The following is a 115,343-nucleotide window of genomic DNA, read 5'->3' as shown; positions in this document are numbered from 1 at the left end:
TCCGACCCGTACCTGCCGGCGCTGCGCGGCGAGGACCAGCAGCCGTCGTCGGTGGAGACGGCGCTGCGGGCCGTCCACGACGCGCGGTTCGCGGCTCTCCTGGCGGATCCGGGTGCGCCGGCGGCCGGATCCGTCGACAAGGACGGCACGTGGTGGCCGCAGGACCCGAGCCGCTCGGTGCCCGAGCTGGTGGCCGAGGTCAGCGAGGCGCACGGCCTGGGCGCGGACGCGGCCGCCGTGTACCTGGCACTGCTCGCCATGCCCGACCCCACCGACCGCAACCTGGCGCGCTGGACCGGCTGGAAGCCGGCCCGGCTGAAGGCCGCCCGCGCCGAACTGGCCGCCACCGACCTGGTGGTGACGGCCTCCCGGACCCGGGCCGGACGCTCGCTGTTCCTGCCGGGCGGCTGGGCGGAGATGCCCTCGCCGGTGCTGCCGGTCGAGCAGTGGAAGCTGCCGATGTACGGGCTGGCCCCGGGCGGGCGGCCGGCACTGGGGGTGCTGGTGCCGGACGAGCCGGCCGCGGACCTCTACCGGCGGGCCTGGCAGCGGGTCCGCGAGGGCGACGTACCCCGATTCGAGGCCCTGAAGGTCAAGCGCACCCGCGCACGCCGCCGCTGACCCCTTAACCGGCCGTGGCGCGCCCTCCCCGAGGAGGGCGCGCCGCGCCGCCCGGCATCCGTACGCCCCCGTCATCCGAAGGACACAGCACGTCATGACCCTGACCGACACACCCGTTCAGACCGCCGCCCGGCAATCGCTGCCCGCCGAGGAGCGCTACGCCGCCGAACTCTCCTTCCTCGCCGCCCAGGACACCGGCCCCCGCCCGCCCGGCTGGGCGCTCACCCCGCGCGCCGTCGTCACCTTCGTGTGCGGCAGCGAGGGAACGGAACTGGCCCTGCCGGGCCGCCGGCCCGCCGGGCTCCCGGCCAAGCTGGCGATCGCCCCGAAGTTCGTCGGCGAACGCGCCCTGGTCGAGCGCTGCGTCGTCACGCTCGCCGGGGAGCGCGGCCTGCTGCTCACCGGCGAGCCCGGCACGGCGAAGTCGATGCTGTCCGAGCTGCTGGCCGCCGCCGTCTGCGGCACCAGCGCGCTCACCGTGCAGGGCACGGCCGGTACGACGGAGGACGCCTTCCGCTACGGCTGGAACTACGCCCTGCTGCTCGCCCAGGGCCCCACCTCCCAGGCGCTCGTCGACTCCCCGGTGCTCTCCGCCATGCGGACCGGGCGGGTGGTGCGGGTCGAGGAGATCACCCGCTGCCTGCCCGAGGTGCAGGACGCACTGGTGTCGATCCTGTCCGACCGGCGGGTGAGCGTGCCCGAACTGACCGCGACCGAGGACGCGGTGGTCTCCGCGGCCCCCGGGTTCACGGTCATCGCCACCGCCAACCTGCGCGACCGCGGGGTCTCCGAGATGTCCGCCGCCCTCAAGCGGCGCTTCAACTTCGAGACCGTGGCGCCGATCGCGGACGCGGACGCCGAGGCCACGCTGATCCGCCGCCAGGCGGTGGCCGCCGTACAGCGGGCGGGCGCGGCGTTCGGAGTGGACGACGCGGTGCTGGACGCGCTGGTCACCGTCTTCCGGGACCTGCGCTCGGGGCGCTCGGCCGAGGGCTGGGACGTGGAACGGCCCGGTACGGTCATGTCCACGGCCGAGGCGGTCCAGGTGGCGGCCTCCCTGGGCGTGGCCGCCGCCTACCTGCCGGGCGGCGACGTACTGGACCTGCTGCCCGGGCACCTGCTCGGCGTGGTCCGCAAGGACGACCCGGCCGACCACGGCCGCCTGCTGGGCTACTGGGACGGCCCGGTGCGCCGCCGCGCCGAGGACGGCTCGGCGATGTGGCGCCGGCTGTGGGACCTCCGCGGGAACCTCCGATGACGGCCGCCGGCGACCGCACCGAGCTCACCCCCCTCGCCGACCCGCCGCCCGCCGGTGCTCCGGCCGCGATCACCGCCCCGAAGCCGGGAGCCGATCCGCGGTCGGTCGTGGACGGGCTCGCCGCGTCGACGGCGCCGTACCTGCTGGGCGTACGGCACCACAGCCCCGCACTGGCGGCGGTGGTGCCCGCACTGCTCGACGCCGCGGAGGCGGAGGTCGTGTGCGTCGAGCTGCCGACCGACTTCCAGCCGTGGCTGGAGCACTTGGCGGACCCCGAGACCGTCGCCCCCGTCGCCCTGGCGGGCACGGGCCGGGAGGGCGGCCTCGCCTTCTACCCGTTCGCGGACTTCTCCCCGGAGCTGGCCGCGATCCGCTGGGCGCGGGCGCGCGGGGTGGAGGTCCTCTGCTGCGACCTCCCGCTGACCGACCCCGGCTGGACCGCCGCCCGCTCCCAGGCCCCGGCTCCGCCGGGCCTTGCCCCGTACGCGCGGGCGCTGGCAGCCTCCGGCACCGGGCGGGACGGCGACGACCTGTGGGACCGTGCCGTGGAGGTACTGGCCCCCGGCTGCGCCCCGGAAGCCGTGCGGAGGGCCGCCCTCGGCGTGGGCTGGGCCTTGCGCCAGGACGGCCCGGTCCCCGCGACCGACCTGGCCCGCGAGGCCCACATGCGCGGTGTCATCGGCGCCGCCGCGGCCGGCGGCCGAAGGGTCGCCGCGCTCATCGGCGCCTTCCACGCCCCCGCCCTCCTCGGCGCGGACGCGTCCGCCCCGGCCCCGGGCGCCGTGGCCGAGGGCCCGGCCGCCGGCCCTGATCCGGCGGGCGCAGGGGCGCCGGCGCTCGCTCCCCGCGTGGTCGGGGGCGGTGCATCCGGGCAGGCGCCGGCGGGTGCCGCCGGCGGTCCGGTGTCCGGAGGGACCGGCGGGACGGGCTCGGTACCCGGCCCCGGGGCGGTGACCTCCCTCGTGCCCTACTCGTTCGATCTGCTGGACTCCCGCTCCGGCTACCCCGCCGGGATCCGGGACCCGCTGTGGCAGCAGGAGGTGCTCCTGGCCGGCGGGGACGCCGTGCGGGTGCGCGATGCCGCATCCGTCGCCGTCACCGGCATCTGCCGGGAGCTGCGCCGCGCCGGGCACACCGCCGGGACCGGCGAGGCCGCCGAGACCCTGCGGCTCGCCTGCGACCTGGCCGTCCTGCGCGGACTGCCCGCACCCGGCCGGGGCGAGCTCCTCGAAGCCGTCACCACCGTACTCGGCCAGGGTGAACTCCTCGGCCGGGGCAGGGCGTTGGCCCGGGCCCTGGAGGCCGTGCTCGTCGGCACCGGCCGCGGCCGGATCACCCCGCACGCCCCGCGCTCCGGACTCGGCCCCTCCGTCGAGGCCGAGCTGGCGGAGCTGCGGCTGCCCGGCCCCGACGACCCCGCCCCCCGCGAGGTGCGGCTCGACCCGCTCCGCTCCCCGCTCGACCGCCGCCGCGAGGTCCTGCTCCAGCGGCTGGCCGTCTGCGGGGCCGCCTACGGGGAGCCCCTCGACGTGGCCGCCACCGGCGACGGCACCGCCCTCGGCACCAAGTGGCGGCTGACCTGGACCCCTTCCGTCCCGGCCCGCCTCGACCTGGCCGGCGTCCGCGGCGTCACCGCCGCCCAGGCCGCCGCCGGGACGCTGCGCGAGGACGCCCGGCGGGCCGCCGCCGAGGGCGGTCCGACCCCGGCCCGGATCCTCGCCGGCCTGGCCGCCGCCGCACGGTGTGACCTGCCCGAACTGGTCGGCGTACGGCTGGAGGAAGCCGCCGGGACCCTTCCGCAGACCGCGACCCTGCCCGAACTCCTGGAGTCGCTGGACCTCTTGGAGGGGCTCGCCCGCGGACACTTCCCCGGTACCTCCGACGGCTCCCGCGCCGCCGCGACCGCGCTCACCGGCCGGCTGCTCGAAGCCGCCGTACGGTCCCTTCCCGGCCTCGCCGGCAGCGAGGACCCCGCCGACGCGCGCGCCCTCGTGGCCCTCGCCGACCGGGCCGCCGCCCTGCACCTGGGCTTGCGGATGGACGCCGCCCTCGCGGAACTGGCCGCGACCGCCTCCCCGTTGATGCAGGGAGCGGCACTGGCCGTACGCGTCCTCCTCGATCTGGACCCGGCCGCCGGTCTCGGTGACCGGGCCGCCGGGTGGATCGACGGCGCCGGCACCCCCGGCGGCCGGCGCTCCCTCGCCCGCCGCCTCGGCGGTGTCCTGGCCGCCGCCGGACCGCTGCTCCAGTCCTCCGCGGACGCCCTCGCCCCGGTCCTGGACCGCATCGACGCGCTCGCCGACCAGGAGTTCCTGGACCGGCTCCCGGCGCTGCGCGGCGGGTTCGACGTACTCGCCCCGGCCGCCCGCGACCGGCTGCTGGACACCGTCACCGAGCGGCTCGGCGACCGCCTCGACCTGTCGCTCGACGCGCCACCCGCGCTGCTCGCCCTGTGGGCCGCCGCGGACGCCGCCGGCGCCGCCGCGCTCAAGGCCCTCGACGGGCCGGCGACCGGGGGCGCCGCGGCCCCCGGCGCCGAGCCGGGGCCACCCGTACCGGCCGAACCGTCCGGCACTCCCGTACCCGCGCCGCTGCGCGGCGACCACCGGCTGGCCCCCGCCGACCGCTGGCGCCTGCTGCTCGGCCGCAGGCGCGACCGGCTCCCCGCCGGTGCCCGGCGCTACGCCCACGCCCTCGACGAGCTGTACGGAAACGGCCGCGGCGAAGGCTCCGCCGACCTCGAAGGCGGCCGGGGCAACGGCAACGGCGGCGGCCAGGAGGCCTCCTTCCCCACGGCCCGCGAATGGTCGCAGGAGCTCGAAGCGCTCTTCGGCGCCGACGTGCGCGAGGAGGTCCTCGCCGACGCGGCCGACGCCGGCCGCGCCGACGTGCTGAGCCAGCTCGACCCGGCGGCCGTCCGGCCCTCGGTGGAGCTGCTCAGCTCCGTGCTGTCGCTGGCCGGCGGCATGCCGGAGGCCCAACTCGCCCGGCTGCGGCCCCTGGTCAGGCGGCTGGTCGACGAGCTCGCCAAGGAACTCGCCACCCGGATGCGCCCGGCGCTCTCCGGGCTCGCCACCCCGCGCCCCACCCGCCGCCCCGGCGGCAGGCTCGACCTGGCGCGGACCCTGCGCGCCAACCTCGCGCACACCCGCCGCCTGGGAGACGGCCGGGTGGTCGTCGTCCCGGAACGGCCCGTGTTCAGCACCCGGGTCAGCCGCGAGGCGGACTGGCGGCTGATCCTCGTCGTCGACGTCTCCGGATCCATGGAGGCCTCGGTCATCTGGTCGGCCCTCACGGCCGCGGTCCTCGGCGGCGTGCCGACCCTGTCCACCCACTTCCTGGCCTTCTCCACGCAGGTCGTGGACCTCACCGACCGGGTCGAGGACCCGCTCTCGCTGCTGCTGGAGGTCCGGGTCGGGGGCGGGACGCACATCGCGGCGGGTCTGGCCCACGCCCGCTCCCTGATCACCGTGCCGAGCCGCACGCTCGTCGTCGTGGTAAGCGACTTCGAGGAGGGCGCGCCGATCGGCGGGCTCCTCGGGGAGGTCCGCGCACTGGCCGCGTCCGGCGCCCATCTGCTGGGCTGCGCGGCCCTCGACGACGCGGGTGCGCCCCGGTACTCGGTCCCGGTCGCCCGGCAGCTCGTCGCGGCTGGCATGCCGGTGGCCGCCCTCAGTCCGCTCGCCCTCGCCCGCTGGGTGGGCGACCGCCTCCGTGGAGAATCCCGTTGAGCAGTGAGTCGAGTAACCAGTTGAACGCAGGTCCCCCGCAACTGCCGCCCGTGGCCCCCGAGGTCCTCGCCGAGGCCGTCGAGAACCTCACGGCCCGGCTGCGCAAGAAGCTCGACGCCGCCATCGAGGGCTGCGCCGCGGGCGCGGCCCGGGGGGACGACGGGGCCGTGACCTTCCGCTTCGGCGAGGACGCGCTCGTCACGCTGCGGCCGGGCCCGGACGGCGCGGTCACGGCGGCCGACCAGGCCACCTGCACCTGCCTGCTGGCGCCCCGCTGTCTGCACCGCGCGGCAGCCCTGGGCGCAGCCCCGTTGGCCGACCCGGACCTCCTGGCGCAGCCCGATCCGCATCCGGCACCGGGAGCCGGGGCGGGGACGGGAGCGGGGTCCGGGCCCGTGTCCGGACCCGATGCCGGGGTCGAGTCCAGCCCCGAGTCCGATGCCGATGCCGATCCGGCGGGCGGGCCGGCGGGCGGATCCGGAGCCGTGCCCGCGCCTACGGCCGCGCCCGGGTCCGGGCCCGAGCTCGGGCCCGACCCCGCTCCCGAGCTCACCGCCGCCCAGCTCGGCGCCGCCGCCGCGCTCCGGCGGGCCGCCGCCGAGGCACTCGCCGCCGGTGTCACGGCCGGTGGCGCGGTGGTCCAGGCCGAGCTGCTGCGGGCCGCCCACACCGCGCGCCTCGCCGGGCTGCCCCGGGCCGAGGCCGCCGCGCTGCGGGTCGTACGGGGCCTGCGCGCGGCCCGGGACCGCAGCGGCGGCCACCGGCTCGCCGACCTCACCGGAGCCTTCCGCGAACTCCTCCACACCGCCGGACTGCTGGCGTCCGGCACGGCCGGCCCGGCGCTCACCGGTACCGCCCGCCGCGCCTACCGGCCGGGCGGCAGCCTGCGGGTGTACGGCTTGTGCCGGGAGCCGGTCCTGTCGGCCACCGGGTACGGGGGAGTGGTCACGCACCTGCTCGCCGCGGACGGCTCGCACTACTCCGTCTCCGACGTCCGCCCCGGCGGCCTGGCCCGCGCCCGCGGCGCCGGATCCGCCTCCGTGGCGCTCGGCGGAGCCGCCCTCGACCATGCGGGACTCGCGCGCGGGGGGCTCCGTATCGCCGGGGCCACGGTCTCCGCCGACGGCCGCCTCGGCGCCGGACGCGGGGTGCAGGCGACCCCGCTGCGCGGAGTCCCGTGGACCGAGGAGCCGGCCGCCGCGCTCTTCGCCCGCCCGGCGGCCGAGGCCGTGGCCGCCCAGCTCGCCGACCGGGACGCCGACCCGGACGGAGCCGGGACCGCCCTGCTCGGCTGCGAGGTCGCGGTCGTCGGGGCCGCCGGCGAGGACCTCCTGGTCCGCGAGGTACGAGCGGACGCGCCCCTGCTGCGGCTGCGCGCCGCCCACCCCCATCCGGAGCTGCCGCACACGGCCAACCTCCGCCGGATCGCCGCCCATCCGGGGCTGCTGATCCGTGTCCTGGGACGGCCCGACCTGGACCGCGCCGCGACGCTGCGCCCGCTGGCCGTCGGGCCGGTGCCCGGCGCGGAGTACACGCTGCGCCTGCCCGAGGAATGGCTGGGCCGCGCGGACCTCGGCTACGACGTGCTCCAGGGCAGCCACTTCCCGTCCGGCGCGGCAACTGTGCCGTCCGCGGCCGAAGGTCCGGACGTCCTGGCCGACTCACCGCTGTGGCGGGTACGCCGACTGCTCGAAAGCGGGGTCGCGGGCGGGCGCCGCGCCGTCGCCGAGGCGGCCCGCACCGCCGAGCCCCTCACCGCGTACGGCCCCCTGCGCCGGGCGGGCTTCACCGCGGCGGCCGAACTGGCCGCAGCCCTCGCCGCGGAGGCGGACCGCCGCCCCCGCGACCCCTTCGGCCGCCTGACGAACCCCTCACCGGACGCCTACGCCCACGCCTGGCTGGCCGCCTCCATCCACCTGGCCGCGGCGGAACGCTCCCTGGTGGCCGCGTCCTGGGCTTGGAGCCAGGAGGTGTCTCTTTGACCCGCGCTGACGTGTCGTGGGGTGGATGCACTGCTGTGGTGATCCGGCGCCCGGATCGCTCGCACGGGCCTTCGATGGGCTGGCCGCCATGACCGAACTCGGACCCGTCGCCTGGCCTCCTGCCCCGATGCGGACCGAACGGCTCGTGCTCCGCGAGTCCGAGGCCCGGGACCGTGCGGCGTTCATCGAGCTGTTGGCGTCGCCAGAGGCGGGTGCCCACCTCGGTGGCCCTCGACCGCGTGAGGGGCTCGAACGCGCGGTGCCCGAGGTGCCCGGGCGGCGCCCCGGCCTCTTCGTGATCGATCTCGACGGAGCGATGATCGGCACGATCATGCTCGATCGGCGCGACGCGGAGCGTCCGGGGCACCTCCGCCCGGACGCCGGGGAGGCCGAACTCGGCTACATGCTCCTGCCGGAGGCGTGGGGACGCGGGTACGCCGCCGAGGCGTGCGCGGCGGCGCTCGACTGGTTCGCCGACGCGCTGCCCGGCGAGCCGGTGGTGCTCTGCACCCAGACCGCCAACGACCGCTCGATGCGCCTCGCGGCCAAGCTGGGGTTCACCGAAGTGGAGCGGTTCGAGGAGTTCGGCGCCGAGCAGTGGTTCGGCGTGTGGTCCGCGGTCACGCCGTCCGGTCGAGCCGGGCGGCGTACTCGTCGGTGAGGAGCGTGCAGGTGCACCAGTCGCCCGTGCACGGGGTGCCGGCCTCGGCTCCGTAGGATCCGAGGCCGGTCATGAGGGCGAGCACCTCGGCACGTTCCGACGCGGTGAGGGCGGGCAGCGCGGCGCCCGGCCGCAGGCGCCAGGTGTCCGGGACGTCATCGATGTCGCCCACGACCTGCGCGTCGATGAACAAGGTGTGGAGGGGATGCTCGGGAAAGTCGTTGAGCCGCAGGGCCCACCAGCGTCCGTCCGCCCGGGCCGCCCAGCGGAAGACGTTCGTGCCCGTGTCGTGCCAGGCGGCCTGCGGGGGCAGGGCGGGGAGCGGCGTCATGCGGTGACCTCCTGGGGGAACGTGTGGCCGCGCAGCCATGCGGCGAGCGTGGTGAAGTCTGCCGGAGTGAGGCCGAAGCGGGCGTCCACGCGGTGGAGCAGGGCCGGGGCCGGGTGGTGTGCGCGGACCCAGGAGCGGTCGGCGGGGGTGATCTCGTCGTCCACCCAGGCGAACGGGCGGCCGGCGGCGTGGTCGACCAGGGCGCGGGTCTTCCAGTGGGTCCGGTCGCGGTCGTCCTGCTCGGACGGGTCCGGCCAGGACACCACCGGCAGGTCCGGCAGGCCGATCCGGGGCCCGACCCACGCGTTCGCGTCGGCCATCCAGGTCGTGGCCCAGACCAGGTCGCACGGCAGCGCCAGGAGGCGGGACCCGAGGGCGGGATCGAGCCTGGCGAGGAGGGGGTTCGGGTCGGGCCGCGTCCCGTACGCCGGGTAGCCGTTCGGCAGCTCGCGGGCGGTGGCCCCGAACGGGATGAGCGGTCCGTCGACGTCGAGGAAGAGGAGGGGGCGCCGGCCTGGGCTGGTCATGGCGGCACCGTAGCGCCCGGTGTGGAACCGCGGGAGGCGTCGTCCCCTCTTCATGGGCAAGGGGGGACGATCGTGACGATGACGAGGACGACTGCGGCCGGGTCCCGGCCGGCCGTGAGAGCGGCGGTGGTGGTGGGGCTCATGTGCGCCGTACTGGCGGCATGCGGCACGCGGCACGCCGGCGGGGAAGCCGCCGCGCCGCCCGCCCCGGCCGCGCCGGTGAAGGAGACCTGCGGCCTCGACCGGACGACGGGCGGCGGCGGTACGGGTCTGCCCGACCCGCCGACGGAGGAGGAGACGGGCGGCGGGTATGCCGGACCGCCCACCGATGAGGAGACGGGCAGCAGCTACGCCGGACCGCCCACCGATCAGGAGACGGGGAGTTACGCCGGACCGCCCACCGATGAGGAGACGGGCAGCAGCTACGCCGGACCGCCGACCGATCAGGAGACGGGTGGGTACGCGGGGCCGCCCACCGATCAGGAGAGCGGCGCGTCTGCCGGGCCGCCCACCGACGGGGACATCACCAACGGCGCCGGGCCCTGCGGCGGGGCCGGGTGGTTCGACATGACGCGGGACTTCAACGCCTACTACGCCCAGCGCCGCACCAGCGCCGACAAGTTCCTGCCCGAACGGGCCGTCAGCGAGGCCCGGGTCCGCAAGGGACGGGATGCCGGGGAGGCGGTCGTGACCTTCGCGACCCGATCCGTGGGCAAGGGCCTCGCGGAGGACGGCCGTCGGGTGGCGGACGTGTTCGTGTCCTGGCGGCAGCAGGTGTACCAGGACCACGGCACCCTGTCCGTCCGGACGGGCGACGGGTACATCGTGGCCACCTCGGCATGGTGATGCGGGCTCACACCCCCTGGGCGTTCCAGAACGCGCAGTGGTGTTCCGCCGGGCCGTTCACCGGGTGGATCCCGCCCGGGCCCGGCGCCAGCGACAGCACGGAATCGGCCGGGCCGAACCGCGGCCACGCCGGGAGAGTGCCCGTACGGGCGAACGCCGTCCAGTCGGCGGTCATCCGCTCCGACAGCGCGCGCTGCGGAGCCGTCAGGGCGGCGGCATCCATCGTGAACAGGTAGGGCAGTTCCCAACCGTGCGAGGCGCCGTACGGGAACCCCGGCACCTCCGGCAGGCCGGTGAAGTTCGGCGCGTCCCGGTCGCTGAACCGGTACGCGTACACCGGCACGTGCCGGGCCATCGCCCGGCCGTCCCGCAGCGCAGGGCAGATGAACGAGGTGTCGGAGAGTACGGCGGCGAAGGCCAGCGCCGGGGTCGGGTACGCCGCCGGCGGGTACCGCGCCTCGACGGCCGGGACGGCCGCGGCGCCGAACGACTGCTCCACCCGGGCCCGGAAAGCGCCCGCGTCGGGGATCGGGTAGGCCGTCAGGCCCTGCGCGAGGAAGATCCGCATCTCGTCCCGGTTGATGCCCTCGATCACCGGCACCCGGTGGAAGCGGCCGCCCTCCAGGGCCCGCCGGGGTTCCTCGGGCAGCACGCGGTTGCGGGCGCCGTAGGAGACGAGCGAGAACCGCATCATCAGTTCCGGCGTCGCGAGCGCCGCCGCGTCCTTCCCGCGCAGGCAGTCCAGTACCGCGCCCGGCTCCGGCCGGTCGCAGCCGAGCCCGGCCGCCGCCGTGACCCCGTCCGCGACGGTGCGCTCTTCGGGCACGAAGGGCTCGTACCGGCCGAGCGTGGGCAGCAGCGAGCGGGGCGGCATGGTGGTCGAGCAGGAGCCGCTCTGCAGGATCGCCCGCTGGAACAGGCCGCCCGAGGCCGGTGAGGTCAGGTGCGCGCAGACGCTGAGCCCGCCCGCCGACTCTCCGAAGAGGGTCACGTCGGTCGGGTCGCCGCCGAAGCGGGCGGCGTTGGACCGCACCCAGCGCAGCGCCGCCTGCTGGTCGGCGATGGCGAAGTCCGGGGCGCCGCCGAGCGCCGGATGCCCGAAGAGGCCGAAGACGCCGAGCCGGTAGTTGACGGTGACGACCACGGCACCGCCCTGGACGGCCGGCCGGTCCGCCCGGTAGGAGTCACCGGCTCCGTTGACGAAGCCGCCGCCGTGGAACCAGACCATGACCGGCCGCCCCCGCCCGCCCGAGGCCGCCGAAGGCGACGGCGTGGTGACGTTCAGGTACAGGCAGTCCTCGGAGCCGCTCGGCCCGCCCGGACCCACCGCCGGCAGCTGCACGCAGCGCGCCCCCGGCGCCCCGGCGTCGCGTACGCCCGCCCAGCGCGCCGCGGGCTGCGGGAGCCGCCAGCGCAGCGGTCCGGTCGGCGGCGCCGCGTACGGGATTCCCTCGAAGGTCCGGAACGTGCCGTGCGCGGTGCCCCGTACCGGCCCCCGGTCGGTCTCCACGACCGGCCGGTCCTCGGTGGCCGCGCCCGGCGCGCCCGGCGCGGACGCCGCGGACGCGGGTCCGGCCCCGGTGGCGAGCACGAGCAGGGCGCACCACACGGCGCTCCAGCGTCGTACGAAGCGGGCACGGGACACCATCGACCGCCCTTCGTCGTCCGTCTCTGTCCTCATGCGTACCCGGAACGGCGCTATCCGCGCTGCACGACGCCCCGTACGTACGCGGCCTGGCCGGCGTGCTGGAGGTCGTCGGAGAGGATGCTCACCAGCCGCATCCCCAAGGTGACCGGCGGGTCCCAGCCCGTGTCGACCACGCGGTCCAGATCGGTCGCGGAGAGCCCCCGGACGAAGTCGGTGGTCCGCTCGTGGACGGCGTCGAAGTACCCGAGCAGCAGCTCGTCCGACTCGACCAGGACCGTCCCGACCTGTTTGGCCGTGTGCCCGTAACCGGTGGCCTCGGCCGGCAGCGGCAGGGCGAACCGGGTGAACCATTCCTGCTCCGTCCAGACCTGCTCCAGGCCCGAAGCGTCCGCCATGTGGTCGTCCTGCACCCGGGTCAGGTGCCACACCAGCCAGGCGATCGAGTTCGCCTTCGGGTCGATCCGCGCGTTCAACTCCTCGGCCGAGAGCCCCTCGACCACGTCGTGCACCACCTCGTGGATGCGCCCGTACGCATCGGCCAGTGCCTCCGTAGCCTTCATGTACCGCCTCCTGAAGTGGCGTCATGTCCCTGACGTACGGCATCGGCCGGTGCCCCGTGGCGACCGGCCGATGGGTGAACCGGGGCGGGGTTACATGGGATCCATGCCCCGGTCGTCGATCCTGTCTTCCTTCTCGCTCTGCTCCTGGAGCCGGCGGGCCTTCTCCTGGAGCCTTCGGCGCTCTTCCGGATCGGTGGAGCGTTCGGCAGCCGTGTTCAGCTCCTGCGCCTTCTCGCGCAACTGCCGGACCCGGCCGCGGGCTTCGCCTGCGCTCATGATCACTCCTCGGGTGTGGGGGGTAAGGAGGCCGGATTCAGCGAACCAGCAGCGCCGCGCGGGCGCATCTCGAACCCTCGCCCCCGGTGACCGGCCGGGAAGGCGGCTCCCCCGTTTGCCCGCCCCGAATGGCGCAGCGGAGCGGGGTGCCGGTGAATGGTGACCGAGCGTGCGCTGCCCATGACGCACGTTGACCGGCGTGCGATGTGTAGACCCGCGCGTCGGCGAACGGAGCTTTCCATGAACGACCCCATCACGCTCGCGGCGACGCAGGACGACGGCCCCCGCGAGCTCCCCGACCCCGATTCCGCCCCCGAACCCACCGGCGCGAAGCCCCCGGCGACCCAGGCGGCCCCAGCGACTGAGGCGGCCCCGGCGACCGAGGCGACCCAGGCGACTCAGGCGGCCCCGGCGAGCACCGAGCCCGTACGCACCTTGCTGGAGACCGCCGGCACCTGCCGGCCCCTTGAGGAAGTGGCCGAACTGGTGAGCCTCCTCGAGGAGACCGGCCAGAGTCCCGGGCACGGCCGTCAGACGCTGCGGGCGGCCGCCGTCGGACGCCCCGTCCAGGACGTGGCCCTGCTGGCAGGCATCCTCGGGACGGACGGGGACCGAGAGCCGCCCCCGGATCCCGCCCCGGCCCCTCAGAGCCCCGGGCCCGTGCACCCCGGCCCGGCCGCCCGGTCCCCGCACTCCGTCCCGGCCGGGCCTGCTGTCCCGGCCGTCCCGGCTGTCCCGGCCGTCCCCGCGGTCCCGGCCGTCCTCGCCGTCCCCGCCGTCCCCTCCGTGCACCCGGCCCAGCCGTCGCACGCGGGCCGGCCCGCCCGGCCGCCCGCTGTCCCCGCTGTCCCGGCTGTCCCGGCTGTCCCCGCCGTCCCCTCCGTGCACCCGGCCCAGCCGTCGCACGCGGGCCGGCCCGCCCGGCCGCCCGCCGTCCCCGCGGTCCCGGCCGAACCACCGGCACGCGCCGGGCAGCGGTACGCGCGACGGCCCGAGCCGCCGGAGGAAGAGCCCTTCGACGACCCCTACGAGGACGAGCAGTACGAGTCGCTCGCGGAGTACCGCCGGAAGTACGGGCGGCGCGGCCCGAACGGCAACCGGGCCGCAGTCCCCGCCCCCTCCGGCCCGCTGCGCCACCTGCTGCGCTGGCCCGTGGCGGCGGCCCTGCTGGTCTGCGGGGTCCTGCACCTGCCGAGTGACGTGACGGCGCTGTCGGCCGAGACCCCGGTCGCGTTCCTTCCGCTCCTCGCCACCGCGCTGTGCCTCGGGCTCGGCGCGCTGATAGCGGTGCGCGACACCGCCGGAGCGTGGCGGGCCGCTGCCGTGGCCGCCGTCGCCGTCGTCGCCCTGCACGTGGTCGGCGGCCTCGCGGCCTTCGACCCGCTGGAGGGTGCGGTGAGCGCCTCCCAGGCCTGGGCGGGCGTCACGGCGGTGCTCTGCGCCGCGGCCGCCGCGCTCTTGGCGGGCCTGGCGCTCGGCAACCGGTCGCCCCGGGCCCGGGCGGGCGCCGGCGGCTGACCGCGCGACGGGGGCGGGGCCGGCGACACGTGCCGGTCCCGCCCCCGTCGCATGCGCTGCCGCCGCCCTACGCGAGCAGGTTGACCCCGTGCGTGAACACCCGGGGCAGCCGGGCCGCCAACGGGACGATCCGCCCCGCGAGCCGGGGCTGTTGGCGTGCCCAGAGCAATGACGCGGTCAGCGTGCGGTAGCTGCGCGACAGCTCCCGCCAGGCCCGCTCGTACGCCTGCGGCCGGCCCTCCCGTACGCAGCGCACGAGTTCTCCCGCCGCCGTCACGGCCAGTGTCAGCCCCTCGCCGGTCAGCGCGTCCACGTACCCCGCGGCGTCCCCGACGAACAGCACCCGCCCCGCGACCCGTACCCGGGCCCGCTGGCGCAGCGGCCCGGCGCCGCGCACCGCCGAACCGGCGGAGCCGGCCAGCCGCTCGCACAGCAGCGGGAACCGCGCCAGCTGTACGTCGAAGGGGGCGCGCTCGCCGGTCAGGACCGCCACGCCGACCCGGTCGGGCCCCAGCGGGGTCACGTACGCCTCGCAGCGCGCCGACCAGTGGACCTCGACCAGGTCGCTCCACGGCTCCACCGCATAGTGGCGGCGCAGGCCGTAGCGCGGGAGCCGGCCGGGGGCGGGCGGCGCCGCCAGGCCCAGCCCGCGCCGGACGGGGGAGTGCAGGCCGTCGGCCGCCACGAGGTGGCGGGCCGTCAGACCGGCCGCACCGACCCGGTCCTCGTCCTGGCGGACCTCGCCGACGCGCCGCGCGAGCACCCGTACGCCCAGCCGCTCGGCCCGCTCGGCCAGCGCGGCCTGGAGGACGGTCCGCCGGGTGCCGAGACCCGGCCCGGCGCGGAACCGCCCTTCCGCGTGCAGGCCGCTCACCCCGTCCAGATAGCGGATGCCGTGGAAGGGGTGGCCCGGCGCGCGGACGCCCAGCTCCCGGAGGCCGCGTACGGCGCCCGGCATCAGGCCTTCGCCGCAGGCCTTGTCGATCGGGGTGGGGCGCGGCTCCAGGACCACGACCTCCATGCCGGCCAGCGCCCCGTGGATGGCCGTGGCCAGCCCGGCGGGGCCGCCGCCCGCGACGAGCAGGTCGATCACCGGGCCCGGCCCTCCGCCGGTACGGCGCTGCGGTAGACGGGTGCGGCGTGCGCCAGGGCGTCCTCCTCGCAGCGGATGCGTACGCCGAGCAGCAGCAGGTTCAGCAGGGTGAAGGCGGCCGCCGTCACCCAGGCGGTGTGCACGAGCGGCAGCGCCGCGCCCTCGACGACGACGGCGACGTAGTTCGGGTGGCGCAGCAGCCGGTACGGACCGGCCGCCACCAGCGGCAGCCCCGGGACGACCAGGACCCGGGTGTTCCAGTGCGGGCCGAGGGTGGCGATGCACCACCAGCGCAGGACCTGGGCGGCCAGCGCGAGGGCGAGGGCCGGCCAGCCCAGTGCGGGCAGGAACGGGCGGTCGGCGACGAGCGGCTCCACCACGCAGCCCAGGAGCAGCGCGGTGTGCAGGGCGACCATGGCGGGGTAATGGCCCCGGCCGTGTTCGGTGGCGCCGCGGGACAGGCTCCAGCGCGTGTTGCGCCGGGCCGTGGCGAGTTCGGCGAGCCGCTCGGCCGCGACGAGGCCGATGAGGAGCAGGTACGGCTCCATGGAGGGGGTCAGCGTCACAGACATGGGGTCACCAGCGCAGGAGGACGAGTTCGGAGGCGAAGCCCGGTCCGAAGGCGATCATCAGCCCGACGGAACCCGGTGCGGGAGGCCCGGAGGCCTGGATCGTGTTCAGGATGTGCAGGACCGACGCCGAGGAGAGGTTGCCCGCGTCCGCGAGCGAGCGCCGGCTCGCCGCGAAGGCGGAGTCGGGCAGCGCCAGCGCGTCCGCCAGCGCGTCGAGGACCTTGGGCCCGCCGGGGTGGACGATCCACGCGTCGACGTCCGGCGGCTTGAGGTCGTGGCGGGCGAGGAAGGTCTCGACCTCCTCGGCCACGTGCAGTCTGACCAGGGCGGGCAGCTCCCGGCCCAGCACCATCCGGAAGCCCCAGTGGCCGATGTCCCAGCCGAGGAGACCCTCGGTGCCGGGGTAGAGGCGGCTGCGCGCGGCCACCACCGACGGCCCCGGTCTCGTACCGTGCAGCGGATGGCCGCGGCCCACCGCGAGCAGCGCCCCGGCACCGTCGCCGAAGAGTGCCCCGGCCACCAGGTTCGCCACCGAGGTGTCCGAGGGCTGGAGCGTGAGCGAGCAGAGCTCGGTGGACAGCAGCAGGGCCGCGTGGTCGGGGTGGCCCGTCAGATGGTCGTGGAGGTGGCCGAGCCCGGCGGCGCCCGCCGCGCAGCCCAGGCCGAAGAGCGGCAGCCGCTTCACGTCGGGGCGCAGACCGGTCCGGCCGGCGATGCGGGCCTCCAGCGAGGGCGTCGCGAGCCCGGTGACCGTGGTCGACATGATCAGGTCCACCTCGTGCGCCTTCAGGTGGGCCGCGGCGAGGGCGGTTTCGAGGGCGCGGGCGCCGAGTTCCTCGGCGCCCTCCAGGAAGAGGGCGTTCGTCCGGCCGAAGTCGTTCGACGGACCGTAGCGCTCCAGCGGGAGGCAGAGGTGGCGGGACTCGACGCCCACCGCGGCGTGCAGCCGGTGCAGGAGGGCGGTGTCGGCCCCCGGAGGGAGGAAGCGGGCGAGCGCCGTCGCGATTTCGGACTGCCGATAGCGGTGGGGCGGGAAGACACTGCTCACGGCCAGGACACGCGTCATTGCCTCAACATAGGGAACAACTGACACTTCGTGATGAATACGGCATATCGGGCGCGGCGCGGCATAGCGTGATGGAGTGCCCCGCGCCAGAGCCGAAACCCCGGACGCAGCCCTGACCGTGCCCACCGGGGCGGCCGGGGCCGCCCCGCGGAAGCCCGCCGTGTCCGGTCTGCTCGGGGCCTGCCATCCGGTGCCCGCGGCCGCCGTGACGCTCCTCGCCGCCGCCCTGGCCGCCGCCGTGGGGCGCGCCCTCCCCGGGGCGGCGTTCACCGTGGCCGCGGTGGCCGCCGGCCAGTTGTCGGTGGGCTGGTGCAACGACCGGGCGGACCTGCGCCGGGACCTGGCGACCGGTCGCCGTGACAAACCCCTGGTCCGCGGCGCCGTACGGCCCGCCGCGGTGACGGCCGCGGCGCTCACGGCCCTGCTCCTGTGCGTCCCGCTGTCGCTGGCCGCCGGATGGCTCGCCGGCTCCGCGCACCTCTGCGGGGTGGCCGCCGCCTGGGCCTACAACCTGCGGCTGAAGAACACCCCCGTCTCGTGGCTCCCGTACGCCCTCGCCTTCGGGCTGCTCCCCGCCTTCGTCACCCTCGGCCTGCCCGGCGCGCCGTGGCCGCCGTGGTGGCTGACGGCCGCCGCGGCCCTGCTGGGCGCGGGCGCGCACTTCGCCAACGTGCTGCCCGACATCGACGACGACCTCGCCACGGGCGTGTCGGGGCTGCCGCACCGGATCGGCGCGCGGCGTGCGGCGGCCGTCGGGGGGCTCCTGGTCCTCGGCTCGGCCGTGGCCCTGGTCGCCGGACCGCCCGGGCGGGTGCCGCCGTACGGCTGGGGGCTGCTCGCGGCGACGGCCTCGGCGGTCCTCCTGGGGGTCGGGCGGCCCACCGGCCGGAGCCGGATTCCGTTCCTCGCGACGATGGCGGTCGCCGCAGCCGATGTCGTCCTCCTGGTGGTCCGCGGGAGCGACCTGGCAGGCCTGGGCTGAGACGGACCGCTCCGCTGAGACGGACCACTGCGCTGCGGTCCCCGGGCTGCGGTCCCCGGGCTGCGGACGCCGGGCGCCGGGCGCCGGTGTCGGCTCAGGCAGCGGCTGCCGGCGAGGACGCCGGCGGGCGGCGGGTCCGGGTCCACTCCAGCAGCTGCTCCCGCGGCCAGGTGTTCACGACCCGCTCGGTCGGCACCCCGCACTCCACGGCCCGTTCGCAGCCGGTCGGCTGCCAGTCCAGCTGGCCGGGGGCGTGCGCGTCCGTGTCGATCGCGAACAGCGTCCCGGACTCCACGGCCAGCCGCAGCAGCCGGCGCGGCGGGTCCAGCCGCTCGGGCCGGCTGTTGATCTCCACGGCGGTCCCCGACTCCGCGCAGGCGGCGAACACCGCCTCGGCGTCGAACTGCGACTCCGGGCGGGTGCGCCCCGTCACCAGCCGTCCCGTGCAGTGGCCCAGGACGTCCATCAGGGGATTGCGCACGGCGGCCAGCAGCCGGCGCGTCATCGCGGGCGACTCCATCCGCAGCTTCGAATGGACGGACCCGACGACGAGGTCGAGGCGGTCCAGCAGTTCCGGCTCCTGGTCCAGGGAGCCGTCGAGCAGGATGTCGCACTCGATGCCGGTGAGCAGCCGGAAGGGCGCCCACCCCTCGTTGAGCTCCGCCACCACGTCCAGCTGCTCGCGCAGCCGCTCAGGGGAGAGCCCCCGGGCGACGGTCAGGCTCGGCGAGTGGTCGGTGAGTACGGCCCACTCGTGGCCCAGCGCGGCCGCCGCCCGGCCCATCGCCTCGATCGGGCTGCCGCCGTCGGACCACTCGGAGTGCAGATGGCAGTCCCCGCGCAGGGCCGCGCGCAGCGCCACGGCGGCGGGACCGGCCGGCGGGCCCTCGGGGTGCGCCGCGACCTCGTCCTCCAGGGTCTGCAGGTACGCGGGGATCGCTCCGCCGACCGCCTCCCGCACCACCTGGGCGGTTTTCGGCCCGATGCCCTTGACCGCTTCGAGGGTGCCCGCCTCGACCCGTTCCCGTACCTCGCCCTCGCCCATCCGCACGAGGGCGGCCGCCGCCTTGCGGAAGGCCTGTACCCGGTAGGTGGGTGCCTGCCCGCGCTCCAGCAGGTAGGCGATCCGCTCCAGTGCCGCGACCGGATCCATGCGGTACCTCCTGAGTGCCTCCTGGTTCCAGTGTGACCGGCGCCCCCAAGGATGTCTTGGGCAAGTCATAAGTTCTGTTTATAGGGCCATAAGCGGGGGGTGGGTGCTGGCTTAGGGTTCCCTTAGTTTAGGGTTCCGTTGATCCAGTGTTTTTCGGTCGAAGGGAACCAGTCATGACTCGCCCCCTCCGGGTAGCAATCGTCGGTGCCGGCCCCGCCGGAATCTACGCCGCCGACGCGCTGCTGAAGTCCGAGGCGGCCGCCGAGCCGGGTGTCTCCATCGACCTCTTCGAGCGGATGCCCGCACCCTTCGGCCTGATCCGGTACGGCGTCGCCCCCGACCACCCGCGGATCAAGGGCATCATCACCGCCCTCCACCAGGTGCTCGACAAGCCGCAGGTCCGCCTGTTCGGCAACGTGGACTACCCGAACGACATCGGCCTCGACGAACTCCACTCGTTCTACGACGCCGTGGTCTTCTCCACCGGCGCGACGGCCGACCGCGCGCTCGCGATACCGGGCGTCGAGCTCGACGGGTCCTACGGCGCCGCCGACTTCGTCTCCTGGTACGACGGCCACCCCGACGTCCCGCGGACCTGGCCGCTGGAGGCCGAGAAGGTCGCCGTGCTCGGCGTCGGCAACGTCGCCCTCGACGTCGCGCGGATCCTCGCGAAGACCGCCGACGAGCTGCTGCCGACCGAGATCCCGGCGAACGTGTACGACGGGCTCAAGGCCAACAAGGCGCTGGAGGTGCACGTCTTCGGCCGCCGCGGCCCGGCGCAGGCCAAGTTCAGCCCGATGGAGCTGCGCGAGCTCGACCACTCGCCCAACATCGAGGTCATCGTCAACCCCGAGGACATCGACTACGACGAGGGCTCGATCGCCACCCGCCGCTCCAACAAGCAGGCGGACATGGTCGCCAAGACCCTGGAGAACTGGGCGATCCGCGACATCGGCCGGCGCCCGCACAAGCTCTTCCTGCACTTCTTCGAGTCGCCCGCCGAGATCCTCGGCGAGGACGGCAAGGTCGTCGGCCTGCGCACCGAGCGCACCGAGCTGGACGGCACGGGCAACGTCAAGGGCACCGGCCGGTTCACCGACTGGGACGTCCAGTCCGTCTACCGCGCCGTGGGCTACCTCTCCGACGAACTGCCCAAGCTGCCGTGGGACGTCGACAGCGGCACCGTCCCGGACGAGGGCGGCCGCGTGATCGAAGCCGGCGCGCACCTGCCGTCCACGTACGTCACGGGCTGGATCCGGCGCGGTCCGATCGGCCTCATCGGCCACACCAAGGGCGACGCGAACGAGACGGTCGCGAACCTCCTGGCGGACCACGCGGGCGGCCGCCTGCGGACGCCCGCCGCGCCCGCGCCGGAGGCCGTCGAAGTCTTCCTGACCGAGCGGAACGTCCGCTTCACGACGTGGGAGGGCTGGTACGAGCTCGACGCGGCCGAGAAGGCGCTGGGTGAGCCCGAGGGCCGCGAGCGCGTGAAGATCGTGGAGCGCGAGGACATGCTGAAGGCGAGCGGCGCGTAACCGCCGCGCGTTCTCGACCGGGTGGGGGCCGCCGGCGGCGGCCCCCACCCGCATGTCCGTGCGTCGTCAGTCCTTGATCGAGAGGATCTTCCGGGTCTTCAGGTCGGCCTGGACGTGGAGCTGGGTGGTGTCACTGCCGCTCCAGGTCAGGGTGACGGTGGCATTCGTCTTGCCCGTGCCGCTGTCGACGTAGGTGACCTTCCACTCCAGCGGCACGTTCTGGGCGCGCAGCACGCCGTCCGCGTGGTTGGTCTCCTCCCACTTCGCCAGCTCGCGCTGGAGCGGCGCCGAGAGGTAGGAGGCCCGGAGCTGCTTCGCGCGTGTGCCGTCCCCGTCGTATACCGCGTCGATGTACGCACCGTAGAAGGTGGCGATCCGGGAGAACGCGCCCTCCGGGCTGCCGGACACGGACGGCGCCGCGGCGGCGGCCCGGCCGTCCTGCGGCGCGCCGGCGCCGGCGGTCGCGGAGGCGCTGGTGACGAGGGCGAGGGTGAGTGCGGCCGTCGCGGCGGTGGCCGCGAGGGCGAGGGAAGCGGTGCGCTTGGCCGGAGACTTGAACATCGTTTCGGACCTTTCGCCGTGCTGAGTACGTGCCGGTGCGGTGCGGTGCTGAACGGTGCGCGGTGCGGTGCGGCGTGGTGCGGTCGGCCGCACTGAACCCACCGACGCCACCACCCCGGCGGACGGTTCTCGGAACGTGCGAAATGGCCTGAATGCGACGCGGATGGCCTACAGCCGCCTATCGGGGCGAACCCAGGCAGTTCAGCGCCGCCGCCCGCAGGGCCCGCACCCCCGCCGGGAGCGCCGTGCGCACGTCCGGCGCGAAGTCCGGCGCGTGGTTGGACGGCAGGACGGCCAGCTTCTCCGCGGCCGTGGCGCCGGGCGCCGCCGACCAGGCCGCCGGGCCGATCACGCCCAGCATCCAGTACGCGAGGCGCACCCCTTGCGCCCTGTGCAGCTCGCGGCCCGCGTCGCCGAACAGCCCGAAGTCCTCGGTGGCCAGGGACGGCGGCCACATGGCCACCCGCTCCGCGCCGAACTCGGCCGCGTGCGCCTCCCGTACGGCCGCCGTGGTCGCGGGATCGGGATGGGTGACGGGCGAGGACCCCACCCGGACGATCTCCGGCTCCCGGGGGCAGTCCGAGGCGGCGCACTCGGCGCGGACGATCCGCTCCACGGCGGCCGCCGCACGGGTCAGCGCCGCCTCGCCGGCCGCCCGTACGGTGACGCCCAGTTCGGCCCGGCCGGGCACGACGTTCGCGCGCTCGCCCGCCCGGAAGGAGCCGACGGTGACGGCCACCTGCTCCGAGGGGGCCGCCTCGCGCGCCACCACCGTCTGGAGCCGGGTCACCACGTGGGCGGCCGTCACCACCGGGTCCACGGTGAGGTGCGGGGCTCCGGCGTGGCCTCCGCGCCCGTGCACCACGATCCGGAACGTGACGCTCCCGGCGGTCATCGGCCCGTACCCGTGCGCGACCATCCCGGCCGGCAGCGGAGCGGCGTGCTGGGCCAGGACGGCGTCGGGCCGCCCGAACCGCTCGTACAGCCCGTCCTCCAGCATCGCCCGCGCCCCCTCCAGGGTCTCCTCGGCGGGCTGGCCGACCACGACGAGCGTGCCCCGCCAGCTGCCGGGCGCCCGGGCCAGCAGGGCGGCGGTCCCGGCCGCCGCGGCCAGGTGCAGATCGTGCCCGCAGGCGTGCGCCGCGCCGCCCCCGCTCGCGTACGGCAGCCCGGTCGTCTCCCGTACGGGCAGGGCGTCGAGCTCGGCGCGCAGCAGCACCGTCGGCCCGTCGCCGTTCCGCAGCACCCCGGCGACGCCGTGCCCGCCGATCCCGTGCGTCACCGCGTACCCCTCGGCTTCGAGCGCGCCGGCGAACCGCGCCGCCGTGCGCCGTTCCCGGCCCGACAGCTCCGGATCCCGGTGCAGTTCGAGGTAGAGGGTGGTCAGCGGCCTGATGAGAGCGGAGAGCATGGCCCCATGGTCGGACAGGGACCGCGGGGCGGACGCGTCAGGGCGCTGACACTTCCTGTCAGCGAGATGCCAGCGGTCCGGGGGGTGAGCTGACGGCGCGAGGGGCTCTGATGGAGGGGCAACAGGCCCCCGCCCACCGATCGAAGGAGCCATCATGGAGAAGTCGCCCCTCGCCTCGCTCGCCGACGAGATCCTCGAACTCGAATCCGAGACGTTCGAGATCTCCGACTACTCGGACGCCAGCGAGGTCGTGCTCGCGGGTTCCACGAGCTGCAGCTCGACCTCGACCTGCTCCTCGACCACCAGCACGACCTCCTGCAGCGCCTGACCCGAGCCCAGGACGTACGTGCACCGGTGCCCCGGCTCCCGCGCAGCGCGGGGGCCGGGGCACCGTCGCAGGATCCGAGGCGGGATCAGGGGAAGGGGTGCGGGACCATCCGGATCTCCTCCTCCGCCAGATCCGTCTCCCGCAGCCCCGCCCGGCGCGGCGCCGACCGCAGCCGCGGCAGGTACGGAGCCCGCTGCCGCGACCAGCCGAAATCGATCGGCAGCAGCCCGGGCACCACCGCGCACACGGTGCGCAGCCCGATCCGCAGCTGCTCGGGGGTCGTCTGGTCGACGACGATCACGTCGTGGCCCGCTTCCGTCAACTCCCTGACGCAGTACAGCAGATCGTCACGCAGATCGCCGGTGTCGGGCCGCTCGCCCGAGCCCCGCGCAGGGTGCGGCTCCGGCCGGTACAGCGCGTCCATCGGCCGGATACCCGCCGGCTCCGTGTAGGGCCGTACGTACGGGGCCATCGCGGGCAGCCCGTACAACTGGGCGTGGTCCTTGAGGTGCCGTACCAGGCCGAAGTCGCCGGCCATCGCCTCCAGTTCACCCCGGCGCTCCGCTACCTGCCGGGGCAGGTGCGGGATGTACGTGAGGACCTCGGAGAGCGCGGCCTCCACGGCCGCCGCCGGATCGAGCGCCGCGCCCGCCCCGAACGCGAACAGCCCGGGGCCGCCGTCGCGGCGTACCGCGAGCCCGGTGACCACGGGCACCGCCAGGTCGATCCGGTTGTCGAAGGCGTGGACCTCGTACCCCTGGAGCGCGGCCCGGTCGGCCATCGTCCGGACCGCCGGACCCGGAACCGAGCCCAGGTCGATCTCGGTCAGCGGCAGTCCGCCGTACCAGGCGAGCAGGAAGGCGTCCCGCTCGATCAGTTCGAGCAGCGCGCCCAGCAGCGCCTCCTCCGTGCAGCTGCCGATGGCGCAGCCGTTGGAGCACTCGAAGACGAAGTTGTCGGCCGCCAGCCCCGCGCTGTAGTGCACCAGCCGCGCCGGGACCAGCACGGGCCGGTCGTCGCGCAGCGAATGCCCGTACACCCACGGGATGGGCCGCTCGGGGTCGAAGGGCGACACCAGCGGATCGTCGCGGTAGGTCCGCGGAGCGTAGAAGCCGCACTCGGCCGGGTCCAGCGCCCGGTCGCCCAGTTCGGCGTACGAGGCGGTGAGCAGGGAGCTTCCGGTGCGCCGGTGCGTGCCGGCGTACCGCTCCAGCCCTTCGAGGTACGCGAGGTCCCGGCTGGCGGTGTAGCTGTTGGCCTGCCCGCTCCAGGTGACGTCGGTCAGGCCCGCGTAGCCCCGCATGAAGACGCTGCCCGCGACGGGCGCGGTCGTGGGCGAGGTGATGTCGGTCCAGGTGCCCCCGCCGAGGACCCCGGTCACCGGATTGGCCAGTGCCGTGTACGGCATCGGGTACGAGTCCGCCGCGCGCAGCCGCTGTGCGCCCGGGGCGGGTTTGGGCCGGGAGACGGGTGTGAAGGGCGCCGGGGCGCCGGCGCCGCGCGGTCCGCAGTCCGGGCAGAGCGGGTCGGCGGCCAGGGCGTACGTGCGGACCTGGAGGGTCTCCAGGTCCAGCCGCGTGACCTGGGGCAGGGACCGGTCGGCCGCCGCCGGGCCGGGGGCGCTCGCGTACCCGCCGAACACCGCCCCGTGGAGCGCGTGCGCGGCGTCGCGCAGGGCGGGGGTGAGCAGCGGCCACCGCGCGGCCACCGGGGTGGGCGGCCCGCTGCCGGTCTCCAGCGCGTCGCGCTCGCTGCGGCTGCGCAGCCGCTGCCAGCGCATCGCCAGGCACTGCCCGCAGGCCGGGGCGGAGCCGTCCCCGCCCCAGGGGCCGATCAGTACCGCCCGGGCGCTCAGATGGACGGTGGCGGCCGGGCGCACCGCCGCGAACGGGTCGGCGGTGCGCGGCCCGAGCGCGTCGTGCACGCCCAGGGTGACCACGTCGGCGCCGAGTCCGGCCAGTGCCCCGGCCAGTTCGCGCCGGGCCGCCTCCAGCGGAGACCCGTCGGGGGCGCCGGGGGCGGCGGGACGGCGGGAGTTCGGGAGGGGCGCCCTCATGTCCGGTTGCTCCAGCGGAAGGTCTTGAGCCCGATCGCGCCGAACAGCAGGGCGAAGCCGGCCAGGGCCGCACAGCCGGTGCCGATCGCCGCGAGCGAGCCCGAACCGGTGAGCGCGCCCGTCGCCGCGTCGTTGAGGTAGCGCAGCGGCAGCACCCGGGAGACCGACCGGAGCCAGGACGGCATCATGTCCAGCGGCAGGAACGAGCCGGACAGGAACGCCATCGGCACCATCATGCAGTTGGCGATCGCGGCGACGGCCTCGGGCGTGTTCGCGTACGTCCCGACGATCACGCCGATCGCCATGAACGCGGTGATCCCGAGGACCAGCGCGGGCAGCACCAGCGGCCAGCGCCCGTCCAGCACCAGTCCGAACCCGGGCAGCATCGCGACCGCGATGAACACCGCGGCCTGTACGGCGCCGACGACGAGCGCCAGCACGTACCGCGAGGCCAGCACGGTGGTCAGCGGGGTCGGGGTCAGCCGGATCAGCCGGAGCAGATCGTCGCGCCGCCACTGCATCAGCGTGAACGCGATGCCGAACACGGCGGCGTTGGCGACGCCCCACGACATCACGCCGGGCGCGATGTACGAGATGTACGGGCGGCCGCTCTGCTCCACGTCCTGCCCGCTGAAGATGAGGCCGAACACGACGAGGAAGAGCAGGGGGAAGGCGAACGTGAAGAACAGGGTGGCCTTGTCCCGGACCTGCGCCCGGTAGCCGGCGGCCGTCAGGGCCGTGTACGCGCTCATGCCTGGGACTCCGTGGTGTGGGAGGGTGCGGGGTGCGTGGCGTCTACGGGGTGGGCGTGGCCGGTGAGTTCGAGGTAGACGTCCTCCAGCGTGGCCGTGCGGGTCAGTACCCCGTCGAGCCCCGTGAGCGCGTCGACGGCCTGGAGCACCTTGCCGGGCGCGGCCGTCTCCAGGACCAGCGAGCCGCCTTGCAGGCTCGCCCGGGCCACCCCGGGCAGGGCCATGGCCCGCGCGAGCTCGATCCGGCCGGCCGGCAGCAACAGCCGCGAGGGCGCGCCGGCGGCGGTGACCAGCCGGTGCGGGGAGTCCAGGGCGGCGACCTTGCCGTCGACCAGGATGGCCACCCGGTCGCACAGGGCCTCGGCCTCGTCGAGGTGGTGGGTGGTGTAGACGATCGTGCGGCCCTCGCTCTTGAGGACGCGCAGCACCTCCCACAGATCGCGGCGGGCCTGCGGGTCGAGGGCGGCGGTCGGCTCGTCCAGGAAGATCAGCTCCGGGCCGTGGACCAGCGCCGAGGCGATGGCCAGGCGCTGGCGCTGCCCGCCCGAGAGGTTCTCGACGAGTACGTCGCGCTGCCCGGTCAGTCCCACCGTCTCCAGGGTGCGGTCCGCGGCCGCCGGCTCGGCGCGGTACAGCCCGGCGACGGTGGCGAGGTGCTCGCGCGCGCTCTGCCGTACGAAGAAGGCCGAGGCCTGGGTCTGCACGCCCATCCGGGGCAGCAGCGCGGTGTTGCGCGGCCAGGGGCTGTGGTCGAGGACCCGGACCGTGCCGGAATCGGCCTGCCGCAGTCCCTCCATGATCTCGATGAGGGTGGTCTTGCCCGCGCCGTTGGGCCCGAGCAGGCCGAAGAACTCGCCGCGCCGGACGTCGAGGGAGATCCCGTCCACGGCCTGGCGGTCGCCATAGCGTTTGCGTACGTCCCTGACGGTTATGGCCGAGGAGTCGGGGGGCTGGGTGCTGTCGGTCGTCATGGGCGGTGCATTCCCTCGGTGTCGTTCGCGGATGTCGGGATCAGGAAGGAGTGGTGGAAGCGGTGGCGATCGCGTACCAGACGGCGGCCGTCAGCACGCAGGCCGCCAGCAGGACGAGGAGGGCGGAGCCGGCGGCGTACCCGGTGTAGATCCGGCGGGCCCGCGCCGGGTAGCCGGCCACCGCTGCCCGGTCGCGCAGCCGCACCCGTACGTACGCGGAAGACGCGGGCGCCAGCCGGGTCACGCGCAGCGCGTGGCCGAGCATCGTGTAGCCGTCCAGCGGTGGCAGCGGGAGGAGGTTGACCAGTGCCTGGGCGCTGCCGAGCAGCAGCAGGGCGCCGAGCACCCTGCCGGTGGCGTCCCCGGGCGCGAGGGCCGTCCACCAGCCGAAGAACGGCAGGAGGAAGAGCAGGTTGGCGAAGGCCCCGGCCCCCGCGACGGCCAGCTGGTCCCGGCGGCGGCGCAGATAGCGGTAGTTGTCGACGGTGCAGTACATGATCGCGACGGGCAGCCGCCAGCGCAGCCCGATCTCGCCGACGGTTCCGCCGACGTGGCGGGCGGCGATCCCGTGCGCGAACTCGTGCAGCACCGTGCTGAGCCACAGCAGGGTGGCCACCGCCAGCAGCGGCACCGGGTGCGAGGCCAGCCACCACAGATCGCGGACGAGCCCACCGGCCGAGGCGGCGAGCGCCCCCTCCATCGCCAGGCAGCCGAGGAGCAGCAGGCCCAGCACCGCCGGGTGCAGGGCGGGCCGCAGGAACCGGTGCAGCCGGGCCGTCGTCGCGTCGGCGTCCGCGACCAGCCGCAGGGTGCCGCGCAGCAGGTTCCCGGTCCTCGGCGGGCCGGCGGCCTCCGCCGCGGCGGGCGGCGGACCTCCCGCGAGCAGCCGCCGGGTCCCGAGCAGGGTCAGCAGCTGCTGCCAGTTCCGCTCGCCGAGCCGACGGCCGAAGGCCTCCCCGTACGCCACGCCGATCTCCGCGAGCGTACGGGTTCCGTCCAGGCGCGAGACGAGGAAGAACTCCTTCGGGCCGATCTCGAACGAGGCCCCGGACACCGGGTCCTTGACCAGGTGGACCACGGCCGGCCCGTTCAGCAGGGGCGGAGACAGCAGGATACCCGGGCGCAGCGCCGGCCGGTGCTCCAGCAGCCCCGCGGGGGTGCTCACGCCCGGACCGCCCCGGTCGGCCCGGAGCCGGACGGTCCGCCGGCGCCCTCGCGCAGCACCCGGCCCAGCAGGTGCGCGAGATAGGCCTCGTCCCGGATCGTCACGTGCAGCCGGTTGTTGGTCATGTGCATGTACGGGGAGAGCAGCAGCGGAAGGGCGGCCGCCGGATCCGTGACCCGCTCGTCGCGCGTGCCGTCCCAGGAGCGGAAGACCAGGTCCCCGGCCCTCGCGAGCTCCTCGGCCCGCCCGCGCAGCTCCCGGCAGTGCTCCGCCCACCCGGCCAGGAAGCCCGGCAGCCGGCCCGTCTCCCCGGCGGCGAGCGCCTCGCGGACGGCGGCGAAGCGGCGCGCGATCCCGGGGCCGGTCTGCTCGTACGTACGGTCGTACTCCGCCGACCCGATGAACCCGGTGCCGGGGAACGCCCGGTGCCAGAAATCGTAGTAGCGGTCGAGGTAGCCGCCGAGCTCCTCCCGGTCGGGCAGGAACACCCCCGCCATCACCATCATCAGCTGGGCCGAGGTGCCGAGCAGCACGGTGCGCAGGTGCAGGTTCATTCCGCTCAGCGCGTCCATGACGAGATCGCTGGAGTGCGCGAAATGCCATTCGGCGAGCTCGACTCCGGCCGGGCCGCCGTACTTCCCGTACTCGGGCTCGTACGGCTCGTACGCGTAGCTGTTGTTGGGCCGCAGGTTCATCCGACCGTCGGGGCCCATGAACGCGGCCCGGTCGCCCTCGGGGAACTCGATGTCGAAGAGGGTGTTGTAGAACTCGTTGAGGAAGCCGGAGTCGACCTCGTAGAGCGCCGGCCGGGCCTTGAGGAAGGCCGTGACGGCCTCCTCCGTGCGGCGGCGCACCTCGGGCCCGGCACCGGAGGTGGCGGGGCGCAGCCGCAGCCGTACGTGCGGTCCCTCCAGCCAGTAGTTGATGAAGAAGTGCCCGGCGAGCAGGCCGTCCCGCGACAGGCCGGCGACCAGCGGGCGCACGCACCGCACCAGCAGGGGCGTCGGGTTGGCGGCGTAGAAGATGTGCACGGCCTGCCAGGCACCGCGCTCCTCGGCACCGCGCCTCTCGGCGCGGCTCTCCTCCGCGCCGCGCTTCTCGGTCAGCTCTGACATCGGGGGCCGCCTTCCGGGCGTCGGATGAGGGTGGTGAAGGTCTCGACGGCGAGTTCGGCGACGTGGGCGCCGTGCTCGGAGTACGTGTGCAGGGCGCCGCCGTCCGGGAGCATCTCGCGGAAGACCACCCGGTGGCCGGGATCGCGCAGCAGCGGCTCGAACGCCGCGAGCGAGAGCAGGCTGGAGAAGTCCACGCACTGCGGTTTGGCCCCCAGCGCGGAGGGCCCGGCGGAGACGGTCGCGAACACCCGCTCCGGCAGCCCGTGCACCTGCCGCCAGCGCTGCCAGTCCAGGAAGTGCCCGGCCTCCTGCGCACCGTGCACCGGCAGTTCACCGGCCGTGGTGGTCCAGCTGCGCCGGCTCAGTACGAGGTCCCCGTGCACCACGCGCGGCCGGGTGCGCACCCCGCCGTGCGCGGCGCCCTCCGGCACCCCCGCCCACACGTCCAGCGGGGACATCGAGGACGGGGAGAGCAGCAGCAGCGTCCGCGGTATCGCGGGCAGCGCGAGCGGAACGAGATAGCCGAGGTAGACCGGGATCACCTCGCGGCCGAGCCGGTGCGAGCGCAGCACCACCCGGCCGGTGTCCGGCACGTGCTCGGCGTACAGGTCGTCGAGGTGCAGCCGGCGGTCCTCCGGCAGGCTGCCGCTCTCTCCCGGGCAGACGATCTCGTAGTCGGTCAGCCGACCGTGCAGGTTGAGGTTGGTGGTCACGGGGCCGCCGGTGACCTCGGCGAACACCGCGCCCGGCGGGGTGACTTCGGCGGCGGTCGCCCGCAGCCCCTCGGCCAGGCCCGGACCGTCCTCGCCCCCCTCGTACACGTGGGTGAAGCGGCTGAAGGGGAACGACAGACCGCCGTACGAGCGGTTCAGCACGGTCAGCCGCTCCCCGGTGCCGGGATCGCGGGCCGACTGGAGGTGGTGGCAGCGCGGGGCGAACCCGGGGAGCACCGGGTCGAGTTCACCCGCCACCGCCTCGATGTCCTCCTGGGTGAGGCGCAGTTCGCCCGCGCCCCGCTCCGCGTACGCCGACCAGGCCGCCCGCATCCGGCCGACGAAGGCGCGCCGCGCCGCGTCCAGGGCCCGAATGCCGGGCAGGGACAGCCAGTTCTCCTCGGGGACGTACTCCCCGCGCGCGTCGAAGGGCGTACGCCGGGCCGTGAAGGACAGGTACTGGTCGAAGAAGTCCTCGTGGAAGTCGTGGACCAGGCCGAGCAGGTCCTCGCAGCGGCCCCCCGGGCCGTAGCGGGCGGTGAAGAACCCCTCGAAGGTGATCCGCTGGGCCAGCGTGAGGTCGAAGGCGGGCAGGATCCGCTCGACGGAGCGCAGCGCCCCGCCGCCCGCGTCCGCCGCCGCCCAGGCCGGCTCCGGGCAGGCCAGCTCCCGGCCCGCGCTCACGTCCTCGTAGAGCAGGGTCTGCGGCAACGCGGCGTCGGGGGAGCCGAGTTCGCGCCGCACCCGGTGCAGGCCCGCACGCAGCTCGCCCAGCAGCTCCGCCCGCTCGCCGGCCCCGGCCGCCGGATAGCGCTCCAGTACGGCGCCGGGAGCGTCGAGCAGACCGGCGAGGGCCTCGGCCCACGGCCGCTCCAGGGCGGACAGCGAGCGCTGGAACGCGCGCAGCGGGTCCCCGTCGTGGACCTCGGTGTCCAGGCAGGGCACCCGCACCATGCCGAGCTGGAGCAGCGCGCCGACGTACGCCTCGCAGTCGGCCGGCGCCGCACCCTGCTCGGAGGCCAGCCAGTCGACCAGCTCCTGGTGGCGCAGTTCGGGGCGCTCCGCGAACAGGGCGAGCAGCCGGTCGAGGGTGCCGCTGCGGCGCAGGAAGAACAGCCGGTCCCTGACGGCGTCGAAGGTGACCGCCGCCGCGTCGTCGCCCGCCGTGACCGAGCGCCGCACGTAGCGGATCCGGTCGTCCTCGCGCCCCCAGCCGGAGGCCGGGCGCAGCGGCAGGTCCCGCCGCCGGACCGGATCGGCGAGGATCAGCTCGGCGAGCCGGGCCAGCACCACGACGTTCAGCCGGACGTGGCTGGTCCAGGTGCCCGCGGTACGGATGCCTTCCCCCGGCGCCGCCGAGGGGGTGAACCGGCCGGTGGCCACCGCCGTGAAGGTGCTGAACGGGCTCGTCTTGCAGGCCGTGCGGTAGACGTACGAGAGCACCGAGCGCTCCACCTTGCGGGCCCTGCCACCGGGCACGCCGGTGGCCCCCGCGTACGCGTCGAGCTGCGCTTCGAGCACCGGCGAGGCCAGCAGCAGGCCGCTGCGCAGCCGGTCGTCCCCGAGCAGCTCGCGCAGCGCGGCGCGGCCCCGCCCGAGGTCGCCGCCGAGCAGCCCGGCCCCCTCGGCCAGCAGCGCGTCCAGCCGGCGCCGCCGCAACACCCAGGCGGAGAGGTGCCCGGCCGCGACGCCGTCCACGTCGGAGACCTCCCGTACGGCCGCGTCGGGGTCGGCGGGCAGCCTGCCGTTGTGGATCTGGCGGCGCAGCCGCAGCAGTGCGCGGCGCCGGGCCGCGCCCTCGCCGCCCGGGCCGGGGTCGGTCGCGCCGACCGCCTTGTGCAGGGCCTCGCTCAGCTGCTCCGCGTCGGCGCGCAGCGAGTCCTCGGCCGACAGCACCTCGGCCGCCCAGCGGCTGGTGTCCGGGCAGCGCAGCGCGTCGACCGCGGTCAGGGGCAGGCCGGCCACGCGCAGCATGAAGCGGTTTCCCGCCTGCCATTCGGTGGTGGTGTTCATCCTGATCGTCCTGGTTCTGTCGTCGGTGGGATCGCGGTCGGGGTCGGGGTCGGGGTCGGTGGCGGTGGCGGGGAGAGGGCCGGGGCCGGGGTCAGGCGATCTCGTGGCGGAAGTCGGCGGGCCGCGGCCGCTCGTGGCCGAGCAGCATGATCAGCAGCGGTGCCTCGTCGGTGCCGGTCAGCCCCAGCTCCTCGATGTGGCTGATGGTGTCGAAGCCGAGCGCCACGCCCGCACCCAGCCCGTGGGCGGCGGCGCTGGTGTAGAAGGTCTGCGCGACCGCCCCGACGGTGGCGCCCACGAGGCGGTAGCCGCGGTCGCCCACCGCGTCGAGCACGGCGGTGGTCCGTACGGTCGGCACGACCACCGCACCCGCCTGTTCCAGGTTGTAGTTGGAGAGGAAGTAGCTGCGCTGGAGGAACGGGCCGGGCGGGCCCGGGACCACCAGGCGCAGGGTGCGGGCCGCCGGATCGTAGGCGTACGCACCGGGGGCGACCCCCTCGACGTGGTTGACGAAGACGTACAGCGAGGTCAGCCCCGGCCCTCCGGGCCGCTCGGCCTCGCTGCCGACGGCCGCCCGGGCGCAGTCCGCCAGTACGGCGGCCAGCTGCTGCGGCCCCAGCGGGCGGCTCGCGTCGAACCGGCCGAAGCTGCTGCGCCGGGCCCGCAGCGCCGCTCGGACGCCGGCGGTGCCGGTGGCGGGCGCGAGCAGCGGCACCGGATCCGTACCGCGCGGCGGACGGGCGGCGGCGGCGTCGAGCGCACCGGGCTCCGGGCGGTCCGCGGCGCGGCCGAGGGTGGCCTCGTGGATCCGGTGCAGGGTCTCGAAGGCCAGGACGCGGCGGGAGCGTTCGCGGTCACGGTGGCGGACGGCGGCGGGGCCCCGGGACGAGAGCGCCGGGCCCGTGTCCGTGGTCGTGTCCGTGGTCGTGGTCGTGGTCGTACGGTCGCCCTCCCACTCCAGCGGCACGACCGCGAAGACACCCTCCTCCCGGTGGTCCACGCCCAGCAGGCGGGCGAGCCGCTCCTCGTCGAACCAGAGCACGGGCGCGATCCGCAGCCCGTGCTCCCGCGCCCACAGCCGCCAGGTCTGGAGAACCGTGCCCACGTCCATGCTCACCGCGTGGAAGGAGAAGCTGTTGTACTTGAAGGAGTTCTGCCAGTACTTGACGCTCAGGATCAGGTACTGGGAGGCGCCCGAGGCGTGCGCCGGGGCGTCGGCCCCCAGCGCGTCCCGGACGTCACCCCCGACATCACCGGTCAGCAGCCGCCGCATCCCGTGCTGGTGCGGCGCGTAGTGGTACACGCCCGGGGTGAGCGGGCCGCCCGGTCCGGCCGCCCAGTGGACGGCGACCGGGTAGAGCCCGCCCCCGGAGGCCGTCCCCCGGGACCAGTTGGCCTGCGGGTAGTGGGGCAGCGCCGCCAGATCCGTATTGGCCTGGACGCCAAGGCGCCGGCCGGTCAGCCCGTACGAGTCCAGCAGCATCCCGGAGAGCAGCGGCAGGGTGAACCCCGGAACGGGCCCGTCCACGGGATCCGGCGCCGGCTCGGGCAGCGGCAGGGTCTCCGCGCCCGGATGGAACTTCGCCTTGCGCGGGCGGTCGGCCCAGTCGGGTACGAAGTCGACGGGCTCCATCGGCACCCGGCCGCGGTGCATGATGGCGGTGGCGTAGTCATGGGCGTAGCCCACGGGTCCTCCTACGGTCGGGTCGGACGGACGGACGGACGGCCGGTTGGCCGGTTGGTCGGACGGTCGGATGCACGCACGGTCGGGCGCGATGCGATGCGATGCGATGGGATGCGGCCGGTCAGGGGAAGGGATGCGGCGCCGGGTTGAGATCGGCGGGTTCCAGATCGCGCTCGCGCAGCCCCGCCGCGCGCAGGGCGGTCCGCAGCCGGGGCATGCCGAGCGCCCGCTGGCGCGACCAGCCGAAGTCGATCGGCAGCAGTCCGGGCACCAGCACGCTCACCGTGTGCAGCCCCAGGACCCGCTGCTCGGGCAGGGTCTGGTCGACCACCACCACGTCGAAGCCCTCGGCGGCCACCGCGTCGACGCAGCGCGCCAGGTCCTCGCGCACGTCGTCCGCCCCAGCGGCGCCGCCCCACCGCTCCTCGGGCGGGCGGAGCGCCGCGACCGGCCGCAGCGGCTCCCGGGCCGGGGCGCGCAGCAGGAAGTCCGCGTGCCGGCCCATCTCCGGGACCCCGTACACCAGCGGATGGTCGTGGAGCGCGGTGACGAGGTCGAAGTCCGCGGCCATCGCGCGCAGCCGGGCTCCGTCCCGCTCGGTGCGCCCGGGCAGGTTCACGGCGTCCGTCGCGATCTCGCACAGCGCCGAGTCCAGCGCCGACTCCGGGTCCAGACCGGCGCCCGCCCCGAAGCACATCCGGCCGGGTCCGCCGTCGAACCGCTCCGCGACGGCGGTCACCACCGGGACGGGGAAGGTGATCCGGGTGTCGAAGAACCGTGCCCGGTACCCGTACAGGGCGAGCCGGTCCACCATCACCCGGGTCGACGTGCGTCCGCTGGTCGCCGGGTCGATCTCGGGCAGCGGCTGGCGCCCGTACCAGGCGAGCAGGAACGCGTCCCGCTCGATGACCTCCATCAGCCCGAAGTAGACCGCTTCGGCCAGACTGCCGCCGGTGGCACAGCCGTTGGAGCTCTCCTGTACGAAACGGTTCTCCAGACCGGGCGAGTGGTAGTACGTCAGCACCTCGGGCACCAGGCGCGGGACCCGGTCGCGCAGCGACCAGCCCCAGACCCACGGGATCTCCCGGCCGGGGTCGAAGGGCCGCACCCGCGGGTTGTCCGCATGGAACCGCTCGCTGTACAGGCCGACCTCGCGCGGGTCCACGGCGTCGGCGCCGAGCCGCGTGAGCGAGCCGCGCACGCCCGTCGTCCGGGCCCGGGCGCGCATCCCGGCGTACCGCTCCAGCCCCTCCAGGACCCCGACCCGGGCGCTGCGGTCGAAGGAGTCGGTGTGGCCGCCCCAGAAGGTCTCGCGCAGATAGGGGCCGGAGCGCAGCGAGAAGCAGCCGATGGTCGCCGAGGTGGAGGTGGAGGAGATGTCCTGGACGAGGGAGGGCCCCAGCGCCCCGCACAGCGGATTGGCGAAGGCCGCCACGTCGAGGGCGTACGACTCCACGGGCCGGGTACGGAAGGTTCCCGGCCGGTACTTCGGCGCGGGCTCCAGCGGTTCCAGGGCGCGCGGCTCGTCGGCGACGGGCGCCGCGCACGCCGGGCATTCCGGGTCGGGCACGAGCGGGTACCGCCGGACGGCTCCGGTGCCGAGGTCCAGGGACCGCACCTCGGGGAACGGCCCGCGGGGGGCCGCGGCACCCGCGGCACCTGCGACCAGTGCGGCCAGGGCGTCGGCGGCGAAGGCGTGGGCGTGCGGCCAGTCGCCCGCCGCCCGGGTGCCGCCGCCCAGCTCCAGGGCGTCCCGCAGCGCCACGGACCGTACGGCCTGCCAGCGCCGTTCCAGACACCGGGCACACCCCGGACCGCCGCCGGGGACCGGTACCGGGCCGACCACGGCCTGACGGCCGTACAGCCGTACGGGCAAGGCGGGGGCGATCTCCGCCGGCAGGGGCCCGGGTTCCGTCTCCGGCTCAGGCTCATCGGACTCAGGCTCATCGGGCTCGGGCTCGGCGAAGGCATTGTGCGCCCCGAGCACCGACAGCTCCACCGGCGGTCCGCCGAGCTCGTCCAACGCCCGGTCCAGCAACGCCGTGAACCGCTCGGCCGCCCCGGCCCCGAGCACGTCCCGCACGCCGGCATCGGCCCGGACCAGAACGGGGAGGCTACGCGTCATCGCCGGGCTCCCGCACCGCCGTGAGCAGCACCCGGACGGTGTGGACCCCGGCGGAGGCCAGCTCGGGCGCGCCCGTCGGGACCAGGTACGCATCGCGCCCGGCGGCGCCGAGCCGCTCCAGCACCTGGGGCCAACCGACCTCCCCGGCCGCTCCGTTCGCCTCCACGGCCTCGCCGCCCGAGCCCGAGCCGGAGCCCGCGCCGCCGACCGCCAGGGCCCGCGGGTCCAGATCGCGCAGCAGCGGATCGCCGGTGTCCGCGGGCCGGCCGCCGGCCGCCCGGTCGGCCTCGTACTGGGCCGCGCCGAGGAGTTCGCGCAGCGCGGCCACGGCCGCCGTACGCCGGTCCAGGCCGCTGCCGACCGCCCAGCGCCCCGCGGACCGGGCGAGCAGCACGGTCACGCCGCTCCGGCCGCCCTCGCCGAGGTCGAGCAGCTCCACCGGCAGCTCCAGCCGGTCCGCCGACCGTACGAGGAAGGCGAGTTCGGCGTCCGGCCCGTCCGGGTCCGGCAGCGGCACCGGGGCCGCCGGGGTGCCCCGTACGGTGCGCAGCAGCGCGTCGTACGCGAGGGCCGAGAGGAGCCCGGCCGCTGCCGCGTCGGCGGGGGCGGGGCCCGCGCCCGCCCCCGCGCGGGTCCGTTCGAAGAGCCGGTCGGCGTTGTGCGGTCCGAAGGGGCGGACGGCGCCCGCCGGGACGAGGAGGGGCTCCTTCGTCAGGAGGGACACGGCACGCTGGTGGACGGTGGACCGGCCCGGCAGCCCGGAGGCGAGGGCGAGCGCGGCCGGGGCCTCGATGCGGGAGCCGGCCACGAGCCCGCGCGCCGGGACGACGTGCTCGGCGTACACGAGCGCCGCGGAGTCCAGGGCGCGCATCCGGGCGCCCGCCACGTGGTGGACGTCGAAGGCGGCGACCGCGCGCGGACCGGCATGACCGATGCCCAGCTCGACCACCCCGAGCTTGAGCGGGATCTGGGTGAGCGGTTCGTCCGCGAAGCGGGTGAACACCCCGGCGAACGGGCGGACGATGGCAGAGCGCCGGTTCAATTCCTCGACCAGTGCGTCCGCTTCGCGGGCGGTGTCGAGCGTCGGCAGCCCGGGGGCGCCCGAAGTGCCCGCCGCGGCCAGGTCCACCGGCTGCCCGGCCGCCCGGTCTCCCGTCGCGTCGACCGTCTCGTCCCCGGCGCAGAACGGGCAGCGCGGGTGCGGGAAGAGCGGCTCGGCCGTGACGTCGAGCGACTCCATGTCCTGGACGACCAGCCGCCCGGAGGTCTCCGCGGGCAGCGCGCCCGTGGCCGCGCGGAAGACCTCGTACCCGAGGAGATTGCCGATCATCGCGGCCAGCGGCCGGCCCGGCACGGGACCGGAGGGCACGGCCCCGGTGCCCGGCAGGGCCAGTGCGCTCCACAGGTCGGCGGCGGCCCCGGAGCCGGGGCGGGCCGAGCCCAGCCGCAGCGCCGCGCAGGCCCAGCAGCCCTCGGTCCCGGCGGCCATCAGCGGGCCGACGACGGCGTCGGAGCCGTACGACCAGGCCGGAAGCAGGGTGCGGCCCTCGGGTATCCCGGCGCGCAGCAGCGGGAGCAGCCGTGCGGGGGCCGCATGACCCCCGGTGACCACGACGAAGTCGAACCCCGCCAACTCCGCCCACCCGAAGGGATCCCCGTCCGGGACCAGCGTGCGTATCTCCACCGGGCAGCCGTCCGCCCGCGCCTCCTCCGCGTCCTCCTCGACGGGGCCGAGCTCCGCGCCGGGCAGGACACCGACGACCGCACAGCCGTTGCGGACCAGGCTCAGGGCGCACCAGCGGGCCACGGAGTCCTCGCCGAGGACCGCGACCCGGGTACCGCGGAAGCGCAGGAACCGGTCCTCGGCTTCGTCGGCGTAGTGGTCCACGTACGCGATCTGCGGCGCGAACCGCCGTGCCACGTCCGGGTCGGGCACCGGGCCGGCGGGGGTCCGCGGGGCCGGCACCGCGCGGGCGAAGTCCCTTTCGTACAGCGTCTTGACGAGTTCGCCGACCATCGCGCGCTGGGCGGCGCCCAGGCCCTCGCAGAGCTGCGCGACGGAGTGCTCCCCGGTGAGGTGCGGGACGATCAGCGTGGCGAACCGGTACGCCGAGCGGGCGGTGAGGCGGAACCCGCCGTCGGAGTTGTGGAACAGCACACCGTCGGGCGTCTCGGTGAAGAGCACGTCCCGGCGTATCCGGGGCCGGGAGGCGGCGACGGTCTCGTAGCTGGCTTGGGACATGGGACACCCCTGGGTGCGGTGTGGGTGGAGGGAGAAGACAGAGGAGGACGAGGGGAGGACGAGGGAGGGGAGGGGGAGGGAGGGGAGCGGGAGGTCAGCGCGCGACGGGGGCGGCGGCCGCGGGGAGGGGCCCGCGGGCCAGCCAGCGCGCGTAGCCGAGGAGAAAGGGGTGGAGGCGGTACGGCGGTTCGCCGGGTGGTCCGTCCTCCAGCATCCCGGCCTCCACGAGCTGTTCGAGCTCGGTCTCGGACCCGGCGTCCGTGAGGGGGGCCCGCGGCCCGAGGGAGCCCAAGCGGAGGAAGACCTCGCGCAGTTCGGGCGAGAGGGCGCCGACGGCCTGCCCGAACACCTCCGCCACGGAGAGCCGTGGATCCTCGGCGAGGGCGAGCCGGGCGGGTGGCTCCTCCGCGAGCCAGGCCGTGCAGTCCGCCACGGACAGGCCGGGCCGGGTCAGCAGCCGGCCGGCCGCGATGCGCAGGGCGAGCGGGAAGTGCCCGCAGACGCCCGCGAGTTCCGTGGCCGCCCGCGCCTCGGCCGCGATCCGGTCGGCGCCGACGAGCCCGGCGAGCAGTGCGTACGCCTCGTCCGGCCCGAGGACGTCCAGCCGGTGGACGGCGCCGCCGTGCGTGGCGACGACCGCGGCGAGTCCCCGTCTGCTCGTGACCAGTACGGCGGCGTCCTCGGCCGCGGGGAGCAGCGGCAGCACCTGCCCGGCGCCGGCCGCGTCGTCGAGGACGAGGAGCCGGCGGCCGCGATCGCCGTCGCCGGGCCCGGGGAGCAGTTCCCGGGCCTCGTCCAGGGTGAGGGGGCCGCCGTCCGGCCGGGTCAGCGCGAGGGTGAACACCCCGCCGGGGAACTCGCCGCGGACCTCGTACGCGCACTGGTGGGCCAGCGCCGACTTGCCGATGCCTGGCGCCCCGGAGACGACGACCAGCCGGGGCCCGTCGGCAGAGGTCAGCCGGGCGGCGATGGCCCCCCGGTCTCCCTCGCGCCCGGCGAACCCGGGCACGGGCGCCAGGCCCGGGCGCCCGGAGCCCTTCCTGGGCACCCCGCGCCAGCCGCTGTCCGCAGCGGGCCCGGCCGGCCGCGCCGGCGGCAGGTGCAGCGCACCCGGGGCGGCGGCGGTCCGCGGCGGATCGGGCTCGGCGGGAGGCCGCGCGGCGGGCCCCACGGTCGGTGCCACAGCTGGCCCTGGCCCTGGCCCCGGCGCGGGCCCGACGGCCGGCCGCGCCGCCGGACCACCCACGGCAGCCGCCTCCGGCCCGCCGAGCTCCTCGGCCCGCAGGATGGCCAGTTCCAGGCGGCGCAGTCCGGCCCCCGGGTCGACGCCGAGCTCGTCGCGCAGCCGGTCCCGTACCGTGCGGTACTCGGCGAGGGCCTCCGCCTGCCGCCCCGTGCGGTAGAGGGCCTCGATGAGCTGCTCGGTGAAGCGCTCGCGCACCGGATGGCGGCGGGCGCTCTCGTACAGGTCGACCAGCACCTGGTGGCAGTTCCCGGCGGCGAGTTCGAGATCGCAGACCCGCTCCAGCACGCGCAGCCGCTCCTGTTCGAGCGAGGGCACCGCGTCGCGCCGGAGCATCCGCGAGGCCACGTTGGCGAGCGGCGGCCCGTGCCACAGGGACAGCGCCTCGCGCAGCCGGTACAGCTCCTCGCCCGGTCCGGCGGCGGCCGGCGCCCGCGAGGTCAGGGCGCGGAAGAGGACGAGATCGAGGGTCTCGGCGTCGTTGTGCATCCGGTAACCGCCCGGCACGGCCTCGATGGTGGTCGTGGATATGCCGTACTTCGTGAATAACCTCCGCAGCCTCAGGACGCACGTCTGCAACGCGGCGCGCGCGGTGGCCGGCGGATCCTCGTCCCACACCGCGCTCACCAGATAGGTGGTCGAAACGACGACCCCGGGATGCAGAAGAAGAGCGGCGAGAAGACTGGTCGGCTTGGATGGCTTGAGAACTACGGTTTCCGGGCCGTGGGCAATACTCAGCGGCCCCAAAAGCTGGAACCGCATACTGGTCCCTCGTGTCGGGTCACGTATTTCGCGAACGAGCAGGACAGGGGCGGTGGTCGGCCGCGCCTGCTCTCCGCCCCCTGGTGGGGCGGCGAATGAATGAAACACTACATAAGGGATCTTGTGAAAGTCGAGTGGTGTACGGCTTGTTTCCGACCGCACGGCGATTCTCTTTCTCACGGTCACCCTGGAGTCCCGTGAAGTTACCACCGGTTGACGAGGATGTTCACGTGTAAACGAATTACCCGTACGGATCTCATCGCGCGGCAATCGAAGTCGATTTCCGGTCATGCGCCGCCGGAGTTCCCTGGCTGATTTCGTACGGACGGGAACCGGTCACTCGTACGGGGGATCCGTGGGGCGGGAGGGCCGGACGCGGAATGCGCGGCGGCGCCCGGTGGTTCGGACTCCACGCAGCACCCGACCACCCTGCACGCACTGGAGAGCTCATGAAGATCGGCATCATCGGCGCAGGCAACATCGGCGGCAACCTCACCCGCCGCCTCACCGCCCTCGGACACGAGGTGTCCGTGGCGAACTCCCGCGGCCCCGAGACCCTGGCCGACCTCGCGAAGGAGACCGGAGCCACGCCCGTCACCGTCGCGGAGGCGGCGCGGGGCGCCGAGGTCGTCGTGGTCACCGTCCCATTGAAGAACGTGGCGAACCTGCCCGCCGGCCTCTTCGACGAAGCGGCGAAGGACTTCGTCCTCGTCGAGACCGGCAACTACTACCCGCAGCAGCGCGACGGCCGCATCGCCGAGATCGAGGACGAGGGCCTGACCGAGAGCGGCTGGAGCCAGCGCCACCTCGGACACCCCGTGGTCAAGGCCTTCAACGGGACGTACGCCGAGGACCTCCTGAGCCTGCACCGCCCGGCGGGGGCCCCGGACCGGGTGGCCCTCCCGGTGGCCGGCGACGACGCGGCGGCGAAGCGGACCGTCCGGGCCCTCATCGACGAGCTCGGCTTCGACACCGTCGACGCGGGCGGCATCGAGGACTCGTGGCGCCAGCAGCCGGGCACTCCCGTGTACGGGCTCCGGGCGGGGACCGACGCGGTCGTGAAGGCCCTCGCGGAGGCCTCGCCGGTCCGCCAGGAGGCCTTCAAGGGCTGACCGTCCCCGGCGGGCGCGGGAGTACGGGCCCTCCCGCGCCCGCCCCGGACGCGGCCCCGCCGGCCCCGGACCCTGTCCGCCCGGCCCCGGACCCTGTCCGCCCGGCCCCGGACCCTGTCCGCCCGGCGCCGGACCGCGTCTCCCCGGCGCCGGACCGCCTCTCCTCGGCGCCGGACCGCGTCTCCTCGACGCCCGGCCGTGGCCCCCGGACGCCGGGCCGCACCCCCCGGCCGGGAACCGATACCGAAGTGTCATCCCCCGCCCCTCCGTACCGCTGGCCCGGGCTTGCTACGGTCCTGGCCTCACGGGAGCCGTAGGAGGGCACACCATGCACGTCAGACCCCGTCTGCTGATCGCCTCGGCGGTACTGGCGGCGCTCCCGGCCGCCCTGACGGCCTGCTCCGGCCACCCGGACCGCCCGGCCGCTCCCGCCCGGTCGGCGAGCCCCTCGCCCGCCGGCTCCGAGTCCCCGACGGCGACCGCACCGGCCACCCCGACCTCCTCCGCACCGGCGCCCACGCCGACGCCGACCGCCACCCCCGCCGCCGCGTCCCCGGCCGCGCCCGCGAAGACGCCGACGGCGCCCCAGGCCCCCGCGACGCGGCTGTCCCTGACCGCCACCGCCCCCGGCGGCGCGCTGCACCTGGTCCGCGGCGGCCCCGCCCAGGAGTTCACGGTCACCGTCCGCAACGGCAACTCCCAGGCCTACCGGCACCTGCTCGTCGCCTTCCAGATGGAGCCCCTGACCGGCGAACCCGGGGACCTCCCCGGCCCGGCCGCCCCCTTCGTCCTGGAACGCCGCGACCCGGCCACCGGTGCCTGGCGCGCCGTGGACCTGCGCATCGCCGCCGACGCCAAACCGGCCCACCTCTACACGGGCGGCACCGCCCTCGCCCCCGACGCCGTCCGCACCGACCGCTACCGGCTGCGCGCCACCGCCACGGGTCCCACCGGCAGCAGCCCGCTGATGGTGTACGCGATCGACCCGGACACCGCCGAGGGCGGCTCCGCCGACTTCGGACACCCCGGACACGTCTCGCTGTCCCTCACCACCCGGCGCCTGGTGTAACTCCCGTTCCCGCCCCGGCGGCCGGAGCGGTCAGGGCCCTTGACCCACGCTTGGTCCAGACCAATCATGAGGCGTCCGCCCGTTCGCTCGCGCCCCACCGGGAGCATCGATGAGACGTCCCAGGCCCCTCCATGCCTTATCCGCGGCGCTGACCACGGTCCTCGCGTCCGCCGGCCTCGTCCTCGGCGCCGGCGGCGCCGCCCACGCCGCGACCCCGCTGCCGCCGCACGTCTTCGCCCCGTACTTCGAGGCGTACGCCTCCGACAGCCCCGCCGATCTCGCCCAGAAGTCCGGCGCGAAATACCTGACCATGGCGTTCGTACAGACCGAGGCCAGGGGCTCCTGCACCCCGTACTGGAACGGCGACACGGGAACGCCCGTCTCCGCCTCCGTCTTCGGCGCCGACTTCGCCACGATCCGCTCGCGCGGCGGCGACGTGATCCCCTCCTTCGGCGGCTACGCGGCCGACAACGGCGGCACCGAGATCGCCGACAGCTGCACCAGCGTGGACGCGATCGCCGCCGCGTACGAGAAGGTGATCACCACCTACGAGGTCTCCCGGCTCGACATGGACATCGAGGACAACTCGCTGACCGACAAGGCGGGCATCGACCGGCGCAACCAGGCGATCAAGAAGGTCCAGGACTGGGCCGCGGCGAACGGCCGCCCGCTCCAGGTCTCGTACACCCTGCCCACCACGACGAGCGGCCTCGCGAGCAGCGGCCTCGCCGTCCTCAAGAGCGCCAAGGCGGCGGGCGCCCAGGTGGACGTCGTGAACCTGATGACCTTCGACTACTACGACGGCGCCACCCACCACATGGCGACCGACACCCAGACCGCCGCCACCGGGCTCCACGACCAGCTCGCCGGCCTGTACCCGGCCAAGACCCCCGCCCAGCTCTGGGGCATGGTCGGCGTCACCGAGATGCCGGGCATCGACGACTACGGCCCCGCCGAGACCTTCACCACCGCCGACGCGACCGCCGTCCACGACTGGGCGGTGGGCAAGGGCATCAACACGCTGTCCTTCTGGGCGCTCCAGCGCGACAACGGCGGCTGCCCGGGCACCGGCGGCTCCGACTCGTGCTCGGGCATCGTCCAGGACCCCTGGTACTTCAGCCACACCTTCGCGCCCTTCACCGGCGGCGGCGGTCCCGTCGCCGACGACTTCTCGCTCTCCCTCGCGCCCGGTTCGGCCTCCGTGGCGCCCGGCGGATCCGCCTCCGCCACCGTGAACACGGCCGTCGTCTCCGGCACCGCGCGCACCGTCGCCCTGGCGGCGTCCGGCGCACCCGCCGGAGTCACGGCCTCCGTCGACCCGGCCTCGGTGACGGCCGGCGGCTCGGCCCGGCTCACGGTCGCCGCCTCCGCCTCGGCCGCCCCGGGCACCTACCCGATCACCGTCACCGGCACCGCCGGCGCACTCACGCACACCGCCACCCTCACCCTCACGGTCACCGGCCCGGGCGGCGGGAGCGGTGCACTCGTCAACGGCGGCTTCGAAAGCGGCGCCCTCGCCCCGTGGACCTGCGAGAGCGGCGGCGCGGTGGTGGGCGCCCCGGCGCACGGGGGCTCGTACGCGCTGAAGACCGCACCCACCTCCTCGCTGACGGGGGAGTGCGCCCAGACCCTGACCCTCGTCCCGAACACGAAGTACACGCTGGCCGGCTGGGTGCAGGGCAGCTACGCCTACCTGGGCGTCCGGGGCGGCGCGAGCGCCAGTACGTGGACCAGCTCCACCGGCTGGTCGAAGCTGACGGTCCCCTTCACGACCGGCGCCTCCGGCACGGTCACCGTCTACCTGCACGGCTGGTACGGGCAGGGCGCCGTGTACGGGGACGACCTCTCGGTGGGGTAGACCGCGGGGTGGATAGGCTCGGCCACGGCCGCCCGGGTACGCACCGCCCCGCGCAGGGCGGTGCGTACCCGACGGAAGGAACAGCGCCATGGCCGGCGGCAACGAGATCCGGATCCTGCGCGCGGGCGACCGCGCGGCGGTCGCCTGGAAGAACGCCGGCGGGGTGACCCGCGAGATCGCGGCCTGGCCCGAGGGCGCCGGACTGGCCGATTTCGGCTGGCGGATCAGCCTCGCGGAGGTGGCCGCCGACGGGCCGTTCTCGGGCTTCCCCGGGGTCGACCGCACCCTGACCCTGGCCGAGGGCGCGGGCATGGACCTCACGGTGGCCGGCGCCCGCCGCCTCGTCGACGAGCGCTACGCGCCGCAGGACTTCCCCGGCGACGCCCCCACGGACTGCCGGCTCCTCGACGGGCCCGTCGTGAACTTCAACGTGATGTACCGCCGGGACCGGGTGCGGGCGCGGACCGCGGTCGTACGGGGCACCCTCGCGCTCACCACCGAGCCGGGCGAGACCCTGCTGGTGGTCGCGCTCCTGGGCCCGGCGGAACTCCAAGCCGGAACGGGGCTCGTAGCCGGAACAGAACGCGAAGGCGGAACGGAACGCGAGGCCGGACCGGGACTCGAAGCCGGCACCGGACCCGGGACCGCGTCCGGGCCGGTCGTCCTCGGTCCGTACGACGCGGTGCGGATCTCCGGCGCCGGCACCTGGAGCCTGGGCACCCGGGGCCACGCGGCGGTGGTCAGGCTGGCAGCCCGCCCCGGGCGATGACGTCGGCGTACCAGCGGGCACTGTCCTTCGGCGTGCGCCGCTGGGTCGCGAAGTCGACGTGGACGAGGCCGAACCGCTTGCTGTAGCCATACGCCCACTCGAAGTTGTCCAGCAGCGACCACACGAAGTACCCGCGCACGTCCGCCCCGTCCGCGATCGCCCGGTGCACCGAGGCCAGATGGCCGTGCAGATAGCCGATCCGGTCCGGATCGTGCACATCTCCCTCTGGGTCGGCGTAGTCCGCATACGCCGCGCCGTTCTCCGTGATCAGCAGCGGCACGCCCGGCAGTTCGTCGCGCAGCCGGACCAGCAGCTCGTGCAGGCCGCCCGCGTCCACCGGCCAGTCCATGGCCGTCCGCGGCCCCGGCGCCGGCAGGAAGCGCACGTGCTCCTCGGTGCCCACCCACGGGGAGGGCCCCGCGTCCTCGGCGCCCGCGGCGGGGTCGGCGGCCGCGACCACCGTCGGCGCGTAGTAGTTGATGCCCAGCCAGTCGATCGGGTCGGCGGCCGCCGCCAGATCGCCGTCCCGGACGAAGGACCAGTCCGTCAGCCCGGCGGTGTCGCGGACCAGGTCCTCCGGCAGTCGCCCGTGGAAGACCGGGTCGAGGAAGATCCTGTTCCCCACCGCGTCGATCCGGCGCACCGCGTCCAGATCGGCGGCGGAGCGCGTCAGCGGCCGCACCACGTGCAGGTTCAGCGTCAGCGAGACCTCGGCCGTGCGGGGGAGGACCGCGCGCAGCGCCGCCGTGCCGAGGCCGTGGGCGAGGTTGAGGTGGTGCGCGGCCCGCAGCGCGGCCTCCGGCTCGGTGCGGCCCGGGGCGTGCACCCCCGAGGCGTAGCCGAGGAACGCCGAGCACCAGGGCTCGTTGAAGGTCGTCCAGTCGGCGACCCGGTCGCCGAGCGCCCCGGCCACGAGCCCCGCGTACTCGGCGAACCGCTCGGCGGTCTCCCGTACGGGCCAGCCGCCCAGGTCTTCGAGCTCCTGCGGCAGGTCCCAGTGGTAGAGGGTGGCCACGGGCCGGATCCCGGCGTCCAGCAGCGCGTCGACGAGGCGCCGGTAGAAGTCCAGGCCGCGCCGGTCGGCGGGCCCCCGGCCCGTGGGCCGGACCCTGGGCCAGGCCACCGAGAAGCGGTAGTCGCTCACGCCGAGCCGCTTCAGCAGGGCCACGTCCTCGGCCACGCGGTGGTAGTGGTCGGCGGCAGTGTCCCCGGTGTCGCCGTGGAGGACCTTGCCGGGGGTGTGGCTGAAGGTGTCCCAGATGGACGGCGTCCGGCCGTGCAGGGTGGCCGCGCCCTCGATCTGGTACGCGGCGGTGGCCGTGCCCCAGCGGAAACCGGCCGGGAAGGCGAGCCCCGTCTGCGCGAGGGGAGACGCGTCGAGCGTGGTCATGAAAAGGCTCCAAAGAAGGTGAGGGGAGGGCCGGAGGGCTGCCGCGTCGGTCAGCCCTTGACCGCGCCCTGCATGATCCCGCCGACGATCTGGCGGCCGAGCAGTCCGAAGACCAGCAGCACGGGCAGGGTGCCGAGCAGGGTGCCCGCCATGATCACGGACTGGTCGTGGACGTAGCCGCCGCCCAGCTGGCGCAGCGCGACCTGGACGGTCGGCTCCTGCGAGGAGAGCGCGACGATCGGCCAGAAGAAGTCGTTCCAGGCGGTCATGAAGGTCAGCAGGCCCAGGACGGCCATGGCCGGACGGGCGACCGGCACGACGATCGACCAGAAGATCCGGGCGTGCGAGGCCCCGTCCACCCGGGCCGCCTCGATCAGCTCGTCCGGCAGCGACTGCACCAGGAACTGCCGCATGAAGAACACCCCGAAGGCCGAGACGAGCCCGGGCAGGATGACGGCCTGGAGCTGGTTCACCCAGTGCAGCTTGACGATCAGCATGAAGAGCGGGATCACTCCGAGCTGCGGGGGGATCATCATCGAGGCGACGACGGCGCCGAGCAGCGCCCCGCGGCCGCGGAAGCGCAGCTTGGCGAAGGCGAACCCGGCCAGCGTGGAGCACAGCACCGTGCCGACGGTGATCGCCCCCGAGACGATGAGCGAGTTGAGCAGTGCCTTGCCGATCGCCGCCTCGTCCAGGACGGCCCGGAGGTTGTCCATCAGCCGCGGACCGGGCAGCAAGGCCGGTACGGGGCGCGCCAGTTCGGCATTGGAGCGGCTCGCTGCGACGAGCGTCCAGTACAGCGGGAAGGCCGAGACCAGCACCGCGCAGATCAGGACGGCGTACGTGAGCCTGCCGCCGCGCCGGGCGGAGACGCTCGCGCTCATCGGCCGGCCTCCTTCCGGGAACGGCGGCGCGCGGCCCAGGCGTTGGCCCCGACCAGCACCACGATCAGCAGGAACATCACCCAGGCGATGGCCGCCGCCCGGCCCAGGTGGAAGAAGCCCCAGCCCTGCTCGTACATGTAGAGCCCGAGGGTCTGGTACTGGTGCGAGATGCCGCCGGACACCGATCCCTCGAACAGGAGCGGCTCGCCGAACAGCTGGGTGGCGCCGATCGTCGAGACGATCGAGGTGAAGACGATCGTGGGGCGCAGTCCGGGCAGGGTCACGTGGAGGAACTGCCGCAGGCGGGAGGCCCCGTCGACCTCGGCCGCCTCGTACAGCTCGGCCGGGATCGTCTGCATGCCGGCCAGGTAGATCAGCGCGTTGTAGCCGGTCCAGCGCCAGACGACGATGGACGAGACGGCGATCTGGGAGGCCGCCGTACCGTTCTGCCAGTCGACCGGGTGGATGCCCATCAGGTCCAACAGCCGGTTGACGAGACCGAAATCGTGCCCGAAGAGCTGCGCGAAGATCAGTGAGGCGGCGGCGACCGAGGTCGCGTACGGCAGCAGCAGCGCGGTGCGGAAGAACGTACGGGCCCGGAGCCGGTAGTTGAGCAGGTGGGCCAGGACCAGCGCCATCAGCAGCTGGGGCACGGTGGACAGCACGCCGATGGTGAACGTGTTGCGCAGCGCCGTCCAGAAGAACGGGTCGGTGAACAGCGCCGTGTAGTTGCCGAGCCCGCGCCACTCCAGCTCGCCGGGGGTCTGGAGTTCGGCGCGGTAGAGGGAGACGTAGGCCGTGTAGAGCAGCGGGAAGATCCCGAACGCGGCGAACAGGGTGAAGAACGGGGCGAGGAAGGCGTACGGCGACAGCGGGGCCGGCCGGCCGCGCCGCCGCGGCGGCGGTGCGGCCGGCATCGGGGCGGTGAGGGCCGCCGGCGCCGTCGGCGGTGCCAGTGGCTCAGCCGAGGGCATTCTTGACGGCCTTCTTCGCGTTCGACCAGGCCGTCTCGGGAGCCGTGCCCTTGCGCTCCACCTCGCTGAGCGCGTTGTTGATCTGGTCGGCGATGTCCTTGTCGTGCAGGCCGAGCACCTGGACGGGCGCCTGCTCGGCGGCGTCGCCGAAGATCTTGCCGATCGGCGCGTCCGAGAAGTACGGGTCCGTGGCGTCGGCTATCTGGCCGATCGACTTGGTGGCGGACGGGAAGTTGCCCTGCCCGCGGAAGACCTTGGTCTGCTGCTCGGGCGCGGTGAGCCACTTGATCAGCTCGTACGCCTCCTTCTTGTGGGCGGCCGCGGTCGGGACCGCCAGGTACGAACCGCCCCAGTTGCCCGCGCCCCCGGGCAGTTTCGCGACGTCCCACTTGCCCTTGCCCGCGTCCCCGGCCTGTCCCTTGATGTAACCGAGCATCCAGGCGGGACAGGGCAGGGTGGCGAAGGAGCCCGAGGCGAAGGCCTGGTTCCACGGCGGCGACCACTGGTCCAGCTTGGCGCTGAGCCCCTCGCCCGCGGCCTTGACCGAGGCGTCCCAGGCGGTCTTCACGGCGGGGCTCTTCTCGTAGATCACCGCGCCCGAGGCGTCGTAGTAGCGCTCCTTCTCCTGCCCGACCATGATCGCGTTCAGGCTGCCCACGCTGTCGATCCAGGCGCTGCCCGCGGGCGCCTTCTCCTTGTACTGGCGGCCGAGTTCGAGGTATCCGTCCCACGTCGCCCACCGCGCCGCGAGTTCGGTACGGTCGGTGGGCAGGCCGGCGGCCCGGAACAGGTCGCTGCGGTAGCACATGGCCTCGGGGCCGACGTCCGTGCCCAGGCCCAGTACCTTGCCGTCCTTGGTCGTCGCGGCGGACCACTTGGCGGGGGCGAACTCCTCCTTCAGCGCCCCGGCCCCGTACTGGTTCAGGTCCACGAACTTGCCCGCCTGCTGCTGGGTGACCGAGGCGATGCGGCCGACCTCGATGCCCTGGACGTCGGCCAGGCCGCCGCCGCCCGCGAGGCGAGTCTGGAGGGACTTCCAGTAGTCCTGCTCGTCCTCGGTGTCGGTCTGCTTGATCTTGACGCCGGGGTGGAGCCGCTCGTACTCGGTGTAGAGCCCGGCCTCCTGGTAGCCGAACGAGCCGAACAGGTCGACGGTGAGCGTGATGTCGCCCCCCGCGGCGTCGGAGGAGCCGCCTTCCGAACCGGATCCGCAGGCTGCCAGGACCACTCCGGTGAGCGCGACGGCGCCGAGGCGGACCGCGGTTCTCTGGACGGTTCGGGGGATCGACATGGGGCGGCCTCCTTGGCCTGGACGGGCAGGGTGCGGGGGTGCGGGTGCGCCGGTTCTGAGAGCGCTCTCAGAACGCGACTGGAGCGTGCACCCGCAGCCCGGGCCCCGTCAAGAGTCGTACGCGCAACGGAGTGCTTTCGTCCACAATCACCCGCACCGCACGGCGAGTTCACGCCGTCCCTGCCGTCCCTGCCGTCCCTGCCGTTCCCGCGGTTCGCTCCGACTGCCTGCGCGCTTCAGGCGGAATCACGGCGGACCAAGGCCGTCGGGGTGACCACCGAGGCGGGCACGGCGCGGTCGTCCCGGGCCTGGTTCAGGGTGCGCAGCAGCAGCTGCGCCATCAGGCGCCCCATGCCCTCGATGTCCTGGCGCACGGTCGTCAGCGGCGGATCGGCGGTCTCCGCCACCAGCTCGGCATCGTCGAAGCCGACCAGCGCCACGTCCCCGGGGACGGCCAGTCCGCGCTCCCGCAGCACCCGCAGGGCGCCCGTCGCCATCAGGTCGTTCGCCGCGAACACGGCGTCGAGGTCCGGGCAGCGCTCCAGCAGTGCGGCCATCGCCTCGGCCCCGCCCGCCGTGGTGAAGTCCCCCTCCGCGATCAGCGCGGGATCGGCGTCGAGCAGGACGTCCCGGTAACCGTCGAGCCGGTCCACCGCCGAGGTCTGGTCCAGCGGACCGGCGATGTGCGCGATCCGCCGCCGGCCCTGGTCCAGCAGGTGCCGTACGGCCTCGCGGGCGCCCCCGCGGTTGTCCGCGTCCACGTACGCGACACCGCCGTGCTCCCCGGACCCGGCGGTCCAGCCCGGCCGGCCGCCGTACACCGTGGGCATGCCGACGCGGCGGGTGATCGCGGGCAGCGGGTCGTCGGTGTGCAGCGAGAAGGCGAGCGCCCCGTCGACGTGGCCGCCGGCCAGGTAGCGCTCGATGCGGTCGTAGTCCCCCCGGTCCTCCACCAGCAGCAGCACCAACTGTGTGTCGTGCGCGGTCAGTTCCTTGCTGATGCCGCGGATCTGGCGGGAGAAGAACGGGTCGGAGAATATCCGGATCTCCGGCTCGGCGATGATCACGGCGACGGCCCCGGTGCGCCGTGTGACCAGGGTGCGGGCCGCCGGATTCGGCACGTACCCGAGCTCCCGTACGGCCTCGCGGACCTTCTCCACCAGATGCGTGCGGACGCCCTCCCCGCCGTTGACGACGCGGGACGCGGTCGCGCGGGACACCCCGGCGCGCTCCGCCACGGCCTCCAGCGTGGGGCGGTGACCGGGAAGCTGTTCGGGCACGGGCGCTCCTCCTGCGGGTCCGGGGGCCGTTGGCGGGACGGACAGCAGGGTAACCCGTACCGCCGGGAGGCTGAGAGCGCTCCCGGCGGTACGGGCGGCGGTTACCAGCCGATGCCGAGGGTCAGCCCGGTCGGCGGCTCCGCGTTGCCGAGGATCTGGACGGAGGACTGGTCGTTGACGTCGTCGTAGGGGAAACCGTAGGCCCGCCCGTTCAGGGCTACGGTGTGGAAGAAGGCGGCGTAGTCGTTCTTCGCCGCCCCGCGGTAGTACGCGGACGGCGTGTACCAGGCGGTGGTGTCGAGGGCGACGCCCCGGTTGAACGCGGCGCAGAACTCCGCGCCCAGCTGCTTCTCGGTGTCGTTGCCGGAGGCCAGCGCCCCGGCGCAGGCCATGACGTCCGGCGAGGTGGGTTTGCGGAGGGCGAAGGGGCCCGCGCCGTTCTTGGTGAAGGTCAGCGTGGTGCCGGAGACCCGACCCGAGAAGGTCTCGCCGTGCCGGGTCAGGGTGAACGGGTGGGCGGTGTAGAAGGCCCAGGCCTGGTCGATGGCGGCGGTGAGGTGGTTCTGCTGCGCGCCGCCCGCGAGGAACAGCTCCGAGGAGCGCGGGGCCACGATCCGGTAGCCGTTCTGCAGTGGCTTGAAGGCGGCCCCGACGGAGGCCGCGTACTGCTGCATGACCTCGGCGCGGGTCCGGCTGATGCCCCGGGTGGTGTCGTAGCCGCTGGAGGTCTGGCGCAGCCGCGAGGTCATCGGGAAGCCGAACTGGTCGACCTGGGTGGTGTTCCCGCCGAAGGCGACCTGGCCCTGCACGTACGTGTACTCGTACCAGTCGTAGTACACGTCGGTGTTCGGGTCACGGGGATTGCGCAGGTCGGGGCCGCCCCAGCCCTGGTCGTCGGGGGAGACCGGGAAGTACACGGGGGAGCCGAGGGAGACGTATATCCGGCCCCCGCGGATCGATGCCGGTGAGGGCACCGTGCCGCCCACCTGGGCCAGCGTGAAGGACATGTTGGGGTAGTTGACGCCGTTCTTGACCAGGTGGCCGGGCGCGGTGGCGTCGAGGTGGTTGATGTGGGCCATGGAGCCGTCGGGCTTCATGTACGACCACTGGCCCGGGGTCACCTGGCCGAGGACGGTGACGAAGACCTGGGCGTCGGTGTAGGTGCCGCGGGTGTTGTTCTGGAAGGTGATCGGGAAGCTGCCCGGCCCGCCCTGTGCGGGGCCGGCGACGGCCCGGGCCGGAGCCCAGAGCAGGGCCGCCGCCACCAGGGTGAGCAGCGCGGCAAGCAGGGCCACCGCGGTCGGCAGGGCCACCGAGGTCGGCGGGAGCGTTCTGCGCGCGTTCGTGTTCATCGGCGTCTCCTGGGTTCTGCCGGTCAGTGGCCGAAGCCGAACCAGTTGACGTTCACGTAGTCGGCTCCCTGGCCGCTGGTGAAGGTCAGGTACACGTCGTGCGTGCCGGTGACGCCGCTGATGTTGGCCGGGACGGTCCTCCAGCTCTGCCAGCCGCCGGTGTTCGCCACCGAGAAGCTGCCGATCGGTGGGCCGGTACGGCTGTCCAGCCGGACCTCGACGAGTCCGCTGACCCCGCCGGCCGCCCCGCTCGCGACGCGCCCGAGGAACTGCCGTGCGGCGCTGGAGCCGAAGTCGACGCCCTTGTACAGGGCCCAGTCTCCGTTGGCGATCGCGCTCAGGTTCCGGCCGCCGCCGGTGTCGGTGGTGGTCTCCGTGCCCAGCCCGCCCTGACCGTCGTACGACTCGGCCTCGATGGTGCCGTACGCGTCGCGGTTGCCGGACGGCGGAGTGGTCGGGGGAGTCGTCGGGGGCGTGGTGGGAGGCGTGGTCGGCGGGGTCGTGCCGCCCGTCGAGCGGAGTACGGACACGTAGTCGACGACCATCGGGTAGCCGGGCTGGGTGCCCGCGTCGGGTCCGCCGCCGAAGGCGTCCGGGAAGCCGCCGCCCATGGCGACGTTCAGGATGATGAAGTAGCCGTGGTTCGTGGCGTTGGTCCAGGTGGTGGCGTCCACCTGGTTCGCGCGCACCGTGTGGAAGTTGACCCCGTCCAGGTAGAAGCGCATCTCCTCCACGGCGGTGGACCGGTCCCACTCCACCGCGTACGTGTGGAACCCGCCCTGGCAGGTGGTGCCGGTGCAGACGCGCTGGCCGCCGATGCCGGAGGTCTCGTTGCAGGGGCCGCCGGGGCTCGTACCGCAGTGCACCGTGGCCCACTCGTTGTTGATGCCCTGGACGTTCTCCATGATGTCGATCTCGCCGATGCCGGGCCAGTTCCACCAGTTGCCGCGGTAGGGCGCGCCGAGCATCCAGAAGGCGGGCCAGTAGCCCTTCGCCGCCGCACCCGTGACGTTCGGCATCTGGATCCGGGCCTCGGTGCGCAGCTTGCCGCCCGCCGGGGGCTGGAAGTCGGAGCGCCGGGTCTCGATGCGGCCGGAGGTCCAGTTGCCGGCGGCGTCCCGGCGCGGGGTGATCCGCAGGTTCCCGGCGCCGTCGAGGGAGACGTTCGCCGTGCTCGCGGTCATCGTCTCGACCTCGCCCGTACCGAAGTTGGCGGGGCCGCCGGGGTAGCTCGTGCCGGTGGTGTACTGCCAGTCGGCGGTGTTGACACCGGAGCCCGCGGCCCCGTTGAAATCGTCCAGGAACACCTGGGACCAGCCCGCGGGGGTGGGGGGAGCGACGGCGCCCGCGGGCACCGTGACCACGGCGGCGGCCGCCGCGGCCACGGCCATCGTGCCGAACGCGGCGATGACGGCCCGCCGGACGGACGGCCGCTTTCTACGGGTGGGGAGACGCATGGGTGTGCCCTCTCTTGGGGGGAGGCGGTCCGCTGTTTGAGAGCGCTCTCAAGCGGCGCCGCTGGCCACTGTGCTCCCGGCGCCCACGGGCGTCAAGACGTGGAACCGTCAACGGGCATACCGGCATCGGGGGTTCACTGGTTGAAGGGCGGGCCGCACATGCGCGCGGCCCGCCCTTCAATCGGTGAACTCTGCCCGTCAGGCGGGGAGTCCCACCGCCCGCTCCCCGGCCCGCCGTCAGGCAGTCGCCGAGGGCGGCGGCCTGACGGCGGGCCGGCCGTCACGGTGGCCTCGACCTTGGCCTGCGCGCCCGCCGGGGTGTTGTCCGTACCGAGCTCGATCGTCTGGACCCCCGAGGAGCCCACGCGCGCCACCAGGTCGGCCTGGTTCTCGGCGCCCGCGGCGATACCGGAGCATGGACCTGTACGAGTGCTCCCTCATCGAGCCGGGTCGGTGGATCGGTGGATCGGTGGATCGGAGGAGCGGCGGATCGGCGGAGCGGCGGATCGGTGAGCCGGCGGGCCGCCAAACCGACGGCCCGCAGGGTCAGTTGCAGGTGAGCCGGGGCGCGGCCCAGTCCGCGTGGTCGTAGTCGATGCCGTTCCCGCCGTCGGTGACGACGAGCCGCAGTGTCTGGCCGCCGGTCAGATCGGCGGTGAGTTTGCGGGCCGCGTCCGCCGTGGTGACGACCCCGCTGTCGGCGACCTTGGTGGTGTCCCGGTAGATCTGGAAGGCGACCGCGCCGGTGCGCCAGCTCTCGTCGTCGACGCCGACGTCGACCGTCAGGGCGGTGCACTTGCCCCCGAGGTGGTAGGTCAGGGTGCTGGCCGCGTGGACGCCCAGGCCCTTGGCGTAGGTGACGCCGCCCACGGTCAGCGTCCTGCCGTCCCCGGCCGCCTGCTCCCCGTTGCTGAGGTCCTTCTCCGCCGGGCCCCAGCCGCTGCTCACGCCCGTCCAGGACAGGTCCGACAGGTGGGAGGTGCCGGCCGGCGGAAGCGGCGCCGGCCCCGGGGTGATCCGGTAGACGACGGTGGCGTGCGGGGCGACGGAGGCGCTGATGGTGCCGCTGGTGTTGGTCGAGGTGGCCTTCGTCCACAGCTCCTTGAGGGCGTACGGGGCGCGGTTGCCGATACCCAGGGCGTCCGTCCGGGCGGAGATCGTGGCGGTGGAACCGGTCTCGTTGGTCAGCGAGAGCGCGCGGTCACCGTTCGCGAGTTCCTTGGCCATCACCACCAGGCCGCCGGAATTGGAGACCACCGTGCCCTGCTTGCCGAGGGCGTCCTGGTCCAGGGCGATGACATCGGGGTTGGAGAGGATGTCGAAGGTCTCGGGCGTCGCCTTGCGCAGGTCGCTGCCGATCAGCAGCGGCGCCGACATCATCGACCAGAGGGTGAAGTGGGTGCGGTACTCGGTGGCGGTCATCCCGCCGTTGCCGACCTCCAGCATGTCCGGGTCGTTCCACTGGCCGGGTCCCGCGTACGGCGCGAGCGGCTGGTTCTGGTGGGCGATCCCGATCATCGAGGACCAGCTGTCGCCGATGTCCCCGGTGGTGCGCCACAGATGGCCGACGCTCGAAGCCCAGGTCCACGGCTGGTTCTGGCCCCACTCGCAGATCGAGAAGACGATGGGACGGCCGGTCCTCTTCAGGGCGGCCCCCATGTCCGTGTACCGCTTCTTCGCGTCCACGCCCCAGTTGTTGCAGTTGTCGTACTTGAGGTAGTCGATGCCGAAGGAGGCGAAGAGGTCGGCGTCCTGCTGCTCGTGGCCGAGACCGCCGGGGAAGCCCGCGGTGTCACAGGTCTTGGTGCCGGCGCTGGTGTAGATGCCGAACTTCAGGCCCTTGGCGTGCACGTAGTCCGCGAGGGCCTTGATCCCGCCGGGGAAGCGGACGGGGTCGGCCACCAGGTTGCCCGAGGCGTCGCGGTTCGGCAGGGCCCAGCAGTCGTCGAGGTTGACGTACTGGTAGCCGGCGGCCTTCAGGCCCTTGGCGACGAAGAGGTCGGCGATGCCCTTGACCATCGCCTCGTTGAACTCGGCCCGGCAGTGGGTGGAGTTCCAGTTGTTGAACCCCATCGGCGGGGTCAGGGCCTGGCCGTCGGCGACGGCGGCGGCCGGCGCGGCGCCCGCGATGACCGCGGTACCGGCCAGTGCGGCGGCCCCCGCCGCCGGGGCCAGCAACGGCAGTGCCGTGAGGACCGCCGTCAGACGGCGGGCGACGGCGCTTCGTAACGAGTGCACAGACGGCTCCTGGGGTGCAGTGGGGCCCGGAATTCCGGGAGAGAGTGTGCGGAAATGCGCCCTGACGCGTACGTCCGGGTACGTCGGTTCCCGCAGAAGTCCTCAGGAACGAACGGACTCCAACGGGAAGGCCCACATCACACTGCGACCGCAGGGACATGTCAAGAGAGTGGACTGCGCCAGCCCGCCGCTCGCCGCCGCCCGCATCGGCGGCCACAGACCCGGTGCCGTCCCCAACTGCGGCTTGGTTGAGGTCTGTTGACTTCTGTTCGATCCGTCAGGATGCTTCGGTTGGCCGGGGACGCCGGTGCCCCAGGAGAGGAACCGCCGCATGGCCGATCCCGGAAGCCTGCTGGCCCATCAGCGCCGCGCCCGCATCCTCGACGAGGTCCGCCGCCGCGGCGGGGTACGGGTCAACGAGCTGACCCGCTCCCTGAACGTCTCCGACATGACCGTCCGCCGCGACCTGGACGTGCTCGCCCGCGAGGGCCTGTTGCGCAAGGTGCACGGCGGCGCCGTGCTCGGCGACGAGGCGAGCAGCCACGAGCCCGGGTTCGAGGCCAAGTCGGAATGGGAGACGGCGGCGAAGCGGGCCATCGCCAAGGCGGCCGCCGCCCTCGTCGCGCCGGGATCGGCCATCGCCCTGTCCGCCGGGACCACCACCCACACACTGGCCCGCGAGCTCACGGAGGTCACCGGTCTCACGGTGGTCACCAACTCGGTGCGCACCGCCGAGGTCTTCGAGGCAGCCCGCCGGACCGGCGGCGCCGGCGCCACCCTGACGGTCATCCTCACCGGCGGCGTCCGCACCCCCTCCGACGCGCTCGTCGGGCCCATCGCCGACCAGGCCATCCGGTCCCTCCACGTCGACCTGCTGTTCCTCGGCTGCCACGGCCTGGGCGCCGCCACCGGACTGACCACGCCGAACCTCGCCGAGGCGGAGACCAACCGGGCGTTCCTGCGCTCGGCGCGGCGCACCGCGCTCCTCGCCGACCGCACCAAGTGGTCGACCGTGGGGCTCACCACCTTCGCCGCCCTGGAGGAGGTCGACGTACTGGTCACCGACTCCCTTCCCGCGGCGGAGGCCGCCGCGGTCGCGGAGCGGGTCGGCGAGGTGCTGCTGGCCGCCGGTCCCACCGGTCCCACCGATCCCGCGCGGGAGTGCCCGTGGTGAGCAAGGCGTTCCTACGCGCTCACGCGTCCTTCTCCATGGTCGGGCGCAGCCGCTCCAGCAGGGCGTAGAGCGTCGCGCTCTCGGTCGCGTCGAGGGTGTCCAGCGCGCCGTGCGTCGCCTGCATCTCCTCGCGCACGCGCCGGATGATCTCGCGCCCGGCGTCCGTCGCCACGACGTTCTTCACGCGGCGGTCGGCGGGGTCGGCCTCGCGGCGCACCAGCTCGCGGGCCTCCAGTCGGTCCACGATCCCGGTGACGTTCGATGCGTCACACACCAGGAGGGTGGCCAGGCCGCGCATCGGGAGCGGGCCGTTGAGCTGGGCGAGGACCCGGGCCTGGGTGGAGGTGAGGCCGTAGTGGGCCGCCGCGGCCGCGAAATCGCGCCACTGGGCGGTTCCGATGGCGGCGAGCAGCTCAAGGAGCTCGAGCTTGGTGGGGGCGGGAGGGGTGGTGGCGCTCATAGCGTCGAGCGTACTCAGGTGGTTGACATTGTCAATTGTTTACTTGACCACCTTAACTATCGACGTCTACCGTCTACGGAGTTACTTGATGACATCAAACATCTGCGATCTGAAGCACTAAGAAGGTCCTGCCAGCCATGAGCACCGCCGCCCCCACTCCCGCCGAGGCCAAGAACAGGAACGAGACGATCATCGTCTTCGCCCTGAGCCTTGCCGCCATGGTCGTGTCGATGATGCAGACCCTGCCGGTTCCGATCCTGGGCCTCATCCGCACCGACCTGGGCACCTCGACCGCCAACGTGAGCTGGGTGACCACCGCCACCCTGCTGTCCGCCGCCGTCTTCACCCCGCTGCTCGGCCGCTTCGGCGACCAGCACGGCAAGAAGCCCACGCTGGTGGCCGTCCTCGGCGTCATGGTCGTCGGCTCCGTCATCGCCGCCGTCGCGACCTCGCTCCCGCTGCTGATCCTGGGCCGCGTGCTGCAGGGCGCCGCCACCGCGATCTTCCCGCTCGCCCTCTCGGTGCTGCGCGAGGAAGTCCGTCCGCAGAAGCTGCCCGGCGCGATGGCCCTGGTCAGCGGCACCCTCGCCTTCGGCAGCGGCCTCGCGCTCGTCGCCACCGGCCTGCTCACCTCCGGCTCCGACGCCGACTACCGCAACGCGTTCTGGATGGCGACCGGCTTCGCGACGCTCGCCCTGCTCGCCGTCGCCTTCCTGGTCCCCGCGACCCGGCACAAGACCGGCGGCCGTACCGACTTCCTCGGCGCGCTGACCCTCGGCATCACGCTCCTGCTGCTCCTGCTGCCCATCTCGCAGGGCCACGAGTGGGGCTGGACCTCCGGCCGTACGCTGGGCAGCTTCGCCGGCGCCGTCGTCATGACCGCCGTCTGGGTCTTCACCGAGCTCAAGGTCAGCGAGCCGCTCGTGGACATGCGGATGTTCGTCCACCGCCCGGTGCTCATGGCCAACCTGGCCGGCATCCTCGTCGGCTTCGGCATGTTCGCGAACTTCCTCGGCGTCTCCTACCTCGTCCAGATGCCGGAGAAGCTCACCGGCTACGGCTTCGACGCCTCCATCCTGCGCGCCTCCGTACAGTTCCTGCTGCCCGGCGCGATCGTCTCCCTGCTCGCCTCGCCGATCGGCGGCCAGCTGGTCCGCCACCGCGGCCCGCGCGTGGCCCTCGGCCTCGCCGCCGGGCTCGGCGCCGTCGGCTTCGGCTGGCTCGCCCTCGACCACGGCCACACCTTCTCGGTGATCGGCGCCGGCCTGGTCGTCGGCGCGGCCGTCAGCTTCGGCTACGCGGCCATGCCCGCCGTCATCATGGCGAGCGTCCCGCACCACCAGAGCGGCATCGCCAACGGCATCAACTCGATCTCCCGGTCCACCGGCAGCGCGATCGGCAGCGCCATCGTCACCACGATCCTGGCGTCGAAGACCATCGAGCACCTGCCCGCCGGCGTCCCGGCCCTGCCCGCCGAATCCGGGTTCACCCTCACCTTCTGGATCGGGGCCGTGGCCTTCGCCCTGGTCGCGGTGATCAGCTGGATCGGCCTGCGCGGAGCGCACGGACCGCGCACCGTCGAGGCGGGCACGCCCGCCGCGGCCCCCGCGAAGGTGGCCGAGCCGGAGCCGGCCGAGACCGTCTGACCTGGCCCTTCGAGGGGACGGCGCCGCTCGCGGATGCCGTCCCCTCGTTTGCGTGCTGTCCTGTCCCCGTGGGCAGGGGCCGCCGCCGGGCGGCGAGGGGGGCCTGGCCCCCGCACGCGAGGAGTGACCTGCCATGGCGATCCTGATGCACGCCACCGTCCCGGGCATCACGGCGGACCAGTACGACGCCCTCCACGTGGAGCTCCGGTCGATCCCCGGGATCTTCGACGGCTGCATCTCCCACGTCTGCGTCGCGAGCGCCGAGGGTCTGGACATCTACGACCTCTGGGAGAGCGAGCGGCACATGAACGTGTTCACGGAGAAGCTGATGCCCGTCGTGGAGGCCCAGGGCTGGCAGAGCACGGGCGGCAGCCCTGAGGTCTTCCCCGTCCACAACTACGGCTTCCCCAAGACCGCTTAGAGCCGTCCGGGTGAAGGCCGTGCGCGTCGGGCGGCGGGGTCCGGGCGCAGGCGGTACGACGGAGTCCCGGCTGATCGGCGCAGGGCCGTCGGCCGCTGCCCGAAGGGGAGAACGGTGCCGGCTCCGACGACGTTCGATCACCAAGCCCGTGACTACAGCCCGCAGCTCGCGTACTGGATGGCGCGGACGGCCGCGCTGGCCTACCAGGACGAGGCCGCTGTCGAGGCCGAAGCCCGCGCCTGGGGCTTCGACCGGGTACGCCACCACCGGACCCGGTTCACGCCGCCGTTCCCGCTCGAAGACACCCAGGCCTTCACGATGGCGTCCGACCGGATGGTCGTCGTCGCGTTCCGCGGCACCGAGCCCGCCCAGCTGAATGACTGGCTCTCCGACGCCACCACACCGCCGTGGCCGGGCCCGGCCACGACGGGGTACGTCCACTACGGCTTCGCCCAGGCCCTGCAGTCCGTCTTCCCCGAGGTCGCGAAGGGGGTCGCCGAGCTGCGCGACCGCGGACAGACCGTCTTCCTCTGCGGCCACAGCCTCGGCGGCGCGCTGGCCATGCTCACCGGAGCCCGCCTCCACCTCGAAGACCCGAGGCTGCGCGCCGACGGCGTCTACACGTACGGCCAGCCCCGTACCTGCGACCGGATGCTCGCGAAGGCGTACAACACCGCGTTCAGCAAGCGCATGCACCGCTTCGTCAACAACAACGACATCGTGCCGCAGCTCCCGCCGGAGCCGGCCTTCCACCACGTCGACACCCTGCGCTACATCGACGCGGACGGCCGGCTCCGCGAGTCGATGCCGATGCTGCAGGCGCTGGGCGACCGGGCCAGGGGGATGACCGCCGATCTGTTCGCCCCCGCGAGCGACGGGGTGAAGGACCACTCGATGCAGCGCTACATCGGCGCCCTGGAGAAGAACGTTCCCTGATCCCTCAGGCGCCGCCGCGGGCGGCCGCCTGGCGCTGGCGCTTGCTCAGCGGGGCCAGCGAGAGGTCCTGCGCCCGGGACGTGAGGCGCTTGAAACCGTAGCCGCGCTCGGTGAGCCAGCTCTCGGCGGCGAGCTCGGCGCGGGCGGTCGCGTCGAGGATGTCCTCCTCGGCCTCGCCGGAGTCGAGGAAGCGGAAGGTGAAGAACGGGCCGACGGCCACGTCGTACGCGAGGTGGCCCTCGGCGGTGTACGCCGAGCTCATGACGTCGTGCTCCGGGGCGGCGGCGAGCAGCTCCGCGTGCTGCTCGGCGGTGAGGCCGTCGAAGGAGCCGCGAACGGTGATCCGGAAGGTACGAGTACTCATCCCGCCAGCCTAGGCAGCCGGGGCCGGCCGGCGCACCGGGATTTCCGCGGGCGGCCGGCCGGGTGGGGGCCGCCGTTCCGCACCGGCCCCCGGAGCTACTGGAAAGTCACATCGAGAGCCCGCTCAGGCCCGCATTTCATCATTCCGCATCTGCTAGTTCATCGAGCGAATCACCTAGTAGATGCCGGGTCAAGACCCTGTTAGAGTCCGCATGCGCGACTCCGAGATGGGGGTGGCGATATGGCCGATCCGCACGCCCTGATCTGCCCCTGAGCGGCGTACATCCGCCAGGCAGACAGCAGTTGTGATGCCGTGGCACTTCCGCACCGACGGCTTTGGCGCCCCCGTACCCCGGGGCGCGGCCGTCGTGCGCCCAGCACCTGCGTGAACTCCGGTTCTCAGCCGCCGGATGCCGAGCCATGCCGCCTTCATCGCCTATCAGATGGGGAGAACACAAGTGAACACGGGACTTCTGCGGCGCCATGCCGCAGCCAAGGCACTGGTCGTGGGCGCCGCACTGGCCCTGGCCGTGCCGGGCACCGCCTACGCGAACACCGTGAGCGTCACCGTGAAGACCCCCGGGGCCACCGCCGGGCCCGGGTCGACCTTCTCCGAGATCTCCACCCACGCGGACTGCGGCAGCGGCCTGATCTCCGGAGGCGGGATCAACCAGGCCATCGGCACCGGCACGACGTCCAACGGCAACAAGATCAACGGCACCTCGCCGAGCCCCGACGGCAGTACCGAGTACCTCGGCACGACCGGCGTCGTCGGCACCGACGTGACGCACTGGCTCGGCATCGGCGGCAGCGGCGGAGCGGTCAACGCCTCCTTCTCCACCACCCCGTACGCGATGTGCTTCACGAGCAACCTGATCAACCACACCCAGGTGGTCATGAACAAGATCGCCGGACCCACCACCAGCGGAACGGTGGGCCTGGTCGTCGCGACCTGCCCGGCCAACACCCGCCTGCTCGGCGGCGGTGCGCGGATCACCCCGGCGAGCGTCGGCAGCCTCAAGCCGATCGCGAGTTTCCCCACGTTCAACAACGCCGGGCACGACTTCGGCCAGAAGGCGGCCGCCGACGGAGAGACCAACCCCGACTCCTGGGCGGCGGTCGGCTGGAACGGCGGCGGAGGCAACAGCAACAACACCACGTACGCCTACGCCATCTGCAGCGGCAACAACATCAACATCAGCGGCACCACGGTGAAGGTGCGCTTCGGCGAGGTGAGCGGTCCGACCTCGGCGACCGCCGGCCAGACGGTCACGGTGGGCTGCGGCGGCAACGACGGAAAGCTGGTCAGCGGGGGCGCCGCCATCAGCGGCGGCAACGTGACGACCACCGACTTCACCGGCCCGGGCTCGGTCGGCGACCACCTCAACGGCAGCTACCCCAGCGACTCCGGCGGAACCCCGGTCAGCGACGGGACGACCACCGCGTCCTCCTGGACGGCCTCCACCCACACCGGGGGCACGAGCTCGCCGGGCACGTCCTCCGACGTGTGGGCCCTCTGCGCCGACGACGGCGTCTGACCGGTCGCCTGACCCTGCAACACGTCCAGGCGCCGGCAGCGGCAGCGGCTACGGCCAACGGCCCATGGCCAACAGCAACGGCCAAAGGCACACGACCTTGACCGGCGGGCGGGTGGAGCACGCACCGTGTCCCCCCGCCCGCCGGTCACACCATCCCAGCTCGGTCGCCCCCAACGGGCCCGGAGAGGCAGCATCCCTTCCATGAACCGCCGTTCGACCCCTAGCTCCACCCATCGCTCCACCCCGCGCGCCACACCTCGTACGCGCATATCGACATCGAAGACGGCGATCGTGCTCGGCGCGACCGGCCTGCTCGCCGCCGTCCTCGTCCCCTTCGCCGCAGCGGACCCGGCGGCCGCGCCCGCGCCCTCGCCCTGCGGCTCCGGTGGGGTCTTCACCGCCTCGCCGCCCACCTGTACGTACGCCGACACCGGTACGGACACCTTCACCGTGCCGCAGGGGGTCGGCGCGATCCGCGTCGACCTGTTCGGCGCGGAGGGCGGCAGCGCGGCCGGTTTCGTCCTGCCGAACCCGCCGAACGACGGATCCCCCGGCGGCCTCGGCGGCGAGACCCGCGCCACCCTCGCCGTGAGCGCCGGGCAGAGCCTCCAGATCACCCTGGGCGCGGCCGGCAGCTCCGGCACCTCCCGGCACGGCGAGTACGCCCGCCCCGGCGGCACCGGCCACGGCGCCGGCGGCGGCGGCGCGCACGGCGGCGGCGGATCCGGCGGCGGAGGTTCCGACGTACGCGTCGGCGCCTTCGGCCCGGCCGACCGCATCCTGGTCGCGGGCGGCGGCGGGGGCGCCGGCAACGGCGGCCCCCTGCTGCACGGCGGCAACGGCGGCGGCCCCGACGCGGAAGACGGCGGCCAGGGCGGCGGCCCCGAGGGATCCGGGGTCGCCGGCGGCGGCGGTACGCAGCGCGCCCACGGCGCCGGCAGCCCCAACTCCGCCCAGGGCGGTCCGGGCACCCCCGGCGGCGACATCGACCCCAACACCGGGCTGCCCAACCCCGGCAGCGGCGGCCCGGGCGGCAACGGCGGCCGCGGCGGGAACGGCGGCGGCGGGGGTGGCGGCGGCTACTTCGGCGGCGCGGGCGGCTCCGGCGGCGGGAACCCCGGCAACCTGTACGGCGCGGGCGGCGGCGGAGGCAGCAGCTTCGCGGCGCCCTCCGCGACCGACGTCTCCCTCCTGCGGGGCGTGAACCGCGGTGACGGCAAGGCGGTCGTCTCCTTCCGGTACGGGACGACGCTCTCGCTCACCGCGGACACGGCCACCCCGCTGTTCGGCCGCGCGGTCACGCTCACCGCGGCCGTCGGCTCGGCGAACCCCGCCGCGGGAACCCCGGGCGGCACGGTCACGTTCTCCGACGGGACGAGGCAGCTGGCGACGGTACCGCTGACCGGTGGCCGCGCCGAGTTCCGGACCGGCGGGCTGCGCCCCGGCGCGCACCCGGTGACCGCCACCTACAGCGGCGACCCGGTGAACGCGGCGAGCGCCACGGCGGAAGCCACCGCGGTCACCGTCGGTTTCAGCCGCCCGTGCATCACGAGCGCCCATCGCGGCCCGCTGACCGTGGCCGGCGGCGAGTCGGTCTGCATCGCGCCGGGCGGCAGCCAGAGCGGCCCGGTGACGGTCCGCTCCGGCGGTGCGCTGTCCGTGACGGGAGCCGAGATCACCGGCCCCGTCTCCAGCGACGGCGCGCTCGCCGTCGCGATCTGCCGATCGGAGCTCACCGGCCCGGTCACCGTCGGCCGGACCAGCGGATCGGTGCTGATCGGGGCGAACGACGCCACCGCGGGCTGCGCGGGCAATACCGTACGGGGCCCGGTGAGTCTGAACGCCAACACCGGAGGGGTCGAGGTCTCGGCCACCACGGTCGTCGGCCCGCTGCACTGCGATGCCAACGCACCGGCCCCGCAGCAGACCGGCAACACGGTGCAGGGCCCGCGCTCGGGCCAGTGCCGACAGCCGTGAGGTGACTGTCGGCCGTCGGCCGTAGCAGGGTCGTCCCGGGCGGGGCGGCCCTGCTGTACGTGGTCTCAGACGAACGTGGTCTCAGACGTAAGTGGTCTCAGACGTCGAGGTGCCCCATCAGACCGTGCTGGTAGTCCATCTGCGCCTGGCGGATCTCGGCGGCGGTGTTCATGACGAACGGACCGGTGCGGGCCACGGGCTCGCCGAGCGGCTCGCCGGCCAGCACCAGCACCTCGGCCGCCTCGCCGGGGGCCTCGACCGTGAACCGCTCCGCGTCCCGGCCGAGGATGGCCAGGTGGCCGTCGGGGAGCAGGGCATCGGGGGTGGCGGCCGTCCCGGACAGCACGTACAGCATGGCGTTGTGCCCGGTCGGCACGGTGAACCCGGCGCGGCCGCCGGCCGCGAGGCGGGCGTGCACGACGAGCACCGGAGTGTGGGTCTCGAACGGCCCCCGCACACCGTGGGTGCTGCCTGAGATCACCGTGAGCTCGGCGCCGCCGTCCTCGGTGACCACCCGGGGGATGTCGCCGGGGGCGCCGCCGTACTGGACCCGCGGCGGCGTCGCCTTGAGCCGGGCCGGCAGGTTCACCCAGATCTGGAGCAGGTGCTGCGGGCCGCCGTCGGCGAGCAGTTCGGGGGTGGGGCGGGCGAGGTGGACGAGCCCGGACCCGGCCGTGAGCCACTGCACCTCACCGGGGTGCATGACCCGCCTGTGCCCCGCGGAGTCGATGTCCTCCATCGCGCCTTCGATGACGTACTGGATCGTCTCGAATCCGCGGTGCGGGTGCGGCGGAGCGCCCTTGGCCTCGCCCGGCCCGAGCACGTGCGGCCCGACCTGGTCGACCATCAGGAACGGGTCGACCAGCGGGAGTTCCGGCTGCGGGAAGGGGCGGCGTACGGGGAAGCCCTCGCCCTCGAAGGTGTGGAAAGGGCGGACGACGCGGAGGGTGGAGCGTACGGCGGCGGTGGTGGTGAGGTGCATGCGCCGAATGAACGGTACGGCGAATTCCACTGTCAACGCGGTCGCGTTCGGCTGTCAGGTCGTACCGCCGGCTTCGGCCACCGTCCCTCCCCACGCCGCCCGCGCCGTCCGTCACTCCGCGCAGCCCGTGCCGCCCGCGCCGCCCGAACCTCCGCGCCGCCCGCGACGTCAGCGCCTGCGGGCCCGCGCGCGGCGCAGCAGTATGCCGGCGGCGGCGCCGGCCAGGGCGATCACGGCCACCCCCGCGGTGGTCCACCACACGGTACGGTCCTCGCCCTCATCGGCCGGATCCGGCGCCGGGGCCGCCGACGCGGAGGACACCGGCGCGGCGGACGGGCCGGAGGGGGCGGCCGAGGCGGAGGGCGCGGCCGAGGCGGAGGCGGAGGGCGCGGCCGCGCTCGGGGTCGCCGCGGACGGCGCCGGGTCGACCACCGGGACGGCGATCTCCTTCTCGCCGTGCCCGAGGGACGGGAACCCCACGTCCACGCTCACCTTCCAGGTGCCGGGCGGCAGCACCTCGGCCGTGCTCCAGCCGGTGCGCGTCCCTGCGTCGCGGACCAGGCGCCAGGGCCCCATCGTGCGGGAGCCGTCGGGGCTGGTCGAGTTCACCGTGGCGGCGACCGCCTCCTCGATGGCGTCCCCGTCGTTCTCCCAGGTGATCTCGGTGGTGACATGGCCTTCCCGCTGCCCGGTGACCACGACCTTGACGGTGTCGCCGTGGGCGTGGGCCGCGGTGGGTACGGCCACGGCCAGGGCCTGGGCGAGGAACAGGAACAGGAAGCCGAGTCCGCTGCGGACCGGGAAAGCGGGACGTGTACGCATCGTTGGGTGCTCCTGGTGCGGTGGGATGCGAGGTGCTGCGCTGCGGGGATGAGCCGCGGTGCGGGAGATGAGGGGGCCGGTGGACGGCCGCGCGGGGCGGCCGTCCACCGGCGGGAGGCGGGATCGGTTCCGGAGGGTCAGCCGACCTTCTGGACCGTCCACACCTGGGTCGCGCGGCCGTCCGCGCGCTGGAGGTCGAGCAGCCAGGCGCCGTAGTACGGGCGGCCGCTCACGGTCAGGGCGTAGCCGCCGCCGGCGTCGGTGACGGTCACACCGCCGCCGCGGGACGACAGCTTCCACTGCTGCGCGGAGTTGCCGCCGCAGGGCTGCTGCGCGATCCACATGCCGGCGGCCGGGGCGCCGCCCGTCTGCAGGCACTTGCCGGAGACGGCGGACTTGATGCGGACGAGTCCGCCGCCCGCGTCCTCGAAGAGCCACTGCTGCTGGGCGTAGCCGTTGGAACGGCCGCCGACGAGCACCGTGCCGTCGGCGCTGCGGCCGCCCCACAGCTCGGCGGCCATGCCGGTGCTGCCGTTGCCGAGGGTGTAGCGGGCACCGGGGGTGGTGGTGCCGCCGCCCGCACCCGTCGTACGGAAGGTCGTGGTCGGGCCGGCTCCGCTGTCACGGCCGGAGGTGTCGCGGACCGAGATCGCGACCTTGTACTCCGTACCGGGCTGGAGGTTGTAGATGCGCAGGGCCTGGGACTGGACCCAGGTCAGGTGCTTGCCGTTCAGGAGGACCTGGTACCACGCGGCGCCGTCCACCTTGGGCCAGCTCACCACGACCGAGTTGGCCTGGATCTGGCCCGCCGTCGCCTTCGGGCCGCCCGTGGGCTTCTTGGTCGGCGTCGGGGTCGGCTTGTTCGTGGGGCTCGGCGTGGGCTTGGGGTTCGGGTCGGGGTTCGTGCCGCCGCCACCGCCGTTGGCCCGCATCAGGAACTGGTTGTTCGCGATGTTCCAGTGCGTGGCGAGGTAGCTGCCCGCCTTGGGGTTGGTGTGGAAGTAGTCGTCGTGGTTGCAGTCCAGGATGTTCTCGGCCGCCTGGTTGGTGCACACGTTGCGCATCTGCGGGTAGTACGGGGTGTCCGAGTAGCACATGACGTCCCACTCGTCCGTGCAGTGGGCGCCGCGGCTGGTGTTGGGGGCGCTGTTGTTCACCGCGCCGAGGTTGTGGCCGAGTTCGTGCGCCGCGGTGTGGCCGCCCCAGCAACCGGAGTCCGTACGGCCGTACGAGGGGCCGAAGTTGCTCTGGTTGTCCTGACCGGGCCGCTCGTCGCCCGCGAAGGTGCCGATGCCGCAGTAGACCTGCGTGTCCGCGAAGATCATGTACTTGCGGTCGCGGCGGTCCAGGCCCTTGCCGGCGAGCGCGTTGTTGGTCGCGCTGAACTCGGAGAGCGAGGAGGCCGGGAGCTCGATGTTGAGCACCGTCGGCGTGCAGTCCGCGGCCGTGACGAAGCGGATGTGGCGGATGCCGCCGGTCTCCTGGGCGCTCGTCGAGTAGATGAGGTCGGCGTCGGCCGCCCACTTGCGGAACGAGGCGAGGTACTCGGAGTACCGGTCGCGGTCGGAGCCGTGGACGTACACGACCTGGACGCGGTTGCCGGTGCTGCCGTCGCCGTCGCACTGGACGGTCTGGCCGGCGGGACCGGCGGCGACGGCCTGGCTGCTGCCGCCGGCCGCGGCGGGCGAGGGCGCCGCGGCGGGGGCGGACTTGGCGGACTGGGCGTCGGCGGCGGGCGCGTCCTGAGGACGCCCGCTGCCTTCGGCCGCCGCGGCCGCTTCGCCGGCCTCGGGCTTCGCCGGGTCGGCGGCCGGGGCCTTCGTCTTGACGACGGGGGCCACGTCGGCCTTGATGTCCACGTCCTTGGGCGGGGCGTCGGGGCCGTGCGTGCAGAGCCCGGCCTCCGTGCGGTAGACGCCGACGCAACGGTCGCCCTTCGGTGCGGCCTTGAGGCCGTCGAAGACCATGCCCTTGGCGGTCTCGTTGGCGGGCTCGCCCACGATGGGCGCCGGCTCCGCGTCACGGGCCGGTGCGGCGGCCGGTGTGAGGGAGTCCGCGGCCGCGTCGGCCAGTGCGGGCGTCCCTGCCTGGGCGTCGTCGCCGAGCCCTGAATAGGCGATGCCGCCCGCTATCAGCGCCGCCGTGGCCATGGCGGCGCCGAGGAGTATCAACCGGCGCGGTTTGCGCCGGTGTTCGCGCTGCTTCCTGCGATGTCTAGTCATGCGCACCTCAAATCCTTGGTCGGAGGAGTGGGTGCGCGGAAGCCTGCCAGACCGGCGCGGTGGAGAATTCGGACAAACGGGAATGGGGCCCGAGATATCAGACTGTTACCTGCTGGCCAGATTTGATGAACAGTCAAGTTGCTTGAAAAATGGGCCAGTTACGCGCGTAGGCCGTTAATGGTCCAGGCCATTTTAAGGATCTCGTTATCAAATCGAGATATGAGCTGAATCCTTATTGACGGTAATTCAGTCAGGGATTCACCTAATTACTACCTGCCGAATTCCTCCCGTCACGAGCGGTGAGGAATCCTCCCCTCCGCCCGAGCAGGATGCCCGTCAGGGTCAGCAGGAGTCCGCAGAACTGTCGAAGGTTGAGTGTTTCCCCGGCGATCGCCGTGCCCAACAGCACGCCCGTGACCGGGTTCAGCAGTCCGAGCAGGCCGACCGTCGCGGCCGGCAGCCGGCGCAGCCCCGCGAACCACGCGGCGAAGGCCACCGCCGTCGCGACGACCGTGACATAGGCGAAGCCGAGCAGCTCGCGAGCGTCGAGAGCCGGGGGTGATCCCTCCACTGCGACGGCGAACGGCAGCAGGAGGAGTCCGCCGCCCAGGAGCTGCCACGCCGTCGACGCGAGGACGTCCACCTCGGCGCTCCACCGCTTGGCCAGGACGTAGCCGAACGAGGACATCGCCATCGCGGCGACGGAGGCCAGTACGCCGACGGCGTCCACCGGCACGGCCCCGGTGAGCAGCATCAGGGACACCCCGGCCACGCCGAGTCCGGCGCCGGCCAGCTGGCGCGGCCCCGGCGGCTCCGAGATCAGCGCCCAGGCGAAGACCATCATCACCAGCGGCGCGATCGCCATGACGGTCGAGGCCGCGCTGGTCGGCAGTCGCTGCGCGGCGACGTAGATCAGCGCGAAGAACGCGCTCATGTTGAGGAAACCGAGCAGGAGGGACTTCCACCACCAGGACGCGCGGGGCGCCTTCCGGCGGACGGCGAGGAGCAGCAGGCCCGCGGGCAGTGCCCGCAGGGCCGCGCCGTACAAGGGCTGGCCGGCGGGCAGGAACTCCCGGGTGACGTAGTAGTTCGTACCCCATGCGATCGGTGCGACCGCCGTGACCAGCGACCACCGGAATATGGCTTCCATGGAAGATATAATACCTTCCATGGAAGGTATAGTGGTCGGGTGAAGGACGAACCGAACGCAACCCAGGCGGGGCCGCAGGCAGGGGTGCCCGCCGACCACGTCGCCCGCATCCAGGCCGAGTGGGCCCGCGAGCGCCCGGACGTCGACGTGGCACCCCAAGGAGTGATTGGGCGGCTGCACCGGCTCGGGCTGCTCCTGACGGACCGGCTCTGCCTCGTCTACCGCCGCTACGGCCTGAGCGAGGGGGAGTTCGACGTACTGGCCGCCCTGCGCCGCGCGGGGGCCCCGTACGAGCGCGCCCCCGGTGAACTGGCGGTGCACACCATGGTCACGACGGGCGCGATGACCAAGCGCATCGACCGGCTCGAACGGGACGGCCTCGTCGCGCGCCGCCGCTCGGCCGCCGACGGCCGCGGGCGCGTGGTCGCGCTGACCCCGGCGGGGCGCGAGCTGATCGACCGGGCGTTCACCGAGCACATGGAGAACGAGCGGAACCTGCTCGAAGGGCTGACCGCGCAGCAGGCCGCCGAACTGGAGGCGCTCCTCACCGCCTGGCTGGCGAGGGTCGAACCCCCGCCCGTCCCCTGAAGTGCGAGGGGCCCGGCCGCCGGCGAGAGTGCGAGGGGCATGGCCCGATCCCCGAGGCGCGGCCTACCTGCGGCCGCCGAGCTTGACCCACTTCGCCGTGCTCGGCACCCCCCTCGCGTCGAGGAGGAACAGCATGTAGTAGCCGGGCGGGGCGTCCGCCGCGCTCGGCGGTGTCCGGAGCCCGATCGCGCTGCCGCGGACGCCGGTGATCGGGAGCTCCAGATGGCGCTGACTGGTGTTCACGGCGTGGGTGACGGTGGTCGGCGCCAGGAGCACGGCGCGGGTGACCCCGGCGGCAGTGGAGCTGCGCACCTCGAACCCGGCTCCGTAGCCCAACTCGCCCCCGGGCACCCGGTCCAGGGCCGGTCGGCCGCCGCCCCGGTGCAGGTACGCGGGCTCGTAGAGCTCGATGCTGCCGTCCATCTCGTCCCGGATGTCGGGGTCGTTGGCGATCTGCTGGAGCTCGTCGCCGGTCACCATGATCCGGCCGTCCGGCAGCACCAGGGCGTTGGAGTGGTAGCCGCGGGGCAGTCGCTGCGCCGGCCCGAGCTTCCAGTGGCCCCGGGCGTCGCGCAGTTCGATCTGCCGGTACGAGAGGTCGGCCTTCGGATTGAACGGCCCGTGTCCGTAGTCCCGGGTGTCCAGGGCGCCGTTGACCGTGAGCAGCGTGCCGTCGGGCAGGATCGCCGTGTCGTCCTGCGTACGGCCGAAGGCCCGCGGTTCCTCGGTGGTCCACCGGCCGCCGGACAGCCGGTAGGTGTTCGGATCGTGCGGATCACCGCCGAGCACCAGCACGGAGTCCGGGCCGCGGTACCCGGCCGGCAGCGGCACGGCCGATCCGTAGCCCCGGAAGTCGGCGGGCCGCCGCGGCAGATCGGTCCGGGTCTCCTTCACCGGGTCGAACAGCCACTGCTGATCGGCGTCGCGGCCGAGTCCGTAGATCATGCCGTCGCGCAGCGAGAAGAGGTGCGGATAGTCGTTGCGGAACGGGGCGTCCGCCCGGAGCCGCTCCGCCGCCAGGTTGACGGGGATGTCGTACGTCCGCCAGGGCACGGGATGGCGCAGTGCGGGGAAGCGCTCGACGACCGGGGTGGGTGTGCCCGTACCCCGCTCGGACTGGCCGGACATGATGATCTGGCGCCCGTCCGCCCCCGTCACGACCGAGGGGTACCAGCGGCCGACGGACATGTCCCGGTTGCGGAACCAGGTTTCGGTCCACGGGTCGAACACGAAGGACAGCTTGGCGCCGCTGCCGCCCTTGCCGCCGGTGTTGCCGCCGAAGACCCCGACCATGCCGTTGGGCAGGAAGGCGTGCCCCGCGCAGAAGAAGGGGGCCGGGCGGGGCGTGTACGTACCGTCGGGCATCAGGACGGTCGGGGGCTCCACCTTCTTGAACGCCCGTGCCCCCGTGCCCTTGGCCGGGTCCCACAGGAAGGCGCGGCCGGCGTTCGTCGGGCCGATCCGGTCGGTGGGTCCGGTCTCCTTGGTGGGGTTGGTCTCCACGCGCTCGAAGGAGAAGAGCAGCACCTTGCCGGTGGGCAGCAGCGCGGTGTGGACGCCGAAGTCGGGGGAGGGGAAGAACTCCGTGAAGCGGCCGAACTGCGCGGCGGCGAAGCGGGCGTTGGTCTGCCGCTGTGAGGCCTTGAGGGCGGCCAGGCTCTCGGTGCGCTTCGACTGGGGGTATTCCTTGGGGCCCTTGACCGCGCTTCGCCGCTGCGCGTGCGCCCGGGCGTGCTCCTCGCCGATGACGGCGGCTTCGGCGGGGTCGGCCTCTGCCGTGATCGCGCCGTCGCCGGTGTGGTGGCGCCCCGGCGGGGATTCGTGCGCGGGGGCCGCCGCCGCGTAGGCGGGTGGGGTGGACGCGGTGAGGGTTGCGAGGGCGGCGGACACGGCCACGGCCACGCATACGGACAGCACGGCGGAGCGCCGTACGAGCGGACCGGGCAGACCGGGCGGGCCGGGCATGGGCTCTCCTCCGTCGGCGGGATGCCCATCATATGAAAAATGCCATTTTTAGGATGGAATGACGCGAGCGGGTCGGGTGAACGTGTGCGATGTGGGCCATTCGGCCGCCGGGTCTGCCGCGCTGAATCGTTTCTCCGGTGAACCGGCCCGTCCGACCGGGTGAGAAGGCGTACCCGCCCGCGCTCGACGGCCGTCCGTGGCGGCTATCCATGGCGACGTGATCAAGCCATCTCGCACCACCCGCAAGGCTCGCGCCGCACTGACCGCCGCCGCCGTGACCGGATGCCTCGTCACGCTCTCCCCGTCGGCCGGGGCCACCGCCACCGCTGCCGCCGCGCCCCCGGGCCGGGTGGCCGTCGACGTCGCCTCGGTCAACGGCTCGGGCTGCCGCCCCGGCAGCGCCACCGTCGCCGTGTCCCCCGACAACTCGGCCTTCACCGTCACCTACAGCGAGTACCTGGCCGCGGCAGGCGGGGGCGTCGCCGCCACCGAAGGCCGCAAGAACTGCCTCCTCTCCCTCCTCGTGCACGTCCCGCAGGGCTACACGTACGCGGTGTCCCACGTCGACTACCGGGGCTACGGCAGGCTGGAGCCGGGAGCGACCGGCACCCAGAAGGCCAGCTACTACTTCCAGGGCATGAGCCAGACCGCCAACCGGACCCACCAGTTCCATGGGGCGCTCGACGACAACTGGCAGGTGACCGACACCACCGGCATCGAGGCCCTCGTCTTCGCCCCCTGCGGCGAGCAGCGCAACTTCAACATCAACACCGAGCTGCGCGCGGAGGTCGGGACCTCCGACACGAGCAAGACGAGCTACATGACCGTGGACTCCACGGACGGCAGCATCAGCTCCGTGTACCACTTCTCCTGGAAGCAGTGCCCGGTCCGCCGCTGAGCCGGCCGCCGGTACCGGGACGCCCGGAGCGGCGGTGGCGGATCTGCGCCCCCGCCGCTCGCGGGCGTCCCGCCGTTCACGAGGCCTTCGCCTCCCCCGCCCGGTAGCGGCCCGGCGTCGTCCCGAACTCCCTTCTGAAGGCGTGCGAGAAGGCGTACGGAGTGCCGTACCCGACCCGGCGCGCGATCGCGGCCAGCGGGTCCGGGGTGTCCCGGAGCAGGGTGGCGGCGTACGTCAGCCGCCACCACGTCAGGTACGCCATCGGCGGGCGGCCGACCAGCGCGGTGAACCGGCGTGCCAGCGTGGGCCGGGAGACGCCCGCCTCCGCCGCGAGCCGCTCGTTGGTCCACGGCGCGGCCGGATCCGAGTGCAGCGCCCGCAGGGCGGCCGACGCGACAGGATCGCCCAGCACGGCCGACCAGGCTCCGCCCGAGCCCTCGGCCATCCACGAGCGGATCATGTAGACGAGCAGGAGATCGAGCAGGCTGGGCACCGCCATGCAGGCCCCCGGCCGCTGCTCGCTCAGCTCGCCGCCCAAGAGGGCTATCGCCGACCGCAGTTCGGGATGCGATCCGACCCGGTTCGGCAGATGGACCACCTTGGGCAGTTCCAGCATGAGCGGGTGGACGCGGCTGCGGTCGAGCCGGTACTTGCCGCACAGCATCTCCACCCCGCCGCGGGCCGGATCGCCGGGTGCCCCGGGCGCCCCGGGCGCCCCGGGCGCCCCGGGCGCGCCCCGAGCCGCTGCCTGTGGCAGGAGCTCGAACGGCGCCGCCCGCGCCACGGCCGCCGCGTCGACGGGGGAGTCGGCGATCACGTGTCCCGTACCGTGCGGCAGCAGCACGGCGTCGCCTGCGGCGAGGGACATCGCCGGGCCGCCCCCGTCGGGCAACAGCCAGCAGCTGCCCTCCAGCACCACGTGGAAGCCGGCGCCGTCGTACGGGGCGAAGCGCGCGCACCAACTCCCGCTCACCCTGACCCGGTTGGAGGAGGGCTGCCCGATCCGGACGGCCGCGATGGCGTCGCTCACCACATCCATGAAGCCAGAGTACTCGCAGGCGCCGGGGATGAGACGGACGCGTATTCACATGAGCCGGACAGGCATGGAGAGGCTCAACTTCCCTTCGTAGACTCGACGTCATGAACAGCGAGAACGAGCAGGGCACGCAGGACACCGGCAGCAGCCAGAACAGCCAGAACAGCCAGAACAGCCAGAACAGCCAGAACAGCCAGAACAGCCAGAACGGCCAGAACGGCCAGAGCAGGCAGAGCATCGTGCTGGGCGACGTCGAGGTCACCCGGGTCATCGAGTGGCAGGGGCCGTTCGGGCCCCCGCGCAGCCTCGTACCGGAGGTCGGTGCCGAGGTGTGGAAGGAGAACGAGGAGTGGCTGTCACCGGACCACTGGGAGGTCGACGGCGACCGGGCGGTCCTCGCACTCCAGACCTGGGTCCTGCGCAGCGCCGGTAAGACCGTCCTGGTCGACACGGGCGTGGGCAACGGGCGCGAGCGGCCGGGTTCGGCGCTCTTCCACCACCGGGAGGGCGATTTCCTCGGGGAGCTGGAGCGGGCGGCCGGAATCCGGCCGGAGGACGTGGACATCGTCGTCAACACCCACGTCCACGGCGACCACGTCGGCTGGAACACCTTTGCACAGGACGGTGGTTGGGTCCCCGCCTTCCCCAACGCCCAATACCTCATCCCGGCTGCGGACGACCACCACTTCGGGCCCGCCAACGCGTACGGCGGCGGCGCCCGGGAGGTCGACCGGCTGATCTACGAGGACAGCATCGCGCCCGTCCACCGCACCGGACAGGTGGTGCTCTGGGACGGCGCGCACCGCATCGACGAGCACCTCACCCTGGAGACCGCACCCGGGCACACCCCCGGATCCTCCGTGCTGCGGCTGGCCTCCGGCACCGACCGGGCCGTCTTCGTCGGCGATCTGCTGCACAGTCCGGTGCAGATCCTGGAACCCGCCTGCAACAGCTGCTTCTGCCTGGATGCGGCGCAGGCCGCCGCCAGCCGCCGCCGCATTCTCGAACGCGCTGCCGACCAGTCCGAGTTGCTCGTACCCGCTCACTTCGGCGGCACGGGAGCGGTCGAAGTCCGCCGCCAGGGACAGGACTTCGCCCTCGGGGCGTGGGCTTCTCACCGCGACGTCGGATAACGGGACGCGGGGGAGGGCGGTACGGGGGAAGGCGGCGTCGGCACCGGCCGCGCCGCCGCCACCCGCCTGATCCGCAGGGCGAGTTGGACCTCCAGGGCTCCGGCCGGCGTGTTCCAGTCCTCGCCCAGGATCTGCCGGACCCGGTCGAGGCGCTGCACCACGGTGTTGACGTGCACGTGGAGGGCGTCCTTGGTGCGGGCCAGGCTGGACCCGTGCGCGAAGTACGCCTCCAGGGTGCGCACCAGTTCCGTCCCGCGCTGCGCGTCGTACGCGATGACCGGCCCGAGCACCCGGTCGACGTACGCGCCCACGTCCGCCCCGTCACCGAGCAGCACCCCGAGGAACCCGAGATCGGGCAGGCCGGCCCCGTCGCCGGTGTGGCCGAGGGCGTACAGGGCCTCCAGGCAGCGCAGCGCCTCCGCGTACACGACCGGCAGGCGTTCCGGACCGGCGGCGGGCCCGGCGGAGCCCGCGGTGACCGGTGTGCCCAGGGCCTGGCCCAGCTCGGCGGCGAGCGACCGGGCGAGCGGGCCCGGGCTGTCGGTGGGGGCGAGGAGGACGACGCGGCCCTCGTGCAGCCCGGCCAGGCCGTCGCGGGCGCGTGCGTGCCGGGCGGCCTCGGCCGCCAGCCGGGACCGCAGCGCGGCCTCGCAGTGCAGCACCACGAGGGCGTGCGGGCGGGCGAGATCGACGCCGAGCTTGCGGGCCCGGATCGTCTGGCTGCCCGTGTCGCGGACCCGGCCGGGAGCGGCCGGAGCCAGCAGGTCGCCGAGCAGTTCGCCGCGGACCCGGTCCTCGGCGTGGGCGATGGACCGGCGCAGCAGGAGCAGCAGCGCCGTCACCAGGCCGGCCCGCTCGAACAGCCGCCGTTCGGTGTCGGGCAGGTCGTCGCCGCGCCCGCCGAGGGTGATGCTGCCCAGGAGCTCCGGCCCGGCCAGCACCGCGCAGACCCAGATGCCGTCCACGGCGACGGCCCGGCCGCCGGAGCGCGACGCCGCGAGCGCGTGGGCCGGCGGGCCCGCAGGGTGCGCCGAAGGGCCCGCCCGGCGCGCCGAAGGGCCCGCCGGATCCGTACCGACCCGGGCGAGCTCGGCGCCGTCGGCGTCGTGCACGACCAGGTCGCCGCCCAGCAGGGCGGCGACCTCCCGGGCGACGTCGGCCACGTCGCCGCCGCGCAGCACGAGCCGGGTGAGGCGGTCGTGGGTCTCGGCGGCGAGCCGCATCGCCTCGCTCTGGGCGCGGGCGGTCTCGGTGGCGACCCCGAGTTCCACGAGGGCGGTACGGGTCTCTTCGAGCAGCCGGGCGCTGTCGATGGCCACCGCGGCGTGGTCGGCGAGGGAGGAGAGCAGCGCGACCGCGTCGGGCGCGAAGTCGCGGACCGCGCGGTCGGCGGCGTACAGCACCCCGATCACGCGGGTCCCGACGCGCAGCGGGACACCGAGGATGCCGCGCAGTCCCTCCTCGCGGACCCCGTTGTCGATGGTGTCCGTATGCCGGAAGCGGTCGTCGGTGCGGTAGTCGGCGCTGGCGTACGGGCGGGCGGTCTGGGCGACCAGGCCGCCCAGCCCTTCGCCCATGCCGAGCCGCAACTGCTGGAAGGCGGCCGACACCGAGCCGTCGGTGACGCGCATGAACGTATCGCCGGCCGCCGGGTCGTTGAGGGTCAGGTAGGCGACGTCGGTGCCCAGCAGCATGCGGGCCCGGTGGACGATGGCGCGCAGCACCGCGTCGAGGTCGCGCAGGGCGGCGAGGTCGCCCGCCGTGTCGAACAGGGCCGTGAGCTCGGCCTCGCGCCGCCGGTGCTGGTCGAGGGTGCGCCGGATGTCCAGCGCCACCCGGGTGGCCTCCTCCACGAGGGCCCGCTCGGCGGGGCCGGCCCCGCCGGTACGGGCGTTCTCGGCGGGCCGGGTGAACTGCTCGACCGGCGCGCCGCGGCGCAGCAGTTCGAGCAGTTCGAGCAGGGCGGATTCCCTCGCGGAGGTCATGGCGGCATTCTCCCGTGACCGCGGGGCCCGGATCAGGCGGGGTCGGCGGCGGCCGGAAGCGGAGCTTTCCGCCCGCCGGGGGCAGCGGCGGACCCGGTACCCGCCCGGGCCAGATCGCGGCCGCGGGTCTCGCGTGCGAGGACGACGGTGAGGGTGGTCACCGCGGCGGCCGCACAGAGATAGAGGGAGACGGGTAGGGAGGAGCCGTAGTCCTTGAGGAGTTCCACGGCGATGAGCGGAGCCAGCGCGCCGGCGACGATCGAGGCGAGCTGTGAGCCCATCGAGGCGCCGGAGTAGCGGACGTCAGTGTCGAACATCTCGGAGATGAAGGCGGCTTGGGGCCCGTACATCGCGCCGTGCAGGAGCAGTCCGGCGGTGACGGCGACGGTGATGACGGTGAAGGACTTCGAGTCCACCAGCGCGAAGAACGCGAACGCCCACACGGCCATGCCGGCCGACCCGATCAGAGTCACCGGGCGCCGCCCGATCCGGTCCGAGAGCGCGCCCCAGGCCGGGATGGTGACGAAGTGGACGGCCGAGCCGATGAGGACGGCGTTCAGCGCGGTGCTCTTGGGGAGCCCCAAGTGCACGGTGACGTACACGAGCAGAAAGGACGTCAGGACGTAGTACGAGATGTTCTCGCCGAACCGGGTGCCGATGGCCGTCAGCACCTGACGCAGGCTGCGGCGGAACACCTGGACCACGGGCGCCTCGTCCTCGCGCCCCTTCCGGGCGGCCTGCGCGGCGAGGAACACGGGGGACTCGGAGACGGACAGGCGGATCCACAGTCCGACGACCACCAGGACACCGGAGAGCAGGAAGGGCACGCGCCAGCCCCAGGCGAGGAACGCCGCATCGGACTGCACCCCGGCCAGCAGGGCGAGCACCCCCGTGGCCAGCAGGTTCCCGCCCGGCGCCCCGGACTGCGGCCAGGAAGCCCAGAACCCCCGGTGCTCGGCCCCGCCGTGCTCGGAGACGATCAGCACCGCCCCGCCCCACTCCCCGCCGAGGGCGAAGCCCTGCACCAGCCGCAGGACGGTGAGCAGCACGGGAGCCCCGACGCCGATGGTCGCGTACGTGGGCAGCAGCCCCATCGCGAAGGTCGCCCCGCCCATCATGAGCAGGCTGAGCACCAGCAGCTTCTTGCGCCCGACCTTGTCCCCGAAGTGCCCGAACACCACCCCGCCGAGCGGCCGGGCCAGGAACCCGATGGCGTAGGTGATGAACGCGATCAGAGTCCCGGTCAGCGGATCACTGGTGGGAAAGAACAGCTTGTTGAACACCAGCGCGGCGGCGGTGCCGTAGAGGAAGAAGTCGTACCACTCGATGGTGGTCCCGATGAGACTGGCGGCGACGATCCTCTTGATGGATCCGGCGGTCGGGGGAGCGGTCTCGGGGTCCGGCGGTCGGGGGAGCGGTCTCGGGGGAGGCCATGAACACCACTTCCAGGGGGTCTGCGGGGACGATCGGTGTCGCCACAACGTAGAAGTCCCCAGGGCAGCGGTATATGTGGCAGGTCATCACAATCAGACGCCTTCCTATGTACCCAACCTCCACACCGCCGACGCACGTGCCTCCGACGGCGCCGGACGCGGGGCCGACGGTCGCTGTCAGAATGGCAGAGTTGCGCCCGTTTTGAATGGTCGGTGCTGACTCCCGTGCTGGTTTGGTGCTGACCCAAAACCCCACGTCAGCACCCCTCGCGACCCGCCCCGTGCTGGTTCGGTGCTGGTTACGGAGCGTTGAGGGGCCTCGTTTATGGTCAAGGCGGCACAAAACCGAACCGCAGAGAACGGGATGCCGCGTCGCCTTCCCGGCCTGCTTTGGGCCCCCATCCTGTTGTCGGTTGACCCATGGAGCCGTTGAGTCCGAATGCACCGCGCGCCCTGACAAGGCCGCTGTGGGTGCCTGTGACGAGTGGAGCGGATGAATCTCCACGAGCACGAGGTGCACTCGTGATGGGGAAGTCGGCCCACCGTCGTTGGGTACGCACCTGCCATGAGGTTCTTCGTCTCCTGGTGGTACGGCGCCTACACCCATGATGACCTGGGCAAACGGCATTGGTTTCGGTTCTCTGGCGGAGGCTGGTCCGGAAATGGTCCGGATCTTGGGCCAGTCCCGCCCTGCCCCACGGTCGGCGGACCCGCCCGGAGGCTTCGTGTCGGTCGCCTCTCGTCGGGTTCGCGGGCCCTTCGCCGACGGGATGGTCTGGAGACGCCGCACGGGAGCGTAGAGGCGGGAGCTTCCGGCCGGGTTCGGCGCCTGGCCCACCGTGCTCAACCGGTTCAGGCGGTCCGGAGGCCAGGATCGTGGCCGGCCGTTCAAGGCCGTTGACCAGAGGACCGAGATGTCGTGGGCCCGCAATTCACCGCACGCCGGCTGGGCTCATCACGCGCCGAGGTCAGCCTCCCCAGCCGTACGGCTCTTGCGAACCGGGCTCCTCGCTGCAAGCGGACCAGGTATGCATGTGTCGAATGGTGATCAATCTGCCGAATCGCGTTCAACGATGCCGTTCTCCTGCTTGTTCGCCCAGCACGATCTTTCGTTCTTCCTAAGCGGCCCTGATGCTGTCCGCTGGGGGATCCTTCACAAGCTCGTGATCGAAACACCAGCTCCGGTACCGGGGGCTGGCCAGCCAGGATCGTGGAAGGCTTTGAGGCATAGTCGGAGCCCAGAGCCACCCCTACCAAGCCTCCACCCCACAGACTTCACCCCCTCTCGTACGGACCACCGAAACCGAGTGGGTCGCCCGGCTACCGATGACGCCACCGCTGACGAAGTCGCAGGACCTCGGTGGCCCAGTGGGCCTCCAACTCCGCGTCGGGGATCCGCTCGCGGCCCAGGCTGAAACGGACATGCCGGTAGATCCAGTGGAGAGAGGCGTCCGTGCTGGCGATCAAGGTGGACAGCAGCGGATCTCCGGCAGGGGTCTCGTGGTCCACGGCCACCAACAGTTCCCCCTGGTCGTCCGGGTGCAGGTGCGGTAGTGCACCGCCCATCCTGATACGGAGGTCTCCCCAGGTGAGAACCTTGCCGCCGCTGCGGGCCGTGTCGATGAGGACCTTCCGGGCGGCGACGGCCAGTCTGTCGACGGACTCTGCCGGGAGCCGATCAGCCTGCCGGGGATTGGCCGGACCCTCTGCCTTTCCGAGGGGTGTGCGCGGCCCCGATCCGGGCTTCTGCCTGGAACGCTCACGGCGGGAGACCTCCCGCTGCTTGAGTCGGCTGTGCCAGCGGTTCACCGCCGTCGCTTCCGACGAGGACAGCCCCTCGGCCAGACTGCCACGGAGCCGGGCGATCTCGTCCAGAGCGAGGCGGACTTCGTCAACGGATCCGTCCTTTCGGTGCCCTGCCAGTCCCGTGAGCAGCTCCCGAATCCTTCGGAGCGCCGGATCCACCTGTCTCTGCGGGACCCGCTCGCCGCACCAGGCCTTCACCTCACGCATGAAGGGCGTGTATTGCTCGCGATCCGCCTGGGACAGCTTCCGAGCGTACAACGGTCCGGCCAGCTGTCGGGCAGCCTGTACGGCAGGCAGGTCATCGGCGGACTGAGCGACGCGGATCTCGTTGCTGAGCCACTCGAACTCCTCCAGTGCCTCGGTCTGGGCGGGGTTCCTCTCCTGATGCGCGGGGGCCTCGTCGGAATCCTGGGATGCGGCGGTACTGCTCGACTTCTCCTGCAGAGCATCGAACAGGGACTGGATGTCCTCGGGCAGGCTTCCGCGGCAACGGCGCCTGAGGATCTTGGCGTGCGCCAGGCCGCTGCGAAGTTCGAGCGGGTCGTTGGAGGATTCCGGACCAGTGAGGCCCTGCAGCACTGCGCGCAGCGCGATCTGAGCGGCCTCGGAGGCCCGGGGGCGGATCCATTTCGTCATCGCCGTACTCAGTCGCCGGACGCGCTGCTTGTCCTCTGCCGAGAGCTGCTGGTCGCCGATGCGCCCCGCGTGCTGCTGGAGCACCATCGCCTCCGCGAGATCCCCGGCTCGTCTCGCCTCCTCGAAGCGCGAGGCGATGGCGTCGATCTCCTCCGTGCTGCGGGGCTTAGCGGAGTCACGGCGGGGCGGGTTAGCCAGCCCGTGTGCCGACTTGGACTCGCGCGCCTTCGGCCGAGCCTCGGCGATGACGCTGGATCTCCCTGTGGAGGCGGGCTGCGGAGAGGCGACGGGGTGACCGATGAGGCGGGTGAGTTCATCCAGGATCGGGGGGCTCGCCCTAAGCCACGGGCGGAGAACACGACCGTGGAGGCGAGCAGCTTCGTAGCCCGCGAGGTGAGCCCGGGCCTGCTTGACGGCCTTCCCCAGCCGCTCCGCGCGGCGCGGACTCGCCTTGGGCGCGATGGCGGCTGCCTCTGCCAGCTTCTGCCGCAGTTCACCGATCTGCTGGGATGCGGCTCGCAGGTCCGGGAGATCTGCGGCGTCGGTGGTTGCAGGCTTCTCCTGACTCGCGGGTGGAGTCCGCAAGGCCCGTGTCGAAGCCGGTGTGGGAGCCGGCGGGCGGCCGTACGCGTCCTGCGCCCGCTTGATCTCGACCGCGCTCCAGCGTTGCAGGGCCGTGTCCGAGGCCGGAGCGGGCGCTCCCAGCAGCCGCAGCAAGGTGCCCAGGTAGGGCAGGCAGCGTCCGGACGGCGCGAGGACCAGGACGGACAGGAGAGGTCTGCCGGGTTCCAGAGGCCTGTCCACCTCCACCAGGAGGTCGCGGCGCTTGGGGTCCGGCAGATGTGCGAGGTCGAGGTCGATCCGGCTCGACAGCTTCGACCATGTGGTGGTGGTGCGCTCGGCCGCCACCCGCTCCAGCTCCCGCCGGAGCGTGGCAGCAACCCTGCCTCGTTCGGGTGGGGAAGGGCGGCTCTCGGGCTCGACCTGGCGTACCTGCGGTGCTGGAGCGGTTTCCTCCTTCAGAGCGACGCTCGGGCGCCACAGGCCGGTGCGTTCGGCGTCGAGGCCCTGGAGCTGCGTGAGGCTGTCCGCGCGGACGGCCCACGAGGGAGCCTCGGCCGCGACGGGATCAGTGATCAGCAGCTTCACCAGGCCGGAGAGCTGGTAGACGTACTGCTCGGTGGGGGAGGGGACTTCGTCGGGCAGGGAGAGGCAGGCGCGGATGATGCGGCTTCCGGCCGGCTTGACGAATCCGGGGACCAGGTACCGCCCCTCGACCGTGAGCTCGGCATCCTCCGGGCGCTTCGCGGTGGGGTCCACGGCGAAGACGATCCGCGCGCCGTGCAGAGGAAGAGCTGCCGGAAGTGGATGGTTGCGCATGCCGCCTCGACGCACGTGACCGCCGGCCCGCAGCCCTTCGAGGGCCGGGGTCACCAGGCCGTCGCGGGTCATCCGGCATTGTTCGAGGGGCTCCCAGGACACCTGGCCGTCCTCGGTCGCGGTGCCTATGAGGACACGGCGGTCGGCTCCGGCCGTCTCACAGCGCACGCGCAGCGCGTAGCCCTGGCGGGCGGTCATCTCCCGTGTGACCGCGCCCTCGGGCCTGAAGACCCAGTCGACGTGCCCCTCCCTCGCGCCCAAGCTGTCGGCCGCCCTGCGCCAGCTGTGGTAGTCCTGCGAGCGGAGGACAAACCGCAGGTGCTGCCCCGTGGCACGCAGCCAGAAGTCCACGGCATCGCCTGGCCCGTGTCCGAGGCTGCGCAGGTCGGACTGCGCGGCGTGACCCTGGCCGGCCAGCCACTCCTTCACGTGCAAGCGGATGAAAAGGTGGTCGGCGCTGTCCTCGCCGTTGTCCGAGCGATGGCACACCGCGCGGATCCCGTCACGATCCGGATAGTGGGAGAAGTGGCAGACCTTGGTCTCGTACCGTTTGGTCATGAGCTTCTCGCCGCAGCCGCCGAGGAGCGTGCCGCACCAGAAGCGGTCGGTGCCGAACTCACGTCGGAACTCGTCCAGGTTGTGCGGTTCTTCGGGGAGGATGACGGGCACTTCCGAATCCCGGCCGCCGATGACGGCGGTCTGGACAAGGCGTGTATCTGTCTGCGGCACTCGTGTTCCTCCGGTTCGACGCGCCCCTCGGGCGCCTGTGGATCACCCTTGTCCTGGGATCGCCGTTCGGAGAAGTGTTCCATTTCTTAGTCTCGATGAGCAGGCCGATCACGTCAGAAACCCTGCTGCCACGCGCACTTGTGACGGATGAGGAAGAGGAGAGAACCGGAGGGGCGACAGCGACCACAGTTGAGATCCGGCCTTGAGTCCGGCTCTCGGCTCTGTTCACGGTGACCGGTTCGACTCGTCCGAGCCCCTCCCGACCCACGGCCTTCGCAGTGTCGTTGTTCCCGGCGGCGGTCAACCAGCCGGGGGGCGACAAGGCGAGTTCAACCTGAGTAACGGCGGGGCCCCGGCTGGCGGGGCGACAGCGCTGCCGTCGCCGTGAGGCTCGGAGGGCGAGGTTCTCGATTGCCCGGCATGACTCCGGGCCAGCTGTCACCATCGATCAGAGAACCAGATGGAGCACCAGTCCGGAGCCGCCTTGTACCAGGAACACCTGAACACCGCGATGGAGCACTTGCGTTCGGACTGGTCGGCAGAGGATCTCCGAGCCGCGCTGCGGCCCGACGTTCTCGCGAATGCGCAGCTGCTGGAAAGGAGCCTGCGGAACGGCGAGGGCGATATCAGGGGGTGGCTGGTGTTGGGGTGGGTGTACTTCTATCGCCTCCGAGCTCAGGGATCGCCGGCGAACCGCGATGACTGGATCGCCGCCGCCACCGCGTTCGCACCTTGCTTCATTGCCGAGGTGGAACCCCTGCCTGAGATCCTTCTACCCACCATCGTCGACTTCGCCGCGAACAGGGCGGTCGCGCTGCTCAGGGAAGTCGATCTGTCGACGGTTCGCGAGGTCGTCCGACTGTGGCGCCGCATTGTTGCGGCGACCGCGCCCGATGACTCTCAGCGGGCTCGACGTCTGTCTCAGCTGAGTGTCGCATTGCAGCAACAGTTCGACCTGTTCGGTGTTCCTTCGGACCGGGAAGCCGCATTTGCCTTCGCGGAGGATGCGTTGAGAAGCACACCGGCTGATCAGTCCCCGCCTGCGGAGATTCTGTACAACGTGGGCTCGCTGCTGTGGAGCAGGTACGGACTCAGCCTGGAACCGGGTGATCTCGATCAGGCCCTGGACTACATGCAGCGGGCCGTCTCCGCCGGTCTTCCTGACTTGCCGCACACGGGAGAGGCCCTGATCACGCTCGCGGTGGCCCATCTGGCGCGCTATCGACTCGGCACAGACCCGGCCGATCTCGACAGGTCGATCGCCGCTCTTGAAAGGGCAGTTGAGGCATGTCCCGCCGCAGGTGCCGGGCGTCGCGATGCGCTGGGTCTCCTGAGCCATTCGCTGCTCGTCCGATTCAAGACGGCCGGCGTACGAGCAGACCTCACTGCATCCATGGTCACCGTGCGGCAGGCCGTGGACGAGGCCGTGCGCTCCCGCACTCTCACTCCGGCCTTGCCATCGAAGCTTGGCGAGGCATTGCTGGTCGCCTTCGGGTGTTACGGGAGCCCGAAGGATCTGGACGAGGCCATCGACAGGTATCGTCAATCGGTGCGACTGGCCGATCCCGAGGACCCGGCACGAGCCGTCTATCTGGCCGGCCTCGGAGTCGCTCATCGGACCAGGTTTGATCAGTTCGGGAACCCGGAGGATCTGGACCAGGCCATCGTTCATGGGCGGAGTGCAGTCGAGGCTGCGGCGGCCGACACCGACCTGCTCCGGGGAAGCCTTGGCAGCCTCGGGCACGCGCTGCAGAGCCGTTTCGAAGCCGACGGGGCACAGCAGGACATCGATGATGCTGTCGACATCCTGGGTCGAGCCCTGACGATCACCCCGATCGGGCTTGCCGACCGACCGGACGCGCTGTCCAATTACGGTGGCGCATTGCACGCACGGTTCCGGCTGAACGCAGGGCCCGCCGACCTGGAAGGTGCCATCGAGGTTCTGCAGGAGGCGGTCGAGGTCGCACCGGCCCGTCATGTCGATCGCGCAACCTATCTCTCCAACCTCTGTATCGCGTTGAGCAGCCGGTTCCGATCCGCCGGGGCAATCACGGATCTGGAGGCCGCCGTCGCATTCGGAGAACAGGCCGTCGAGGTGACCCCCAAGGGGCACCCGGGCAGGCCCGGGTACCTGTCCAACGTCGCTCTCGCCCTCGGCGACAGATTCAGGCGGTCCGGGGCGCTGGCAGACCTCGACGCTGCGATCTCGTACGGAGCGGAGGCGGTCGCTGCCACGTCCCAGGACAACCCGGACCGGGCGATGTACCTCTCGAACCTCGGGGGAACGCTGCAGACGAGATTCTGGCGCACCGGTGCGGAATCAGACCTGGATGCGGCGATTGAGGCGAATGCGGAGGCACTGCGTCTCACCCCGCCCGACCGGCCCGATCAAGGGCTGCTCCTATCCAGCTACGCGATGTCCTTAGCGGCCCGGTACGAGCGAACCGGTGACGCTCGGGACGTGGACCATGCCGTGAAGCTGCTGCGCCGGGCCGTGGACATCACGCCGGCCGGCCACCCTGAGCGCGGGGGCTTCATCTCGAACCTGGGCGCCGCCCTGCGGTCGCGGTTCACGGTCACCCGCAGTCGGCGCGATCTTGAGGCCGCAGTCGAAACTGGTCGGCAAGCCGTGGCAGCATGCAGGGAGGAGCAGCCTCACCTGACGGCTGCGCTGGCCAATCTCGGCGTGTCCCTGGAGGCCATGTTCGTTGAGACCGGCCGGGGCAGGGAGGAGGCAGTCGGCGCCTTCGAGGCGGCGTCGAAGTTCACCTCCGGAGCGCCGTCCACGCGGATCCGGGCCGCGCGGTCGGCTGCGGCACTGCTTGCCGGATCCGATCCGGCGCGCGGAGCCGAACTGCTCGCCGACGCCGTCGAGCTGTTGCCGACCGTCGCCGAACGGTGGTTGCGACGAAACGACAAACAACGTGAGCTCGGTGGGGTGTCCGGGCTCGCTGGTGATGCCGCCGCGCTGATGCTGAGCGGCCCCGGCTCTGAACCGCTCGCCCGCGCGACGGTCGAACGAGCACTGATTGTGCTGGAATCGGGGCGTACGGTCCTGCTGGGTCAAGCGTTGGAAAGCAGAACCGATCTGATGGACCTGCGGGCCGTCCACCCGCACCTGGCCGAGCGATTCACCGGGTTGACCGACCTGCTTGACTCCGACCTCTCCGCACCGGTGAGGGAAGCGGTCCAGGCTCCCGCTCGCACCGGTGCGATCCAAACGGCGCAGCAGCTCGGCAGGCATCGAGCGGCCTTGGACCTTGCGGAGCTGATTGACCGGATTCGCTCGCTGCACGGCTTCACGGATTTTCTTCGTCAACCGACGGCCGAGGACCTGATCGGGGAAGCCCGGCCGGGGCCCGTGGTGGTTTTCAACGTCAGCCGCTACGGCAGCGACGCCCTTGCGGTGCGGGAGGACGGCGTCAGCCGGATCCAACTCGGAGAGCTCGACGTCAAGTCGCTCGCCACCCGAATCCGCGCATTCGACGCCGCTCTTTCCACGGCCGGAGATCCGCGAGCTGCCCGAGCAGCGCGGATCCAGGCTCAGCGTGACGTGTCGGCCGTCCTGGAGTGGCTCTGGGACGTGGTGGCCGAACCCGTTCTCAGTGCTCTGGGCCTTGATGTTCCGCCGTCTCCCGACGCACCGATGCCACGCGTCTGGTGGATCCCGGGTGGGGTCCTGGGACTCCTGCCCCTCCATGCCGCCGGATACCACCGAGATGCGCCCGTCGGGCAGGGCGGCCGCACGGTGCTGGACCGGGTGATCTCGTCCTACGCGCCGAGCATACGTTCGCTGCGGCACGCTCGGCGGACGGCCGGAGGCGTTCCTCCCGCTGACCGTCGATCGCTGATCGTAGCCATGCCCGTCACCCCCGATCTGCCGAACGGCGCCCCACTGCACCAGGCCGTAAGCGAAGCCGCCCGGGTGGGTGACCTTCTCCCCTCGCCGCAGACCTTCATCGCGACCGAACCATCGGATGGCCCGGCCGGCGCCGGATTCCTGACGAAGGAGAAGATCCTTGTCGCATTGGAGCAGAGCGCGTTCGTTCACTTCGCCTGTCACGGGATCACCGACCGGACGGACCCGGCACAGAGCCGTCTCCTGCTCAGCGACCACCGATCCGACCCGCTGACCGTGGCGAGTCTCGCCCGTATCAGCCTCGGCGCCGCAGACCTTGCCTACCTCTCGGCCTGCAGCACCGCAGCGAGCGTCAACACCGTTCTCGCGGACGAGGCGATCCATCTGACCAGCGCATTTCAGCTGGCGGGATTCCGGCACGTCATCGGAACGCTCTGGGAGATCGACGACACGGTCGCGGCAATAGCGGCCGAACACTTCTACGACGTGCTCGGTGAGGGTCCGTACGGGCTCGACACCACCCGATCTGCGGAAGCTCTCCACCGGACGGTCCGCGTGTTGCGGGAGAAGTACCGTGCCACGCCGTCGCTGTGGGCGGCCTATGTGCATACCGGTGCGTGAAGTTCCCGTAGGGCCCCTCCAGGTGGCGGCGGCACCGCGGCTCCCGCCGACCGGACCGCCGGCGTCTGCGGTGGGTCGGACCGGGGCCGCCGCTTGGTCCCGGTGTCAGGCGCCAACGTGCAGGTGGGCGGCCCAGAGTGACGGGGTTCCGCGAAGTGTCTTTCTGACCGACCGGACGGCGTGGTGCAGGCCGTCGGCGGCTCGGTCGATGTCAGGGACCGGGCCGGTGGTGAGGGCGGCGTAGAAGGCGTCGGCGATCCGGGCGGCGAAGAAGTCGTTGACGGCCCACAGGGTGCCGATGACGTGCGGGTATCCAGCTAGTTGAAACGCCGAGGCCAAATGGATGGCCTCGTCGAGGAGTTTGGTGTGCGTGGTCAGCGCGGTCTCGCAGGCCGAAAGATATGCGAGCTGAGCGTGCTCGAGCCGGACGGGCGCTAGTGCGGCGATGGTCAGCGGGGCTTCGGCGTGGTCGTGCAGGAGCAGGCGGCTGTGTGACGGATCGGTGGGGTCGTTGACACCGTGGCAGGCGAAGTGCACGATCGAGCAGCCGACCAGCAGGCCGAGTACTCGATCCCTGGTCGGCTCGGGTCCGCTGAGCACCGTCGGGCCGGGAAGGCGTTCGGCGATCTTGAGGGCCTCGTCGAGCACGTGGTCCAGGCCGCGGGGGATGCCAGGCGTGGTGGGCATCGCCACGATCAGGGAACGCCCGGCGGCGGCCGGCTCGGTGGCATCGCGCTCCCGGCGGGCGTGCCGAAGGGCGCCGATGGTCGGGATGTAGGAGGAGACCACCCGGTCCAGGACGGCCGGGTCGGCTTGGACGGCAGGGTCCGCCGGGTCGCTGTGGTGGCCGGCGGCATGCACGGGCAACAGTCCCAGCAGCCCTCCGGTCGCCCACCACACCCGGGGCCACTCCTGGCCCAGGGCGGGTGCCGTGGTAATGCCAAGTGCGTCAAGCACCGGTCCGGCGGCGGTGTCCCAGAGCCATTCCAGGATGCGGGACAACTCCTGCTGCGCTGCCACGCGCGCCTGCCCGGTGCGGCCGTGCACGGAGCTGTCGAGCGCCCGGTGGAACTGAGCGGTCCGGTCGGTGACCGTCTCGACGTCCAGCTTCGGCAGCGGAACGCAGCTGATTCCGTCGACCGTGAGCAGCAGGGCGTCGCTGCGGTACCGGCTGATGTTGAACACCACCACCGGCCCGTCGGCGGCCTGGGCCAGCAACTCCTCGGCCTCGGGCGGCGCGGCGAAGGTCCTGAAGTCGGGAAGTCTGCGGATCTCGGCCAGCAGTTCGCCCCACTCCGTCGCCAGGCGTTGCCGATCGGGCCCGGCAATGGCGCTGGACGGGCCGACCGTGTTGTCCGCCGGGCCCTCGGCGAGGAAGGCGGATGGACTGTCGAGCCGGTTGCGCAGCTCGACGAAGCGGGCCGCCGCCTCGGGGTGGCGCCGAGCAAGGTCGGTGAGGTCGCTGCGGGTCTCGAGGGACTGGCTGAGCAGGACGGCCCGGCCGGTCTCCAGGAGTCGCAACGCCAGTGCTGGCCGCTTGTCCTCGGTGGTGGCGGGGTCGTTGAGTGCGAGCGCTGCCGCGTCGGCCGCGAGCCCGGCGAAGCCACCCAGGGCGTACTGCTGGTCCGTACGCTCCAACTGGCGCGGCGCCACCTGCGGGAGGAGCCGCACCGCTTGGTCGAGTAGGGCCGCTGCCCGGCTCGGCTCGGTATCCGCGACGAGCTCACCGGCCAGGCGGGCCGCGAGCATGCGGATCGACGGGAGCGTCAGCTCGGTCTCCGCCACCTCCATGAACCAAGCGACAGCCTCTGCGAGATCTTCCGGTGACCTGCTCAGCCTGAACCGGGCGCGCAGGCCGACAGCGAGGTTGGACATCAGTCGGGCGCGGACGGGGTGGCTGGCGGGGAGGGTCAGAACCGCTTCCTGCGCCGTGCGGATTGCCTCGTCGAGGTCGGACGCCTCTCTGGTCCGCAGGTAGTTGCTGTGCAAGGCGTTCGCGAGGTTGGACAGGTACATGGGCCGGTACGAGTGGTCCTCGGGAATGGCGGCGATGGCCTCAGAGTATTTGGCGATCGCCTCGTCCAGGTCGGCCAGTCCCAGGGTCCGGTGGTACCGGCTGTGCAGGATACTCCCGAGGTTGGACAGCCGTCCGGGCCGTTCGGGGTGGGCGGCGGGGGTGGCTGCCAACGCTTCTCGACCCAGTCGGATCGCTTCGTCCACGTCGGTCGGCGCCTCCGACCGCTCGAAGCGGCGCATCAGGGAAGCCCCGAGAAGGGACAGCCGTCCGGGCCGTTCGGGGTGGGCGGCGGGGGTGGCTGCCAACGCTTCTCGACCCAGTCGGATCGCTTCGTCCAGGGCGCCGAGTGCCCCGGTCCGCTCGAAGCGGCTGTACAACATGTTTGCGAGGGCGGCCAGTGCACCGGCCCGGTCGGGGTGGTTGCCGGGGACAGAGTCCACCACCGTCCGGAGTGTGGTGATCGCTTCATTGATGTCGGGCACCGACCCGGTCCGCTCGGACCGGCTGCGCAGGCTGATTGCGAGGTTGTTCAGGAAGCCGGGCCGCTTGAGGTGGCCGACGGGAACAGTGGCTACGGCGTCCCGGGCGACCTGTACTGCTTCGTCCAGGTCGGCAGTGGCCCCGGTCAGGGCGAATCTGGCCCGCAGGGCGGTGCCGAGGTTGTTCAGCATGCCGGCCCGATTGGGGTGGGTGGTGGGCGTGCCGGCTATGGCTGCCTGGAGGGCGGTGATCGCGTTGTTGAGGTCGTTCGATGCCGTGGTCTGTTCGAAGCGGCTGCGCAGGCTCATCCCGAGGTTGGACAGCATGGTGGTCCGGTTCGGGTGGGTGGTGGGGGCGCCGGCTACGGCTGCCTGGAGGGCGGTGATCGCGTCGTTGAGGTCGGTCGATGCCCCGGTCCGACCGAAGCGTGTCTGGAGGCAGCCTCCGAGGTTGGACAGCATGCCGGGCCGTTCGGGGTGGCCGACGGGTATGGTGCCAGCCGCCTCCCGGCTCAACCTGACCGCATCGTCGAGGTCAGCCTCGGATCCGGTCAGTTCGGAGCGGGCCCACAGGGCGACTCCGAGGTTGTTCGAGCGTGCGGGTCGGCTCGGGTGGCCGGTGGCAGTGAGGGTGACTGCCTCGTGGCTTGCCAGGATCGCCTCGTCAAGGGCGGACCGGTCTCCGGTCCGCTCGAAACGAACCCGCAAGGTAATACTGAGGTTGGTCAGGCTGCCGGCCCGGTCGGGATGGCCGGGCGGGTTGAGGACCGTGGCCTCGCGGCCTAACCGGATCGCCTCGTCGAGGTCGGCCGTCGCCCCGGTCCGTTCGAAGCGTGTCCAGAGTGCGACCCCCAGATTGGACAGGCGGCTGCCGCGCCTGGAGTCGTCGGCGAGGGTGGCAGCCACCCCTTCCCGGCCCGCCCGGATCGCTGCGTTGAGATCGGCCGTGTTGCCGGTGTGCGTGAACCGGAGCTGCAGGGCATTCTCAAGATTGGTCAGCGCGGCAGCCCGCAAGGGGTGCTTGGCGGGGGCGGCGTTCACGATCCGCTGCCACATCTCGACCGCCGTGGCGACCAGATGGGGGTCAGCGGTGGCCGTCGCACGGTTCAGGACGGACACGGCATTGTCGAACGTGTGCTCGATGAAGGTGGGCGTCAGTGGCGCGGGCAGGGCCTCGACGTCGACGCCACCGGCAAAGCAGCGGGTGAACATCGTGATCGCGAGGAACAGGTCGTTCTGCCCCTGGCCCTCGGGCAGGGCGCCGTAGCGGTACCAGTGCAGCCACCCCAGGAGGTAGCAGGATTCGAGATCAACGCCGCTGTCTTGCATCAGGCGAGCGAGCTGGTGCGCCTCCACCACGGCCTGTGGATCGAGGACCGCTGCTGGATTCCCCGTGGCATCCACGCTTTCCAGCCGGGCCGCCACCGCGTGCTGCCACTGGTCGTCCTTCATTCAGGCCTCCTTCGCGTCTCTGCAGACGCCACGTCAGAAGCGTTCAGCCCGAGGTTAGTCACCCGATTGTCGGCACCGCGAGCGCTTCCGGCGGATATGGTGCGAGGCGATTGCAGCCGACATGCCGAGGACCGCAGTCGGTGGATGCCGTGTCCTGCGTGCCGTCGCCCGTACCTCACTAGGAGGGATCCAGCTTGATCACATCGGGAACCGCCGCCGCGCGGACCGCTGCCGGACTGGCCTACGTCTGCGGGAATCTCGCCGAGCTCCGCGGCACCCTCGGCGCCGATCCCTCGGGCCCGTTGCCCCGGTTGGAAGCCGTCATCCGGACGGGTCCGGCGCAGGGCGGACCGGACCTGGCCGCGCTGCTCGACGACGTGCACTCCGCCTTGCAGGTCGCTGGCGACGCACTCGGGGTGTACGGACAGAGCGACTTCCGGGGTGTCGATGCGGCAGGGGTGGAGAGCCTCGAGATCGTGTACCGGTGCCCGCTGCGCGTGTGCAACGGGCGGGACGAGGACGAGATCACGGAGTTCCCCGCTCGCTGCTCGGTCAGCGGTCGGGAACTGCCCCGCGAAGCACTCGACTGATGGGCGGGCTGCTGGACGAGCTCGGCAAGAAGCTCGCCGAGCGGTGGATCTCCCTGCTGGTGCTGCCCGGAGCGCTGTTCCTGGCGATCGCCGCCACGGCCGTCGGTCTCGGCCACGCGCACGCACTCGACGTGGGACGTCTCACCAGCGGGATCACCGCCTACGCCAAGGCGCCCGCCGTCACCACCACCGGCGGACAACTGGCGCTGCTGGCCGCGGTCCTGGTCGGCGCCGCCGCAATCGGCGTGGTGGCGCAGGCGCTCGGCGCGCTGATCGAGCGGCGCGTGCTGGCCGCCGGGTGGCGCGGGTGGCCGCGCCCCTTCGGGGGCCTCGCCGACCGCCTGGTCCGCCGCCGCCGGCGGCGCTGGGACACCGCGCACACCACTTGGTGGACCGAACGCAGACGGGCGATGGCCCCCGACCCCGCCCACCGGCCCGATCCCCGGGTCCGACACCGGGCGGCGCGGACCCGGGACCGGATCGCGGTCGAACGCCCCGACCGTCCCACTTGGAGCGGCGACCGGATCCACGCTGCGACGCTCCGGCTGGAACGTGACTTCCACCTGGACCTGGCCACCGTCTGGCCACACCTGTGGCTCGTTCTGCCAGACACCGTCCGGGGCGAGCTGACCGCTGCTCGCACGACCCTGTCCCGCGCCGCCTCGCTCGGCGCTTGGTCCGCGTTCTACGCGCTCCTCGTCCTCTGGTGGTGGCCCGCGGCGCCGCTGGCCGTCGTGCTCGCCGCCACCGCACGCCACCGCACCAGAGCGGCCACCGACACCTACGCGCGACTGCTGGAGGCCGCCGTGCGCCTCTACGCCGCGGACCTCGCCCAGCAACTTGACATCAACGAACCGAGCCCGCTCACCCAGAAGCTCGGCCGTACCCTCACCATCCGCCTGCGCGCCCAACTGCCCCCTCCTCCCCGGCAGGCCCCAGTGGCCTGAGTCCGCGCCGCTGCGCAGGGCGCCCGGATCCGGTCAGCTGTCGGAGCATTGAGGTTCCGAGACTCCTGACTGGGCGAAGGGGCCCGCCGCTCCAGGGTCGTCTGGGGTACCGCGACCAACAACGCCAGTTGAGGCAGTGGCGTATGCACTGGTCGTGAATTGATCTTCTGTGAGCCCGTCATTTCTGCAGGTTGGAGGCATGTTCGGTCTCTGCTGCGACCTCCAAGTGGGCGGCCGACTTCGCGGACAATCTAGCCCTCGGCATTCTCAGGCACGCCCCGGGCACGGACATCCCCGCCGCCGCCCTGCCCTACGCGAATACCTCCCTGGCCGCCCATCGCGCGTACCAGCGCAGCCGTTGCCGAGCTCCGCGAGATGGGCATCCTGGTCGGGAACTACGAGCCTCGCCCCAAGTCCAGCCGCGGCGCTGACCGCTTCCGCTGGGAGGAAGCCGTCGACCTCCTCGCCCTGTTCGTTGCATCAGACGCCGCGCACCATGGGCGTCAGCCCGTGGACACAAGTACGCATCATGCGTCGGGGTATTCGCACCTGGTGGGGTCACATTGGTTCCGGCGCTGTGTGCGGTATCGGGACCAGGTGGCCGCAGGGACTCTCCAGTTTGCGCTGTACAGAGAGTGACGGAGATGGCGTTGATGATGTCCTTGATGGAGATGCCTTTTGCAGGTGTCGGGGCGAGGGAGGAGCGGCCCACTTCCGATCCCGTGCTGGTTCGGTGCTGGTTCAGGCGGCGTGCTCGCCGAGAAGCCGCAGGTGGTAGCTCTGATCGGATGAGTTGTCGTACCACTCGATGGTGGTCCCGATGAGGCTGGCGGCGACGATCCTGCGTATGCCGGACGGGCTCGTTCTGCTCGCTGCGGGGGAGACCATGTGCACCACTTCCAAGGTGTCTGCGGGGACGTCGGGTGTGGCCACAACGTAGAAGTCCCCAAGTCGGCGGCATATGTGACAGACCATCACAATCGCAGCTCATCTTGTGTGCCGCATCACCACACGCCTGCCGCTGGCTCATTTCCACCTACGGAGTAACCCCCTCCGCGTAGCGCAGGATTTGCAGAATTCCGCCCGATTTGGAGGGCCGGTGCTGACTCCCGTGCTGGTTCGGTGCTGGTTACGCAGCGTCGAACTCCGGCATTCGGTACGGATTGGGTTTGCGGTCTCGCTTCTTGAAGGCGACCGACGGGTGCACCAGGTGACAGTGATGGTCAGTCGGTCCCGGGTCTACTGTCCGGACGCCGCCTCTCGACCCGTTAGGGAGCCGGTGGGGAGGGGGCCGGCTCGCGGGAAGCGGCACCGCCGACTGTCACGGAAGCCATGTGCGGGCGTGAAAGGGCTACAGCTCGGGGGTGACTGGACGTTCCAGCGGAGTGCCCTCTTTGAGGAAGCGAGTGACCGCGTCCATGCGCTCGGAGAACCCGACCGGAGCGTGGTCTGCCAAGAGGTCGAGATGGTCGGCGGGCCGCGCCTGGGGATTGCCCTTCAGCAGTACGAGGCGCTGGTCGAAAGCGTAATCCGCGCGTTCGATGCGCTGCACAAGAGACAGCGCGTGCTCCAGGCCCTGCTCCGAGCCGCCGACGGCCTGCAGCTGTCGGGTGTGGTGGTGGAGTCGATCTCGCGGGACGCGGGTGTGGTCACGTTTCGCACGCGGGCTCGGGCCGACGCAGTTCGATGTCCGCGGTGTCAGGCTTTGTCGTTGCAGCAGTTCGCCCGCAGCCTCCTCCACGACGCGCGTTTATCGCGGACAGCGAGGAGTACTGGAACGAGGAGTCCTGGGAGGACGACGAGCATGGTGCGGCCGGCTGCCCATGCGGGAGTGAGGAAAGTTCGAGGCCGCGATCGCGTTCTCGCTCGGCGACGACGGTTCGGTCCGTTGGGTGACCGTGGGCTTGAGGTGTACCAAGGACGGCTTCTGCGGGGCCCATGCCGACTGGAAGATCGACTACGGCCCCACGGATCATCTCCTGACCATGGTGTAGGCCTGGGCGGCGGCCCGGACGGTCCGGACATCGCACTCAGCCGGCCCGCACTGGACGAGGGGCAGAATCGGTTCTGATCTGCGTAGTCGCGCACGCCTCTGACCCCTTATCGGCCGATTTAATGATCAAGGTACTGTTCCCCCTCGGACATCGATGACTTTGGAGGGGGTCAAAAGCCATGGGACTGACTGCAGAAATAGCCGCATACCGCTCGGGCGCCGGTGATCCTGGGCGTTTGCTGGGTGAGTTCCGCCGGGCTGCACTGCTTGTGCCTTCCCCGGACGGCGAGGGCGGGTTGATGTCCGCACTCTCGGGTGGGATCCGCTGGTTCTACGCGTTCACAGACGAGGAAGCCTTGGCCCGGTTTGCCGAGGCGCGTGGGGAATCGGGCCGGGAGTGGCCGTATCTGGCGATCTTGGGTGCGCGTCTGGTGGATGCGGTCGTCCCGCAGGTCGAGGGGCCGGCCGGGGTGGCGGTGAACGTGGCCGATGCGGACGGCTCGATGCTGTTCCCGCCCGTCGCCGGGATCGTTCCCGACTCCTGTGCGGTGGACGTCGAGTCCGAGTCGGCGGGGGTGGCCTGATGGCGGGTGACGGAGACCTTGAGGTCTCTCCGGCCGCAGTCAAGAACATCCGGGATGGTCTGCGCGCCGCGATATCGGAGCTGCGCGAGTCCTCGGACGCCGTGGGCGCCTCGCAGGGCGAGGGTCTCAGCGACCTGTCGATGACGGGGATGGAAGCCGGGCACGCCGGGCTGGCCACCGATTTCGAGGACTTCTGCGAGCGGTGGGAGTGGGGCGTGCGGTCCCTGATCCAGGACGCCTCCACTCTCGCCGGGAACCTGGGCATCGCCGCAGGCACGGTGTGGGAGGAGGAGCAGTACATCGGCGGCGCGTTCAAGGTGGCCGTGAACGCCGGCTACGGCAACCCGCACGCGACCGAGGGCGAGATCGAACAGAAGAGCTGGGGCGACATATTCAGCGCGGACGCCTACAAGCCGGACTACAGCCAAGCGTCCTTCGAGAAGGGCGCTGAGGACATCAAGAAGACCTGGTCGGACACGAAGGACACGGTGACCTCAACGGGCAGGATCGGGTCGCTGAAGGACCTGCTGGAACAGACGAAGGGCAACGGGGGCGGCAACTGATGGGCCTGGGCGACTTCATACCGGACTCGATCGAGGACAAGGTCGAGCACGCGGTCGGGAAGGTCGGCGACGCCATCGAGTGGGCCGGCGACAAGACGGCCGACTTCGCGGAGGACGTAGGCCTCGACGAGGCCGGGGACTGGATTCGCGACAAGTCCCGCTCCGCCGCCAATGTGCTCGGCGCGGAGGTCGCGGAGATGGAGCTCGGCCAGACCGAGGACCCGAAGAAGCTGGTCTACGGCAGCGTCTCCAAGATCCGCGCCCAGGTCTCGCACCTGAACGACTTCAAGGCCTCCTTCGACCAGGTCGGCAACGGACTCAAGGGCATCGGTGAGCCCGACGGTCTCAAGGGCAAGGCCGCGGATGCCTTCCAGAAGGCGGTGGCCAAGGAGCCGCCCCGCTGGTTCAAGGCGGCCGAGGCCTTCGGCAAGGCCGCCGACGCCATGGGCCGTTTCGCCGAGACCGTCGAATGGGCTCAGGGCCAGGCCGCGGAGGCACTGGCGGACTACCAACACGCGCAGAAGGTCTCCACCGACGCCCGCGCCGCGCACAACAAGCAGGTTGACACCTACCGGGACGCGGTGAAGGCGAAGAAGGATCCCCTGCCGCCGAGGCCCGTCGACGCCAAGGACTTCGTCGACCCCGGCAAGGCCCTCGCGAGCGCCGCCCAAGACAAACTCGACACGGCCCGCAAACAGCGCAACGAGGTCGCCGAGACGACCCGCACGGCGGTCCGTGCCGCCCGCGACGCCGCCCCGCCCAAGCCCTCGTACGCCCAGCAGATCGGCGACGGCCTGGACTACCTCGACCTTGCTTCCACCCACCTGGTCGGAGGTGTCGTCAAGGGCGTCTCGGGCACTGTCGCTTTCGCCCGTGCGCTCAACCCGATGGATCCCTACAACCTGACCCATCCCGCCGAGTACCTCACGAACCTGAACTCGACGGCTGCGGGCCTGGTCACCATGGCCAATGACCCGTGGGGCGCGGGCAAGCAGATGCTCGACGAGTTCATGAAGGACCCCTCGGAAGGTATCGGCAAGCTCATCCCCGATCTGATCGGTTCCAAGGGGCTCGGCTCCCTCAAGAAGCTGGGCACGGCCGCCAAGCACCTCGACGACGTGCCGAGCGGCAAGGGGCGAGGCGCCCGAGGGGACCACGAGAAGGACCCGAACCACAACAGCAACCGTTGTCGCGAAAATGTCTGCGACGGCGACCCGGTGGACATGGCGACCGGCCGGATGCTGCTGCCGCAGACGGACATCGCCCTTCCCGGATCACTTCCCCTCTCGTTTCGGCGTACGTTCGACTCCTCGCACCGGTCGGGACGCTGGTTCGGTCCGGCTTGGTCGAGCACAGTCGACCAGCGGCTTGAGATCGATGCCGAAGGCGTGCTCTTCAGCTGTGACGAGGGCAGCCTGTTGGCGTACCCTCACCCGGCGCCCGGCGTACCGGTCATGCCCACGCACGGCCGACGGTGGCCATTGGACCGGGTCGCGGACGGCTATACCCTCACCGATCCCGACAGCGGCGAGGTCCGGCACTTCGTCGACCACGGCGACGACATCGCGCTCCTGGCGCAGATCGATGACCGCAACGGTCGCTGGATCAGGTTCGAACACGACGAGGCGGGCGCCCCGACCTCGATCGTCCACCATGGTGGCTACCACCTGAAGCTGACCACGAGCGAAGGCCGTGTGACGGCCCTCCACCTCGCGGGAGCAGCGGGGGACGGCTCCGACCAGGAGATCCTCCGCTACGGCTACACCGATGGCCACCTGACGGAGGTCACCAATTCCTCCGGCCGCCCGCTGCGCTTCGACTGCGACGCACACGGTCGCATCACCTCGTGGACCGACACCAACGGCAGCCACTACGACTACGTCTACGACGACCAGGACCGCTGCACCTACCAGTCCGGCACCAACGGCCACATCGAGTCCAGGTTCACCTGGGGCGACGCCGACCCGCGAACCGGGCTGCTCACGACGTCCCTCACCGACGGTCTCGGCCACACCAAGCGCTTCATGGTCAACGAGCGTTCCCAAGTCGTGGCCGAGATCGACGCGCTCGGGGCCGTTACCCGCTTCGAGCACGACCGTCACAACCGACTGCTGTCACGGACGGATCCGCTGGGCCACGTCAGCCGCTTCGCGTATGACGAGCACGGCCGTATGACAGTGCTGGAGCGTCCGGACGGACGGCAGGCGCGGGCCGAGTACGACGACAACGGGATGCCGATACGTATCGTCGGCACCGACGGGAACGTCACGCGTCAGACTTTCGACGAGCGCGGAAACCGCACATCGGTCACCGACCCCTCGGGGGCAACCACGCAGTTCGCGTATGACGCAGGTGGCCACCTCAAAACGGTGACCGACCCGCTCGGGGCGACCACCCGACTCGTCTTGGACTCACGGGGCCTGCCCATCCAGGTCGCCGATCCGTCAGGTGCCACGACCCACTGCGAGCACGATGCCTTCGGCCGGAAGATCCGAGTCACCGACGCCCTCGGCGCCCAGACGCGAATCGAGTGGACGGTCGAGGGCCGGCCGTCGCGCCGCACCGAACCCGACGGCACCGCGGAGTCCTGGACCTACGACGGTGAGGGCAACTGCCTCAGCCACACCGACGCGATCGGTGGCACGACTCAGTTCGCATATGCGGACTTCGACCTGCTCACGGCCCGCACGGCCCCGGACGGCACTCGTCACGAGTTTTCCTACGACACCAACCTTCGGCTCACGCGCGTGACCAACCCCCAGGGCCTCACCTGGGACTACATCTACGACGCGGCAGGCCATCTGGTCACGGAGACGGACTTCGACGGCCGGACACTGAGTTACGACTACGACCCTTCGGGCCGCATGGTCTCCCGGGCGAACGGCCTGGGCCAGCGCATCGACTTCACACACAACGTACTCGGCCAGGTGGTCCGCAAAGAGGTCGAAGACCACGGGGCCACGACTTTCGAATACGACATCTTCGACGAACTCGCCGTGGCCGCCGGTCCGGACGCCGTACTGGAACGTGTGCGAGACCGCTACGGCCGCCTACAGTCCGAGACGGTCAACGACCGGACACTGACGTACAGGTATGACGAGCTGGGCCGCCGGGTGGGGAGGACGACACCCAGCGGTGCGGTCAGCGAATGGTCGTACGACGTCGCGGGCCGCAGGACGAAGCTCACCACGTCCGGGCGCGACATCTCCTTCTCCTTCGACTCCCTGGGCCGGGAGGTGGAGCGCACCGTTTCGGACCTCGTGACATTGACATCTTCGTTCGACGAGATGAGCCGGCTGAAGTCTCAGACCGTCACATTCGAGGGCCGAAACCTTCAGCACCGTGACTACTCTTACGGCGTGGGCGGAGGCATCCGCGGAATCAGCGACGCACTGTCCGGTGACCGCAGCTTCGACGTGGACTCGGCTGGCCGCATCACAGCCGTTCAAGCGCGGGGATGGACCGAGCGGTATGCGTACGACGACGCCGGAAACCAGACGGAAGCCTCGTGGCCGGCGACCCACCCATCGCATTCTGCGACGGGTGCCCGAACGTACGAGGGCACTCGCATCGTCGGTGCAGGTGCCGTTCGCTACGAACACGACGGCCAAGGCCGGGTCGTCTTGCGACAGAAGACCCGGCTGTCCCGGAAGCCGGACACCTGGCGCTACGAGTGGGATGCGGAGGACCGCCTCACAGCAGTGACCACACCGGACTGCACGGTGTGGCGGTACACGTACGATCCCCTGGGTCGCCGAATCTCCAAGCAGTCTCTTTCCGAAACGGTCCACTTCACCTGGGACGGCACGACCCTCTGCGAGCAGACGACCGCGACCGTCGTCCTGACCTGGGACCACGCGGGCTTGCGCCCCCTGTCCCAGACCGAACGCCGGACGGACACAGATGATGAACGCTTCTTCGTCATCGTCACCGACCTGATCGGCACGCCGACGGAACTCGTAGACGAGTCAGGCGAGCTCGCTTGGCGAACGCGCACCACCCTCTGGGGCACGACGACGTGGAACAGCGATGCCACGGCGTACACACCGCTCCGCTTCCCGGGCCAGCACTTTGACTCCGAATCGGGCCTCCACTACAACTACTTCCGCTACTACGACCCCGAATCGGCCCGCTACCTCAGCCAGGACCCCCTCGGCCTGGGCCCGGCTGACAACCCGAGCACGTACGTGCACAACCCATACACGTGGAGCGACCCACTCGGGCTCAGTCCCTGTCCGCCCCGGATCAAGGATGGAGGCTGGGACCTACGTGGAGATACGGACCCGCTGAGCATCATTCCGAAGGACGCCGTGGAGGAGCCGTGGAGGCCGATCCCGGGTGGTGTCGAGCACGGGATCAAGTGGAAGTGGACGGACGATGTCACGGGTAAAACGGTGCGTATGCGCGTCCACGGGCCCGACCTGGGCCCGCACGCCGGCCCCAACGCCAGCAGCGGCCCCATCTACCGCATCCAGATCGGGAACCAGTTCCAGGACGAGGCGGGCCAGCTCTATCACAGGGGAATTGGTAACCCAAATAGTGGGAGCTTTAACGAGACCGCGGTGAATGATACGCACATTCCGTGGCCCAGTCATCTTCCGGTACCGTATAGCCAATGATTCAGAAAGTGGGACGTATGGAAAGCAGGTATTACTTCAACTTCCTTCGGGACCTTCTGAGTCCCGAAGAAGCGGTGCGCACCGAGGCGAGTGATCGCGTTCAGGACTTCGTGCACCTACTCTCCGGCACCCAAGCCAGAGTGGTGGGGGACCTGATGGCCATGCTGGCTCCGCATGAAGATTCCCGGGTGGCTTTGGAGGCCCTACTCCATGCACTGTCGGATCTCGACGGATGCGGGAAACTCGAAGAGGTCGATCTCTCGCCACTGCGAGAAATCCCGAAGCCCTTGATCGGCGTGGAACACCGGGTGTACATGGATGCATTCGCCCAGCGCATCGCGGGGGGCGAATAGTAGCCACGTGTGCATGAGATCGGCTGAAGGGCGCAGTCGAGTCCGGAGAGATCGTCCATGCCGGCGCCGCCATCGAAACGGGTGCCGAAACCGCGTCGGCATCCGGCCGCCCTGAGCCCGGCGACGACCGCGATCCCGGCCGATGACTGTGCAGCTCGCCATCCGGCAACGCGAGATCGGTACGCGGTGGCGACGACTGCATCCATGACCTGACGGCCGCCCGAAACCACGGGATCGTCGACGCGCTCGCCGTGGCGGGACTGAAGTGCTGGGCCGACAAGGCGTGCCAAGGCGTCGGCCGGCACATCCGTGCCACCCTTCCCCTCGCACTCGACACCGGCCGCACCGCCCGCACCGCTCTGGTGTCCTGGGAGGCGGTCGGCACAGCCCTGGGACGCACCCGCCAGTCCGCCTACGAACGCTACGCCCGCCACGTCACGGACTGAACAAGAGCTGGGCTGCAGTGGCGTTCCGCCGGTGAATCAGGCTTCCCGGGCGGGTGAACCCGGGCCTGGAGTCCTGTTCTTGACCGGCCGGAGACGGATACAGCCGGCACCATGATGATCATGATCCAGGCCGTCGTGGCGGCCGCTGCCCTCGCCCTGTCCCTGCCTGCCACCGTCCACGCAGCCGACCAGCCAGGGACAGTTCCGCAGGTCCTGCCGATGGGGGGCCGCGGTCTTCGCACTCCCCTCGCCATCGAGAACCGCACCGGCTACCAGCGGACCAGCTTCAAGTACTGGAACGCCGGTGAGATCCAGGCGGACTGCTGCAACACCCGCGCGGAGGTACTGCTGTCGGAGGCGGTGGAGTACCCGGAGATCGGGCCGGGCTGCACGCTGACGGGCGGGGTGTGGGTCTCGTACAACGACGACACCACGGTCACGGAGGCCTCCAAGCTGGACATGGCGGGCTGAGCGGGTACTGGGATCAGGCCATTGCCAGCTGGCGGATAGTGGTAGTTGGTGTTTGGGGCGACGGACACCGCAATCCGGTCGCGTCGCACAGAGCGTAACGAAATCCTCGTGGCCACTGGACTGGGCAAAGGTGCCCATTTTGGCCCTGGGCCCAACAGGAGGAGGTCGCTCCGGGTCCCGTGCTGGTTTGGTGCTGGTTCAGGCGCCATGAATGGCGAGAAACCGCAGGTCGTAGGTCTGGTCGGATGAGTTGTCGTACCACTCGATGGTGGTCCCGATGAGACTGGCGGCTCCGGCGGTCGGGGGAGCGGTCTCGGGGGAGGCCATGAACACCACTTCCAGGGGGTCTGCGGGGACGATCGGTGTCGCCACAACGTAGAAGTCCCCAGGTCAACCGCATATGTGGCCCGCCATCACAATCACCCCCACCCGGATGTGTCTGACCACCACACGGCCCGAACCCATCCCCTCAGCCCCCTCGTGGCGAGGGTGCGTAAGCCCTGCCGAATTGCAGAGTTGCACCTGCTCTCCTTCAACAGGCCGGCTCCCTGCCGCAGGGCGCGGAGGTCCCCGGCCGCCGCGCCACGACGGTGGAGGAGGCGCGCGTGGCGGAGCAGGCCCCGGGAGTGCGCCGCGCGCGCCGGGGTCGCCAGTTCGACCGGCTGCGGCATGCTCGGCGAGGGCGCTCCAGACCTCGGCGGGTACGGGCAGCAGGGCCCGGGCACGCCGGCCGCGCTGTTCCTGATAGTCGGACAGCTGACGCGTGTGAGGAACGAGCCACCCGGGCACTGCGGTTGGCGGATGCCGGGCGGGCCGTGCTCTTGTCCCAAGCACTGGAAACCCGAAGTGACCTGACCGACCTGCGTGAGCAGCATCCCGCGCTGGCTGAGCGGTTCGCCGACCTCCGGAGGGTTCTGGATCAAGACCCCGTCACGGCCGCCAGCGATGCCCCGAACGACCACCGGTCTGCGGGGAGGGAGCGCAGTCGGATGGCGGCAGAGTTCGAACAGGTACGGGGGCGCATTCGCGCCTGCGAGGGCTTTGCCCACTTCGCCCTGCCTCCGAGCCGCGAGGAACTGCTCGAAGAAGCCGCACACGGACCGGTCGTGACGTTCAACGTCAACCGGCACCGCAGCGACGCACTCCTTCTCACTCGCCACGGCATCAGCTCCGTGCCGCTCCCCGCGCTCACCCGGGACACCGTCGTGGAGCAGGTCCTTACGTTCCACTGGGCACTGGCCAACGCCACAGCGCAGGGCAGCGACCGCATCGCCGCCCAGCGGATGCTGCGCGGGATCCTGGAATGGCTCTGGGAAGCCGCCGCCGAGCCGGTTCTTGCCGCGCTGGAGGACTTGGGCGAGACGGTTCCCCACGCCCAGGACGGTCAGTCACTGCCACGGGTGTGGTGGGCACCTGGCGGACTTCTCGGGATGCTCCCCCTGCACGCTGCAGGATTCCACACGGAGCCCGCGCACGGACCGCATCGCCGCACCGTGCTCGACCGGGTGATCTCGTCCTACACTCCAACCATCCGCGCCCTGAGACACGCCCGCACACGCTGTCCGCGACCCGCCGGTCGGTCTCTGATCGTCGCCATGCCTACCACCCCTGGTCACGCCCCACTCAGGCACGTTCCCGAGGAGGCTCGCCGGATCAGGGATCTCCTTCACTGTCCCGTCCAGCTGACCGAACCCGCCCCCGCTCCCGACGGCACCCCCGGTCCTGCGGGCATCGGTACCCCCACTGATCGAGCCGGTGGTGCCGCGCGTGACCGTGCTGGCGGCGGCGAGGTGGCCGGCGGTCGGGAAGGTGCTGCCGTCACCGACCTCGATCAGGATGCGGGCTCCGGTCCTGACGCCTATTCCTGGCATGGACGTCAGGACCTTCGCAAGAGGGTGGTCCTCCAGGAGTTCTTCGATCCGCCCGGCCGGAAGTTTGCGCTGGTCAAGGCGGCCGCCAGGGAGTCGGCCAGGCTCGGGACGATCAGCGCGGCCGCCTCGGTGCCGGGCACGATGACGGTCTGCCCGTCTAGGGCGGTGAAGATGTCCTCGACCGGCCGCTCGGCGATCCTCGGGGCTTTCGGCCGTAACAGCGCGCGAGGGATGATGGGGATGGAATGACGGAACGTGAGGTCAGGAGCTTCCGAACTCCGTGTCCTCACGGGGTCGGTGAACCCCCTTCACCATGGCCGCATGGGGCAGCGGATGGCACCGGGAGCGAGGCACGATTGCTGGACTGCTCGCGGATGCGGGCGTGGACGGTCGAAGTACGCGTCAGCTGACTCGAAGACCGAGCGCCAGCGTCAGTTCAAGGACTCGCTGTGGCGATGCGAGATCCGGAAACAGCTCCCGCAGCTGCGACATTCGGTACCGGACTGTCTGGGGATGGACGAACAACGCCGCCGCCACCTCGTCCCGCCTGCCCTGGTGCAGCAGCCACGCCCGCAACGTATCCTCCAGCCGCCGTGCGGTCGCGACAGGCAAGTTCCGCAACGGTGCGAGGGCTCGGGCACGCAGGTCTGCGAACGCGTCCGCGTCAGCGGTCAGCACCAGCTCGGGCAGGTGGTCCTCGGTGTCGCGAATATCAGAGGAGAGGGAGCGCGCGCGTACGGCTCGTGCGTACGAGGCGGACGCACGAGTCCATGGCCGGGCCGGGCCGACCACGGCGATGCGGTCGGTCAGCCGCCGCAAGAGATGTGATCGGTCGGCATCGGGGACGAGCAGCACACCGGTGGCGTCCGGCAGATCATCGAGGACGAGGGTGCTCGGGTCGAGCGTGCGGTAGGCGGGCCGGGCCTGGGCGGCGGGCAGCAGGACCGCGGTCAGTGAAACCGGAGGCTGCCACCCGGCCCGTTGGACAGAGGCGAGCAGCACGTCCGGGCTCGCGCCGGCGAGGAGGTCGCGGGCCAGGTGTTCCAGGTGGCGCTCGTGGTCCCTGCCCCGGGCGGCCAGTTCGTCGGCGTGACCAGCGGCGCTCGCGGCGGAGAGCTCGTCGATGTAGGCGAAGGTCAGCTCGGCGAACTTGGCGACATCGGCGGCAGGCAGACCTACGGGTACGGCACCCGCTGCCAGGCATCGCCAGGCCACGCGGGCGCCGACGCGGTAGGCGCTGAGCAGGGCGTCCATCGAGCGGCCGTCGCGCACCTCGCCGCGGCCCAGTTCGTAGGCTGCGTCACCGGCGTCGCCGCCTGTGGTGTGTCCGCTCGCGAGGTCCAGGTAGTGCCCCAGGGCGGTACGGACCGATCGGCGGATGGTGGCGCCCATGCGGCCCGAAAGGGCGTTGGCGTAGGGAGGGACCTCGTCGATGATCGCCTGGACGACCTCGTCGGCGGTCGTCTTCAACGCGGCCCGAAGTACGGTGACCGTCGTCTCATCCAGGGCCAGTTCACCGGCCCTCCGAAGTGCATGGCTCATATTTTGTTCCCTACGAACAATCCAGCCGATCAGATTTACGTCCTGCGGTCAGGACTTTACCCCTTGAGGCGCAGCAAGCTGGAGTCATGACGAGTGCAGCCCTTCGCAGCAGGGCGTGGAAACTGCTGGAGATGATCACGACGCCGCTGCTGCCGTCGGACTACCTCGACCTGGTCAGCCCGCTGCGTGCGGGTGCTGACCTGCGTGGGCGCATCGAGGCCGTGCACCCCGAGACGGGGGACGCCGCGACCATCGTGATCAGGCCGGGACGGGGCTGGCGCGGCCACACGGCCGGTCAGTACGTTCGGATCGGGGTCGACGTCGACGGGGTGCGCCTGTGGCGTGCCTACTCCATCACCTCACCGACAAACCGTCAGGACGGCCGCGTCACGATCACCGTGAAGGCGATCCCGGACGGCAAGGTCAGCGACCACCTGGTCCGCAGGGCGAATCCGGGCACGCTGATCCAGCTCGACCAGCCGACCGGTGACTTCGTGCTGCCGCAGGCCAAGCCCGCCAAGGTGCTGTACCTGACAGCCGGCAGCGGCATCACGCCCGTGATGGGCATGCTGCGTGACATCGAGCTCGACGACGTCGTCATGGTCCACAGCGCGCCACAGCCGCAAGACGTGATCTTCCGCAACGAACTGCACGACCTGGTCGCGGCCAAGAAGCTGCGGCTCACCGAGGTGCACACCGACACGGACGGCATGCTCGACATCGCCCGTCTCGACGAACTCGTGCCCGACTGGGCCGAGCGCGAGACCTGGGCTTGCGGGCCCGCGGGCCTGCTCGACGCCGCCGAAGAGCACTGGACCGCGCACGGCGTACAAGAGCGCCTGCACACCGAACGCTTCCGCCCGAGCATCGTCGTCGCCGGCGACGGCGGCGAGGTCACGTTCAGCGCCACCGGCAAGACCGTCGACGCGGACGGTGCCACGCCGTTGCTGGACGTCGGCGAGGAGGCCGGCGTGCTCATGCCCTCCGGGTGCCGCATGGGCATCTGCTTCGGCTGCGTCAGCCCGCTCAAGGCGGGTGCCGTCCGCGACCTGCGCACCGGCGAGATCACCGAGGCCGAACCGGGCGTCCTCATCCAGACCTGCGTGTCCGCCGCGGCGGGCCCCTGCGACATCGAACGGTAGGAGCACCTTGACCGCCATCGACCCCACCGCCCACCTGACCGCGGAGCAGATCGAGGAGCTCGGCCGCGAGCTGGACGCGATCCGCGACGAGGTGATCGCAAGCCGGGGCGAGGAGGACGCCGCCTACATCCGCAAGGTCATCTCGGCGCAGCGCAAGCTCGAGCTGGTCAGCAGGGGCGTACTGCTGTTCTCGATCTTCCCGCCCGCGTGGGTGCTCGGCACCGCCGGTCTGTCCGTGGCGAAGATCATGGACAACATGGAGATCGGCCACAACATCCTGCACGGCCAGTGGGACTGGATGCGGGACCCGAAGATTCACTCCACCACCTGGGAGTGGGACCACGTCTCGCCGTCCGAGCAGTGGAAGCACTCGCACAACGAGCTGCACCACACGTACACCAACGTGATCGGCAAGGACAACGACCTCGGCTACGGCATCATGCGCGTCGACGAGGACCAGAGGTGGCACCCGTTCCACCTCGGCCAGCCGCTGTGGAACTTCCTCAACGCCTGCTTCTTCGAGTACGGCATCGCAGCGTACGACCTGGAGCTCGGCAAGAACCTGAACAAGCGCCGCCGCAGGAACCCGGAGTTCCGCGCGCGGGCCAAGGCCGTGGGCCGCAAGATCCGCAAGCAGGTGCTCAAGGACTACGTGATCCACCCGCTGCTGTCCGGCCCGTCGTTCCTCCCGACGCTCGCCGCCACGTTCACCGCGAACCTGGTCCGCAACATCTGGACCCACTCAGTGATCATGTGCGGGCACTTCCCCGAGGGCGTGAAGGTCTTCGAGCGCCGGTCGATCAAGGGCGAGACGCGCGGTCAGTGGTACCTGCGCCAGATGATGGGCTCGGCGAACATCAGCGGCAGCAAGGCCATGCACTTCATGACCGGCAACCTGTCGCACCAGATCGAGCACCACCTGTTCCCGGACCTGCCGAGCAACCGCTACGCCGAGGTTGCGGTGAAGGTGCGCGCGCTGTTCGAAAAGTACGAGCTGGAGTACGTCACCGGGCCGCTGCCCAAGCAGGTGTTCTCTGCGTGGCACAAGGTCTTCCGGCTCTCGCTGCCGAACAAGAAGCCCAAGGTCAAGACGCCGGACCGCGAGCAGGAGCTCGTCGCGGCCTGATTCCCGGTACCGGTTCAGATCCTTCGACCGCACCGGCGGCACCGCCGGCTCCATGACGAGACGTGTCTCCTCGTTCCCGGCCGTCGACGAGCCGAAGCCCGCGAGGAACGCCTTCTTGCCGTACTGCGCGATGTCGGCGGCCCCCAGGTACGGCCGGCCCTCCCGACTGGTGCCGGTCGCCAGGCGCCCTGCTGTCTGTGTGCCGATGCTGACCGCGAACAGTCGTTGCCGCTGCAGTAGTCCGTCCACGGCCTCGGTGCTGCCCTGCTGCTCCCCGGCGCCGGGGAACAGCTCCGCGGAGCGGCGGTCGACCAGTTCGGCACCGGGGACCTCGCCCGCGGCGCGGTGACGAGCCCCGCGTTGCCGCCCGCGAGGTTGGAGAGCTGGATCGCGTACTGGATGCGCGGCACGGGCGGACCGCGTTCCTGCTCGGCAAGCTGCCCCCAGAAAGTCTTGGCCGGGCCCAAGGCCGCACCGTGTCGCGGTCCGCGTGGGAACCGCTGGGCGTCATCGGCTGGATGATGGGGGAGAGGTGCAACGCTCTGTAACAGGTCCCGTCGGTTGACCTGAGTGTGTCAGACCACCACACGGCCCGAACTTATCCCCTCAGCCCCCTCTTGGCGAGGGTGGGTAAGCCCCACCGGAATTGCAGAGGTGCACCTGTTTTGGGGAGGCGGTGATGGGGTTCCAATCCATTCCTGACCTGCACGACGACGGATATCTCGTGTTACGTTCTGGAACGGGATCGGACGGCCCCAAGGGGATATCGCAGGCTTGCGTGAGGCCTGGATGAACGGCACCCGCTACGGCGAGGTGAAGGGGTACGACGGCCTCCGATTCCTTCCCCGGGACTTCCCCCAACTCGCCTGAAGCCCAGGGGAAGAGTGCGGGCCGAGGATCGGGGCGCCGGGGTCAGGGAAGCGGGAGGTGGGCCGCGCCCGGGTGGCGTCGGCGCCAGTCCGCGTAGACAGGGCTGGCGGCACATGTGTCCAGGTAACCGGCCGCCACCGTCCGCAGGATGTCGTCGCCGTGAGCGGCCAGCGGGCCGTCACGGTGCCAGGCCAGGACGTGGCGGTACCAGAGGGGGTTTCCCGCGAGGGGGCGGACGGTGACGCCGGGGGTTTGCGAGAAGGTGGCCTGGCAGAGGCTGACGGCCAGGCCCGCACGGACCAGTTCGATCAGCTGGCGCCCCTCGGCCTCGTGGGGGGCGGAGGGGCGGCGGCCGGTCAGTGCGCAAACGGAGGACCAGTACTCGCGGGTACGGTCGCCATCGGGCCGGGGCATCGCCCAGTCGTGATCGGCGAGTTCGGTCAGGGACACGGTCTCCTGGCCCACCCGCGGGTGGGTTGCGGGCAGTAGGGCGAATACCGGTTCGGTGACCAGCGGGGTGAGGATCACCCCGTCGCGCGGCGGCAGGACCTGCTCGGGGTGGTCGCCGAGGACCGCCGCCTCCAGGCGGCCGGCGGCGAGGTCGTCCAGGAGCGCGACGGGGGAGTAGTGGCACCGTGATGTCACCTCGGCCTCGGGCAGCAACTCCCGTACGGCCAGGATGAGGTGGCCGAGCAGGGGTGCGCCGACCGATCCGACGCGGACGCGGTTCGGGGAAGCCAAGTGGCGGGCCGCGCGGGCGGTGTCGGCGAGGAGCGCGTCGATGCCCGGCAGGACGGCGTGGGCCCGGGCCAGCACCAGCTCACCGAAGGCCGTGGGCGTGGCTCCGGCCCGCCGCCGGTCGAAGAGGACACCGCCGAGCATCGACTCGATGCGGCGCAACTGCGTGCTGAGGCCCGGCTGGGTCATGGACAGCGCGGCGGCGGCCCGGGTAAGGCTGCCGGCCTCGGCGATCGCGCGCACCACCCGCAGGTGCCGTACCTCCAGTTCCATGCCGCGCATGTTATGGAGCGGCGACAGCTTTCGGACAGGAGTGGGATCCCGTAAGGCTTATGTGAAATGTCACACATCATTAATGTGGAGGTTGGCCGCCCATGAGACTCATCCATCGGCTGACGACATCGCGCGGGGTGTTGTTGCCCGCCCTGGCCGCCGCACTGCTGCTCTTCCTGCTGGGAGCGCCCCCCGCCGGCGCCGCTGACAGTCCGTCGGCCTGCGCCCTGCGCGGTACCACCGGCTGGATGGACGAGGGGCATGAGACGGACTACTCGCTGTTCCGGCGTCCCGTCGGGACGGTCAGGGTCGCCATGGTCTTCGTGGACTTCCCTGACGCGCGGGCCACCGAGGCCCCGAGCGAGGACTCCGCGCAGATCACGCCAGGGGCTGACTGGCTGTGGTACGCCTCGTACGGCAGGACCTGGCTCTCGATCGACCAGCATCAGCAGTGGGTTCGCATGCCTCGCGCCTCCACCGACTACGGCTTCGCGCGCGGCCTGACCCACGAGACCCACGAGGCGTACATCAAGGACGCGGTGGCGGCCGCCGATCCGTACGTGGACTTCTCCGGCTACGACATGGTGTACGTCGTGCCGACGCGCAACGCGGCGGCGATCTCCTTCACGCCCACGTACGTGTACGAGCCGGGCAGCGCGGGGGCGGTGGCCGACGGCCGCCAGGTCAAGTGGGCGGTGACCTTCGGTCAGGACATGTGGCACTGGGGTGCCAAACTGGTCGCCCACGAGACGGCGCACACCTTCGGGTTGCCCGACTTGTACGCCTTCGAAGCGGGCAGCGACGCCCACCGCTTCACCGGTGGCTGGGACGTGATGGGCCTGATCGGCGGCCGGGGGTCGCAGTTCTTCGCCTGGCACTCCTGGAAGCTCGGTTGGACCGGGGACGGTCAGGTCGTGTGCCGGGCCGCGCGGGGTAGCGACACCGTGTACCTCACGGCTGTCGAGTACGGCAGCGGTACCAAGATGGCGGTGATTCGCACCGGACCCACGACCGCGTACGTCGTCGAGTCCAGGCGCGGTGTCCAGGCGGACGCGGGCTCCTGCTCGACCGGTGCGCTGGTCTACCGGGTCGACACCTCCGTGCGGACCGGCTACGGGCCGGTCAGGGTCATGGACGCCAAGCCGTCCGCCACACCGGCCGGCGGCTGCCGTCCGCTGGACGACGCTCCGTTCTGGGCCGGAGAGTCGTTCACCGACTCGGCGGCCGGGGTACGGATCGACGTGCTCGCTGCCGACGGCTACGGCGAGACCGTACGCATCACGAAGTCGTAGGAGCCGCATGGATGCGGCAGCGCCCCCGGCTCCGAGAAGAAACCGAGGAGCCGGGGGTGCTGCGCGGGGTGGGTCAGGTGCTGCTCTTCGCCGGGTCCTTGAGCCCGATCGTGGCGTAGTCGAGCTGGCCGCCGAACGACGTGTGGCCGAAGGCGCCGGCGATGTTGGTGCCGAGCAGCAGCGGCATGCGCTCGATGACGGCGGGCGCGGTCGGGGCCTTGGCGAGGATCTCCCCGTCCAGCTGCCGCCACGCCGTGTTGGCCTGCGCGGCGTCGGTCATGGCGGCGATCTCGTCCATCCGTTTCATCGTCGCCTCGTCGCGGAAGAGCGAGTGATTGCCGGAGTTCCCCTTCTCCTTGATGTAGCGGCCGTCGAAGAGGAAGGGCAGGAAGGTGGAGCCGGAGGGATAGTCGGGGCACCAGCCGGTGTAGACGAGGTCCGTGCGGTTCTTGGTGTCGCCGATGGTGTCGTAGAAGGCTGACGGGTCGACGGCGTCGATCGTGACCTTGATCCCGGCCCGGCCCAGGGACTGCTGTATGGCCTCCGCTACTCCCTTGTCGCCGTTGGAGACGGTGATGCGGGTGGTGATCCCGTCCGGTTCGCCGGCCTCCTTCAGGAGCCGCTTCGCCCCCTCCACGTCACCGGTGGCCGGGATCCCCAGAGTGTCGGGCTGCTTGCCACCGAAGAGCGAGCCGGGCATGAGAGCGGTGGCCGGGTCGTTGAGGGCCGGGCCGCCGGAGGCGGTCAGAATCGCCTCGCGGTCCAGGGCGTGCTGCACGGCCTGCCGGACCTTGACGTTGTCGAAGGGGGCCCGGCCGGTGTGCATCTGCACCATTTCGGTGCAGTTGGTGGACTCGGCGAGCAGTCGCTCCCTGACGTCGGCCTTGGTGAGGACCTTGGGGGTGCTCTCCGGGCGCAGCTTGCCCCAGGACACCGCGGAGGCGTCCGCGCCCTCGGAGGCGATGAGCCGGTCGTCGATCTGGTTGGCCCTCAGCCCCATCACCACGACCAGCTTGTCCGGGTACGCCTTGCGTACGGTGTCCGTCGCCGGGTCCCAATGCGGGTTGCGGACCAGCACCAGCCGCTTGTCCCGGTCGTACGACTCGATCTTGTAGGGGCCCGAGGAGAACGGGCGGCTGTCGTACTGGGGTCCCTTGTCCTGGGCCCTGGGCACCGGAGCGAAGGTGGGCAGGACGGTGGCATGGGGGAACTCTGCGAAGGGCTTGCGGAGTTCGAAGACGATCGTGTGGTCGTCGGGGGTCTTGACCGAGTCCAGGTGCTGCCCCTGGGCGGGGCCCCGGTAGCCCTCGGCGCCGGCCAGGTAGCGGGCGGCGTAGTCCGGGCCGCCGGGCAGGTCGGGGGAGAAGGAGCGCTCCACGTTGTACTTGACGTCCTGGGCGGTGATCGGGGTGCCGTCCTCGTACGTGAGGCCCCTCTTGAGCTTGAAGGTCCATGTCGTGGCGCCGTTGGAGGGGACGCCGAGGTCCTCGGCGAGGTCGGGGACCAGCTCTCCGCCCTTCGCGCCCGGTTCCGCCTTGTACGTCACCAGCGTGCGGTAGAGCAGCCGGGTCCCGAAGTCCATGTCCCCGATCACCCAGTTGCGGGCCGGGTCGAGGTGGGTGAAGTCCTGGTTCGACAGGACGGTCAGCGTGCCGCCCTTCTGCGGAGCGCCGCCGACCGCGGACCCCGCGTTGGCGAGTGCGGGGTTCTTCGCCGCCCCGTCCTGCTGACTGCTGCCGGAGTGGCCGCCGCTGGAACAGCCGGCCATGCCGAGTGCGACGGTCGCCGCCAGGGCGGTGGCGACTGCGTGGAGAGTGCGCTTGTTCATGAGTGGTCACTCCGTGGACAGTCGGGCAGCCTGAGCAAGCTGCAATGTGACCGATAACATAGTTATGTGAAATGGCACCCACAATTGTCGCGCCTCCATAGCGCGGAGCTATGGGTAAGTGGGGGCTCCACGGCCACCCGTTGGCCGCGCCACGCTGTCGCGCAATGTCACACGTCACTGTGCGGCCATGCGGCTGCGAAAGGGATCCATGAACCCTGCCTACGCGACCGTCGACCACGTCTTCACCGTCCCCCTGGACCACGCGGCCCCGCACGGCCCGACCATCCAGATCTTCGCCCGGGAAGTCACCGATGCGCCCCAAGCAGGTCGGCAACTTCCCTGGCTGCTCTATCTGCAGGGCGGACCAGGCGGCAAGTCGCCCAGGCCGTCTGCCGGTTCACCCGGCTGGCTGCCCCAAGCCCTCAAGACGCATCGCGTCCTCCTCCTCGATCAGCGCGGCACGGGCCGCTCCACCCCCGTCACCGCCCGGGTGGCCTCCGGCTTCGCCTCACCGGCCCGGCTGGCCGACCATCTCGGCCACTTCCGTGCCGACTCGATCGTCGCGGACGCCGAGCTCATCCGCCGACAGCTGTGCGGCAACGAGCCCTGGGAGACCCTCGGCCAGAGTTACGGCGGCTTCATCACCCTCACCTATCTCAGCCAGGCCCCCGAAGGCCTGCGGGCGTGCTACGTGACCGGCGGCCTGCCCGGTCTCTCGGCTACCGCCGACGAGGTCTACGCCCGCACCTACCCCCGGGTGCGGGACCGCGTCCTCGACTTCTACGCCCGCTACCCCGATGACGCCGCCAGGCTGCGCGAGATCGCCCGCCTCCTGGCCGCCGCCGATGTGCGCCTGCCCGACGGAGACCGGCTCACCCCCCACCGCCTGCGCACGCTCGGGCTCGGCCTCGGCATGGGCGACGGCTTCGAGCGGATCCACTGGATTCTCGACGAATCCCTCGACGAGGAAGGCAAGTTGACCGATACCTTCCTGCACCAGGTGATGACGCTGACCGGCTTCACCGACAACCCCCTCTTCGCCGTCATGCAGGAGACCCTGTACGGGCAGGGCGCCGGGCCGAGTGGCTGGGCGGCGTCCAGGGCCATGGCGACGTTCCCCGAGTTCGCCGAGGACGCCGACCCCCTCCTGCTCACCGGAGAAATGATCTACCCCTGGATGTTCCGCGAGATCAAGGGCCTGCGCCCCTTCGTCGACGCCGCCGATCTGCTCGCCGAACGCCCCCACTGGCCGCGGCTGTACGACCCTCGCCGCCTCGCCGCCAACCGGGTCCCGCTCGCCGCACTCGTCTACCACGACGACATGTACGTGGACTCCGGGCTCTCCTTGACCACCGTGCGCGAGGTCGGCGCCACCCGGGTGTGGATCACCAACGAATGGGAGCACGACGGCGTCACCGCCTCCGGCGGCCGCGTGCTGTCCCGCCTGATGGACCTGGCAGCGGGCCGCGCGTAGACCCCGCCCGCCTCCCCGGCCCCCCGTACCCCTCAACCCGCCTCCGACAGGAGAGACATGACCACCCCGCCCCGCCGCCTGCTGCCCCTGGCCGCGTCCGTCGCACTCCTCTGCTGCCTGTCCGCCCCCACCGCGGCCGCTGCCCCCGGCTCGCCGCCCCCCGCCGCCGGCTGCGCGCTCCCCGGTCGGACCGGCTGGACGGACGAGGGCCACGACACCGACCGGACCCGGTTCCAGCCCGCCACCGGAGTGCGCCGCGTCCTGACGCTGTACGTGGACTTCCCCGACGCCCCGGCCACCGAATCCACCGAACCGTACGCCGCTCACCTCGCACCGGCCGCCGACTGGACGGGCCGCGCGAGCTACGGCCGTCTACGACTGGACAACACCCCGCTGCACCGCTGGATCCGGATGCCCGCCGACTCCACCTCCTACGGTTTCGCGCGCGGTCTCACCTTCGAGGCCCACGAGAAGTACCTCCGCGACGCGATCACGGCCGCCGACCCTTACGCGGACTTCTCCCGCTACGACATGGTCTACGTCGTCCCCGCCAGGACGGCGACCGCCATCCCCTTCTCACCGACCTACCTGTACGACCCGGCGACGCCCGGCATCACCGCCGACGGCACCCGCCTCAAATGGGCCGTCACCTTCGGGCAGGACATGTGGCGTTGGGGCCACAAGGTCGCGGCCCACGAGACCGCCCATACCTTCGGGCTGCCCGACCTGTACTCGTTCGCCGGCGCCACCCACCAGTACGTGGGCGGTTGGGACGTCATGGGCGACATCGCCGGCCACGCCCCGCAGTACCTCGGGTGGCACTCTTGGAAGCTCGGCTGGACTCGCGACGACCAGGTCGCCTGCCTCGCCGCGTCCGGTCGCCGAACGGTACGGCTGACCCCGGTGGAACGGTCCGGCGGAACCAAGATCGCCGTGCTGCGGACCGGTGAGACGACGGCATACGTGGCGGAATCCCGCCGCGCCCAGGGCAACGACGCGGCCGCCTGCTCCACCGGCGTCCTCATCTACAAGGTCGACTCCGCAGCCCTGACCGGCGAAGGCCCGGTGCGGATCACGAACGCGAACCCGACCACGACCCCGCCCACCGGGTGTACCGCGCTGGACCTGTCCGCGTACGCGCCCGGCCAGAGCTTCACAGACCCCGCGACCGGCGTACGTATCGACGTCCTCGGGGGCGGACGGACGGGAGACACGGTGCGGCTGAGCAAGGAGTGACTCCGGTCCGGGCCGGCCACCGTCCACCTGATTCCCCGGGGACGGGGTCCACCTGCTGGGCAGTGGTGCCCACGTGTTTGTCGGCGCACGCCGTGGCTCGAGGGCCGAGCAACGCCCCCCGCTTCGGGCGGCCACGTGGTGAGGTCTGGGACGCTGGGATCCGAGAACTGGAGATGAGTCCGGACGAGTGATGGAGGATTCTCGGAACGGCAGATGGCGCGTCGTGGACCTGCCCACCGTGCACCACATGGTGCGGACTGCGACGGAGGCCGAGGCGGCGGGATTCCACGGCATGCTCGTGCCCACGTCGTCCGCATCCTCGCCGACCTCGGCCTGCGCGAACGCGCGCAAGCCGTCGTCCTCGCCTACGAGACCGGCCTGGTCGCCCCGGCCCCGCCGTCCAGGTGCCGCACCGACGGCAGTCGCGCGGGCACGGCAACGCCACGCTCAGCCGGGCAGCGGCACGACCAGCGTCGAACGCCGCACCACCAGCTCCGGCTCG

At 72.3% G+C, this 115,343-nt stretch carries 85 protein-coding genes and 4 pseudogenes (2 of these 89 cut by a window edge); 40 read left to right on the top strand and 49 right to left on the bottom strand.

The features are described from left to right. The 5 genes from ADK52_RS12485 to ADK52_RS12465 form a co-directional block, all read left to right on the top strand. Positions 1–621, top strand: partial view of a DNA-binding protein gene (locus ADK52_RS12485; RefSeq protein WP_234343677.1) — the final stretch only. The gene continues 4,377 nt to the left of window position 1, outside the view; 621 of the gene's 4,998 nt are visible here — the last part of the coding sequence; its start codon lies off the left edge, out of view; it ends in the stop codon at positions 619–621. A gap of 94 nt (positions 622–715) precedes the next feature. Continuing rightward, the gene (locus ADK52_RS12480) at positions 716–1,879 is read left to right on the top strand and encodes an ATP-binding protein (RefSeq protein WP_053689832.1); all 1,164 of its coding nucleotides are present in this window, start codon (positions 716–718) and stop codon (positions 1,877–1,879) included. Beyond that, on the top strand, positions 1,876–5,610 hold the full coding sequence (locus tag ADK52_RS12475; RefSeq protein WP_199828488.1) for a DUF5682 family protein: 3,735 nt from the start codon (positions 1,876–1,878) through the stop codon (positions 5,608–5,610). Before ADK52_RS12480 ends, ADK52_RS12475 begins: the two co-directional genes overlap by 4 nt. 20 nt (positions 5,611–5,630) lie before the next feature. Beyond that, positions 5,631–7,592 carry an SWIM zinc finger family protein gene (locus tag ADK52_RS12470; protein ID WP_053689831.1) on the top strand — a complete coding sequence of 654 codons (1,962 nt, stop codon included), beginning with the start codon at positions 5,631–5,633 and terminating at the stop codon, positions 7,590–7,592. 88 nt (positions 7,593–7,680) lie between these two features. Continuing rightward, on the top strand, positions 7,681–8,253 hold the full coding sequence (locus tag ADK52_RS12465; protein ID WP_053689830.1) for a GNAT family N-acetyltransferase: 573 nt from the start codon (positions 7,681–7,683) through the stop codon (positions 8,251–8,253). Here ADK52_RS12465 and ADK52_RS12460 read toward each other — a convergent pair. Together ADK52_RS12460 and ADK52_RS12455 are read right to left on the bottom strand one after the other, a co-directional pair. Beyond that, a complete protein-coding gene (locus tag ADK52_RS12460) occupies positions 8,213–8,584 on the bottom strand; it encodes a hypothetical protein (protein ID WP_053689829.1) in 372 nt (123 codons plus the stop codon). The two genes, ADK52_RS12465 and ADK52_RS12460, sit on opposite strands and share 41 nt — an antisense overlap. Continuing rightward, positions 8,581–9,111: an HAD domain-containing protein gene (locus ADK52_RS12455; RefSeq protein ID WP_053689828.1), complete on the bottom strand. Its 531-nt coding sequence runs from the start codon at positions 9,109–9,111 to the stop codon at positions 8,581–8,583. Before ADK52_RS12455 ends, ADK52_RS12460 begins: the two co-directional genes overlap by 4 nt. A 78-nt stretch (positions 9,112–9,189) precedes the next feature. On the opposite strand from ADK52_RS12455, the gene ADK52_RS12450 reads away from it, so the two are divergent. Continuing rightward, positions 9,190–9,957 carry a hypothetical protein gene (locus tag ADK52_RS12450; RefSeq protein ID WP_159045914.1) on the top strand — a complete coding sequence of 256 codons (768 nt, stop codon included), beginning with the start codon at positions 9,190–9,192 and terminating at the stop codon, positions 9,955–9,957. A 7-nt stretch (positions 9,958–9,964) separates the two neighbouring features. Here the strand turns inward: ADK52_RS12450 and ADK52_RS12445 are convergent, their stop codons facing one another. From ADK52_RS12445 to ADK52_RS12435, 3 genes are all read right to left on the bottom strand, one after another. Then, positions 9,965–11,638, bottom strand: a complete 1,674-nt coding sequence (locus ADK52_RS12445; protein WP_234343675.1) for a carboxylesterase/lipase family protein — start codon at positions 11,636–11,638, stop codon at positions 9,965–9,967. Positions 11,639–11,655: 17 nt separating this feature from the next. Beyond that, on the bottom strand, positions 11,656–12,165 hold the full coding sequence (locus tag ADK52_RS12440; RefSeq protein WP_053689825.1) for a mycothiol transferase: 510 nt from the start codon (positions 12,163–12,165) through the stop codon (positions 11,656–11,658). 90 nt (positions 12,166–12,255) lie between these two features. Continuing rightward, the gene (locus ADK52_RS12435) at positions 12,256–12,444 is read right to left on the bottom strand and encodes a DUF6381 family protein (RefSeq protein ID WP_420714852.1); all 189 of its coding nucleotides are present in this window, start codon (positions 12,442–12,444) and stop codon (positions 12,256–12,258) included. A 237-nt stretch (positions 12,445–12,681) separates the two neighbouring features. Between ADK52_RS12435 and ADK52_RS42275 the strand changes: the two genes are divergently transcribed. Next, positions 12,682–13,959: a hypothetical protein gene (locus tag ADK52_RS42275; RefSeq protein ID WP_053689823.1), complete on the top strand. Its 1,278-nt coding sequence runs from the start codon at positions 12,682–12,684 to the stop codon at positions 13,957–13,959. A 67-nt stretch (positions 13,960–14,026) separates the two neighbouring features. On the opposite strand, the gene ADK52_RS12425 is transcribed toward ADK52_RS42275, so the two are convergent. Genes ADK52_RS12425 through ADK52_RS12415 form a run of 3 tightly spaced genes read right to left on the bottom strand, consistent with a single transcriptional unit; the run spans position 14,027 to position 16,690 of the window. Beyond that, positions 14,027–15,052, bottom strand: a complete 1,026-nt coding sequence (locus ADK52_RS12425; RefSeq protein ID WP_053689822.1) for an NAD(P)/FAD-dependent oxidoreductase — start codon at positions 15,050–15,052, stop codon at positions 14,027–14,029. After that, positions 15,049–15,600, bottom strand: a complete 552-nt coding sequence (locus ADK52_RS12420) for an isoprenylcysteine carboxyl methyltransferase family protein (protein ID WP_053689821.1) — start codon at positions 15,598–15,600, stop codon at positions 15,049–15,051. Before ADK52_RS12420 ends, ADK52_RS12425 begins: the two co-directional genes overlap by 4 nt. Positions 15,601–15,628: 28 nt before the next feature. Continuing rightward, complete coding sequence (locus tag ADK52_RS12415; RefSeq protein ID WP_053689820.1) at positions 15,629–16,690, bottom strand: type III polyketide synthase; 1,062 nt, start codon at positions 16,688–16,690, stop codon at positions 15,629–15,631. A 76-nt stretch (positions 16,691–16,766) separates the two neighbouring features. Between ADK52_RS12415 and ADK52_RS12410 the strand changes: the two genes are divergently transcribed. Beyond that, positions 16,767–17,672, top strand: coding sequence for a UbiA family prenyltransferase (locus ADK52_RS12410; RefSeq protein ID WP_234343673.1), 906 nt, complete (start codon positions 16,767–16,769; stop codon positions 17,670–17,672). A 94-nt stretch (positions 17,673–17,766) separates the two neighbouring features. Here the strand turns inward: ADK52_RS12410 and ADK52_RS12405 are convergent, their stop codons facing one another. Next, on the bottom strand, positions 17,767–18,825 hold the full coding sequence (locus ADK52_RS12405; protein WP_053689818.1) for a PHP domain-containing protein: 1,059 nt from the start codon (positions 18,823–18,825) through the stop codon (positions 17,767–17,769). A gap of 173 nt (positions 18,826–18,998) precedes the next feature. On the opposite strand from ADK52_RS12405, the gene ADK52_RS12400 reads away from it, so the two are divergent. Further along, positions 18,999–20,360 (top strand): FAD-dependent oxidoreductase, encoded by a 1,362-nt coding sequence (locus ADK52_RS12400; RefSeq protein WP_053689817.1) that lies wholly within the window; start codon positions 18,999–19,001, stop codon positions 20,358–20,360. Positions 20,361–20,426: 66 nt separating this feature from the next. Here the strand turns inward: ADK52_RS12400 and ADK52_RS12395 are convergent, their stop codons facing one another. Together ADK52_RS12395 and ADK52_RS12390 are read right to left on the bottom strand one after the other, a co-directional pair. Next, positions 20,427–20,921, bottom strand: a complete 495-nt coding sequence (locus ADK52_RS12395; protein WP_053689816.1) for a hypothetical protein — start codon at positions 20,919–20,921, stop codon at positions 20,427–20,429. A 178-nt stretch (positions 20,922–21,099) separates the two neighbouring features. Further along, positions 21,100–22,332 (bottom strand): amidohydrolase, encoded by a 1,233-nt coding sequence (locus ADK52_RS12390; RefSeq protein WP_053689815.1) that lies wholly within the window; start codon positions 22,330–22,332, stop codon positions 21,100–21,102. Positions 22,333–22,486: 154 nt separating this feature from the next. On the opposite strand from ADK52_RS12390, the gene ADK52_RS12385 reads away from it, so the two are divergent. Beyond that, positions 22,487–22,660, top strand: coding sequence for a thiazolylpeptide-type bacteriocin (locus ADK52_RS12385; protein ID WP_007268044.1), 174 nt, complete (start codon positions 22,487–22,489; stop codon positions 22,658–22,660). Positions 22,661–22,745: 85 nt separating this feature from the next. Here ADK52_RS12385 and ADK52_RS12380 read toward each other — a convergent pair whose 3' ends face one another. The 10 genes from ADK52_RS12380 to ADK52_RS12335 all read right to left on the bottom strand — a co-directional run bounded on the left by ADK52_RS12380 (position 22,746) and on the right by ADK52_RS12335 (position 39,501). Next, on the bottom strand, positions 22,746–24,716 hold the full coding sequence (locus ADK52_RS12380) for a TOMM precursor leader peptide-binding protein (RefSeq protein ID WP_078988270.1): 1,971 nt from the start codon (positions 24,714–24,716) through the stop codon (positions 22,746–22,748). Continuing rightward, the gene (locus ADK52_RS12375) at positions 24,713–25,468 is read right to left on the bottom strand and encodes an ABC transporter permease (RefSeq protein WP_053689814.1); all 756 of its coding nucleotides are present in this window, start codon (positions 25,466–25,468) and stop codon (positions 24,713–24,715) included. The genes ADK52_RS12380 and ADK52_RS12375 overlap by 4 nt, the downstream gene beginning before the upstream one ends. Continuing rightward, on the bottom strand, positions 25,465–26,439 hold the full coding sequence (locus ADK52_RS12370) for an ABC transporter ATP-binding protein (RefSeq protein ID WP_053689813.1): 975 nt from the start codon (positions 26,437–26,439) through the stop codon (positions 25,465–25,467). Before ADK52_RS12370 ends, ADK52_RS12375 begins: the two co-directional genes overlap by 4 nt. Positions 26,440–26,479: 40 nt before the next feature. Further along, positions 26,480–27,604, bottom strand: a complete 1,125-nt coding sequence (locus ADK52_RS12365; RefSeq protein WP_053689812.1) for a peptidase M50 — start codon at positions 27,602–27,604, stop codon at positions 26,480–26,482. Further along, on the bottom strand, positions 27,601–28,719 hold the full coding sequence (locus ADK52_RS12360) for a lantibiotic dehydratase C-terminal domain-containing protein (RefSeq protein ID WP_078988269.1): 1,119 nt from the start codon (positions 28,717–28,719) through the stop codon (positions 27,601–27,603). Before ADK52_RS12360 ends, ADK52_RS12365 begins: the two co-directional genes overlap by 4 nt. Beyond that, the gene (locus tag ADK52_RS12355; RefSeq protein WP_053689811.1) at positions 28,707–31,445 is read right to left on the bottom strand and encodes a lantibiotic dehydratase; all 2,739 of its coding nucleotides are present in this window, start codon (positions 31,443–31,445) and stop codon (positions 28,707–28,709) included. The genes ADK52_RS12360 and ADK52_RS12355 overlap by 13 nt, the downstream gene beginning before the upstream one ends. A gap of 91 nt (positions 31,446–31,536) precedes the next feature. Further along, positions 31,537–33,132, bottom strand: a complete 1,596-nt coding sequence (locus ADK52_RS12350; protein ID WP_053689810.1) for a SagB family peptide dehydrogenase — start codon at positions 33,130–33,132, stop codon at positions 31,537–31,539. 118 nt (positions 33,133–33,250) lie between these two features. After that, positions 33,251–35,254, bottom strand: a complete 2,004-nt coding sequence (locus ADK52_RS12345; RefSeq protein WP_078988268.1) for a TOMM precursor leader peptide-binding protein — start codon at positions 35,252–35,254, stop codon at positions 33,251–33,253. Next, the gene (locus tag ADK52_RS12340; protein WP_053689809.1) at positions 35,244–37,496 is read right to left on the bottom strand and encodes a TOMM precursor leader peptide-binding protein; all 2,253 of its coding nucleotides are present in this window, start codon (positions 37,494–37,496) and stop codon (positions 35,244–35,246) included. Before ADK52_RS12340 ends, ADK52_RS12345 begins: the two co-directional genes overlap by 11 nt. Before the next feature lie 94 nt (positions 37,497–37,590). Next, a complete protein-coding gene (locus tag ADK52_RS12335) occupies positions 37,591–39,501 on the bottom strand; it encodes an AfsR/SARP family transcriptional regulator (protein ID WP_053689808.1) in 1,911 nt (636 codons plus the stop codon). A 380-nt stretch (positions 39,502–39,881) separates the two neighbouring features. Here ADK52_RS12335 and ADK52_RS12330 point away from each other — a divergent pair, with 380 nt between their 5' ends. From ADK52_RS12330 to ADK52_RS12315, 4 genes are all read left to right on the top strand, one after another. Beyond that, positions 39,882–40,613 (top strand): NADPH-dependent F420 reductase, encoded by a 732-nt coding sequence (locus ADK52_RS12330; protein WP_078988267.1) that lies wholly within the window; start codon positions 39,882–39,884, stop codon positions 40,611–40,613. 328 nt (positions 40,614–40,941) lie between these two features. Then, a complete protein-coding gene (locus ADK52_RS12325) occupies positions 40,942–41,682 on the top strand; it encodes a hypothetical protein (protein ID WP_053689806.1) in 741 nt (246 codons plus the stop codon). 109 nt (positions 41,683–41,791) lie between these two features. Further along, positions 41,792–43,540 carry a glycosyl hydrolase family 18 protein gene (locus ADK52_RS12320; RefSeq protein WP_053689805.1) on the top strand — a complete coding sequence of 583 codons (1,749 nt, stop codon included), beginning with the start codon at positions 41,792–41,794 and terminating at the stop codon, positions 43,538–43,540. A gap of 88 nt (positions 43,541–43,628) precedes the next feature. Beyond that, a complete protein-coding gene (locus ADK52_RS12315; protein ID WP_053689804.1) occupies positions 43,629–44,309 on the top strand; it encodes a HutD family protein in 681 nt (226 codons plus the stop codon). Here ADK52_RS12315 and ADK52_RS12310 read toward each other — a convergent pair. The 8 genes from ADK52_RS12310 to ADK52_RS12275 form a co-directional block, all read right to left on the bottom strand. Further along, positions 44,281–45,699, bottom strand: a complete 1,419-nt coding sequence (locus ADK52_RS12310) for a GH1 family beta-glucosidase (RefSeq protein ID WP_053689803.1) — start codon at positions 45,697–45,699, stop codon at positions 44,281–44,283. The two genes, ADK52_RS12315 and ADK52_RS12310, sit on opposite strands and share 29 nt — an antisense overlap. A 50-nt stretch (positions 45,700–45,749) precedes the next feature. Continuing rightward, entirely contained in the window at positions 45,750–46,583 is an 834-nt protein-coding gene (locus ADK52_RS12305) for a carbohydrate ABC transporter permease (RefSeq protein ID WP_078988266.1), read from the bottom strand. Next, the gene (locus ADK52_RS12300) at positions 46,580–47,557 is read right to left on the bottom strand and encodes a carbohydrate ABC transporter permease (RefSeq protein ID WP_078988265.1); all 978 of its coding nucleotides are present in this window, start codon (positions 47,555–47,557) and stop codon (positions 46,580–46,582) included. The genes ADK52_RS12305 and ADK52_RS12300 overlap by 4 nt, the downstream gene beginning before the upstream one ends. Then, positions 47,544–48,848: an extracellular solute-binding protein gene (locus ADK52_RS12295; RefSeq protein WP_053689802.1), complete on the bottom strand. Its 1,305-nt coding sequence runs from the start codon at positions 48,846–48,848 to the stop codon at positions 47,544–47,546. Before ADK52_RS12295 ends, ADK52_RS12300 begins: the two co-directional genes overlap by 14 nt. Positions 48,849–49,084: 236 nt before the next feature. Continuing rightward, positions 49,085–50,128, bottom strand: coding sequence for a LacI family DNA-binding transcriptional regulator (locus ADK52_RS12290; protein ID WP_053689801.1), 1,044 nt, complete (start codon positions 50,126–50,128; stop codon positions 49,085–49,087). Positions 50,129–50,229: 101 nt separating this feature from the next. Beyond that, entirely contained in the window at positions 50,230–51,480 is a 1,251-nt protein-coding gene (locus ADK52_RS12285; protein ID WP_053689800.1) for a glycoside hydrolase family 64 protein, read from the bottom strand. 23 nt (positions 51,481–51,503) lie between these two features. Continuing rightward, entirely contained in the window at positions 51,504–52,937 is a 1,434-nt protein-coding gene (locus ADK52_RS12280; protein WP_053689799.1) for a glycoside hydrolase family 16 protein, read from the bottom strand. A 546-nt stretch (positions 52,938–53,483) separates the two neighbouring features. Next, positions 53,484–55,010, bottom strand: coding sequence for an NPCBM/NEW2 domain-containing protein (locus ADK52_RS12275; protein ID WP_078988276.1), 1,527 nt, complete (start codon positions 55,008–55,010; stop codon positions 53,484–53,486). 496 nt (positions 55,011–55,506) lie between these two features. On the opposite strand from ADK52_RS12275, the gene ADK52_RS12270 reads away from it, so the two are divergent. Further along, positions 55,507–56,349 (top strand): DeoR/GlpR family DNA-binding transcription regulator, encoded by an 843-nt coding sequence (locus ADK52_RS12270; protein ID WP_053689798.1) that lies wholly within the window; start codon positions 55,507–55,509, stop codon positions 56,347–56,349. Positions 56,350–56,368: 19 nt separating this feature from the next. On the opposite strand, the gene ADK52_RS12265 is transcribed toward ADK52_RS12270, so the two are convergent. Continuing rightward, positions 56,369–56,809 (bottom strand): MarR family winged helix-turn-helix transcriptional regulator, encoded by a 441-nt coding sequence (locus ADK52_RS12265; protein WP_053689797.1) that lies wholly within the window; start codon positions 56,807–56,809, stop codon positions 56,369–56,371. A 137-nt stretch (positions 56,810–56,946) separates the two neighbouring features. Between ADK52_RS12265 and ADK52_RS12260 the strand changes: the two genes are divergently transcribed. The 3 genes from ADK52_RS12260 (at position 56,947) to ADK52_RS12250 (ending at position 59,812) form a co-directional block, all read left to right on the top strand. After that, positions 56,947–58,455: an MFS transporter gene (locus ADK52_RS12260; RefSeq protein ID WP_053689796.1), complete on the top strand. Its 1,509-nt coding sequence runs from the start codon at positions 56,947–56,949 to the stop codon at positions 58,453–58,455. A gap of 133 nt (positions 58,456–58,588) precedes the next feature. After that, positions 58,589–58,876 (top strand): hypothetical protein, encoded by a 288-nt coding sequence (locus ADK52_RS12255; protein ID WP_053689795.1) that lies wholly within the window; start codon positions 58,589–58,591, stop codon positions 58,874–58,876. A 114-nt stretch (positions 58,877–58,990) separates the two neighbouring features. Further along, positions 58,991–59,812, top strand: coding sequence for a lipase family protein (locus ADK52_RS12250; protein WP_234343672.1), 822 nt, complete (start codon positions 58,991–58,993; stop codon positions 59,810–59,812). A 4-nt stretch (positions 59,813–59,816) separates the two neighbouring features. Here the strand turns inward: ADK52_RS12250 and ADK52_RS12245 are convergent, their stop codons facing one another. After that, a complete protein-coding gene (locus tag ADK52_RS12245; protein WP_053689794.1) occupies positions 59,817–60,176 on the bottom strand; it encodes a DUF6204 family protein in 360 nt (119 codons plus the stop codon). Between the two features lie 457 nt (positions 60,177–60,633). Here ADK52_RS12245 and ADK52_RS12240 point away from each other — a divergent pair, with 457 nt between their 5' ends. After that, positions 60,634–61,713, top strand: a complete 1,080-nt coding sequence (locus ADK52_RS12240; RefSeq protein ID WP_053689793.1) for a hypothetical protein — start codon at positions 60,634–60,636, stop codon at positions 61,711–61,713. A gap of 201 nt (positions 61,714–61,914) precedes the next feature. Then, entirely contained in the window at positions 61,915–63,690 is a 1,776-nt protein-coding gene (locus tag ADK52_RS44430; RefSeq protein ID WP_078988264.1) for an Ig-like domain-containing protein, read from the top strand. A gap of 97 nt (positions 63,691–63,787) precedes the next feature. Here ADK52_RS44430 and ADK52_RS12230 read toward each other — a convergent pair whose 3' ends face one another. From ADK52_RS12230 to ADK52_RS12215, 4 genes are all read right to left on the bottom strand, one after another. Beyond that, positions 63,788–64,672, bottom strand: a complete 885-nt coding sequence (locus ADK52_RS12230) for a pirin family protein (protein WP_053689791.1) — start codon at positions 64,670–64,672, stop codon at positions 63,788–63,790. 168 nt (positions 64,673–64,840) lie between these two features. Then, complete coding sequence (locus ADK52_RS39255; RefSeq protein ID WP_063783820.1) at positions 64,841–65,494, bottom strand: hypothetical protein; 654 nt, start codon at positions 65,492–65,494, stop codon at positions 64,841–64,843. Between the two features lie 137 nt (positions 65,495–65,631). Continuing rightward, complete coding sequence (locus ADK52_RS12220) at positions 65,632–67,716, bottom strand: RICIN domain-containing protein (RefSeq protein WP_234343670.1); 2,085 nt, start codon at positions 67,714–67,716, stop codon at positions 65,632–65,634. Positions 67,717–67,978: 262 nt separating this feature from the next. Continuing rightward, positions 67,979–68,866 (bottom strand): DMT family transporter, encoded by an 888-nt coding sequence (locus ADK52_RS12215; RefSeq protein ID WP_053689790.1) that lies wholly within the window; start codon positions 68,864–68,866, stop codon positions 67,979–67,981. A gap of 39 nt (positions 68,867–68,905) precedes the next feature. Between ADK52_RS12215 and ADK52_RS12210 the strand changes: the two genes are divergently transcribed. Next, positions 68,906–69,454, top strand: coding sequence for a MarR family winged helix-turn-helix transcriptional regulator (locus ADK52_RS12210; protein ID WP_234343668.1), 549 nt, complete (start codon positions 68,906–68,908; stop codon positions 69,452–69,454). A gap of 63 nt (positions 69,455–69,517) precedes the next feature. Here the strand turns inward: ADK52_RS12210 and ADK52_RS12205 are convergent, their stop codons facing one another. Then, complete coding sequence (locus ADK52_RS12205) at positions 69,518–71,419, bottom strand: glyoxal oxidase (RefSeq protein WP_053689789.1); 1,902 nt, start codon at positions 71,417–71,419, stop codon at positions 69,518–69,520. Between the two features lie 217 nt (positions 71,420–71,636). Here ADK52_RS12205 and ADK52_RS12200 point away from each other — a divergent pair, with 217 nt between their 5' ends. Beyond that, positions 71,637–72,317, top strand: a complete 681-nt coding sequence (locus tag ADK52_RS12200) for a DUF4360 domain-containing protein (protein WP_234343666.1) — start codon at positions 71,637–71,639, stop codon at positions 72,315–72,317. A gap of 76 nt (positions 72,318–72,393) precedes the next feature. Here the strand turns inward: ADK52_RS12200 and ADK52_RS12195 are convergent, their stop codons facing one another. Beyond that, positions 72,394–73,356, bottom strand: coding sequence for an AraC family transcriptional regulator (locus tag ADK52_RS12195; RefSeq protein ID WP_053689788.1), 963 nt, complete (start codon positions 73,354–73,356; stop codon positions 72,394–72,396). Positions 73,357–73,457: 101 nt separating this feature from the next. Between ADK52_RS12195 and ADK52_RS12190 the strand changes: the two genes are divergently transcribed. Beyond that, positions 73,458–74,486, top strand: coding sequence for an MBL fold metallo-hydrolase (locus ADK52_RS12190; RefSeq protein ID WP_078988263.1), 1,029 nt, complete (start codon positions 73,458–73,460; stop codon positions 74,484–74,486). Here ADK52_RS12190 and ADK52_RS12185 read toward each other — a convergent pair. From ADK52_RS12185 to ADK52_RS12175, 3 genes are all read right to left on the bottom strand, one after another. Beyond that, on the bottom strand, positions 74,468–76,471 hold the full coding sequence (locus tag ADK52_RS12185) for a helix-turn-helix domain-containing protein (RefSeq protein WP_053689787.1): 2,004 nt from the start codon (positions 76,469–76,471) through the stop codon (positions 74,468–74,470). The two genes, ADK52_RS12190 and ADK52_RS12185, sit on opposite strands and share 19 nt — an antisense overlap. Positions 76,472–76,503: 32 nt before the next feature. After that, entirely contained in the window at positions 76,504–77,838 is a 1,335-nt protein-coding gene (locus ADK52_RS12180; RefSeq protein WP_053689847.1) for an MFS transporter, read from the bottom strand. Positions 77,839–79,224: 1,386 nt separating this feature from the next. Beyond that, positions 79,225–82,455, bottom strand: a complete 3,231-nt coding sequence (locus ADK52_RS12175; RefSeq protein ID WP_053689786.1) for a hypothetical protein — start codon at positions 82,453–82,455, stop codon at positions 79,225–79,227. Between the two features lie 460 nt (positions 82,456–82,915). Here ADK52_RS12175 and ADK52_RS12170 point away from each other — a divergent pair, with 460 nt between their 5' ends. Beyond that, positions 82,916–86,935: a CHAT domain-containing tetratricopeptide repeat protein gene (locus ADK52_RS12170; protein ID WP_053689785.1), complete on the top strand. Its 4,020-nt coding sequence runs from the start codon at positions 82,916–82,918 to the stop codon at positions 86,933–86,935. A 105-nt stretch (positions 86,936–87,040) separates the two neighbouring features. Here ADK52_RS12170 and ADK52_RS12165 read toward each other — a convergent pair whose 3' ends face one another. Then, positions 87,041–90,883 carry a CHAT domain-containing tetratricopeptide repeat protein gene (locus tag ADK52_RS12165; protein WP_053689784.1) on the bottom strand — a complete coding sequence of 1,281 codons (3,843 nt, stop codon included), beginning with the start codon at positions 90,881–90,883 and terminating at the stop codon, positions 87,041–87,043. 194 nt (positions 90,884–91,077) lie between these two features. On the opposite strand from ADK52_RS12165, the gene ADK52_RS12160 reads away from it, so the two are divergent. Together ADK52_RS12160 and ADK52_RS12155 are read left to right on the top strand one after the other, a co-directional pair. After that, positions 91,078–91,473 carry a hypothetical protein gene (locus tag ADK52_RS12160; RefSeq protein WP_030863953.1) on the top strand — a complete coding sequence of 132 codons (396 nt, stop codon included), beginning with the start codon at positions 91,078–91,080 and terminating at the stop codon, positions 91,471–91,473. Next, positions 91,473–92,420 (top strand): hypothetical protein, encoded by a 948-nt coding sequence (locus tag ADK52_RS12155; RefSeq protein WP_030863949.1) that lies wholly within the window; start codon positions 91,473–91,475, stop codon positions 92,418–92,420. The genes ADK52_RS12160 and ADK52_RS12155 overlap by 1 nt, the downstream gene beginning before the upstream one ends. Before the next feature lie 741 nt (positions 92,421–93,161). Here ADK52_RS12155 and ADK52_RS12145 read toward each other — a convergent pair. Together ADK52_RS12145 and ADK52_RS42940 are read right to left on the bottom strand one after the other, a co-directional pair. Then, a complete protein-coding gene (locus ADK52_RS12145) occupies positions 93,162–93,353 on the bottom strand; it encodes a hypothetical protein (RefSeq protein ID WP_159045913.1) in 192 nt (63 codons plus the stop codon). A 418-nt stretch (positions 93,354–93,771) separates the two neighbouring features. Further along, positions 93,772–94,161 carry a hypothetical protein gene (locus tag ADK52_RS42940; RefSeq protein WP_199828490.1) on the bottom strand — a complete coding sequence of 130 codons (390 nt, stop codon included), beginning with the start codon at positions 94,159–94,161 and terminating at the stop codon, positions 93,772–93,774. A 431-nt stretch (positions 94,162–94,592) separates the two neighbouring features. Here ADK52_RS42940 and ADK52_RS12130 point away from each other — a divergent pair, with 431 nt between their 5' ends. The 6 genes from ADK52_RS12130 to ADK52_RS12105 all read left to right on the top strand — a co-directional run bounded on the left by ADK52_RS12130 (position 94,593) and on the right by ADK52_RS12105 (position 101,449). Beyond that, positions 94,593–94,997 carry an SseB family protein gene (locus ADK52_RS12130; RefSeq protein ID WP_053689780.1) on the top strand — a complete coding sequence of 135 codons (405 nt, stop codon included), beginning with the start codon at positions 94,593–94,595 and terminating at the stop codon, positions 94,995–94,997. Next, the gene (locus ADK52_RS12125; RefSeq protein WP_053689779.1) at positions 94,997–95,560 is read left to right on the top strand and encodes a hypothetical protein; all 564 of its coding nucleotides are present in this window, start codon (positions 94,997–94,999) and stop codon (positions 95,558–95,560) included. Before ADK52_RS12130 ends, ADK52_RS12125 begins: the two co-directional genes overlap by 1 nt. Continuing rightward, positions 95,560–100,179, top strand: a complete 4,620-nt coding sequence (locus tag ADK52_RS12120; RefSeq protein ID WP_053689778.1) for a putative T7SS-secreted protein — start codon at positions 95,560–95,562, stop codon at positions 100,177–100,179. Before ADK52_RS12125 ends, ADK52_RS12120 begins: the two co-directional genes overlap by 1 nt. Then, positions 100,176–100,532: a hypothetical protein gene (locus ADK52_RS12115; protein WP_143686559.1), complete on the top strand. Its 357-nt coding sequence runs from the start codon at positions 100,176–100,178 to the stop codon at positions 100,530–100,532. The genes ADK52_RS12120 and ADK52_RS12115 overlap by 4 nt, the downstream gene beginning before the upstream one ends. Before the next feature lie 251 nt (positions 100,533–100,783). Next, on the top strand, positions 100,784–100,978 hold the full coding sequence (locus tag ADK52_RS44990) for a hypothetical protein (RefSeq protein WP_053689776.1): 195 nt from the start codon (positions 100,784–100,786) through the stop codon (positions 100,976–100,978). Between the two features lie 111 nt (positions 100,979–101,089). After that, positions 101,090–101,449: a hypothetical protein gene (locus ADK52_RS12105; protein ID WP_053689775.1), complete on the top strand. Its 360-nt coding sequence runs from the start codon at positions 101,090–101,092 to the stop codon at positions 101,447–101,449. Positions 101,450–101,647: 198 nt separating this feature from the next. On the opposite strand, the gene ADK52_RS42270 is transcribed toward ADK52_RS12105, so the two are convergent. Further along, entirely contained in the window at positions 101,648–101,821 is a 174-nt protein-coding gene (locus ADK52_RS42270; protein WP_159045912.1) for a hypothetical protein, read from the bottom strand. 617 nt (positions 101,822–102,438) lie between these two features. On the opposite strand from ADK52_RS42270, the pseudogene ADK52_RS44770 reads away from it, so the two are divergent. Beyond that, positions 102,439–103,113, top strand: a pseudogene (locus tag ADK52_RS44770) (CHAT domain-containing protein); the annotation flags it as partial. 75 nt (positions 103,114–103,188) lie between these two features. Here the strand turns inward: ADK52_RS44770 and ADK52_RS39835 are convergent. Together ADK52_RS39835 and ADK52_RS12095 are read right to left on the bottom strand one after the other, a co-directional pair. Continuing rightward, positions 103,189–103,541, bottom strand: a pseudogene (locus tag ADK52_RS39835) (transposase); the annotation flags it as partial. Between the two features lie 181 nt (positions 103,542–103,722). Further along, complete coding sequence (locus ADK52_RS12095) at positions 103,723–104,862, bottom strand: PucR family transcriptional regulator (RefSeq protein ID WP_053689773.1); 1,140 nt, start codon at positions 104,860–104,862, stop codon at positions 103,723–103,725. A gap of 86 nt (positions 104,863–104,948) precedes the next feature. On the opposite strand from ADK52_RS12095, the gene ADK52_RS12090 reads away from it, so the two are divergent. From ADK52_RS12090 to ADK52_RS43530, 3 genes and pseudogenes are all read left to right on the top strand, one after another. Further along, a complete protein-coding gene (locus ADK52_RS12090) occupies positions 104,949–106,004 on the top strand; it encodes a ferredoxin reductase (RefSeq protein WP_053689772.1) in 1,056 nt (351 codons plus the stop codon). A 7-nt stretch (positions 106,005–106,011) separates the two neighbouring features. Then, the gene (locus ADK52_RS12085) at positions 106,012–107,130 is read left to right on the top strand and encodes a fatty acid desaturase family protein (RefSeq protein WP_053689771.1); all 1,119 of its coding nucleotides are present in this window, start codon (positions 106,012–106,014) and stop codon (positions 107,128–107,130) included. A gap of 726 nt (positions 107,131–107,856) precedes the next feature. Further along, positions 107,857–108,020: pseudogene (locus tag ADK52_RS43530) on the top strand (pirin family protein); the annotation flags it as partial. A gap of 22 nt (positions 108,021–108,042) precedes the next feature. On the opposite strand, the gene ADK52_RS12080 reads toward ADK52_RS43530, so the two are convergent. Further along, positions 108,043–109,011, bottom strand: coding sequence for a LysR family transcriptional regulator (locus tag ADK52_RS12080; protein ID WP_053689770.1), 969 nt, complete (start codon positions 109,009–109,011; stop codon positions 108,043–108,045). 101 nt (positions 109,012–109,112) lie between these two features. On the opposite strand from ADK52_RS12080, the gene ADK52_RS12075 reads away from it, so the two are divergent. Continuing rightward, entirely contained in the window at positions 109,113–110,303 is a 1,191-nt protein-coding gene (locus ADK52_RS12075) for a M6 family metalloprotease domain-containing protein (RefSeq protein ID WP_053689769.1), read from the top strand. 73 nt (positions 110,304–110,376) lie between these two features. Here ADK52_RS12075 and ADK52_RS12070 read toward each other — a convergent pair whose 3' ends face one another. Beyond that, positions 110,377–112,131, bottom strand: a complete 1,755-nt coding sequence (locus ADK52_RS12070; RefSeq protein WP_053689768.1) for an ABC transporter substrate-binding protein — start codon at positions 112,129–112,131, stop codon at positions 110,377–110,379. A gap of 208 nt (positions 112,132–112,339) precedes the next feature. On the opposite strand from ADK52_RS12070, the gene ADK52_RS12065 reads away from it, so the two are divergent. From ADK52_RS12065 to ADK52_RS43525, 3 genes and pseudogenes are all read left to right on the top strand, one after another. Then, on the top strand, positions 112,340–113,605 hold the full coding sequence (locus ADK52_RS12065; RefSeq protein WP_053689767.1) for an alpha/beta fold hydrolase: 1,266 nt from the start codon (positions 112,340–112,342) through the stop codon (positions 113,603–113,605). Positions 113,606–113,662: 57 nt separating this feature from the next. Then, the gene (locus ADK52_RS12060; RefSeq protein ID WP_053689766.1) at positions 113,663–114,841 is read left to right on the top strand and encodes a M6 family metalloprotease domain-containing protein; all 1,179 of its coding nucleotides are present in this window, start codon (positions 113,663–113,665) and stop codon (positions 114,839–114,841) included. A 297-nt stretch (positions 114,842–115,138) separates the two neighbouring features. After that, positions 115,139–115,231 (top strand): annotated as a pseudogene (locus ADK52_RS43525) (DNA-binding response regulator); the annotation flags it as partial. Positions 115,232–115,288: 57 nt separating this feature from the next. Here the strand turns inward: ADK52_RS43525 and ADK52_RS12055 are convergent. Further along, positions 115,289–115,343, bottom strand: partial view of a LacI family DNA-binding transcriptional regulator gene (locus ADK52_RS12055; RefSeq protein ID WP_053689765.1) — the end only. It continues 965 nt past the right edge of the window; 55 of the gene's 1,020 nt are visible here — the last part of the coding sequence; its start codon lies off the right edge, out of view; it ends in the stop codon at positions 115,289–115,291.

This window comes from Streptomyces sp. WM6372 (genome assembly GCF_001279655.1).
Classification (GTDB): Bacteria; Actinomycetota; Actinomycetes; order Streptomycetales; family Streptomycetaceae; genus Streptomyces.
This window is presented reverse-complemented; position numbering and strand designations above follow the sequence as displayed.

What these genes read in the sequence shown, in the direction of transcription:
- ADK52_RS12480 (WP_053689832.1), top strand. Translation starts at nt 716, where the DNA reads ATGACCCTGACCGACACACCCGTTCAGACCGCCGCCCGGCAATCGCTG.
- ADK52_RS12475 (WP_199828488.1), top strand. Translation starts at nt 1,876, where the DNA reads ATGACGGCCGCCGGCGACCGCACCGAGCTCACCCCCCTCGCCGACCCG.
- ADK52_RS12465 (WP_053689830.1), top strand. Translation starts at nt 7,681, where the DNA reads ATGACCGAACTCGGACCCGTCGCCTGGCCTCCTGCCCCGATGCGGACC.
- ADK52_RS12460 (WP_053689829.1), bottom strand. Translation starts at nt 8,584, where the DNA reads ATGACGCCGCTCCCCGCCCTGCCCCCGCAGGCCGCCTGGCACGACACG.
- ADK52_RS12455 (WP_053689828.1), bottom strand. Translation starts at nt 9,111, where the DNA reads ATGACCAGCCCAGGCCGGCGCCCCCTCCTCTTCCTCGACGTCGACGGA.
- ADK52_RS12450 (WP_159045914.1), top strand. Translation starts at nt 9,190, where the DNA reads ATGACGAGGACGACTGCGGCCGGGTCCCGGCCGGCCGTGAGAGCGGCG.
- ADK52_RS12445 (WP_234343675.1), bottom strand. Translation starts at nt 11,638, where the DNA reads ATGAGGACAGAGACGGACGACGAAGGGCGGTCGATGGTGTCCCGTGCC.
- ADK52_RS12440 (WP_053689825.1), bottom strand. Translation starts at nt 12,165, where the DNA reads ATGAAGGCTACGGAGGCACTGGCCGATGCGTACGGGCGCATCCACGAG.
- ADK52_RS42275 (WP_053689823.1), top strand. Translation starts at nt 12,682, where the DNA reads ATGAACGACCCCATCACGCTCGCGGCGACGCAGGACGACGGCCCCCGC.
- ADK52_RS12420 (WP_053689821.1), bottom strand. Translation starts at nt 15,600, where the DNA reads ATGGAGCCGTACCTGCTCCTCATCGGCCTCGTCGCGGCCGAGCGGCTC.
- ADK52_RS12415 (WP_053689820.1), bottom strand. Translation starts at nt 16,690, where the DNA reads ATGACGCGTGTCCTGGCCGTGAGCAGTGTCTTCCCGCCCCACCGCTAT.
- ADK52_RS12405 (WP_053689818.1), bottom strand. Translation starts at nt 18,825, where the DNA reads ATGGATCCGGTCGCGGCACTGGAGCGGATCGCCTACCTGCTGGAGCGC.
- ADK52_RS12400 (WP_053689817.1), top strand. Translation starts at nt 18,999, where the DNA reads ATGACTCGCCCCCTCCGGGTAGCAATCGTCGGTGCCGGCCCCGCCGGA.
- ADK52_RS12395 (WP_053689816.1), bottom strand. Translation starts at nt 20,921, where the DNA reads ATGTTCAAGTCTCCGGCCAAGCGCACCGCTTCCCTCGCCCTCGCGGCC.
- ADK52_RS12390 (WP_053689815.1), bottom strand. Translation starts at nt 22,332, where the DNA reads ATGCTCTCCGCTCTCATCAGGCCGCTGACCACCCTCTACCTCGAACTG.
- ADK52_RS12385 (WP_007268044.1), top strand. Translation starts at nt 22,487, where the DNA reads ATGGAGAAGTCGCCCCTCGCCTCGCTCGCCGACGAGATCCTCGAACTC.
- ADK52_RS12380 (WP_078988270.1), bottom strand. Translation starts at nt 24,716, where the DNA reads ATGAGGGCGCCCCTCCCGAACTCCCGCCGTCCCGCCGCCCCCGGCGCC.
- ADK52_RS12375 (WP_053689814.1), bottom strand. Translation starts at nt 25,468, where the DNA reads ATGAGCGCGTACACGGCCCTGACGGCCGCCGGCTACCGGGCGCAGGTC.
- ADK52_RS12370 (WP_053689813.1), bottom strand. Translation starts at nt 26,439, where the DNA reads ATGACGACCGACAGCACCCAGCCCCCCGACTCCTCGGCCATAACCGTC.
- ADK52_RS12360 (WP_078988269.1), bottom strand. Translation starts at nt 28,719, where the DNA reads ATGTCAGAGCTGACCGAGAAGCGCGGCGCGGAGGAGAGCCGCGCCGAG.
- ADK52_RS12355 (WP_053689811.1), bottom strand. Translation starts at nt 31,445, where the DNA reads ATGAACACCACCACCGAATGGCAGGCGGGAAACCGCTTCATGCTGCGC.
- ADK52_RS12345 (WP_078988268.1), bottom strand. Translation starts at nt 35,254, where the DNA reads ATGACGCGTAGCCTCCCCGTTCTGGTCCGGGCCGATGCCGGCGTGCGG.
- ADK52_RS12340 (WP_053689809.1), bottom strand. Translation starts at nt 37,496, where the DNA reads ATGTCCCAAGCCAGCTACGAGACCGTCGCCGCCTCCCGGCCCCGGATA.
- ADK52_RS12335 (WP_053689808.1), bottom strand. Translation starts at nt 39,501, where the DNA reads ATGCGGTTCCAGCTTTTGGGGCCGCTGAGTATTGCCCACGGCCCGGAA.
- ADK52_RS12330 (WP_078988267.1), top strand. Translation starts at nt 39,882, where the DNA reads ATGCGCGGCGGCGCCCGGTGGTTCGGACTCCACGCAGCACCCGACCAC.
- ADK52_RS12325 (WP_053689806.1), top strand. Translation starts at nt 40,942, where the DNA reads ATGCACGTCAGACCCCGTCTGCTGATCGCCTCGGCGGTACTGGCGGCG.
- ADK52_RS12320 (WP_053689805.1), top strand. Translation starts at nt 41,792, where the DNA reads ATGAGACGTCCCAGGCCCCTCCATGCCTTATCCGCGGCGCTGACCACG.
- ADK52_RS12315 (WP_053689804.1), top strand. Translation starts at nt 43,629, where the DNA reads ATGGCCGGCGGCAACGAGATCCGGATCCTGCGCGCGGGCGACCGCGCG.
- ADK52_RS12310 (WP_053689803.1), bottom strand. Translation starts at nt 45,699, where the DNA reads ATGACCACGCTCGACGCGTCTCCCCTCGCGCAGACGGGGCTCGCCTTC.
- ADK52_RS12305 (WP_078988266.1), bottom strand. Translation starts at nt 46,583, where the DNA reads ATGAGCGCGAGCGTCTCCGCCCGGCGCGGCGGCAGGCTCACGTACGCC.
- ADK52_RS12300 (WP_078988265.1), bottom strand. Translation starts at nt 47,557, where the DNA reads ATGCCCTCGGCTGAGCCACTGGCACCGCCGACGGCGCCGGCGGCCCTC.
- ADK52_RS12295 (WP_053689802.1), bottom strand. Translation starts at nt 48,848, where the DNA reads ATGTCGATCCCCCGAACCGTCCAGAGAACCGCGGTCCGCCTCGGCGCC.
- ADK52_RS12285 (WP_053689800.1), bottom strand. Translation starts at nt 51,480, where the DNA reads ATGAACACGAACGCGCGCAGAACGCTCCCGCCGACCTCGGTGGCCCTG.
- ADK52_RS12280 (WP_053689799.1), bottom strand. Translation starts at nt 52,937, where the DNA reads ATGCGTCTCCCCACCCGTAGAAAGCGGCCGTCCGTCCGGCGGGCCGTC.
- ADK52_RS12275 (WP_078988276.1), bottom strand. Translation starts at nt 55,010, where the DNA reads ATGGGGTTCAACAACTGGAACTCCACCCACTGCCGGGCCGAGTTCAAC.
- ADK52_RS12270 (WP_053689798.1), top strand. Translation starts at nt 55,507, where the DNA reads ATGGCCGATCCCGGAAGCCTGCTGGCCCATCAGCGCCGCGCCCGCATC.
- ADK52_RS12265 (WP_053689797.1), bottom strand. Translation starts at nt 56,809, where the DNA reads ATGAGCGCCACCACCCCTCCCGCCCCCACCAAGCTCGAGCTCCTTGAG.
- ADK52_RS12260 (WP_053689796.1), top strand. Translation starts at nt 56,947, where the DNA reads ATGAGCACCGCCGCCCCCACTCCCGCCGAGGCCAAGAACAGGAACGAG.
- ADK52_RS12255 (WP_053689795.1), top strand. Translation starts at nt 58,589, where the DNA reads ATGGCGATCCTGATGCACGCCACCGTCCCGGGCATCACGGCGGACCAG.
- ADK52_RS12245 (WP_053689794.1), bottom strand. Translation starts at nt 60,176, where the DNA reads ATGAGTACTCGTACCTTCCGGATCACCGTTCGCGGCTCCTTCGACGGC.
- ADK52_RS44430 (WP_078988264.1), top strand. Translation starts at nt 61,915, where the DNA reads ATGAACCGCCGTTCGACCCCTAGCTCCACCCATCGCTCCACCCCGCGC.
- ADK52_RS12230 (WP_053689791.1), bottom strand. Translation starts at nt 64,672, where the DNA reads ATGCACCTCACCACCACCGCCGCCGTACGCTCCACCCTCCGCGTCGTC.
- ADK52_RS39255 (WP_063783820.1), bottom strand. Translation starts at nt 65,494, where the DNA reads ATGCGTACACGTCCCGCTTTCCCGGTCCGCAGCGGACTCGGCTTCCTG.
- ADK52_RS12220 (WP_234343670.1), bottom strand. Translation starts at nt 67,716, where the DNA reads ATGACTAGACATCGCAGGAAGCAGCGCGAACACCGGCGCAAACCGCGC.
- ADK52_RS12215 (WP_053689790.1), bottom strand. Translation starts at nt 68,866, where the DNA reads ATGGAAGCCATATTCCGGTGGTCGCTGGTCACGGCGGTCGCACCGATC.
- ADK52_RS12205 (WP_053689789.1), bottom strand. Translation starts at nt 71,419, where the DNA reads ATGCCCGGCCCGCCCGGTCTGCCCGGTCCGCTCGTACGGCGCTCCGCC.
- ADK52_RS12195 (WP_053689788.1), bottom strand. Translation starts at nt 73,356, where the DNA reads ATGGATGTGGTGAGCGACGCCATCGCGGCCGTCCGGATCGGGCAGCCC.
- ADK52_RS12190 (WP_078988263.1), top strand. Translation starts at nt 73,458, where the DNA reads ATGAACAGCGAGAACGAGCAGGGCACGCAGGACACCGGCAGCAGCCAG.
- ADK52_RS12185 (WP_053689787.1), bottom strand. Translation starts at nt 76,471, where the DNA reads ATGACCTCCGCGAGGGAATCCGCCCTGCTCGAACTGCTCGAACTGCTG.
- ADK52_RS12170 (WP_053689785.1), top strand. Translation starts at nt 82,916, where the DNA reads ATGGAGCACCAGTCCGGAGCCGCCTTGTACCAGGAACACCTGAACACC.
- ADK52_RS12165 (WP_053689784.1), bottom strand. Translation starts at nt 90,883, where the DNA reads ATGAAGGACGACCAGTGGCAGCACGCGGTGGCGGCCCGGCTGGAAAGC.
- ADK52_RS12155 (WP_030863949.1), top strand. Translation starts at nt 91,473, where the DNA reads ATGGGCGGGCTGCTGGACGAGCTCGGCAAGAAGCTCGCCGAGCGGTGG.
- ADK52_RS12130 (WP_053689780.1), top strand. Translation starts at nt 94,593, where the DNA reads ATGGGACTGACTGCAGAAATAGCCGCATACCGCTCGGGCGCCGGTGAT.
- ADK52_RS12125 (WP_053689779.1), top strand. Translation starts at nt 94,997, where the DNA reads ATGGCGGGTGACGGAGACCTTGAGGTCTCTCCGGCCGCAGTCAAGAAC.
- ADK52_RS12120 (WP_053689778.1), top strand. Translation starts at nt 95,560, where the DNA reads ATGGGCCTGGGCGACTTCATACCGGACTCGATCGAGGACAAGGTCGAG.
- ADK52_RS12115 (WP_143686559.1), top strand. Translation starts at nt 100,176, where the DNA reads ATGATTCAGAAAGTGGGACGTATGGAAAGCAGGTATTACTTCAACTTC.
- ADK52_RS12105 (WP_053689775.1), top strand. Translation starts at nt 101,090, where the DNA reads ATGATGATCATGATCCAGGCCGTCGTGGCGGCCGCTGCCCTCGCCCTG.
- ADK52_RS12095 (WP_053689773.1), bottom strand. Translation starts at nt 104,862, where the DNA reads ATGAGCCATGCACTTCGGAGGGCCGGTGAACTGGCCCTGGATGAGACG.
- ADK52_RS12090 (WP_053689772.1), top strand. Translation starts at nt 104,949, where the DNA reads ATGACGAGTGCAGCCCTTCGCAGCAGGGCGTGGAAACTGCTGGAGATG.
- ADK52_RS12080 (WP_053689770.1), bottom strand. Translation starts at nt 109,011, where the DNA reads ATGGAACTGGAGGTACGGCACCTGCGGGTGGTGCGCGCGATCGCCGAG.
- ADK52_RS12075 (WP_053689769.1), top strand. Translation starts at nt 109,113, where the DNA reads ATGAGACTCATCCATCGGCTGACGACATCGCGCGGGGTGTTGTTGCCC.
- ADK52_RS12070 (WP_053689768.1), bottom strand. Translation starts at nt 112,131, where the DNA reads ATGAACAAGCGCACTCTCCACGCAGTCGCCACCGCCCTGGCGGCGACC.
- ADK52_RS12065 (WP_053689767.1), top strand. Translation starts at nt 112,340, where the DNA reads ATGAACCCTGCCTACGCGACCGTCGACCACGTCTTCACCGTCCCCCTG.
- ADK52_RS12060 (WP_053689766.1), top strand. Translation starts at nt 113,663, where the DNA reads ATGACCACCCCGCCCCGCCGCCTGCTGCCCCTGGCCGCGTCCGTCGCA.